At 64.1% G+C, this 102,802-nt stretch carries 87 protein-coding genes and 2 pseudogenes; 48 read left to right on the forward strand and 41 right to left on the reverse strand.

Going from position 1 to position 102,802, the window contains the following annotated elements; genetic code table 11:
- The first annotated feature begins 230 nt into the window (after positions 1–230).
- From P8H27_RS17130 to P8H27_RS17140, 3 genes are all read left to right on the forward strand, one after another.
- On the forward strand, positions 231–725 hold the full coding sequence (locus P8H27_RS17130) for a hypothetical protein (protein WP_289638857.1): 495 nt from the start codon (positions 231–233) through the stop codon (positions 723–725).
- A gap of 91 nt (positions 726–816) precedes the next feature.
- Positions 817–1,461: a hypothetical protein gene (locus P8H27_RS17135; protein WP_289638859.1), complete on the forward strand. Its 645-nt coding sequence runs from the start codon at positions 817–819 to the stop codon at positions 1,459–1,461.
- 394 nt (positions 1,462–1,855) lie between these two features.
- The gene (locus P8H27_RS17140; protein WP_289638861.1) at positions 1,856–2,629 is read left to right on the forward strand and encodes an HNH endonuclease signature motif containing protein; all 774 of its coding nucleotides are present in this window, start codon (positions 1,856–1,858) and stop codon (positions 2,627–2,629) included.
- Positions 2,630–3,182: 553 nt separating this feature from the next.
- Here the strand turns inward: P8H27_RS17140 and P8H27_RS17145 are convergent.
- A complete protein-coding gene (locus P8H27_RS17145) occupies positions 3,183–4,091 on the reverse strand; it encodes a LysR substrate-binding domain-containing protein (RefSeq protein ID WP_289638863.1) in 909 nt (302 codons plus the stop codon).
- A gap of 193 nt (positions 4,092–4,284) precedes the next feature.
- Here P8H27_RS17145 and P8H27_RS17150 point away from each other — a divergent pair, with 193 nt between their 5' ends.
- Together P8H27_RS17150 and P8H27_RS17155 are read left to right on the forward strand one after the other, a co-directional pair.
- The gene (locus tag P8H27_RS17150; protein WP_289638864.1) at positions 4,285–5,082 is read left to right on the forward strand and encodes an ABC transporter substrate-binding protein; all 798 of its coding nucleotides are present in this window, start codon (positions 4,285–4,287) and stop codon (positions 5,080–5,082) included.
- Positions 5,083–5,318: 236 nt separating this feature from the next.
- Positions 5,319–6,743, forward strand: coding sequence for an aspartate ammonia-lyase (locus tag P8H27_RS17155; protein ID WP_289638866.1), 1,425 nt, complete (start codon positions 5,319–5,321; stop codon positions 6,741–6,743).
- A gap of 297 nt (positions 6,744–7,040) precedes the next feature.
- On the opposite strand, the gene P8H27_RS17160 is transcribed toward P8H27_RS17155, so the two are convergent.
- The gene (locus tag P8H27_RS17160; RefSeq protein WP_289638867.1) at positions 7,041–8,513 is read right to left on the reverse strand and encodes a PLP-dependent aminotransferase family protein; all 1,473 of its coding nucleotides are present in this window, start codon (positions 8,511–8,513) and stop codon (positions 7,041–7,043) included.
- Between the two features lie 101 nt (positions 8,514–8,614).
- Here P8H27_RS17160 and P8H27_RS17165 point away from each other — a divergent pair, with 101 nt between their 5' ends.
- From P8H27_RS17165 to P8H27_RS17175, 3 genes are read left to right on the forward strand one after another with little or no spacing between them, the layout of a single operon-like run.
- Positions 8,615–9,247 carry an FMN-binding negative transcriptional regulator gene (locus P8H27_RS17165; RefSeq protein WP_289638868.1) on the forward strand — a complete coding sequence of 211 codons (633 nt, stop codon included), beginning with the start codon at positions 8,615–8,617 and terminating at the stop codon, positions 9,245–9,247.
- A gap of 19 nt (positions 9,248–9,266) precedes the next feature.
- Entirely contained in the window at positions 9,267–9,710 is a 444-nt protein-coding gene (locus P8H27_RS17170; RefSeq protein WP_289638869.1) for a GNAT family N-acetyltransferase, read from the forward strand.
- Positions 9,711–9,724: 14 nt separating this feature from the next.
- On the forward strand, positions 9,725–10,405 hold the full coding sequence (locus P8H27_RS17175) for a GNAT family N-acetyltransferase (RefSeq protein WP_289638870.1): 681 nt from the start codon (positions 9,725–9,727) through the stop codon (positions 10,403–10,405).
- Between the two features lie 6 nt (positions 10,406–10,411).
- On the opposite strand, the gene P8H27_RS17180 is transcribed toward P8H27_RS17175, so the two are convergent.
- Complete coding sequence (locus tag P8H27_RS17180; RefSeq protein WP_289638872.1) at positions 10,412–11,230, reverse strand: helix-turn-helix transcriptional regulator; 819 nt, start codon at positions 11,228–11,230, stop codon at positions 10,412–10,414.
- 151 nt (positions 11,231–11,381) lie between these two features.
- Here P8H27_RS17180 and P8H27_RS17185 point away from each other — a divergent pair, with 151 nt between their 5' ends.
- From P8H27_RS17185 to P8H27_RS17195, 3 genes are all read left to right on the forward strand, one after another.
- A complete protein-coding gene (locus P8H27_RS17185) occupies positions 11,382–12,827 on the forward strand; it encodes a sodium:alanine symporter family protein (RefSeq protein ID WP_289638874.1) in 1,446 nt (481 codons plus the stop codon).
- Positions 12,828–12,890: 63 nt separating this feature from the next.
- Positions 12,891–13,880, forward strand: a complete 990-nt coding sequence (locus P8H27_RS17190; RefSeq protein WP_289638875.1) for an asparaginase — start codon at positions 12,891–12,893, stop codon at positions 13,878–13,880.
- A 218-nt stretch (positions 13,881–14,098) separates the two neighbouring features.
- Positions 14,099–14,554 carry a GNAT family N-acetyltransferase gene (locus P8H27_RS17195; protein WP_289638876.1) on the forward strand — a complete coding sequence of 152 codons (456 nt, stop codon included), beginning with the start codon at positions 14,099–14,101 and terminating at the stop codon, positions 14,552–14,554.
- Positions 14,555–14,560: 6 nt separating this feature from the next.
- On the opposite strand, the gene glsB is transcribed toward P8H27_RS17195, so the two are convergent.
- From glsB to P8H27_RS17225, 6 genes are all read right to left on the reverse strand, one after another.
- Positions 14,561–15,469, reverse strand: a complete 909-nt coding sequence (glsB, locus tag P8H27_RS17200; protein ID WP_289638877.1) for a glutaminase B — start codon at positions 15,467–15,469, stop codon at positions 14,561–14,563.
- 200 nt (positions 15,470–15,669) lie between these two features.
- Positions 15,670–16,194 (reverse strand): transposase, encoded by a 525-nt coding sequence (locus tag P8H27_RS17205; RefSeq protein ID WP_289638878.1) that lies wholly within the window; start codon positions 16,192–16,194, stop codon positions 15,670–15,672.
- A 139-nt stretch (positions 16,195–16,333) separates the two neighbouring features.
- On the reverse strand, positions 16,334–16,636 hold the full coding sequence (locus P8H27_RS17210) for a P-II family nitrogen regulator (protein ID WP_289638880.1): 303 nt from the start codon (positions 16,634–16,636) through the stop codon (positions 16,334–16,336).
- A 1-nt stretch (position 16,637) separates the two neighbouring features.
- Positions 16,638–17,579 (reverse strand): sodium-dependent bicarbonate transport family permease, encoded by a 942-nt coding sequence (locus P8H27_RS17215; protein ID WP_289638881.1) that lies wholly within the window; start codon positions 17,577–17,579, stop codon positions 16,638–16,640.
- 126 nt (positions 17,580–17,705) lie between these two features.
- Entirely contained in the window at positions 17,706–19,526 is a 1,821-nt protein-coding gene (gene oadA / locus P8H27_RS17220) for a sodium-extruding oxaloacetate decarboxylase subunit alpha (protein WP_289638882.1), read from the reverse strand.
- Between the two features lie 11 nt (positions 19,527–19,537).
- A complete protein-coding gene (locus P8H27_RS17225) occupies positions 19,538–20,953 on the reverse strand; it encodes an acetyl-CoA carboxylase biotin carboxylase subunit (RefSeq protein ID WP_289638883.1) in 1,416 nt (471 codons plus the stop codon).
- A 225-nt stretch (positions 20,954–21,178) separates the two neighbouring features.
- On the opposite strand from P8H27_RS17225, the gene P8H27_RS17230 reads away from it, so the two are divergent.
- Positions 21,179–22,138, forward strand: a complete 960-nt coding sequence (locus tag P8H27_RS17230) for a LysR family transcriptional regulator (protein WP_289638884.1) — start codon at positions 21,179–21,181, stop codon at positions 22,136–22,138.
- On the opposite strand, the gene P8H27_RS17235 is transcribed toward P8H27_RS17230, so the two are convergent.
- Positions 22,083–22,304 carry a PA3496 family putative envelope integrity protein gene (locus P8H27_RS17235; RefSeq protein WP_289638885.1) on the reverse strand — a complete coding sequence of 74 codons (222 nt, stop codon included), beginning with the start codon at positions 22,302–22,304 and terminating at the stop codon, positions 22,083–22,085. The two genes, P8H27_RS17230 and P8H27_RS17235, sit on opposite strands and share 56 nt — an antisense overlap.
- Positions 22,305–22,430: 126 nt before the next feature.
- Entirely contained in the window at positions 22,431–23,297 is an 867-nt protein-coding gene (gene hexR, locus P8H27_RS17240) for a transcriptional regulator HexR (RefSeq protein WP_289638886.1), read from the reverse strand.
- A 113-nt stretch (positions 23,298–23,410) separates the two neighbouring features.
- On the opposite strand from hexR, the gene zwf reads away from it, so the two are divergent.
- Positions 23,411–24,898, forward strand: a complete 1,488-nt coding sequence (gene zwf / locus P8H27_RS17245; RefSeq protein WP_289638887.1) for a glucose-6-phosphate dehydrogenase — start codon at positions 23,411–23,413, stop codon at positions 24,896–24,898.
- Positions 24,899–24,952: 54 nt separating this feature from the next.
- Here zwf and P8H27_RS17250 read toward each other — a convergent pair whose 3' ends face one another.
- Positions 24,953–27,829 carry an EAL domain-containing protein gene (locus P8H27_RS17250; protein ID WP_289638888.1) on the reverse strand — a complete coding sequence of 959 codons (2,877 nt, stop codon included), beginning with the start codon at positions 27,827–27,829 and terminating at the stop codon, positions 24,953–24,955.
- Between the two features lie 231 nt (positions 27,830–28,060).
- On the opposite strand from P8H27_RS17250, the gene uvrD reads away from it, so the two are divergent.
- The 5 genes from uvrD to P8H27_RS17275 all read left to right on the forward strand — a co-directional run bounded on the left by uvrD (position 28,061) and on the right by P8H27_RS17275 (position 33,836).
- Positions 28,061–30,250: a DNA helicase II gene (gene uvrD / locus P8H27_RS17255; RefSeq protein ID WP_289638889.1), complete on the forward strand. Its 2,190-nt coding sequence runs from the start codon at positions 28,061–28,063 to the stop codon at positions 30,248–30,250.
- Positions 30,251–30,346: 96 nt separating this feature from the next.
- Entirely contained in the window at positions 30,347–31,441 is a 1,095-nt protein-coding gene (locus P8H27_RS17260; protein WP_289638890.1) for a TRAP transporter substrate-binding protein, read from the forward strand.
- 256 nt (positions 31,442–31,697) lie between these two features.
- Positions 31,698–32,276, forward strand: coding sequence for a TetR/AcrR family transcriptional regulator (locus tag P8H27_RS17265; protein WP_289638891.1), 579 nt, complete (start codon positions 31,698–31,700; stop codon positions 32,274–32,276).
- Positions 32,277–32,403: 127 nt separating this feature from the next.
- The gene (locus P8H27_RS17270; RefSeq protein WP_289638892.1) at positions 32,404–33,249 is read left to right on the forward strand and encodes a Tim44 domain-containing protein; all 846 of its coding nucleotides are present in this window, start codon (positions 32,404–32,406) and stop codon (positions 33,247–33,249) included.
- A 176-nt stretch (positions 33,250–33,425) separates the two neighbouring features.
- Entirely contained in the window at positions 33,426–33,836 is a 411-nt protein-coding gene (locus P8H27_RS17275) for an SMI1/KNR4 family protein (protein ID WP_289638893.1), read from the forward strand.
- Between the two features lie 32 nt (positions 33,837–33,868).
- Here P8H27_RS17275 and P8H27_RS17280 read toward each other — a convergent pair whose 3' ends face one another.
- Positions 33,869–34,534: a GntR family transcriptional regulator gene (locus P8H27_RS17280; protein WP_289638894.1), complete on the reverse strand. Its 666-nt coding sequence runs from the start codon at positions 34,532–34,534 to the stop codon at positions 33,869–33,871.
- Between the two features lie 262 nt (positions 34,535–34,796).
- The gene (locus P8H27_RS17285) at positions 34,797–35,576 is read right to left on the reverse strand and encodes an SDR family NAD(P)-dependent oxidoreductase (protein WP_289638896.1); all 780 of its coding nucleotides are present in this window, start codon (positions 35,574–35,576) and stop codon (positions 34,797–34,799) included.
- 122 nt (positions 35,577–35,698) lie between these two features.
- On the opposite strand from P8H27_RS17285, the gene P8H27_RS17290 reads away from it, so the two are divergent.
- The 5 genes from P8H27_RS17290 to P8H27_RS17310 all read left to right on the forward strand — a co-directional run bounded on the left by P8H27_RS17290 (position 35,699) and on the right by P8H27_RS17310 (position 40,410).
- A complete protein-coding gene (locus tag P8H27_RS17290) occupies positions 35,699–37,090 on the forward strand; it encodes an aspartate aminotransferase family protein (RefSeq protein ID WP_289638897.1) in 1,392 nt (463 codons plus the stop codon).
- Between the two features lie 58 nt (positions 37,091–37,148).
- Positions 37,149–38,516 (forward strand): glutamine synthetase family protein, encoded by a 1,368-nt coding sequence (locus tag P8H27_RS17295; RefSeq protein WP_289638898.1) that lies wholly within the window; start codon positions 37,149–37,151, stop codon positions 38,514–38,516.
- A 54-nt stretch (positions 38,517–38,570) separates the two neighbouring features.
- Entirely contained in the window at positions 38,571–39,329 is a 759-nt protein-coding gene (locus P8H27_RS17300; RefSeq protein ID WP_289638899.1) for an SDR family NAD(P)-dependent oxidoreductase, read from the forward strand.
- A gap of 112 nt (positions 39,330–39,441) precedes the next feature.
- Positions 39,442–39,924, forward strand: a complete 483-nt coding sequence (locus P8H27_RS17305; RefSeq protein ID WP_289638900.1) for an acyl-CoA thioesterase — start codon at positions 39,442–39,444, stop codon at positions 39,922–39,924.
- 81 nt (positions 39,925–40,005) lie between these two features.
- Positions 40,006–40,410, forward strand: a complete 405-nt coding sequence (locus P8H27_RS17310) for a DUF3301 domain-containing protein (RefSeq protein ID WP_289638901.1) — start codon at positions 40,006–40,008, stop codon at positions 40,408–40,410.
- On the opposite strand, the gene blaOXA is transcribed toward P8H27_RS17310, so the two are convergent.
- From blaOXA to P8H27_RS17325, 3 genes are all read right to left on the reverse strand, one after another.
- Complete coding sequence (gene blaOXA, locus P8H27_RS17315; protein ID WP_289638902.1) at positions 40,407–41,189, reverse strand: class D beta-lactamase; 783 nt, start codon at positions 41,187–41,189, stop codon at positions 40,407–40,409. The genes P8H27_RS17310 and blaOXA overlap by 4 nt on opposite strands.
- 56 nt (positions 41,190–41,245) lie before the next feature.
- Positions 41,246–42,124: an alpha/beta fold hydrolase gene (locus P8H27_RS17320; RefSeq protein ID WP_289638903.1), complete on the reverse strand. Its 879-nt coding sequence runs from the start codon at positions 42,122–42,124 to the stop codon at positions 41,246–41,248.
- A gap of 368 nt (positions 42,125–42,492) precedes the next feature.
- A complete protein-coding gene (locus P8H27_RS17325) occupies positions 42,493–43,272 on the reverse strand; it encodes an alpha/beta fold hydrolase (protein ID WP_289638953.1) in 780 nt (259 codons plus the stop codon).
- Between the two features lie 190 nt (positions 43,273–43,462).
- On the opposite strand from P8H27_RS17325, the gene P8H27_RS17330 reads away from it, so the two are divergent.
- Positions 43,463–44,083, forward strand: coding sequence for a TetR/AcrR family transcriptional regulator (locus P8H27_RS17330; protein ID WP_289638904.1), 621 nt, complete (start codon positions 43,463–43,465; stop codon positions 44,081–44,083).
- On the opposite strand, the gene P8H27_RS17335 is transcribed toward P8H27_RS17330, so the two are convergent.
- Both P8H27_RS17335 and P8H27_RS17340 read right to left on the reverse strand, forming a co-directional pair.
- A complete protein-coding gene (locus P8H27_RS17335) occupies positions 44,080–45,441 on the reverse strand; it encodes a DUF1329 domain-containing protein (protein ID WP_289638905.1) in 1,362 nt (453 codons plus the stop codon). The two genes, P8H27_RS17330 and P8H27_RS17335, sit on opposite strands and share 4 nt — an antisense overlap.
- A 12-nt stretch (positions 45,442–45,453) precedes the next feature.
- On the reverse strand, positions 45,454–47,208 hold the full coding sequence (locus P8H27_RS17340; RefSeq protein ID WP_289638906.1) for a DUF1302 domain-containing protein: 1,755 nt from the start codon (positions 47,206–47,208) through the stop codon (positions 45,454–45,456).
- Between the two features lie 529 nt (positions 47,209–47,737).
- Here P8H27_RS17340 and P8H27_RS17345 point away from each other — a divergent pair.
- Positions 47,738–48,598, forward strand: a complete 861-nt coding sequence (locus P8H27_RS17345; protein WP_289638907.1) for a plasmid partitioning protein — start codon at positions 47,738–47,740, stop codon at positions 48,596–48,598.
- An 18-nt stretch (positions 48,599–48,616) separates the two neighbouring features.
- On the opposite strand, the gene P8H27_RS17350 is transcribed toward P8H27_RS17345, so the two are convergent.
- Together P8H27_RS17350 and fhuF are read right to left on the reverse strand one after the other, a co-directional pair.
- Positions 48,617–49,585, reverse strand: a complete 969-nt coding sequence (locus P8H27_RS17350; protein ID WP_289638908.1) for a GTP-binding protein — start codon at positions 49,583–49,585, stop codon at positions 48,617–48,619.
- Positions 49,586–50,210: 625 nt separating this feature from the next.
- Positions 50,211–50,987 carry a siderophore-iron reductase FhuF gene (fhuF, locus tag P8H27_RS17355; RefSeq protein ID WP_289638909.1) on the reverse strand — a complete coding sequence of 259 codons (777 nt, stop codon included), beginning with the start codon at positions 50,985–50,987 and terminating at the stop codon, positions 50,211–50,213.
- A gap of 183 nt (positions 50,988–51,170) precedes the next feature.
- On the opposite strand from fhuF, the gene P8H27_RS17360 reads away from it, so the two are divergent.
- From P8H27_RS17360 to P8H27_RS17385, 6 genes are all read left to right on the forward strand, one after another.
- Positions 51,171–52,391, forward strand: a complete 1,221-nt coding sequence (locus P8H27_RS17360; protein ID WP_289638910.1) for an MFS transporter — start codon at positions 51,171–51,173, stop codon at positions 52,389–52,391.
- Positions 52,392–52,453: 62 nt separating this feature from the next.
- Complete coding sequence (locus tag P8H27_RS17365; RefSeq protein ID WP_289638911.1) at positions 52,454–54,415, forward strand: TonB-dependent receptor domain-containing protein; 1,962 nt, start codon at positions 52,454–52,456, stop codon at positions 54,413–54,415.
- A gap of 58 nt (positions 54,416–54,473) precedes the next feature.
- Positions 54,474–55,511 carry an iron ABC transporter permease gene (locus tag P8H27_RS17370; protein ID WP_289638913.1) on the forward strand — a complete coding sequence of 346 codons (1,038 nt, stop codon included), beginning with the start codon at positions 54,474–54,476 and terminating at the stop codon, positions 55,509–55,511.
- A 2-nt stretch (positions 55,512–55,513) separates the two neighbouring features.
- On the forward strand, positions 55,514–56,557 hold the full coding sequence (locus P8H27_RS17375) for an iron chelate uptake ABC transporter family permease subunit (RefSeq protein ID WP_289638914.1): 1,044 nt from the start codon (positions 55,514–55,516) through the stop codon (positions 56,555–56,557).
- Complete coding sequence (locus P8H27_RS17380; protein ID WP_289638915.1) at positions 56,557–57,390, forward strand: ABC transporter ATP-binding protein; 834 nt, start codon at positions 56,557–56,559, stop codon at positions 57,388–57,390. The genes P8H27_RS17375 and P8H27_RS17380 overlap by 1 nt, the downstream gene beginning before the upstream one ends.
- Positions 57,387–58,328: an iron-siderophore ABC transporter substrate-binding protein gene (locus P8H27_RS17385; protein ID WP_289638916.1), complete on the forward strand. Its 942-nt coding sequence runs from the start codon at positions 57,387–57,389 to the stop codon at positions 58,326–58,328. Before P8H27_RS17380 ends, P8H27_RS17385 begins: the two co-directional genes overlap by 4 nt.
- A 22-nt stretch (positions 58,329–58,350) precedes the next feature.
- Here P8H27_RS17385 and P8H27_RS17390 read toward each other — a convergent pair whose 3' ends face one another.
- The 7 genes from P8H27_RS17390 to P8H27_RS17420 are packed head-to-tail and all read right to left on the reverse strand — an operon-like array spanning position 58,351 to position 71,977.
- Positions 58,351–59,829 carry an amino acid adenylation domain-containing protein gene (locus tag P8H27_RS17390; protein WP_289638917.1) on the reverse strand — a complete coding sequence of 493 codons (1,479 nt, stop codon included), beginning with the start codon at positions 59,827–59,829 and terminating at the stop codon, positions 58,351–58,353.
- The gene (locus P8H27_RS17395) at positions 59,826–64,388 is read right to left on the reverse strand and encodes a non-ribosomal peptide synthetase (RefSeq protein ID WP_289638919.1); all 4,563 of its coding nucleotides are present in this window, start codon (positions 64,386–64,388) and stop codon (positions 59,826–59,828) included. The genes P8H27_RS17390 and P8H27_RS17395 overlap by 4 nt, the downstream gene beginning before the upstream one ends.
- Positions 64,389–64,398: 10 nt before the next feature.
- On the reverse strand, positions 64,399–65,163 hold the full coding sequence (dhbA, locus tag P8H27_RS17400; protein WP_374761369.1) for a 2,3-dihydro-2,3-dihydroxybenzoate dehydrogenase: 765 nt from the start codon (positions 65,161–65,163) through the stop codon (positions 64,399–64,401).
- 5 nt (positions 65,164–65,168) lie between these two features.
- Complete coding sequence (locus P8H27_RS17405; protein ID WP_289638921.1) at positions 65,169–68,285, reverse strand: amino acid adenylation domain-containing protein; 3,117 nt, start codon at positions 68,283–68,285, stop codon at positions 65,169–65,171.
- Entirely contained in the window at positions 68,282–69,154 is an 873-nt protein-coding gene (locus P8H27_RS17410) for an isochorismatase family protein (protein WP_289638922.1), read from the reverse strand. The genes P8H27_RS17405 and P8H27_RS17410 overlap by 4 nt, the downstream gene beginning before the upstream one ends.
- 13 nt (positions 69,155–69,167) lie before the next feature.
- Positions 69,168–70,808, reverse strand: coding sequence for a (2,3-dihydroxybenzoyl)adenylate synthase (locus P8H27_RS17415; RefSeq protein ID WP_289638923.1), 1,641 nt, complete (start codon positions 70,806–70,808; stop codon positions 69,168–69,170).
- The gene (locus P8H27_RS17420) at positions 70,805–71,977 is read right to left on the reverse strand and encodes an isochorismate synthase MenF (protein ID WP_289638924.1); all 1,173 of its coding nucleotides are present in this window, start codon (positions 71,975–71,977) and stop codon (positions 70,805–70,807) included. The genes P8H27_RS17415 and P8H27_RS17420 overlap by 4 nt, the downstream gene beginning before the upstream one ends.
- 293 nt (positions 71,978–72,270) lie before the next feature.
- Here P8H27_RS17420 and P8H27_RS17425 point away from each other — a divergent pair.
- Both P8H27_RS17425 and P8H27_RS17430 read left to right on the forward strand, forming a co-directional pair.
- Positions 72,271–72,570 (forward strand): annotated as a pseudogene (locus P8H27_RS17425) (IS21 family transposase); the annotation flags it as partial.
- Between the two features lie 144 nt (positions 72,571–72,714).
- Positions 72,715–73,068 (forward strand): NADH:ubiquinone oxidoreductase, encoded by a 354-nt coding sequence (locus P8H27_RS17430; RefSeq protein ID WP_289638925.1) that lies wholly within the window; start codon positions 72,715–72,717, stop codon positions 73,066–73,068.
- A gap of 53 nt (positions 73,069–73,121) precedes the next feature.
- On the opposite strand, the gene zigA is transcribed toward P8H27_RS17430, so the two are convergent.
- On the reverse strand, positions 73,122–74,333 hold the full coding sequence (gene zigA / locus P8H27_RS17435; protein ID WP_289638926.1) for a zinc metallochaperone GTPase ZigA: 1,212 nt from the start codon (positions 74,331–74,333) through the stop codon (positions 73,122–73,124).
- Positions 74,334–74,543: 210 nt separating this feature from the next.
- Between zigA and folE2 the strand changes: the two genes are divergently transcribed.
- The 8 genes from folE2 (at position 74,544) to P8H27_RS17475 (ending at position 81,649) form a co-directional block, all read left to right on the forward strand.
- Positions 74,544–75,440, forward strand: coding sequence for a GTP cyclohydrolase FolE2 (gene folE2, locus P8H27_RS17440; protein ID WP_289638927.1), 897 nt, complete (start codon positions 74,544–74,546; stop codon positions 75,438–75,440).
- A gap of 193 nt (positions 75,441–75,633) precedes the next feature.
- Positions 75,634–76,128 carry a GNAT family N-acetyltransferase gene (locus tag P8H27_RS17445; protein WP_289638928.1) on the forward strand — a complete coding sequence of 165 codons (495 nt, stop codon included), beginning with the start codon at positions 75,634–75,636 and terminating at the stop codon, positions 76,126–76,128.
- A 23-nt stretch (positions 76,129–76,151) separates the two neighbouring features.
- Positions 76,152–76,388, forward strand: coding sequence for a hypothetical protein (locus P8H27_RS17450; protein ID WP_289638929.1), 237 nt, complete (start codon positions 76,152–76,154; stop codon positions 76,386–76,388).
- 150 nt (positions 76,389–76,538) lie between these two features.
- Positions 76,539–76,943 carry a ribonucleotide reductase subunit alpha gene (locus P8H27_RS17455; protein ID WP_289638930.1) on the forward strand — a complete coding sequence of 135 codons (405 nt, stop codon included), beginning with the start codon at positions 76,539–76,541 and terminating at the stop codon, positions 76,941–76,943.
- Positions 76,944–77,082: 139 nt separating this feature from the next.
- The gene (locus tag P8H27_RS17460) at positions 77,083–77,808 is read left to right on the forward strand and encodes a hypothetical protein (RefSeq protein ID WP_289638931.1); all 726 of its coding nucleotides are present in this window, start codon (positions 77,083–77,085) and stop codon (positions 77,806–77,808) included.
- Positions 77,805–78,800 (forward strand): DUF6976 family protein, encoded by a 996-nt coding sequence (locus P8H27_RS17465; RefSeq protein ID WP_289638932.1) that lies wholly within the window; start codon positions 77,805–77,807, stop codon positions 78,798–78,800. The genes P8H27_RS17460 and P8H27_RS17465 overlap by 4 nt, the downstream gene beginning before the upstream one ends.
- Before the next feature lie 207 nt (positions 78,801–79,007).
- Positions 79,008–80,915, forward strand: coding sequence for a DUF294 nucleotidyltransferase-like domain-containing protein (locus tag P8H27_RS17470; protein WP_289638933.1), 1,908 nt, complete (start codon positions 79,008–79,010; stop codon positions 80,913–80,915).
- On the forward strand, positions 80,912–81,649 hold the full coding sequence (locus P8H27_RS17475) for a 3'-5' exonuclease (RefSeq protein ID WP_289638934.1): 738 nt from the start codon (positions 80,912–80,914) through the stop codon (positions 81,647–81,649). Before P8H27_RS17470 ends, P8H27_RS17475 begins: the two co-directional genes overlap by 4 nt.
- Positions 81,650–81,820: 171 nt before the next feature.
- On the opposite strand, the gene P8H27_RS17480 is transcribed toward P8H27_RS17475, so the two are convergent.
- Positions 81,821–83,488 (reverse strand): BCCT family transporter, encoded by a 1,668-nt coding sequence (locus P8H27_RS17480; protein ID WP_289638935.1) that lies wholly within the window; start codon positions 83,486–83,488, stop codon positions 81,821–81,823.
- Positions 83,489–83,755: 267 nt separating this feature from the next.
- Between P8H27_RS17480 and cls the strand changes: the two genes are divergently transcribed.
- The gene (gene cls, locus P8H27_RS17485) at positions 83,756–85,201 is read left to right on the forward strand and encodes a cardiolipin synthase (RefSeq protein ID WP_289638936.1); all 1,446 of its coding nucleotides are present in this window, start codon (positions 83,756–83,758) and stop codon (positions 85,199–85,201) included.
- Positions 85,202–85,389: 188 nt separating this feature from the next.
- On the opposite strand, the gene P8H27_RS17490 is transcribed toward cls, so the two are convergent.
- The 6 genes from P8H27_RS17490 to P8H27_RS17515 all read right to left on the reverse strand — a co-directional run bounded on the left by P8H27_RS17490 (position 85,390) and on the right by P8H27_RS17515 (position 93,337).
- Positions 85,390–85,812, reverse strand: a complete 423-nt coding sequence (locus tag P8H27_RS17490) for a DUF1850 domain-containing protein (RefSeq protein ID WP_289638937.1) — start codon at positions 85,810–85,812, stop codon at positions 85,390–85,392.
- Positions 85,809–87,836 carry a TRAP transporter permease gene (locus P8H27_RS17495; protein WP_289638938.1) on the reverse strand — a complete coding sequence of 676 codons (2,028 nt, stop codon included), beginning with the start codon at positions 87,834–87,836 and terminating at the stop codon, positions 85,809–85,811. Before P8H27_RS17495 ends, P8H27_RS17490 begins: the two co-directional genes overlap by 4 nt.
- A gap of 172 nt (positions 87,837–88,008) precedes the next feature.
- A complete protein-coding gene (locus P8H27_RS17500) occupies positions 88,009–88,962 on the reverse strand; it encodes a TAXI family TRAP transporter solute-binding subunit (protein WP_289638939.1) in 954 nt (317 codons plus the stop codon).
- A 384-nt stretch (positions 88,963–89,346) separates the two neighbouring features.
- Entirely contained in the window at positions 89,347–90,699 is a 1,353-nt protein-coding gene (locus tag P8H27_RS17505) for a sigma-54 dependent transcriptional regulator (protein WP_289638940.1), read from the reverse strand.
- Positions 90,700–90,795: 96 nt separating this feature from the next.
- Positions 90,796–92,550: an ATP-binding protein gene (locus tag P8H27_RS17510; protein WP_289638941.1), complete on the reverse strand. Its 1,755-nt coding sequence runs from the start codon at positions 92,548–92,550 to the stop codon at positions 90,796–90,798.
- Between the two features lie 301 nt (positions 92,551–92,851).
- Positions 92,852–93,337 (reverse strand): Lrp/AsnC family transcriptional regulator, encoded by a 486-nt coding sequence (locus P8H27_RS17515; RefSeq protein WP_289638942.1) that lies wholly within the window; start codon positions 93,335–93,337, stop codon positions 92,852–92,854.
- Positions 93,338–93,570: 233 nt separating this feature from the next.
- Here P8H27_RS17515 and P8H27_RS17520 point away from each other — a divergent pair, with 233 nt between their 5' ends.
- From P8H27_RS17520 to P8H27_RS17540, 5 genes are all read left to right on the forward strand, one after another.
- Complete coding sequence (locus P8H27_RS17520) at positions 93,571–93,873, forward strand: Dabb family protein (protein ID WP_289638955.1); 303 nt, start codon at positions 93,571–93,573, stop codon at positions 93,871–93,873.
- A gap of 32 nt (positions 93,874–93,905) precedes the next feature.
- Positions 93,906–94,328 carry a DUF2000 domain-containing protein gene (locus P8H27_RS17525; protein ID WP_289638943.1) on the forward strand — a complete coding sequence of 141 codons (423 nt, stop codon included), beginning with the start codon at positions 93,906–93,908 and terminating at the stop codon, positions 94,326–94,328.
- A 113-nt stretch (positions 94,329–94,441) separates the two neighbouring features.
- Positions 94,442–94,912, forward strand: a complete 471-nt coding sequence (locus P8H27_RS17530; RefSeq protein WP_289638944.1) for a hypothetical protein — start codon at positions 94,442–94,444, stop codon at positions 94,910–94,912.
- Positions 94,848–95,234, forward strand: coding sequence for a hypothetical protein (locus P8H27_RS17535; RefSeq protein WP_289638945.1), 387 nt, complete (start codon positions 94,848–94,850; stop codon positions 95,232–95,234). The genes P8H27_RS17530 and P8H27_RS17535 overlap by 65 nt, the downstream gene beginning before the upstream one ends.
- Before the next feature lie 74 nt (positions 95,235–95,308).
- Positions 95,309–95,938, forward strand: coding sequence for a LysE family translocator (locus P8H27_RS17540; protein WP_289638946.1), 630 nt, complete (start codon positions 95,309–95,311; stop codon positions 95,936–95,938).
- A gap of 91 nt (positions 95,939–96,029) precedes the next feature.
- Here P8H27_RS17540 and cfaB read toward each other — a convergent pair whose 3' ends face one another.
- The gene (cfaB, locus tag P8H27_RS17545) at positions 96,030–97,214 is read right to left on the reverse strand and encodes a C17 cyclopropane fatty acid synthase CfaB (protein WP_289638948.1); all 1,185 of its coding nucleotides are present in this window, start codon (positions 97,212–97,214) and stop codon (positions 96,030–96,032) included.
- A gap of 335 nt (positions 97,215–97,549) precedes the next feature.
- Between cfaB and P8H27_RS17550 the strand changes: the two genes are divergently transcribed.
- Entirely contained in the window at positions 97,550–97,921 is a 372-nt protein-coding gene (locus P8H27_RS17550; RefSeq protein ID WP_289638949.1) for a DUF2846 domain-containing protein, read from the forward strand.
- A gap of 200 nt (positions 97,922–98,121) precedes the next feature.
- Here P8H27_RS17550 and P8H27_RS17555 read toward each other — a convergent pair whose 3' ends face one another.
- The 4 genes and pseudogenes from P8H27_RS17555 to P8H27_RS17570 form a co-directional block, all read right to left on the reverse strand.
- Complete coding sequence (locus P8H27_RS17555) at positions 98,122–100,152, reverse strand: pyridoxamine 5'-phosphate oxidase family protein (protein ID WP_289638950.1); 2,031 nt, start codon at positions 100,150–100,152, stop codon at positions 98,122–98,124.
- A gap of 34 nt (positions 100,153–100,186) precedes the next feature.
- Complete coding sequence (locus tag P8H27_RS17560; RefSeq protein WP_289638951.1) at positions 100,187–100,813, reverse strand: glutathione S-transferase family protein; 627 nt, start codon at positions 100,811–100,813, stop codon at positions 100,187–100,189.
- A gap of 130 nt (positions 100,814–100,943) precedes the next feature.
- Positions 100,944–101,846: a LysR family transcriptional regulator gene (locus P8H27_RS17565; RefSeq protein WP_289638952.1), complete on the reverse strand. Its 903-nt coding sequence runs from the start codon at positions 101,844–101,846 to the stop codon at positions 100,944–100,946.
- A 216-nt stretch (positions 101,847–102,062) separates the two neighbouring features.
- Positions 102,063–102,802, reverse strand: a pseudogene (locus tag P8H27_RS17570) (AAA family ATPase); the annotation flags it as partial.

Raw genomic sequence — 102,802 nt, forward strand, 5'->3', positions numbered from 1 at the left:
CTGGTTTATTGCTTTGCTAACCTTGATAGCTGCTTATTTATTAGGAACAGCTAAGAGCGGCATACATTGAAAGACAATGCAGGCCTAACAAGTGGTTCAAACCGTTCGCTTCGCTCACTGGGACGGGCTAAAGCCCGCCCCTTAACCAAACGTTATGAGTCAAAGCATACTGCCGAGCCCACATATATCATCCCTATAATGATTTAATTGTTTTATTGGCGAGCGAAGAAATGAACAACTCAATATTGCTACTTTTGCTTCCTTTGCTAGGTACAATTACTGGCGCTGCGTTATCAGGCTTTATACTTCCCATGTACTTGAAACGAAAGCAATGGCGCTGGGAGAAAGAGATTTCTTCAACAGAGCTTTTAATAGAATCTATATCTAAAATTAAATTTCTTGCTCATCACGAGCTTAGCAGTACTTATACAGATTCCTTTTCAATGTCTGACTCAGGGAGCAATACAGAAAACAATGTTATCGAGCTTGTAAAATCTCTTCATGCTAATAGTTACAAAATTTCACCATATCTAAAAAAGAAATATCGTGAAGAGCTTCAATCATTTTTAGATAAAAGCCAATTGGAACTTAACTATGCCAAAGAGACTCATGGGCAATGGGATCCGGATGATCACTTGGCAATGGAAGAGCATGGAAATAAGCTAATTAACAGCATGCTAAAAGTTAGCTCTGAAACACTGTTAAATCTCGGATTTGGCTCATAACAACTGGTTCAAATCGCTCGCTGCGCTCACTGGGACGGGCTAAAGCCCGCCCCTTAACCAAACGTTATGTGTCACGCTGAAGGAGTACAAATTGTTTAACTGGGATCAACTGCGCGGCATAGGTGAAACCAAGGTCGTTCGACTAACTGTTTTCGCCCCATTTATTGGGTACTTAATCTTATTCAACGAACAACTTATACACCTACTAAATATATCTAACGAGCTTCTGTCCGCAGAATATTTTAGATACTTCTGGCAAGACACAAACAAGACAAGTGAAGAACTTGCAAGCAGCAGATTGTTTTTAATATATTTCGGATTGTTCTTCCTTGGTCTAGGCTCAATTTTATATGGCATTGCGTGCCCGCATCTTCTAAAAAGATACGGTTCAAGCTCTGAATACCTCCGAGATGAATTGACATATCAAACAAGGTTTCAAGTCCAGCGCACAATTGACGGGCTCAAAGAGCTGAAGTCGAAACCTATACATTTAAACACTCTAGTTTCTCAATTCGAGCAACACTTCGATAAAATCAAGAGCAATGAAAATGGTGAATTCAGCAGTGAGCTTCAAGACCTTTCTAAAGATCTGATGATTGAGCATTGGAAAACACAGAACGTCTCACATCCTCTAGCCCGCCACTCTACATTTATTGCTTATCTTCTCGGTTTTTTAATCATTGCAATACCATCCATAGAAACACTTTTAGCAGTATCCAAAGCATTCTGGAAATGACACATAACAACTGGTTCAAACCGTTCGCTTCGCTCACTGGGACGGGCTAAAGCCCGCCCCTTAACCAAACGTTATCCATGTAATAGGCAGAATCGTGGTAGGGAAACCGTAAATGGCAAGGAATCAGGCTGGCGAAAAATCCAAAAAGCAGCTATTACGCTGTATAGAGAATCGGCGGAGCTTAACGAAGTTAAAGCGCACGCCGATTCTCTATACAGCGCTGTGCCGTATTTTTTCATTTTTATCCGTCCTGAGTTTTCATTCCATTTACAGCTCTGCTACGCAGAGCGCTGGATATTAATGAATAACAAGTCGCTGAAGCACACGCTCGCAAAAAGCACGCGAGCGGTGCTTATCTTCATACGTTAGCCGTAATCAGAAGCATGGAGATCAAATGAAGTATTATTATGCTTATCATGGATCGAAGAACAAAGAAAATTTTGATTGGAAGTTTGGTTATGGACTGACGAGTAGAAGCAAGAGAGATAAGGTTGCTATAGGTTCTAAAGTAATTGTTATTCAAAAGCCTGATAACGCAATAGAGTTCCGTTTATGCGGTATTTTTAAGATTACAAAACACTATGATGATATGACAAATGTCTTTCCATATCGTTTTGAATTAGAAAATGTTTCAAACCTTTCAGAGTATATGATTTTAAATGATACTGAGCTAAGCGATGAGTTGCCCGCTATTATTGGTGGCAATAAGGGATGGAGTAATTTCCAGAAACATTTTTGTGCTCAAGGTATAACTTTTCAAAAACTCCTTGAACCAGAGGTCTCAGATATTTTGTTATCGCAGATAGGTTTTCAAGAAGATACCTTAGAAAGTGTTATTGAGAGTTTTAGAAAAAAAGTCATAATATCTTCCAAAATGTCCTCAAAAGAACGAAGAAAGCGTCTAAACCTTGCTAAAAAAAATCCAAAACAAAAAACTGTTACCACTATTGTTTATGAGCGAAACCCTGATGTTGTAGCTGAGGTACTTTATAGAGCAGAAGAAAATTGTGAAAAGTGTTTTAAACGTGCCCCATTTAACCGCAAATCAGATGGTAGTCCATACCTAGAAGTTCACCATAAAGTACCACTTGCTAGAGGCGGTGACGATACTGTTGAAAATGCAATTGCAATTTGTCCAAACTGCCATAGAGAAGCACACTACGGCTAACAAAGTATATGGACTCTCCCCACAAGCAGTGAGCAAAGCTTTTCTTTTATCCCTGTCGTCAGCGCGGTTGCATTCGTATATCCGGCCTGTTTTGGGCTTCACCGCCCTGGTCATTCTGTAGTTCGCGCAGCGGGGGCCAAGCGTTCAATCGATCACGAATATCATGATTGTTATCGGTCTTATTCCGCTGCAGGACTCGCCTGTTCCGACAAAGCAATAGGGGACAGACCACGGTTCCCCAAGTATTGGGCGAGCTGGATGAGCCACGGGCTGCGGCCTATCGCGAATTTTTTCGGTATCCGCTCGAACTTGACCTGGTAGATCAAATCCATTCAGCGACCAACTGGAACTATGCACTTGGTAGTTCACGATTTACGGCAGAGGTGGAGAGAGTGCTGGGGCGGAGGGCACCCGGGCGACCGAAACAAGCCCCTGAGGCCGACTGCAACCGTGGTTTTTCCCCTATCTGTTAGGAAGGTCAGCCAACCTGCGGCAGTGGTTGAACGGCCGATCTTGAAAGGCGCCCAGCCATCTCCACAGATGATGGGTATCGCTACGCTCCACCGACCTCGCCACTCTCCAGCTTGCGCCACAACAGCCTGACCGCCGCCTTGCGCACCAGGGCGCAGCGGTACAGGCGGATTTCCAGCGGCACCTGCCAGGCTTCCCCGCCGCACACTGCCAGCTCGCCGCGGGCCAGTTCGGCGGTGACCGACAGGCGCGGCACCCAGGCCACGCCCATGCCCTGCAGGGCCATGCTCTTCAGGCTGTCGGCCATCGCCGTTTCGTACACGGTGCTGGAACGCAGGGCGCGCTGGCGCAACAGCAGATTCACCGAGCGGCCGAGAAAAGCCCCCGCCGTGTAGGCCAGCAGCGGCACGCTCTGGCCGCTGTCGAGGTCGAACAGCGGCTGGCCCTGCTCGTCCACCGCGCAGACCGGCAGCATGGCGGTCTCGCCCAGGTGCAGCGAGGGAAAGATCTCCGGATCCATCTGCAACGCGGCGTCCGGGTCGTAATAGGCGAGGATCAGGTCGCAACTGCCTTCGCGCAGCGCATGCACCGCCTCGCCGACGTTGGTCGCCACCAGCCGGGTGGTCAGCGGCAGGCCTTCGCGGCGCAGGCGGGCGATCCACTCGGGGAAGAAGCCCAGGGTCAGCGAGTGGGCGGCGGCGATCTGCAACATCTCGCCCTGCTTGCCTTCGAGGTTGTGCAGATGGCGCACCACCTCGCCGAGCTGCTCGACCAGGCTGCGCGCGGTGACCAGGAACAGTTGCCCCGACTCGGTCAACTCCACCGGGGTGCGCGCGCGGTTGACCAGGGTCAGGCCGAGCATCTGCTCCAGCGCCTTGATCCGCCGACTGAAGGCCGGCTGGGTGACGAAGCGCTTCTCGGCGGCCTGGGAAAAGCTGCGGGTGGCGGCCAGGGCGACGAAGTCCTCCAGCCATTTGGTTTCCAGGTTCATCGACTGCGCAGGTTTCCTTGGAATGAGCCAATGCGACAACGCCACCCGTCGGGCCGGCCAGCACTTAGCGAACCATCCTGCCCTATGCACTGCCTACGCGCCATAGTGTCGCAGGGCAGCGCAATCGCTCGCGGCTACAAAACGCTACAATTCTCGACTTGAAGATAATAAGAGCAATACAAGGAGTTGGAGCATGGAGAAATTGCGCAGTGCCCTCTTGCTGGCGGGCCTGATATTGGGAATGACCGCTACCGCTCACGCCGAGCTGCCGGACAACTATCGCGTCATCTTGCAAACCGAAAATTTTCCGCCGTTCAGCATGTCCCCCGACAACAAGAAATTCGCCCGCAGCCACAATATCCAGGGCATCGGCGCCGATACCGTGCACGAGATGTTCAAGCGGGCCGGCATCGCCTACAGCATGACCCTGCGCTCCCCTTGGAGCCGCATCTATGGCGAGACCTTGAAGTCACCGGACCATGGCTTGTTCGCGATGGTGCGCACCGCGGAGAACCGCTCGCTGTTCAAGTGGGTAGGACCACTCGCCCACTACGACAACGTACTGCTCAGCGCGTCTGGCCGCGGGCTCAAGCTCGCCAGCCTCGAGCAGGCAGCGGCGTATAAGGTCGGCGCCTACCGCCATGGCGCGCTCAACGCCTACCTGAAAAGCCAGGGGCTGAACGCCGACGGCACCCCGAGCGAGCAGGACAATCTGCAGCGCCTGCTCAAGGGCGACATCGATCTATGGGCCACCGCCGAGCCCTCGTGGCGTTATTACGCCCAGCAATTGGGGGTTGGCGGTCTGGAGACCGCACTGATTTTTCACACCTCGGAAATCTTCCTGGCGCTGAACAACAACACCCCCGACGAAGTGGTCGAACGACTGCAGAGCGCCTTGAACGAGATCATCGGCGAAGGCTACAGCGGCTGCAGCAAGACCCCGGAGTTCTGCTACCTGATCCGCAACCGGAAGATTCCCACCGACGCCTGAACCACGGCAGGCCTTGGCGGTGCGGCATGGCGAGCCGCACGATCCGGGGCTGATCCACGGCTGGGAGCGCTCCCCGTGAGCGCCCCCGCCACGTCCACCAGCCCTGGGCGGTCACACCGGCATTATGCCGATTATGCATACCCCAGCGTTTAACAGCATTGGCCGGCATGCCGCTACAGCCCCTAGTCTAGAAGGCATCGCGGCTCTAGCCGCATTTCCCAGAGACCTTCGCCATCATGTCCGCTGTCGCATCATTCCGCGTCGAAAAAGATCTGCTCGGTACCCTCGAAGTGCCCTTTGATGCCTACTACGGCATCCAGACCCTGCGCGCCGTGCACAATTTCCGCCTGTCCGGCGTGCCCTTGGCGCACTACCCGAAACTGGTGACGGCACTGGCCATGGTCAAGCAGGCGGCAGCCGACGCCAACCGCGAACTGGGCCACCTCAGCGCGGCCAAGCACGCGGCGATCAGCGAAGCCTGCGCGCGCATCGTCCGCGGCGACTTCCATGAGCAGTTCGTGGTCGACATGATCCAGGGCGGCGCCGGCACCTCGACCAACATGAACGCCAACGAGGTGATCGCCAACATCGCCCTGGAGGCCATGGGCCACGCCAAGGGCGAGTACCAGTACCTGCACCCGAACAACGACGTGAACATGGCGCAGTCGACCAACGACGCCTACCCGACCGCCATCCGCCTCGGCCTGCTGCTCGGCCACGACACCCTGCTGGCCAGCCTCGACAGCCTGATCGGCGCCTTCGCCGGCAAGGGCGAGGAGTTCGCCCACGTGCTGAAGATGGGCCGCACCCAGTTGCAGGACGCCGTGCCCATGACCCTCGGCCAGGAGTTCCGCGCCTTCGCCACCACCCTCGGCGAAGACCTGGCGCGCCTGCGCAGCCTGGCCCCGGAGCTGCTCACCGAGGTCAACCTGGGCGGCACCGCAATCGGCACCGGGATCAACGCCGACCCGCGCTACCAGCAGCTGGCGGTCGACCGTCTGGCCGCGATCAGCGGCCAGCCGCTGGTGCCGGCCGCCGACCTGATCGAGGCGACTTCGGACATGGGCGCCTTCGTGCTGTTCTCCGGCATGCTCAAGCGCACCGCGGTCAAGCTGTCGAAGATCTGCAACGACCTGCGCCTGCTCTCCAGCGGCCCGCGCACCGGGATCAACGAGATCAACCTGCCGCCGCGCCAGCCGGGCAGCTCGATCATGCCGGGCAAGGTCAACCCGGTGATCCCCGAAGCGGTCAACCAGGTGGCGTTCGAGATCATCGGCAACGACCTGGCGCTGACCATCGCCGCCGAGGGCGGCCAGCTGCAGCTCAACGTCATGGAGCCGCTGATCGCCTACAAGATCTTCGATTCTATCCGCCTGCTGCAACGCGCCATGGACATGCTGCGCGAGCACTGCGTGGTCGGCATCAGCGCCAACGAGGCGCATTGCCGCGCGCTGATGGAGAACTCCATCGGCCTGATCACCGCGCTCAACCCCTACATCGGCTACGAGAACGCCACCCGCATCGCCAAGCTGGCCCTGGACAGCGGCCGCGGCGTGCTGGAACTGGTGCGCGAAGAGCAGTTGCTGGACGACGCCACCCTGGCCGACATCCTCCGCCCGGAGAACATGATCGCGCCGCGCCTGGTGCCGCTGCAGGCCTGAGCGCAAGGGTTGCAGCACTAGCGGGGGCACGCCCCTGCTACCTTCAGAGGATGGCTTCGGCCATCCTTTTCTGCCGCCGGAAAGCCTGCCAGTGGCTTGTTCGGCTAGTTGGTTCACTCAAACGTGCTGATCCAGTCCTCGTCTGTGGGAGGCCCGACCTCGGGGCGAAGCCTTTGCCTTGGCGTCCGGCCCATGACGGGCAGCCCTGCGGTCTGCATTCGCCGCGGGGCGCGCCTCCTACGAATCCCGGGATGGCTCAATTGGGTAGATGAACCAGTAAGCCGCACAGCTCACTAGCTAGCCCGGGATGGCCCAGGCCTGGCGCAACGCCTGCAGGGCCGCGCCGATCTGCGCCTCGGGCACCGCGGCGAAGCCCAGCACCAGCCCGGCGCGCCGATCCACGGGTTCGCTGCTGTTCGCCAGCCAGTAGCCGCTGAGGGCGTTGAGCTCCACCCCGACCTTGGCCGCCAAGGCGATCAGCTGGCGTTCGCGCGCCAAGCTGTCGACCCGCACGCACAGGTGCAGGCCGGCTTCCACTATCGGCAGCGGCGCGCAACCGGGTACCTGCTGCGGCCAACCGGCCAGCAGGGCGTCGCGGCGACTGCGCGCGGCGCCGCGCATGCGCCGGATATGCCGCTGGAAATGGCCGGCGGCGATGAATTCGGCCATCACCGCCTGGCTGCCGATCTCCGCGTGGCGCATGTCCAGGGCGCGGCGGCGGGCGAAGGCTTCGACCAGGGCCGGCGGCAGCACCAGGTAGCCCAGGCGCAGCGCCGGGAAGGCGATCTTGCCGAAGGTGCCGACGTAGAGCACCCGGCCCTGGCGGTCGAGGGCGGCCAGCGGCGTCAGCGGCGTGCCGCTGTAGCGGTACTCGCCGTCGTAGTCGTCCTCGACTATCCAGGCGTCGTGGCGCTCCGCCCAATCCAGCAGCTGCAGACGCCGCGCCAGCGACAGCGTGCCCCCGCTGGGATACTGGTGCGAGGGCGTGACATAGGCCAGGCGGCAGTCGCCGGCCGCCTCCAGGGCCGCCGTGTCCAGCCCCTCGCCGTCCACCGGGATGCCCGCCAGCTGCGCGCCGGCCACGGCGAAGGCATGGGCGGCGGCGCGGTAGCCGGGGTTCTCGATGGCCACCCGCTCGCCCGGCTCGACCAGCAGCTGCGCGCACAGGCTGATGGCCTGCTGGGCGCCGCAGGTGACCAGGATCTGCGCCGGATCGCAGTGCAGGCCGCGACTGTTGCGCAGGTAGGCGGCGATCAGCTCGCGCAGTTGCGCGTCGCCGGCCGGGTCGCCATAGCCCAGGCGCGCCGGCGACGGCTTGCGCCAGAAGCGCGCGCTGAGCCGTGCCCAGGTCTCGAAGGGGAACAGGTCGAAGGCCGGCACGCCGACCCGAAAGGCCCGTGGCGCGCCCTGCAGCGGTTCGGCCAGGTGGTGCTGCTGCAACCGCTGCAGGGCCACGCTCGCGGCTGGGCGCGCAGCGGGCAGTGGCGCCGCACGCGCACTGGCGGCCAGTTCGGCGACATAGGTGCCCGCACCGACGCGGCCCTCGACATAGCCTTCGGCATACAGCTGGTCGAAGGCGCGGATCACGGTATTGCGCGAGATGCCCAGCAGGCGCGCCAGGTCGCGGCTGGCCGGCAGGCGCGTGCCGCCGCCCAGACGCCCGTCGAGGATGCGCTCGCGTAACGCCCGATACAGCTGCCGGGCCAGACCCTGGGCCGGGTCGAGGCGAATGCCGGAGAGGTCGACGGGCAGTGGCACAGGCAGCGGCATGGATTGGCTCTATGAAAGTCGCGATAAGTGGATCTTACAACAGGCCAATATCCTGCCTAGCATGGCCGTACCCCATCAGGCCCCGTTTCGGAGAAGCCGCCATGTACATGCCCGCCGCCTTCCGCCAGGACGACCTCGCCGCGCTGCACCGGCAGATTGCCGCCTGCCGCCTGGCCACGGTGGTCAGCCAGGGCCCGAGCGGTCTGCTCGCCAGCCACCTGCCGCTGCTGCTGGTCGCCGACGAAGGCGAGTTCGGCACCCTCTACGGCCATTTCGCCCGAGCCAACCCGCAGTGGCAGGAACTGGCCAACGGCGGCGAAGTGCTGACGATCTTCAGCGGCCCGGAAGCCTACGTCAGCCCGGCCTGGTACCCGGCCAAGGCCGAGCACGGCAAGGTGGTGCCGACCTGGAACTACATCGCCGTACACGCCCGGGGCCGGGCCGAGGTGTTCGACGACACCGGGCGTCTGCTGGCGCTGGTCAGCCGTCTCAGCGCGCACCACGAAGCCGGCCGCGCCCAACCCTGGGCGGTCGGCGAGGCGCCGCAGGACTACATCGACAGCATGCTGCGCGCCATCGTCGGCTTCGCCCTGCCGATCCAGCGTCTCGACGGCAAGTGGAAGCTCGGCCAGAACCGCAGCGCCGCCGACCAGGCGGGTGTGCGCGCGGGCCTGAATACCAGCCTCGACCCCCGCGACCTTGAGCTGGCCGCGCGCATGAACAACGACCGCTAAGCCAACCCAAGGAACACCCATGACCATCGAGATCCGCCCCGTCGGCGCCGCCGACCAGGCTGCCTGGCTGCCGCTCTGGCAGGGCTACCAGCGCTTCTACAAAGCCGAGATCGCCAGCGCAACCAGCGCCCTGACCTGGCGGCGCTTCCTCGACCCGGGCGAACCCATGCACGCCGCTCTGGCCTGGCAAGGCAAGCGCGCCGTCGGCCTGGTGCACTTCATCTACCACCGCTCCTGCTGGACCGAGGGCGACTACTGTTACCTGCAGGATCTGTTCGTCGGCGAAGGCCTGCGCGGCGCCGGCATCGGCCGCCAGCTGATCGAACACGTCTACCAGGCCGCCCAGACTGCCGGCGCCTCGCGGGTGCACTGGCTGACCCACGAGAGCAACAGCGACGCCATGCAGCTGTACCAGCGCATCGCCGAGCGCTCGGGCTTCGTCCAATACCGCAAGCTGCTCTGAGCAGGAGTCCCGGCATGAGCCAAGACCCGCAACTCGACTGGCGGCCCGTTGCCGTCCCCGCCCATGCACCGCTGGACGGCCGTTACGTATGTCTCGAACCCCTGGAGCCGGCGCGCCACGGCGACGACCTGTGGCTGGCGTTACAAGGCCCGGACTGCGACCCGCGGCTGTGGGACTACCTGGCCTATGGGCCGTTTGCCGAGCGCGCGGCCTTCGATGTCTGGTTGGCGGCTAACGCGACCAGCAGCGACCCGCTGTTCTTCGCCGTGCTCGAACGCGCCAGCCGGCGCGCCGTCGGCCTGCTCAGCTTCCTGCGCATCACGCCCAAGGACGGCTGCATCGAGATCGGCCATATCGCCTTCGGCCGCGCCATGCAGCGCAGCCCGGCGTCCACCGAGGCGGTCTACCTGCTGGCCGAGCTGGCCATGGGCAGCCTCGGCTACCGCCGCCTGGAGTGGAAGTGCAATGCGCTGAACGCCCGCTCCATGCGCGCCGCCGAGCGCCTGGGCTTCGTCTACGAAGGCACTTTCCGCCAGCATATGCTGGTCAAGGGGCGCAACCGCGACAGCGCCTGGTTCTCCATCCTCGACCGCGAGTGGCCGCGCTGCCGGGCCGCCTTCGAACGCTGGCTGGCAGCCGCCAATTTCGATGAACAGGGCCGGCAGAAACAGCGCCTGCAAGAGCTGCGCCGCTAGCCGCGCCTACTCGATCTCGAACAGGCCGTCGCGGATGTCCGCGCCGCCCAGGCGCTGGCGGATATCCGCATCGATGCGCGGGTCGTCCGGGTCGTAGAGCATCACCTGGCGGTAGGCATTGACCCGGTTGATCTCGCTGCCGAGGAACTCCCAGACCGCCCGGGTGCAGGCCGGGGTGCGCCGGTCGCCGCTGGACACCCCGGTCTTCAGGCCGTTGAGGCGAGTGATGCGGCTCTTGAAACTGGGGATCAGGATGGTCTGGCTCATCTCGTTGCCGGTCAGCGACTCGTAGTCGATCAGGAACAGCCGATCCTGCAGGTAGAAGGCCGCCCCCAGGTAACGGCAACGCACCCAATCCTCGGCCTTGCCGCCGACGGCGCGCGACGGCTCCTGGCGCTCCTGGCGCTCGAACAGATAGCTGCCGCGTTCCTCGCGCAGCTGCACCAGCGACAGCAGGATCTTGCCGGGTACCGACATGCAGTTGGCGTATTCGAAGTAGTAACCGCAATAGCGCGTCAGGCTGCTGGAGTGTTCGCGCAGCGGCTGGAGAAACTCCAGCAGCGGGTCGCCGGCCGGTGGCTGGGCCTGACCGCTGCTGCGCGCGCCTATCAGTTCGGCGAACTGCTCGCCCGGCAGGCTCAGTTCGTAGGCCTCGACGCCGAAGAAATCGCAGATGCGCTTGAGGTTGTGCGCCGTCGGTCGGCTCTGCCCGCTGAGGTATTTGTTGAACTGGGCGCGATTGATCGCCAACTGCCGGCACACCTCGGCAATCGAGCGGTAGTGGCTGCACAGCAGCTTGAGGTTGGCCCCCAGATAGTCCGGCATGGAGCAATTCCTGTTGGCGCGAGCGATGCGATTCTAGCATCAACTCGCATCAGATCGCCGCCACCCGCGAAATTGCATGACGAGCGGCGCTGTTCAACCATTCGGCACCGCGCATTTTTCCTGACAGAACAACAAGAGAGGCAGTGTCATCATGCTCGATATTCTCAACGACCTGATCTGGAGCAAGCTCCTGATCGTCATGCTGATCGGCCTGGGCCTGTACTTCACCATCGCCTCGCGCTTCGTCCAGCTGCGCTACTTCGGCAGCATGTTCCGCATCTTCCGCGAAGCCTTCCAGCACCAGCCGGGCCAGCTCAGCTCGTTCCAGGCACTGATGCTCAGCGTCGCCGGCCGGGTCGGCGCCGGCAACATCGCCGGGGTCTCGGTGGCGATCATGCTCGGCGGCCCGGGCGCGATCTTCTGGATGTGGATGGTCGCCCTGGTCGGCATGGCCACCAGCTACTTCGAGTGCTCGCTGGCCCAGCTGTACAAACGCCGCGAGCCCGACGGCAGCTACCGTGGCGGCCCGGCCTTCTATATCCAACACGGCCTCGGCCAGCGCTGGCTGGGCATCGTCGTGTCCTTGCTGCTGCTGGTGACCTTCGGCTTCGGCTTCAACGCCGTACAGTCCTACACCGTGGCCAGCTCACTGCACGACACCTTCGGCCTGCCCACCTATCTCAGCGGCCTGGCCCTGGTGCTGGTGATCGGCCTGATCATCTTCGGCGGGATCAAGCGCATCGCCAAGTTCGCCGACGTGCTGGTGCCGCTGATGGCCTTCTCCTACATCGGCATGGCGCTGTTCGTCATCGGCAGCAATATCGATGCGGTGCCGGCGACCCTGGCGCTGATCTTCAACAGCGCCTTCGGCCTGGAACCGGCCTTCGCCGGCGGCATAGGCGCGGCGATCATCATGGGCGTCAAGCGCGGCCTGTTCTCCAACGAAGCCGGCCTGGGCAGCGCGCCCAACGTCGCCGCCGTGGCCGAGGTCAAGCACCCGGTGGCCCAGGGCATCGTGCAGTCGCTCAGCGTGTTCATCGACACCCTGATCCTGTGCAGCTGCACCGCGCTGATCATCCTGCTGTCGGGCGTCTATCAGCCGGGCACCGAGATGGCCGGCGTGGTGCTGACCCAGACCGCCATGGCCGCGGTGGTCGGCGAGTGGGGCCGGGTGTTCGTCAGCATCGCCCTGCTGCTGTTCGTCTTCACCACCCTGATCTACAACTACTACCTCGGCGAGAACGCCCTGGGCTTCTTCACCAGCAAGCGCTGGCCGGTACAGGTCTACCGCGTGCTGGTGGTCGGCCTGGTGCTGTGGGGCTCGGTGCAGGATCTGGGCACGGTGTTCGCCTTCGCCGACGTGACCATGGGTCTGCTGGCCATCGCCAACCTGATCGCCCTGGCCCTGCTGTTCAAGGTCGGCCTGCGCCTGATGCGCGACTACGACGGCCAGATCAAGGCCGGCGTCGAATCGCCGGTGTTCGATCCCAAGCAGTTCGCCGACCTGGATCTCGATCCGGCGGTATGGCCGGCCAATCCATCGAGCCAGCCAGAGGTCGATCTCGGCGCCATCGGCGACAGCGTGCATCAACGCTGAGCAATCGAGTAGGTTAGACACAGGGGGCTGAGCCCCCTGTTTTTTTATTTGAGGAGCGCGGCCATGACTGCAACAAAACTCCTGGTGCTCTATACCGGCGGCACCATCGGCATGCAGCAGAGCGCCGGCGGCCTGGCGCCGGCATCCGGTTTCGAGGCGCGGATGCGCGCCCAGCAGGCGCTGGAGACCGGCCGGGTGCTGCCGGCCTGGGTCTTCCGCGAACTGCTGCCGCCAATCGACAGCGCCAACATGAGCCAGGCCAACTGGCTGGCAATGGTCGACGCGATCCGCACCGGCGTCGAACAGGACGGCTGCGACGCCGTGCTGCTGCTGCACGGCACCGACACCCTGGCCTACAGCGCCGGCGCCCTGAGCTTCCTGCTGCTCGACCTGCCCGTGCCGGTGCTGCTGACCGGCTCGATGCTGCCGGCCGGGGTGGCGGGCAGCGATGCCTGGGATAACCTGTTCGGCGCCATGCAGGCACTGCAGCAAGGCGTCGCCGCCGGCGTGCACCTGTACTTCGACGGCAAGCTGCTGCACGGCGCCCGGGTCAGCAAGCTGGCCAGCGCCACCTTCGGCGCCTTCGCCGAGCTGCCGCGCCTGCGCCGCGGCGAACGCGCCGCGCAGATCCCGGCCGCCCTGGATTACCGCCAGCCGCGCCAGCCGGTCAGCCTGGCCGTGCTGCCCTTCTACCCCGGGATCCAGGCCGCCCAGGTCGAGGCCCTGCTGGCCAGCGGCGTGCGCGGCCTGCTGCTGGAATGCTACGGCAGCGGCACCGGCCCCGCGGACGACGCCGAGCTGCTCGCCGCGCTCGCGGCGGCCCATGAACGCGGCGTGGTGCTGGCGGCGATCAGCCAGTGCCTGCAGGGCCATGTGGAGTTCGGCGTGTATGCCGCCGGCAGCCAGCTGGCCAGCACCGGCCTGGTGTCGGCCGGCGGCATGACCCGCGAGGCGGCGCTGGGCAAGCTGTTCGCCCTGCTCGGCGCCGGCCTGGATCAGGCCGAAGCGGAGCACTGGTTCGCCCTGGATCTGTGCGGCGAGCGCGCCGACTGAGGCCCACGCTAATCCAGCGCCAGGCCGCTTGCGGCTTGGCGCTAACAGTCGCAGGATGACGACTGGCGAACTGTGCGGTTTGTGGGTTTCTCTAGCCCATTGAGCCATCCCGGGGGTCGTGGCAGAGCGCCGGATCTCCCACAGACGAGGACTGGCTCAGCACGTGGGAGTTAGCCCACTATCCGAACACGCCACTAGCACCTATAGGAGGCCCCGCCATGGCCGTTCGCATTCCCGCCGAGATCCGCCCGGTCAGCGCCGCCGAGCATGCCGCCTGGCTGCCGCTGTGGCAGGGCTATCAGCGCTTCTACATGACCGAGATCCCCGCCGCCGCCAGCGACACCGCCTGGCAACGCTTTCTCGATCCCGCCGAACCGCTGCACGCCGCCCTGGCCTGGCACGAAGGCAAGGCCGTCGGCCTGGCCCACTGGGTCTACCACCGTTCCTGCTGGAGCGTCGGCGACTACTGCTACCTGCAGGATCTGTTCATCGCCAAGAACGTGCGCAGCAGTGGGGTCGGCCGGCAGTTGATCGAATACGTCTACGCCCAGGCGCGCCAGGCCGGCTGCGCACGGGTGCACTGGCTGACCCACGAAACCAACAGCAAGGCGATGCTGCTGTACGAACGCGTGGCCGAGCGTTCGGGCTTCGTGCAGTTCCGCAAGCGGCTCTGAGTCGGCTCAGAACACCGACCAGCCGATCCGCTGACTGAGCAACTCCAGCGCCGCCATGCCGGCCAGGGAGTTGCCGGCGGCGTTGAGTTCCGGCGACCACACGCAGACGCTGAAGCGCCCCGGCACCACCGCGACTATGCCGCCGCCGACCCCGCTCTTGCCCGGCAAGCCGACCCGATAGGCGAAGTTGCCGGCCTCGTCGTACAGCCCGCTGGTGGCCATGATCGCGTTGACCTGCTTGGTCTGCCGCGCGCTGAGGATCTGCGCGCCGCTGTGCCGGCAGAAGCCGTCGTTGGCCAAAAAACCGAAGGCGCGGGCCAGGTCGACGCAGTTCATGCGCAGCGCGCAGCAGCTGAAGTAGCTGCGCAGCACCGTCTCGACCTCGTTATCGAAGTTGCCGAAGGACTGCATCAGGTAGGCCGCGGCGGCGTTGCGCGCGCGGTGCTGGTATTCCGAATCGGCGACCCGATTATCCACCGCCACCTGCGGGTTGCCGGCCAGGCGCCGGACGAAATCGCGCATCGACACCACCGGCGCGGCGAAGCGCGACTGGTTGATGTCGCAGATCACCAAGGCGCCGGCATTGATGAACGGGTTGCGCGGGCGGCCGCGCTCGAACTCCAGCTGCACCAGCGAGTTGAACGGCTGCCCGGACGGCTCGTGACCCAGGCGCTGCCAGATGTCTTCGCCCGAGTGGCCGATGGCCTGCACCAGGCTGAACACCTTGGCAATGCTCTGCACGGAAAACGCCGTCTGCGCATCGCCGGCGCAGAACAGCTCGCCCTCGTTGCCGTACACCGCAATGCCCAGCTGGTTGGCCGGCACATCGGCCAGCGCCGGGATGTAATCGGCTACCTTGCCCTGGCCGATCAAGGGCCGGACTTCATCGAGGATTTCATTCAACAGCGCTTGCATGCTCAGGCTCGCCGCAATGCCCGAGCACAACCCAGGCGATGGCTGGTAGACGCCTGCCACCTGGCGCTGATCACACAAGAAGCTGCTCCCGGATTGCGCTGGTGCTTATCTGGGCTACGTTCTATTGCCTCGCTTATGCGACCGCCGCCAATAACGACGTAGCCCGGATAAGCCTTGGCGCCATCCGGGACAGCGATCGCTCAATCACCACCGGCAATATCGCGCCCATCACCACCCGCCCAGTCGGCAGGCAGCACACCCTGACTGACAAACCGATGAAAGCGGGAATACGGCCAATCGATCACCCGCTGCACCAGCCCATGTTTAACCGGGTTGAAGTGGATGTAGTCGATATGGTTCGCCAGGTCTCGCTCGTCGCGAATCAGATGCTCCCAGAAACGTGACTGCCAGATACCCGCGCCGCCACGGGCGCCGAGCCCTATGGGCTCGCCGGCGACGCGTAGCGACTTGACGAACAGCGCCTTGAAATCGCGCAGCCGCGCCGAGTAATTGCTGTCGCCTTCCGGCAGTTGCATCAGCAGGTGCAGGTGATCCGGCATGATCACCGCCGCCGGCAGATCGAAAGGCTGGCGTTGTCTGACCCGACCCAGGGCCTCGCGCAACAGTGCGACATGCCGCACCAGCAGATCGCTGCGTCTGTCCCTGAGGGTCAGGGTGAAGAAATAGCTGCCGCCCGCCAGGCGGGCGCGCCGGTAGTTGACCATGCCAACCTCCTTGTCGGTGGTGCCTCCAGTCCCGGATTGCGCTGGTGCTTATCCGGGCTACGCGTCCGTTACGCGTGATCCGAGTTACACCAAAAACGTAGCCCGGATAAGCCTTGGCGCCATCCGGGAAATCAGCGCGTCAGAACTTCTCCGGGCGCAGCACTTCCACCTGCGCCAGGTAACAGACCATGGCGAAGTTGGCGTAGTACTTATCCTGCAGATGGGTGGCAATGCGTTCGGCTATCTCGCGGCTGCAGATGACCTCCAGGCGGATATTGCCCTCGGTATCCCAGTCGGCGCTGCGCACTCCGTGCGAGCCACGGCCGCGCGCGTCGGAAAGGGTCCAGCCGGGCGCGCCCAGCTGTTGCAGGTCAGCCACCAGCTTCTTCTCCAGCGCGGCTTCGCAGATCACGGTGAGCAGGGTGCGGGTAGGTGCGTTCATCTCAGAGCCCCCAGGCGATCAGTTGCTCGGCCAGCGCCAGGTACAGCGGAATGCCGATCAGGATATTGAACGGAAAGCTGATCCCCAACGAGGCGGTCAGCGACAGCGACGAATTGGCTTCGGGCAAGGCCAGGCGCATGGCGGCCGGCACGGCGATATAGGAGGCGCTGGCCGCCAGGGTCGCCAGCACCGCGGTACCGCCCAGCGACAGCCCCATCAGGCGCGCCAGCAAGGCGCCGATCAGGGCGCCGAGCAACGGCATCAGCAGGGCGAAGCCGAGCAGACGCAGGCCGAACTGCTTGAGCGCGCCGAGCTGACCGGAGGCGATCAGGCCCATCTCCAGCAGGAAGAACGCCAGCACCGGCTTGAACATGCTGGTGTACAGCGGCTCCAGCGGCTTGATCGCCTCCTTGCCGGCCACCGCGCCGATGATCAGGCCACCGAGCAGCAACATGATGCTCTTGCCGAGGAAAATTTCCCGGCCCAGCTCGCGCCAGTCGGTGTCGCGGGCCAGGCCTTTGGCCAGGAGGATGCCGACCAGGATCGCCGGAATCTCCAGGATCGCCACGAACAGCGGCATGTAGCTCTCGAACGCGATGCCGCGAGCCAGCATAAAGGCCACCACCACGGCAAAGGTACCGGCGCTCACCGAACCGTAATGCGCCGCGACGCTGGCGGCGTTGATCCGGTCGAAGCCCAGGCCGCGCAGCATGGCGAAGGCCAGCACCGGCAGCACCACGCCCAAGCCCAACACCAGCATGGCCTGGCCGAGCAACTGCAGGCTGGCCTGTTCCGCCAGCTCCACCCCGCCGTGCAAGCCGATGGCCAGCAGCAAGACGATCGACAGGGTTTCATAGAGCGCCGGCGGCAGCTTCAGCTCGCTTTTCAGCAAGCCGGCGCAGAGGCCGAAGAGAAAAAACAGCACCACCGGGTCAAGCCCCATTACCGCCTCCAACAGCTGTCATAGCCTGGCGCTCAGTTGAATCAGTTAAAAAAGAGGGCCTTGCGGCCCCCCAGAGGTAAACAGTTGCACACGGCTGCGCGCGCCTCGCTTGCGCCGCCGTTGCGGTTATTCGATCTCGATCAGCACCTCGCCCGGATTGACCCTATCGCCCTTGGCCACATGCACCGCTTTCACCGTGCCGGCAATCGGCGCCTGCACCTCGGTCTCCATCTTCATCGCTTCGCTGATCAGCACCGCCTGACCGGCTTTCACCGCATCGCCCTGCTTGACCAGCACCTCGACGATATTGCCCGGCATGCTGGTGCTGACGTCGCCGGGGGCGCTGGTGTGCTTGCGTTTGCCGCCGGCCGCGGCGACGAACTGATTGAGCGGCTCGAACACCACCTCTTCCGGCATGCCGTCGATCGACAGGTAGAAGTGGCGCTTGCCCTCGCCCTTGACGCCGACCCCGGTGATGTCGACCCGGTAGCTCTCGCCGTGCACGTCGACGATGAACTCGGTCGGCACCCCTTCGCCGCCGACGGCACCCACGCCACCGCCTTCGGGAATCGGCAGCAGGGTCTCCGGCTTGAGAGTGCCGGCCTCGCGCTCCTCGAGGAACTTGCGCCCGACATCGGGGAACATGGCGTAGGTCAGCACGTCTTCCTCGGACTTGGCCAGGGCGCCGACCTCCGCGCGCAGCTTGCTCATTTCCGGCTTGAGCAGGTCGGCCGGACGCACCTCGATCACCTCTTCGCTGCCGATCGCCTGCTTGCGCAACTGCTCGTTGATCTTGCCCGGCGCCAGACCATAGCGGCCCTGCAGATAGAGCTTCACTTCGTTGGTGATGGTCTTGTAGCGCTCGCCGGCCAGCACGTTGAACACCGCCTGGCTGCCGACGATCTGCGAGGTCGGGGTGACCAGCGGCGGGAAGCCGAGATCCTCGCGCACCCGCGGGATCTCGGCGAACACCTCATCGATGCGATCCAGCGCGCCCTGCTCCTTGAGCTGGTTGGCCAGGTTGGACATCATCCCGCCCGGCACCTGGTTGACCTGCACGCGGGTATCCACCGCGGTGAACTCGCTCTCGAACTGGTGGTACTTCTTGCGCACCTCATAGAAGTACAGGCCGATCTCCTGCAGCAGCGCCAGATCCAGGCCGGTGTCGTACGCGCTGCCCTTGAGCGCGGCGACCATCGACTCGGTGCCCGGGTGGCTGGTGCCCCAGGCCATGCTCGAGATGGCGGTGTCGATATGGTCGGCGCCGGCCTCGATGGCCTTGAGCTGGCACATCGAGCCCATGCCCGCGGTGTCATGGCTGTGGATGAACACCGGCAGCGCTTGCTCGGCCTTGAGCGCCTTGACCAGCTCGAAGGTCGCGTAGGGGGTGAGCAGGCCGGCCATGTCCTTGATCGCCACCGAGTCGCAGCCCATGGCTTCCATCTGCTTGGCTTGGGCGACATAGGCCTCGACCGTATGCACCGGGCTGGTGGTATAGGCCAGCGTGCCCTGGGCATGCTTGCCGGCAGCCTTCACCGCCTCGATGGCCACGCGCAGGTTACGCACGTCGTTCATCGCGTCGAAGATGCGGAACACGTCGATGCCGTTGCCCGCGGCCTTGGCCACGAAGGCCTCGACCACGTCATCGCTGTAATGGCGATAACCGAGCAGGTTCTGCCCACGCAGCAGCATCTGCAGACGGGTATTGGGCAGCGCCGCCTTGAGCTGGCGCAGGCGTTCCCAGGGGTCTTCCTTGAGGAAGCGCACGCAGGCGTCGAAGGTGGCACCGCCCCAGACTTCCAGCGACCAGTAGCCGACCTGGTCGAGCTTGGCGCAGATCGGCAGCATGTCTTCGGTGCGCATGCGCGTGGCCAACAGCGACTGGTGGGCGTCGCGCAGGACGATGTCGGTGACGGCGATCTTTTTCGCTTGACGGGTCTTAACCATTTCTCAAATCCTCACAGGCCGGCGTAGGCGGCGATAGCGGTGGCGACGGCGATGGCCAGGTGCGACGGGTTGCGCTTGATCGAGTACTGGGTCAATTCCGGATGGCTGTCGACGAAGCTGGTGTTGAACTGGCCGCTGCGGAATTCCGGGTTGCGCAGGATCTCCTGGTAATAGGCGGCGGTGGTCTTGACCCCCTGCACGCGCATGTCGTCCAGGGCGCGCAGGCCGCGATCCAGCGCCTCCTCCCAGGTCAAGGCCCAGACCACCAACTTCAGGCACATGGAGTCGTAGTAGGGCGGGATGGTGTAGCCGGTGTAGATCGCCGTGTCGGTGCGCACGCCGGGGCCGCCGGGGGCGTAGTAGCGGGTGATCTTGCCGAAGCTGGGCAGGAAGTTGTTCTTCGGATCCTCGGCGTTGATGCGAAATTGCAGGGCGAAGCCGCGATGGATGATGTCCTCCTGCTTAACCGAGAGCGGCAGGCCGCTGGCGATACGAATCTGTTCGCGAACGATGTCCAGGCCGGTGATTTCCTCGGTGATGGTGTGCTCGACCTGAACCCGGGTGTTCATCTCCATGAAGTACACCTCGCCCTCGGCGAGCAGAAACTCCACGGTGCCGGCGTTCTCGTAGCCCACCGCCTGCGCCGCGCGCACCGCCAGGTCGCCGATGTAGGCGCGCTGCTCGGGGGTTAGCTGCGGGCTGGGGGCGATCTCGATCAGTTTCTGGTTGCGCCGCTGGATCGAGCAGTCGCGCTCGAACAGGTGCACCACGTTGCCGAAGCTGTCGCCGAGGATCTGCGCCTCGATGTGCTTGGGATTGACGATGCATTTTTCCAGGAACACCTCGGCCGAGCCGAAGGCCTTGGTCGCCTCGGAAATCACCCGCGGAAACGCCAGCTCCAGCTCCTCGGCGCTGTTGCAGCGGCGAATGCCGCGGCCGCCGCCGCCGGAGGTGGCCTTGAGCATCACCGGGTAGCCGAGGCGCTCGCCTTCGACCAGGGCCGCGGCGATGTCGGCGACGTTGCCCTCGGTACCGGGAGTGACCGGCACCCCGGCCTTGATCATGCTGCGCCGCGCCTCGGTCTTGTCGCCCATGCGGCGGATCACGGAGGCCGAAGGGCCGATGAACTTGATCCCGCGCTCGGCGCAGATTTCCGCCAGCTCGGCGTTTTCCGAGAGGAAGCCGTAGCCGGGGTGCAGCGCATCGCAGCCGGTTTCCACCGCCAGGTTGACCAGCTTGCGCGGGTTCAGGTAACCGGCCAGCGGATCGGCACCGATGCAGTGGGCTTCGTCGGCGCGCTTGACGTGCAACGCCATGCTGTCGGCATCGGAATAGATGGCCACCGAGCGAATGCCCATCTCGGCACAGGCGCGCACGATGCGCACGGCAATCTCGCCGCGGTTGGCAATCAGGATTTTCTTGATCACAAGTTCTCGTCCTCAACCAGGCGCAAGTGAATCGGTAACCCGCGAACCGGACAAGCCGGTCGATACAGGGCCGCTGATCGGTCAGCGGCGCTGTATTAACCCTACGTCGACCAGCCAATTAACCAAAATTAATAATTATTTGAGTGGCTATAAGTAAAAACTTATATATTTAGTCGAACGAGACTCCAGCAGCCCATCCAGAGCGTCCGCAGGTAACGATAGACTATGCGTAAATCCCTGATGCGCATGACATTGCGCCAGCTCCAGGTATTCCGCTCGGTGTGCGAGCAGCGCTCCTACAGCCGCGCCGCCGAGGACATGGCGCTGACCCAGCCGGCGGTCAGCCTGCAGATTCGCCAGCTGGAAGAACTGGTCGGCCAGCCGCTGTTCGACTATGTCGGCAAGAAGCTCTACCTGACCGACGCCGCCGAAGCCCTACAACGGGCCAGTGCGGATATTTTCGGCCGCCTGGAAAGCCTAGATATGCAGCTGGGCGATCTGCAGGGCACCCTGCAGGGCCAGCTGAGCCTGGCCGTCGAATCCAGCGCGAAGTACTTCGCTCCGCACCTGTTCGCCGCTTTTCGCCAACAATACCCGGAAGTCAGCTTGCAACTGGTGGTGAGCAATCACGCCCAGGCACTCAAGCGCCTGAACGCCAATCGCGATGATTTGCTGATCATGTCGCAGGTGCCGACGGATCTGAATCTGGAGTTTCTGCCCTTCCTCAATAACCCGATCGTCGCGGTGGCGCCAGCGACGCACCCACTGTGCAGCCAGGGGCCACTGTTCCTGCAAGACCTCAGCGCCTGGCCACTGCTGGTGCGCGAACGCGGCTCGGGCACCCGCCAGGCGGGCGAGGAATATTGCCACCAGAAACGCGCGCACTTCGCCCTGACCCTGGAGGTCGGCTCGACCGAGAGCCAGCTCGAAGGGGTGCTCGCCGGCCTCGGCCTGGCCCTGTTGCCACGCCACGCCGTGCGCCGCGAGCTGGCGTGCGGCGTACTGCGCGAATTGCCGGTGGCGGAGCTGCCATTGCTGCGCAGCTGGTGCCTGGTGCACCCGCGCGGCAAATACCTGTCGCCGGTGGCCCAGGCATTTTTCGCCTTCGTGCGCGATCAGCGCAGCCAGATCAACGCCCTGGCTGAGCAGTTCGCCGAGTCGGCGCCTGAGCAACCAGGTAGTTAGCCGCGGCCAACTCCGGGTAATCGCTCAACTGCTGTTGCAACTGCCGGCGTTCGGCGTAGTTTTCGATGGCGCGCCGGTATTCCATGCGCCGCTGATCGAGCAGCTTGCGGCGGTTTTTCGCATCGTTGCTAACGTGCGACTGCGCTTCATCCGAGTAACGCGGCATCTCAGGTCTCCCAGGCTGAACAACGGGAGTTACAGGATCGACCTGGGATATGACGCTTTGCGGGCAAAATGATGAAGTTGCGATGACCCCGGCAAGCAGGGGCGCGGGGCTGAACGCGGCGCGCTGCTAGTCCTCGTGCAGCTTCACCGACTTGGGCGACAGGCGCAGGCTGCGCAAGCTGCGCTTGACGCTTTTCAGGTGGTTGACCAGGCTCGGCCCGCGGGCCATGGCCACGCCCATGGCCAGCACGTCGATCACCACCAGGTGGGCGATGCGCGAGGTCAGCGGGGTGTAGATCTCGGTGTCTTCCTGCACGTCGATGGCCAGATTGACCGTGGCCAGGTCGGCCAGCGGGGTCTGACTCGGGCACAGGGTAATCAGGGTCGCGCCGGTTTCGCGCACCAGATTGGCGGTGATCAGCAGATCCTTCGAGCGCCCCGACTGGGAGATGCAGATGGCCACATCGCTGGGCTTGAGGGTCACCGCCGACATCGCCTGCATGTGCGGGTCGGAGTAGGCCGCGGCCGTCAGCAGCAGGCGGAAGAACTTGTGCTGGGCATCCGCCGCCACCGCACCGGACGCGCCGAAGCCATAGAACTCCACGCGCTGGGCCTGAGCGCAGGCGGCGATGGCGCGCTGCAAGGCCTGCGGATCGAGGTGCTCGCGCACCTCGATCAGGGTGTGCAGGGTGGTGTCGAAGATCTTCAGGCTGAAGTCGGCGACCGAGTCGTCCTCATGGATGGCGAACTGGCCGAAGCTGGCGCCGGCGGCCAGGCTTTGCGCCAGTTTCAGCTTCAAGTCCTGGAAGCCGCTGCAACCGATGGCCCGGCAGAAGCGCACGATGGTCGGCTCGCTGATGCCGACGCTGTGGGCCAGGTCGGCCATGGAGCTGTGCATCACCGCGGCCGGGTCGAGCAGCACGTGGTCGGCCACCTTGAGTTCCGACTTGCGTAACAGATGACGCGACTGGGCAATGTGTTGCAACAAATTCACGGGCATGGGCTCGGGCTGAAAGGTGGCGAAGAGGTCGTGCTCCCCTCATCCGAGGGGCGACTCGGTTATGATCGGGACACGCCGGGGCTGTAGTGACTTTGTAGTTATACTACATGGCCGCCGCCCCCGCACGGCTAAACCGAGTCGGAGTTCCCGCTTTGAGCATTCCCTGCGACATGCTGGTGTTTGGCGGCAGCGGCGATCTGGCCCTGCATAAACTGCTGCCAGCGCTCTACCACCTGCACCGCGTCGGCCGCCTGCACGCCGACATGCGCATCCTCGCCCTGGCCCGCAGCAGCCACAGCCATGAGGCCTACCAGGCCCTCGCCGAACGCCGCTGTCGCGCCCAGGTGGCGCGCGCCGATTTCGACAACGACACCTGGCACAGCTTCGCCGCGCGCCTCAGCTATTTCGCCATGGACGCCAGCCAGAGTGCCGACTTCGGCCGCCTGGCCAAGCACCTGGGCAGCGCCGGCGAACGGGTGCGGGTGTACTACCTGGCCACCGCGCCCGACCTGTTCGAGGACATCGCCTCGCACCTGCAGATCGCCGGCCTGGCCGGGCCTCACGCGCGCATCGTGCTGGAGAAACCGATCGGCCACTCGTTGCCGTCGGCACAGGCGATCAACGCGGCAATCGGGGCGGTGTTCGACGAGTCGCGGGTGTTCCGCATCGATCACTACCTGGGCAAGGAAACCGTGCAGAACCTGATGGCGCTGCGCTTCGCCAACGCCCTGTTCGAGCCGGTGTGGCGCGCCGGGCATATCGACCACGTGCAGATCAGCGTGTGCGAGACCCTCGGCGTGGAAAATCGCGGCGCCTACTACGACAACGCCGGCGCCATGCGCGACATGATCCAGAACCACCTGCTGCAACTGCTGTGCCTGGTGGCCATGGAGGCGCCGGTGCGCTTCGACGCCGAGGCGGTGCGCAACGAGAAGGTCAAGGTGCTCGAGGCGCTGAAACCCATCTCCGGCCTCGACGTGCGCGACAAGACCGTGCGCGGCCAGTACGCCGCCGGCAAGATCGGCGGGCAGGAAGTCCCGGCCTACTACTTCGAGAAGAATGTCGACAACGACAGCGATACCGAGACCTTCGTCGCCGTCCAGCTGGAGATCGACAACTGGCGCTGGGCCGGCGTGCCCTTCTACCTGCGCACCGGCAAACGCCTGGCGAAGAAAACCTCGGAGATCCTGATTCAGTTCAAGCCGGTGCCGCACCAGCTATTTGGCGACGGCGAGGCCAATCGCCTGTTGATCCGCCTGCAGCCGGAAGAGTGCGTCAGCCTGCAATTGATGGGCAAGAGTCCGGGCAAGGGCATGCACCTGCAACCGGTGGAGCTCGACCTCAATCTGGCCCAGGCGTTTCGCCAGAAGCGCCGCTGGGACGCCTATGAGCGCCTGCTGCTGGACGTGATCGAGGGCGACTCGACGCTGTTCATGCGCCGCGACGAAGTGGAAGCGGCCTGGCGCTGGGTCGACCCGATCATCCAGGGCTGGCAGCAGCACCACCAGAGCCCGCGGCCCTACCCGGCCGGCAGCAGCGGGCCGGAGCAGGCCAACCTGCTGCTGGAACTGGCGGGACGCAAGTGGATGGCGTGAAGCGTCGCCGGCGACCTGGCCGCTCGCCGCCCATGGTCGAGCGCCCGGGTAAGCTCAGACGGTGCAGGCCCGCTCGCGCAGCAACTGGACGAATTGCTCCGCCGGCACCGGCTTGCTGATCAGGAAGCCCTGGATCTCATCGCAGCGCTGAGCCTTGAGGAAGTCCATCTGCGCCTGGGTTTCCACGCCCTCGGCGACCACCTTCAGCTCCAGGCTGTGGGCCATGACGATGATCGCACGGGTAATCGCCGCATCCTCGCCGCCGAGCGCCAAATCGCGGATAAAGGTCTGGTCGATCTTCACGTAGTCCACCGGGAAACGCTTGAGGTAGCTGAGCGAGGAGTAGCCGGTGCCGAAGTCGTCGATTGCCAGCTTGACCCCCAGGTCGCGCAGCTGCTGGAAGGTGGCGATGACGCTCTCGACGTTGTCGAGCAGCTGGCTCTCGGTCAATTCGAGTTCGAGGAACTGCGGCGCCAACTCGGTTTCGTCGAGCACCTGGCGCACCAGGCTGGTCAGCTTGCCCTGGCGCAACTGATGCACCGACAGGTTCACCGACACGCGGATCTGCGCCAGGCCCTGCAGCTGCCAGGCGCGGGCTTGCTGGCAGGCGCGGCGCAGGACGAATTCGCCGATCGGTGCGATCAGCCCGGTTTCCTCGGCCAGACCGATGAAATCCCCCGGCGGCACCAGCCCGCGCTCCGGATGGCGCCAGCGCACCAGCGCCTCGGCGGCATTCAGGCTGCCGTCGGCCAGGCACAGCTTGGGCTGGTAGAACACCTCCAGCTGGTGCTCGTCGATTGCCTTGCGCAGCTGGGTTTCCAGCTGCAGGCGCTCCAGGGTGCAGGCCTGCAGGTTGTCGGTGAAGAACTGGAAGCTATTGCCGCCCAGGTGCTTGGCGTGCTGCATGGCCATGTCGGCCTGGCTGACCAGGGTGGAGATTTCCCGCGCGTTGTCCGGCAGCAGGCTGATGCCCACCGAGGCGCTGACCACCAGCTCCTGACCGCCGACGATCATCGGCAGGCGCAGTTTGGCCAGCAGGCGGCTGGCCATGCGCGCCAGGGTCGAGAGGCTGCCGTAGGAATCGAGCAACACGGCGAATTCGTCGCCGGACAAGCGCGCGATGGTATCGGCCTCGGGCATGGCCTGGCTCAGACGCCGGCTCATCTGGCGCAGCAATTGGTCGGCCACTTCGTGGCCGAGGCTGTCGTTGAGCCACTTGAAGCGATCCAGGTCGACGTGCAGCAGGGCCAGGCTGCGCCCGCTCTGGCGCGAACGCTGGCTGGCCTCGTGCAGGCGGTTCTTGAACAGGCTGCGGTTGGCCAGGCCGGTCAGTTCGTCGTAGTGCGACAGGTAGCGCAGACGTTCCTCGGCCTCGCGCCGCGACGACAGGTCGGCGAAGAAACCGACGATATGGCTGACGCTGCCCCGCGCATCGCGCACCACCTGGAGTTGCAGCAGTTGCGGGTAGAGTTCGCCGTTCTTGCGCGTCTCGATCAACTCGCCCTGCCAGTGGTCGCCGCGCTCCAGTTCCAAGCGGATCAACTGGTACTGGTGGCGGGTGTCGCGACTGCTGATCAGGCTGGCGACGCTCTTGCCGAGCACGTCTTCCTGGCGATAGCCGGTGACTTGGCTGAATGCCTGGTTGACCGCCAGCAGACGGTAATCCGGATCGAGAATGACGATGCCTTCGCTGGCCGCCTCGAACACGGTGGCGGCGAGGCGCTGCTGCTCTTCCTGCTGCTTGCGCGTGGTGATGGTGCGCCGCGTGCCGAGCATGCGCAGCACCCGACCCTGGGCATCGCGCTCCACCGCGCGGCCGCGGTCTTCGACCCAGACCCAGTGGCCATCGGCGTGTTTGACCCGGTATTCGATCTGGTAGCCGTCGCTGCGCCCCTTCAGGTGCTCGACCAGCGCCCGGCGCAGCAACGGCAGGTCGTCCGGGTGCAGGCGCGGCTTGAGGTCGCGCAACATGACCTGCACCGCATCGGGCTCGAGGCCGAAGATCTCCTTGAGCTGCGAGTGGTGCACCTCATCGCTCTGCAGGTTCCAGTCCCACAGCCCCAACTCGCTGGCTTCCAGAGCCAGGGCCAGGCGCGCCTGACTCTTGCCCAGGGCGTGGGTGGCATCGTCCAGCTCCAGGGTGCGCTCGGCCACGCGCATTTCCAGCTCGTCATGGGCCGCGCGCAGTTCGCCCTCGGCCCAGCGGCGCTGCTCGACTTCGCGGGCCAACTCGCCGTTGAGCGCCTCGGCCTGCTGCCGGGCATGCTCCAGGTTGCCGATCAGCGCCTGATTGTGGAAGCGCTGCCACAGGCTGCGCCACAGCAGGCGGTTGACCTGCCAAGCCACCAGCAACAGCGTCACCAGCAGGATGCCGCCAAGGACTCCCCAACCACGCTGCAAGCTATGCTCGCTGAGCAGCAGATACGCCACCGACGGCAGCAGGCAAGGCAAGGCGAAAGTCAGGAAGGCCGACAGGCTGACGGCATAGGCCACACTGGCGGAAAGAATCGCCGCGCCGATCAGGCCGTAGACCAGGGCCTGCTGGTAGAACACCGCGGCCGGCACCAGGGCAATGGCGACGAAGGCCAGGGTCAGCCCGGAGGCAGCGGCGCCCAACAGGAAATTGCGCCGCCAATGCGTCTGCACCTGGCTGCTGGATTGCGCAGCATTGAAGGCGCGAACCTGGAGCAGGCGCAGCACGGCCAGCAGCACCAGCCAGACCAACCAGCCGGACAGCACGACACGGTTCTGCGGCGCCCAGAGCAGATAGGCGCAGGCCACGCCATTGAGCAGCATGAATAGGGTCGGCACCCACGAGCCCTGATACAGCAGGCGGGTACGTTCGATGGCGATATCCGTGGCGAATTGCTGACGGATATCACAGGTGCTTTCCAGCGTCGACTCGACAGTGGCGCTAGCGGTCTGAGGCATAGGCTATTTTCTTGTAATGGGTGCCTAGGTCGGCGCAGCATACCCGAGCTAGACGCATCGCCCAACAATGATCGGTGCAAATTTAGCGGGCCGATCAAGCGCTTTGCGTGGCTTGGGCGACCTGCGGTCAGCGCCCGGCAAGGTGACGTACCGGTCGTCCATTGGCAAGTCTGCCGCGATGTGCGGTGTGCCCGGTTTGCCCTCGCCGCCGCCGCCCCCTAGAATGCCGCGATGCAAAATGACCCCGAACTCCTGATCGCCTCCCTCAACGATGCCCAGCGCCAGGCCGTGACCGCGCGCCTGGGCCGGCAACTGGTGCTGGCCGGCGCCGGCTCCGGCAAGACCCGCGTGCTGGTGCACCGCATCGCCTGGCTGATCCAGCTGGAACACGCCTCGCCGCACAGCATCCTGTCGGTGACCTTCACCAACAAGGCCGCCGCCGAGATGCGCGCGCGCATCGAGCAGATGCTCGGGGTCAATCCGGCCGGCATGTGGGTCGGCACCTTCCACGGCCTGGCCCATCGCCTGCTGCGCGCCCACTGGCAGGAAGCCGGCCTGGCCGAGAACTTCCAGATCCTCGACTCCGACGACCAGCAGCGCCTGGTCAAACGGGTGATCCGCGAGCTGGGCCTGGACGAGCAGCGCTGGCCGCCCAAACAGGCGCAGTGGTTCATCAACGGGCAGAAAGACGAAGGCCTGCGGCCGAAGAACATCCAGCCCGGCGGCGACCTGTTCCTCGCCACCCAACTGAAGATCTACGAAGCCTACGAGGCGGCCTGCGCCCGCGCCGGGGTGATCGACTTCGCCGAACTGTTGCTGCGCGCCCTCGACCTGTGGCGCGACAAGCCGGGCCTGCTCGAGCACTACCAGCGGCGCTTCCGGCATATCCTGGTCGACGAGTTCCAGGACACCAACGCCGTGCAGTACGCCTGGCTGCGCCTGCTGGCCAAGGGCGGCGAGAGCCTGATGGTGGTCGGCGACGACGATCAGTCGATCTACGGCTGGCGCGGGGCCAAGATCGAGAATATCCAGCAGTTCGGCGACGACTTCAGTGACGCCGAGATCATCCGCCTGGAGCAGAACTACCGCTCCAGCGCCGGCATCCTCAAGGCCGCCAACGCGCTGATCGCCAACAACCAGGGACGCCTGGGCAAGGAGCTGTGGACCGACGGCGGCGACGGCGAGCCGATCGCCCTGTATTCGGCGTTCAACGAGCACGACGAAGCGCGTTATGTGGTCGAATCGATCGCGGACGCGCTGCGCAAGGACGGTCTCAAGCGCAGCGAGATCGCCATCCTCTACCGCTCCAACGCCCAGTCGCGGGTACTCGAAGAGGCGCTGCTGCGCGAGAAGATCCCCTACCGTATCTACGGCGGCCAGCGCTTCTTCGAGCGCGCCGAAATCAAGAACGCCATGGCCTATCTGCGCCTGCTCGACGGCCGCGGCAACGACGCGGCGCTGGAACGGGTGATCAACGTGCCGGCGCGCGGCATCGGCGAGAAGAGCGTCGAGGCGATCCGCGCCTACGCCCGCGAGCATGAGGTGTCGATGTGGCAGGCGATCCGCCTGATGCTCGCCAACAAGGCCCTGCCGGGCCGGGCCGCGGGCGCCCTGGCCGGGTTTGTCGAGCTGATCGAGAACCTGGCGGCCAAGGTGCTGAGCATGCCGCTGCACCTGATGACCCAGACCGTGATCGAGCAGAGCGGGCTGATCGCCTACCACCAGGCGGAAAAGGGCGAGAAGGCCCAGGCGCGCATCGAGAACCTGGAAGAACTGGTCAGCGCCGCGCGCTCCTTCGACAACGCCGAAGATGACGAGCTGTCGCCGCTGCAGGCCTTCCTCGGCCACGCCTCGCTGGAGGCCGGCGACACCCAGGCGGCGGAGAACGAGGACAGCATCCAGCTGATGACCCTGCACAGCGCCAAGGGTCTGGAATTTCCCCAGGTGTTCCTGGTCGGCGTGGAAGAGGGCCTGTTCCCGCACAAGATGAGCCTGGAAGAACCCGGCCGCCTCGAAGAGGAGCGGCGCCTGGCCTATGTCGGCATCACCCGGGCCATGCACAAGCTGGTGATCAGTTACGCTGAAGTCCGCCGCTTGTATGGCAACGAAACCCGTAACTCGATTTCGCGCTTCGTCCGCGAAATTCCTGCGGAGCTGATCCAGGAAGTGCGCCTGTCCAATAGCGTGACCCGGCCCTTCACCTCGAATACCCGCAGCATGGGCGACAGCAGCCTGTTCGCCGGCAGCGCCGTGCCGGACACCGCCTTCAGCCTCGGCCAACGGGTGCAGCACGCGCTGTTCGGCGAGGGCGTCATCCTCAACTTCGAGGGTGGCGGCGCGCAGGCACGGGTGCAGGTGAACTTCGCCAGCGAAGGCAGCAAATGGCTGATGCTCAGTTACGCCAAGCTGGAAGCACTGTAGAACCGTCCGTCGCCCGAGGTACAACGGAGGCGACGCGACGCCACGCTCGACTCGCGCCGAACCACACACCGCCCGACCCACCATAAGGACGCCACGATGAACCGCCGCAACCTCTTCAGCGCTGCCGTGGCGCTGCTCACCGCGCTCAGCCTGACCGCCTGCAAGGACGAAAAAGCCGGCAGCGAGCAAGCCGCTGCCGAGCCGAGCCAGAGTTTTGAATGGAAGATGGTCACCGCCTGGCCGAAGAACTACCCGGGCCTGGGCACCGCCGCCGAGCGCCTGGCCGAGCGGGTCAAGACCATGAGCGGCGGCCGTCTGAGCATCAAGGTGTATGCCGGCGGCGAGCTGGTGCCGCCGCTGGAGGTGTTCGACGCGGTCTCGCGCGGCACCGCCGAATTGGGTCACGGCGCCGCCTACTACTGGAAAGGCAAGGTGCCGGCCGCGCAGTTCTTCACCGCCGTGCCCTTCGGCCTGTCCACCAGCGAAATGAATGCCTGGCTGAGCAAGGGCGGCGGCCAGGCGCTGTGGGACGAGGCCTATGCCCCGCACGGGGTAAAACCGCTGGTGGTGGGCAATACCGGCATGCAGATGGGCGGCTGGTACAACAAGGAGATCAACTCGCTGGACGACCTCAAGGGCCTGAAGATCCGCATGCCGGGCCTGGGCGGCGAAGTGCTGAGCAAGCTCGGCGCGACCACCGTCAACCTGCCCGGCGGCGAGGTGTTCAGCGCCCTGCAGACCAACGCCATCGACGCCAGCGACTGGGTCGGCCCCTACAACGACCTGGCCTTCGGCCTGCATAAAGCCGCCAAGTTCTACTACTACCCGGGCTGGCAGGAGCCGCAGGCGGTGCTCGAACTGCTGATCAACCGGCAGGCCCTCGACAGCCTGCCGGCCGACCTGCAGGCGATCCTGACCGAGGCCGCCCGCGCCGCCAGCCAGGACATGCTCGACGATTACGTCTACCACAACGCCCTGGCCCTGGACGAACTCAAGCAACAGGGCACCCTGCTCAAGCGCTTCCCCGACGAAGTGCTCGACGCCCTGCAGCGCGAATCCGAGGTGGTGCTCGGCGAACTGGCCGCGCAGAGCGAGCTGAACGGGCGCATCTGGGCCTCGATGAAGGCCTTCCAGGCCCAGACCAGCCAGATGCACAAGCTGTCCGAGAAAGAGCTGTATAACTGGCGCTGAGCCTGGCGGCACTCAATACCCGCCGTAGCCCGCCCAGATGCATGGCGCAGGGCTGCCTGCCCATCGTTTCGCGGATACAGCCAAAGCTCGCCCCGAGGTCGGGCCTCCTACGGATCGCAGGCCGTTTGTCGCTGGCGGACTGTTCGCTCCGCTCCTGAGTCCGCCCTACGCCTGAGCAACGTCCGCGCACTTCCGTTGGTCGTCTCCACCCCGCCTCCCGCTCCCCTCGGCCCATACTGCTTGGCGAGGTGAGTCCATGAAAAAACCGACAATCACAGCAACCCAGATTCTCGATAGCGCCCTGCAGCTGGCCGACGTCTGCGGCTGGGAGCGTTTGCACCTGTTCGACCTGGCCGCCCGTCTGGACGTGGGTCTGGACGTCATCGCCAGCCACTACCGGGAAAAGGATCAACTGGTCGAAGCCTGGTTCGACCGCGCCGACCAGGCCATGCTGGCACGCGGCAACGCCGCCGACCTCGGCGCCCTGGAGCCGGCCAAGCGCCTGGAAGAACTGCTGATCGCCTGGCTCGATAGCCTGGCGGCACACCGTGCGGTGACCGGACAGATGTTGCTGTACAAACTCGAACCCGCCCATCTGCACCTGCAAGTGCTCGGCCTGCTGCGCATCAGCCGTACCGTGCAATGGTGGCGCGAGGGCGCCCGCCGGGAAACCCGACACCTGCGGCGCATCGCCGAGGAAAGCCTGCTCAGCGGCGTCTACCTGCGCAGCTTCGTCCACTGGCTGTGCCACCCCGAGGAAGACTCCGCCGAGTTTCGCGCCTTCCTGCGCCGACAACTGCGCTGCGGCCCGCTGCTGATGCTGTTGCAGCACTGAAACCCTGATGGCCGCGGCGCAACCGTTGGGCGAAAAGCAAAAGCTCGAAACATTCTATGGCTAGCCATCGGCGGCCGTGCCGGGCAAGATGCCGCGCAGCGTTCCAACCACCAAGAGACAGCTAAACATGCAGCGTTTCCTCAGCATTGCCCTGGCCATGTGCCTGAGCTTGGGCCTTACCATGAGTTTTGATGCCGAAGCCAAGCGTTTTGGCGGCGCTAAATCCTTCGGTTCCGCGCCGAGCCACCAGACCCGTCAGGCTCCAGCCCAGCAAACCGCCGGCGCGCCGACCGCCACTCGCCAGCCCGCCGCCGCCAGCGGCGCCTCGCGCTGGCTCGGCCCATTGGCCGGTCTGGCCGCCGGCGGCCTGCTCGCCTCGATGTTCATGGGTGACGGCTTCGAAGGCCTGCAGATCATGGACATGCTGATCTTCGGCCTGATCGCCTTCCTGCTGTTCCGCTTCCTCGCCTCCCGCCGCAAACACGCCGGCCCGCTCAGCGCCAATGGCGCGCCCATGCAGCGCGAGATGCCGGCCCAGGCGGCGCCTGCCTCGATCTTCGGTGGCGCCGGCGCCGCTGCGCTCAAGCCGGCGATCAATGCCCCGGCCTGGTTCAACGCGCAAAGTTTCATCAGCGCCGGCCGCGAGCACTTCCTCAGCCTGCAGCAGCACTGGGACGCCAACGAGATGGACAAGATCGCCGAGTTCGTCACCCCGCAGCTGCTCGAATTCCTTAAGCGCGAGCGCGCCGACCTGGGCGAGGGCTTCCAGTCCACCTACGTCGACAACCTCGAGGTGCAACTGGACGGCGTCGACGACCTCAGCGACAAGACCGTCGCCACCCTGACCTTCACCGGCGTGGCCAAGACCTCGCGTTTCGACCAGGGCGAAGCGTTCAGCGAAAGCTGGCGCCTGGAACGTGACGCCGGCGACAACCAGCCTTGGCTGGTGGCCGGTATCCGCCAGAACGGCTAGTCCACCTCAGGCTTCACGCGAAACCCGGGCCTGTCCCGGGTTTTGTGTTTGCCGGACGCCCCTCTTGTCCGCTCAGGCCGAGCGGAGTAAAAACCAACGCGGGTGAGTCGCTGCGCCGCATAGCGCAGAACTCGCCGTTGCTGCCCGTCATTCTGCCTTGCTGCTGGAGCCACCCCGTGGAAGAAGTCATCGAACAACTGCGTGAAATGAACGAACCGGTGCCGGTCGCGCTGGAGCTGCCGGAAGAAGAACTGCTGGTCGAGATCGAAGAGCAGATCCTGATCAACCTGCCGTTCGAGCTGCGCGAATTCCTGCTCAAGGTCAGCGACGTGGTCTACGGCCGCCTGGAGCCCGTCACCGCCACCGACCCGCAGTCGCACACCTACCTACCGGAAGTCGCCGCGGTGGCCTGGTCGCTGGGCGTACCGCGCGAACTGGTGCCGATCTGCGAGGATCGCGGCAACTACTACTGCGTCGAACAGGACGGCAGCGTGGTGCTCTGGGACGGCGACAGCGGCGAGCTGAGCGAAGAAGAAACCTGGGACTCGGTGTGGCACTGGGTGCGCGACGTCTGGCTGGAGAGCTGAGCCCGTCCAGGCCAGAATAGGCCGGGCCGGGCTCAATCCTGGCGACTGGCCTCGCCCTGCTCCAGCCCCAGCAGGTTGAGCAGGAACTGACCGAAGAAGCTCAGGTCTTGCTCGATCGCCGCACGCGCCGCCTTGCCGTCGCCGGCCTGCAGGGCTTTCAGGCAGTCGCCGTGAAAATCGTTGAGGCGCAAAGACAGGTCGGCCTCGGTGAACAGCCGATTGAAAAAGGGTCCGACTTGCAGCCACAGTGACTCGATCAACCGCAGCAACACTGGATTGTCACAGGCGTTATACAGCGTCAGGTGAAACTGGCTGTTGTCGGCCAGATACGCTTGCACGTCGCGCCCATGCAGGGCCACTTCCATACGCTCAATGCAGCCTTGCAAGGTCGCCAGCTCGGCCTTACTGATACGCGCAGCGGCCAACTCCACGGCCAGGCCTTCGAGGTTGCAGCGCACCGGCAACAACTGCTCGAAGCGCGCGCGGGTCATCGCCGGCACCCGCACCGAGCGCTGCGCCTCGCCTTCCAGCGCACCCTCGGCCACCAGCCGCTGCAAGGCGGCGCGCACTGGCATCGGGCTGGTGCCCCACTCGGCGGCCAGGTCACGGATCTTCAGCCGCTCACCCGGCTGGAAGCGCCCGCTCAACAGGCCGGCGCGAATGTTCTGATACAGCTGTTCTTGCAGGTTCTCGGCCATGGCTTAGCGGCTCCCGCGCGGCGGGGCCGGCAGTTGGGCGAAGGTCAACGAGCAATTGTGCATGAAGCTCTCCAAAAGATGCATACAGTTCTGAGCGAGCGAGCTAGAGCCAGGCAAGGCGCAACGACCAGCGGGAGTAACAGCCAAAGGCTGGCCCGAAGGACGAACGCCAGCGAGTCAAAGGGCGAGGACGCGGAGTTTACGAGTTGTAAATAAGCAGTCCGAGCCCTTTTTCACCGCAGCATGGCCGGCGCGCAGCCGCTCAGGGGGCTTTGTTTTCGATTAGGCAATTACCGCCGTCCACTACCAGAACTTCGCCGGTGATGTAGCTGGCCTCCGGTGAGGCCAAAAACGCCACCGCCGCCGCCACTTCTTCCGGCCGGCCGGCGCGGCCGATGGGCGTGTAGGTGCCGGCATGCTGCTCTTCTTCGGTGGAGGAGCCGGTGGCGATCCAGCCCGGCGCCACGCTGTTGACGGTGATGCCCTGCTTGCCGACTTCCAGCGCCAGGCTCATGTTCAGCCCCAACATGGCCGCCTTGGCCGCGCTGTAGGCCGATTCACCGGGATTGCTACCGCGGGTGCCGGTGGTCGAGCTGATATGCACAATGCGCCCATAACCACGGGCCTTCATCCCCGGCAACACGGCACGGGTGAGCAAGAAGGCGCTGGTCAGGTTGCGCGCCAGTGACAGGTTCCAAGTGGCCAGATCCATATCCGCCACCTCGGCGAAGGGTTCAGGGCTGCCCTGCATGGCCATGCCGGCGTTATTCACCAAAATGTCGAGATGGCCGAACTGGCCGTGGGCCCAGGCGGCCAAGTCCGCCACCTGCGCTTCGTCAGTCAAATCCGCGGCCAGGGCGCGGGCATCTATACCTTCAGCTTGCAACTCGGCGGCGCGTTGGTGAATGCGTGCGCTGCTGGCGGTGATCAGCACCCGCACGCCTTCACGGCCTAAACGCCGGGCGATGGCCAGGCCGATGCCGCTGTCGCTGCCGGCCCCGCTGACCAGTGCCACTTGCTCCTGCCACCTAGAAACGCTCATGTTTAAATACTCTGTGATCACAAATGCACCAGCATCTTAGCAAAATCGCCCATGAAATCTAGCAATTGACAGTTTTGTGATCACAAATAATACTGTGCATAAATTCGAACGAGGCGTTCAACATGACATCCAGTGGTATCAGCTCAGCCGCCGTAGCAACCTTCACCGCCCGCGAGCGGCAGCGCTTTGTGGCGCAGAATCCCAAGTCAGCGGCCCTGGCGGAGCGCGCCCGGCACTCGCTGTTCGGTGGCGTGCCGATGCACTGGATGGCCGACTGGTCGACGCCTTCGCCGCTGTTTGTCGAGCGGGCCAAGGGCGCGCGCTTCTATGATGTCGACGGCCACGAGTACATCGACTTCTGCCTGGGCGACACCGGCAGCATGTTCGGCCACTCGCCGGATCCGATCGCCAAGGCCATTGCCGAACAGGGCAACAACGGCCTGACCACCATGCTCCCCGGCGAAGACGCGGTGGTGGCTGGCGAACTGCTGGCCGCCCGCTTCGGCCTGCCCTACTGGCAGGTGACTGCCACCGCCACCGACTCCAACCGTTACGTGTTGCGCTGGGCCCGCGGCATCACCGAGCGCAAGGTGTTGCTGGTGTTCGACGGCTGCTACCACGGCACCGTGGATGACGTAATGGTGCGCTGCCACGCCGGCGCAACCCAGCCGCGTTCCGGGCTGATCGGCCAGGCCTACGACCTGGCCCAGCACAGCCGCTCAATCCCGTTCAACGACGTGGCGGCACTGGAAGCCGCGCTGGCTCAGGGCGATGTGGCGGCACTGCTGTGCGAACCGGCGATGACCAACATCGGTATGGTCATGCCCGAACCCGGCTTTATGCAGAAGTGCCGCGAGCTGACCAAACAGTACGGCAGCCTGCTGATCATCGACGAGACCCACACCATCTCCACCGGCATGGGGGGCTGCACCCAGCTGTGGAACCTTGAGCCGGACTTCTTCGTGGTCGGCAAGCCGATCGCCGGCGGTGTGTCCTGCGGCATCTTCGGCTGCAGCGCAGCCATGGCCGAGGCCATGCAAGCCGCGCGGCACCGCGCCAGTGCCGGCAACCACGGTCATGGCCACAGCGGCATGGGCACCACCTTGTCGGCCAACGCCCTGGCCATGCACTGCATGCGCGCCAACCTGGAACAGGTCATGACCCAGGCCGCCTACGACCATATGCTGCCGCTGGCCAAGCGCCTGGCCGATGGCTTTCGTAGTTTGATCACGAAATACGACCTGCAGTGGTCGGTGACCGAACTGGGCGCGCGCAGCGAGTTTCAGTTCTGCCCGCAGCCACCGAAGACCGGCGCTCAGGCCGAAGCGGCCTTCCATGACGAACTGCAAATGGCCCTGCACCTGTACCTGATCAACCGCGGCATTTTGATTACGCCGTTTCACAACATGACCCTGTGCTGCCCAAGCACCACGGCGGCCGATGTCGATCAACTGATCGCCACCTTGAATCAAGCCCTCGAAGAGCTGCTGGCCATCCCCGGCGCCCGGCAATAACGCTCGACCGCAGGGTGGGCTTCGGCCCACCCTACAACCCGTGAACAGGTACAAACCAATGCAATTTGCCGATATCCAAGAAGCCCGCGACTTCCTTGAGCAGCACCCGGAAGTACGCCTTATTGAACTGTTTTTAATCGACGCCAATGGTGTCCCGCGTGGCAAGTTGCTGCACCGCGCCGAGCTGCTGGCCATCTACGAAAGCGGCCGACCGCTGCCCAGCTCGATCCTGGCGCTGACCATCAACGGCGAAGACGTCGAAGCCACCGGGCTGGTCTGGGAAGTCGCGGATGCCGACTGCTGGACCTACCCGCTGCCCGGCAGCCTGACCCTGCAACCCTGGCGCGCCCAGCCGACCGGCCAGCTGCAGGTCAGCATGCACCCAACCCAAGGCCTGCCCGCCGCCCCGGCGGACCCACGGCACGCCCTGATCCGGGTGATCGACCGCCTGAAAGCCGACGGTTACTACCCGGTGATGGCGGTGGAGTTGGAGTTCTACCTGCTCGATCAGCAACGCGATGCCAATGGCCGCCCGCAACTGGCGCGGCAAGCCAACGGCTTGCGGCCGCAGGCGCCGCAGGTGTATGGCGTGGCCGAACTTGAGCAGGTCGAGGCGTTTCTCAATGATCTGTATGCCGCCTGCGAGGTGCAGGGTCTGCCGGTGCGCACGGCCATTTCCGAATACGCCCCCAGCCAGCTGGAGCTGACCCTGGAGCACCGTTTCGATGCATTGCAGGCGATTGATGAAGGCGTGCGCTACAAGCGCTTGGTCAAGGGCGTGGCCAATAAACACGGTTTACAGGCCTGCTTTATGGCCAAGCCCTTTAGCGATCAGGCCGGCAGCGGCTTGCATATGCACATCAGCCTGGCCGACGAAAACGGCAACAACCTGATGGCTTCGGAAGACCCGCAGGGCACGCCGCTGCTGCGTCACGCCATCGGCGGCATGATGGCCAGCCTGAACGACGCCCTGGCGATTTTCTGCCCCAACGCCAACTCCTACCGGCGCTTCCAGGCCAACAGCTATGCGCCGCTGGCCAAGAGTTGGGGGGTGAACAACCGCACCGTGTCGTTTCGCGTGCCTGGTGGTCCGGCCCGCAGTCGGCATGTCGAGCACCGCATCTGCGGCGCCGACGCCAACCCTTACCTGGCCGCTGCGGCGATCCTCGCCGGCATTCACACCGGCATCCAGCAGCAGATCGATCCGGGCCAGGCCATCGTCGGCAACGGCTACGAACAGGCGTGCGAAACTCTGCCTACCGACTGGCTGACCACCCTGCGCGCGCTGGAACACTCCGACTGGGCCAGGGACGCACTGGGCGAGGACTTCCTCAAGGTGTTTCTGGCGATCAAATGGGCCGAGTTCCGCCAGTTCATGGGCGAAGTAGGCGAGCAGGACTGGCGCTGGTACCTTAGCCACGCCTGAGCCAACCCTCCAGCCTTACCTACACTGATTGAACCAGCCACGAGGAGCACCGCTATGAGCACGCCCGTTATCCTGATCACCGGGGCCGCTGGCGGCCTTGGCCGCGCCATCGCCAAGCGCTTCTCGCAGAGCCGCTGGCGGGTCGCCGCCAGCGATGTCGACAAGGACAGTCTGCATGAGCTCAATACCCTGGTGCCGTTGGACTTCAGCGCCACCGCCGACCTGCGTAGCGCCGCCAACTGTCGCGAGCTGATCGCCGCGGCGCTGGCCGGCACCGGGCGCCTGGACGCCGTGGTGAATGCCGCCGGGGTCTGGCGCCGAGGCCCGGTGCAACACTTCAGCGAGGAAGACTTCGACCTGATCATGGGCGTCAACCTCAAGGCCGCGTTCTATATGAGCCAGGCCGCCATCCCGCACTTGAAGGAAAGCCGTGGCTGCATCGTCAACATCGCCGGCAACGCCGGACACCAGGCCCATCGGGGGGCGGCGGCCTACTGCGCGAGCAAGGCGGCACTGGTGACGCTGAGCAAGACCCTGGCCCTGGAACTGGCCGAACACGGCGTGCGGGTCAACGCGGTGTCGCCCGGCGACATCGCCACGCCGATGCTCGACTACCAGGCCGAGCGCTACGGCAAGGGCAACCCCAGCACCTACAAGCGCGAACTGCTGCGCGACTACCCGCAGGGCCGCGAGGCGCGCTTTCTGCGCCCGGAGGAGGTCGCCGAGCTGGTCTGGTACCTGTGCCAGCCACAGGCCGAGGCCATCACCGGCGCCGACCTGGCGATCGACTTCGGCCTGTCGGCGGGCAAGTAGGCTGGCGCGACGGCTCGGCTGACGGCGTGACCCGCCGTGCGCCGAGGTCGTTCTGATAGAGAAGGCGCATAATCCACCCGGCGCCATCCCTCCCTTACTGAAGAGTCCGCCCATGGAACCCGGAAACGCCCAACTGTCGATGACCGTATTGATGACCCCGGATATGGCCAACTTCTCCGGCAATGTGCACGGCGGCACCCTGCTCAAGTACCTCGACGAAGTCGCCTACGCCTGCTCCAGCCGCTATGCCGGCACCTACGTGGTGACCCTGTCGGTGGATCAGGTGATCTTCCGCGAGCCGGTTCACGTCGGCGAGCTAGTGACCTTCCTCGCCTCGGTCAACTACTGCGGGCGCACGTCCATGGAGATCGGCATCAAGGTGATCACCGAGAACATCCGCGAGCGCTCGGTACGCCATACCAACAGCTGCTTCTTCACCATGGTCGCGGTCGATGAGCGCGGCAAGCCGACCGCGGTACCGGCGCGCCAGCCGCAGAATTCCGAAGAACAGCGCCGCTTCACCCAAGGCCACCAGCGCCGGATGATTCGCCAGGAACTGGAACAGCGCTACCAGGAACTCAAGGGCGAAGGCTGATCGAGCAGGCAAGACAGGGCGTGGCCTGACTGGCAGAATGCCGGCGAGCCATGGCCGGCTGCGCCCATCTGGAGCCCCGCAATGCTAACCCTCGGTAATATTTTCGTTCTGATGCTGCTGGCCACGGCCGGCGCCTGGCTGTGGCACGCTCACGGTTTGCGCGAGCGTGCCCTGGCGCAGGTCAAACAGCACTGCGCGAAAGCCGACGTCGAACTGCTCGACGGCAACGTCGCGCTGCACAAGATCACGCTCCTGGCCGATGACCGCGGGCGCAAACGCCTGGCGCGGGTGTATGGCTTCGAGTTCACCGTCACCGGCGAACAACGACATGTCGGCAGCATCGTCATGTTCGGCCCGCAGGTCGGACGCATCGAACTGGCGCCCCATCCGTTCAGGACGCCACCGCCAGACACCCCGCAGGTGATCGAACTGGAGCGATGGCGCGCCACTCATCACACATCCGGCAGGCACCCGCCGGACTCTTAAAGCAGGCCCAACGCCCGCAAGCTGGCTTTGCCCAATTCGATACGTTTGCCGGCATCGCGCAGATCCGCCATGGGGATGTTCAGCGCGAAGCTGTACAACTTGCCATCCTGCTCCAGCCAGCCAACCCACCAGCCGATGCCCGGAGCCTGAGCGGTGGCCCAGCCGGTCTTGCCGTACAACGTCCAACCAGCGCCCCGCTCAAGCCTGCTGATTTCCCGCACCTGGGCCTGAATGGCCGGCGGCAAGGGCAGCTGATCCTGGGCCAAGCGTGCGAGAAACCGGGTCTGCTCCACGGCGCTGATGGTCAAGGGCCCCTTTAGCCAGAACGTCTCAACCTCAGTGCCGACCTCGCCATTGCCGTATCCCAGCGCTTCAACCTGCCTGCGCATGCGCTCCAGGCCAATGCGCCGCGCCAGCTCCTGGTAAACCGGCAGGTTGGACAGCTTGATCGCCTCGCGCAGGCCCATGTCCCGCTCCCAGGTCTTGAGAAACCGGGGTTTGCCGTCGTAAGGGAAGACCTCGTCGACACTGCTGACCGCGCCCGTGGCGAGGCCGATCAGGCTGTTGGCAATCTTGAAGGTGGAGGCCGGAATATAGCGGGTTTGCGCGCGTTGGCGGTTGTGCCCGAGCAGCTGCCCGCTGCCGATCTCGTTCAGCACAAAAGTGCCCTGCATGGCAGCCCGCTCGAACTCCGCGGACACCGCAGGACTGTCCTGCCAATCGAGAGCCCGGATCTGACTGCTCAACAACAGCAAGGCCAGGCAAAGCATTCGTTGCATAGCGCCTCCTTAACAAGGGAAAGCTGCCCGAAACTCTCACGGGCAGGCTCGGCATCTCAGCTGTACTGCAGGAGGAAGTTGCTGACCCGCTCGGCCGTATCCAGCGGCTGCTCCTGCATGAAGCAGTGCCCGCCGTCCACCACCTGGGCGTGAATGTGCGGATTGCTCGCGCACCAGCGCGCCACCGACTTGGCGACAAAGGGGTAGCTGTGCTGGCCGTAGAGCACCTGGCTCGGAGTCGTCACCTTGGCCAGCGACGGCCACAAGCGTTTGGGAAAGGAGCTGAAAATATCCGCCTCGCGGCTCGGCCGACACTTCAATTCGACACCTGCGCCGCCGTCTCTCAAGGCATGGGCGATATAGGCGTCGAAGGCGGCCTCGCTCCAGCCGCGGAACATCCCGCGGCCATGCAGCGCGGCATGCGCCGCCGCGCGCTCCGGCCACTCGCGGCGCCGCTTGCGCGCCTTGCTCGCGAGGGTATTGAGCGAACCCAGACCGACCACGTCGGAGAGCGCCATCACCCCGATCATCGCCGGGGTGAACAGCACCGGATCGAGCAATACCGCACGGCTGAACAACTGTGGCTGCTGGGCCAGCATCAGGCTGGTCAAGACCCCGCCAAAACTGTGGCCGACGGCAAACAACGGCACCTCGGCAAAGTGCTTGCGGCCCTCGGCGAACGCCTCCAACGCCAGCTCGGCGCTGCGGTTCCAGCCATGGAAACGGCCGCCATGATCGCTGTCGCCATGGCCCTGGACATCGCACAGCCAGAGGTCGAAATCCGCCGCCAGACAGGCCAGCAGCGGCTCGTAGACACGCCCGCAATAACCGTTGCCATGCAGAAAATGCAGCAGCGGCTTGCCCGAGGGCGGCGAATGCCAGCCGCGCAGGGTGAAACCGGCGGAACAGGCGTGGGACCAGGGTTGAAGATCCATGCAGGGGCTCGCTATCGACTGGGCGGCCAGTTTACTGCGCTGCTCGCCCGGAGCCGAGCGGCGAATAAAAAGGTTCTGTACCCGTTAGGTGTTGTACCGCCAGGCGCGAGCGGCCTGCGATCCGTAGGAGGCCCGACCTCGGGGCGAGCTTTTGCTATACCGCGAAACACCGCGAAACGATGGGCAGGCAGCCCTGCGGACTGCATTCGCCGCGGGGCGCGTGACCCACATGGATGTGGGAAATGCCGCTAGCCTGTCAGGAACAGGCACGGCCCTCCGACAAGAGATCGCGCCTGCAACACATGATTGGGGCATGGCCAAAAAAACGGGCATCCGCTGGTGCCCGAAAGTCCACGCTCAATGTCTGCTTAGCCTTGCTTGGCGCGGATAAAGCGCTCCAGCAAGCGGTTCAGCTGCTCGGGCTGATCCAGCGGCGTGGCATGCCCCGAGTCGGTCACCACCTGCAGCTCGGCATTGCGCAACTGGGCGACGTAGGCCTGCTTGTAGGCCAATGGCGTGTAATCGCGATCGCCGGCCACGATCAGCATCGGCGTATCGACGCCGTTGACCGCCGGCAGCGCCGACCAGCCGAGAATCGCGCGGATCGCATGCAGGTAGGACACCGGATCATTGGCACCGATGCGCATCGCGATGCGCCGGCGTAATTCGCCCTGCCCGGCGTGGGGAAACAGCTTGCGCGCCAGCAGCCGACCCATGGCCTTGAGGCCGAACAGGCGGATCAGCGCCAGACGCAGCCACACCTTGCCGCGCAAGGCCCAGGAGTCCAGCGGAAAACTTGGCGCACTGTTGATCGCCACCAGCCGGCCGACCAACTCCGGCTGCTGTGCCAGCAACTGGAAGCCGACCATGCCGCCCATGGAGATGCCCACCAACACGCAGCCCTGGATGCCCTGGGCGCGGATAAACTCGGCCACATCATTGGCCAGTTCCGCCACGCTGACCGGGGCGCGCAGGGGTTCGCTGGCTCCATGGCCGCGCAGGTCGAGGGCGAAGACTTCGGCAAAGCGCGACAGCGCATCGATCTGCGGCTGCCAATCCTGCACGGATGAGCCCAGCCCATGCAGCAACAACACCGGCCCCCCCTGACCCTGCCGAATATACGCACAACGGCCATTCATCAATTGCATATAGTGCACAAATAAACTCCATTTAATAATTAACTTTAACGCACTACTTAGCCTGCCCTCCTGACGCACGGCGCACTTCAGGAAACAACTATGCATGTCACGCCATGACCAACTTAGTTGGTAAGTCAGGGTTTGCCTTATGCGCCTGAAAAACCTAGAATCGGCCTGCTTCTTATAGAGAATTTCCCCCATGTACAGCATTTCCAGCCCGACTCAGGCGCGCAGTAAAAAAGCCTTGGAGCGCTTCCTCAACGTGGCGGCCGAACTGCTGGCAGACAATCGTTTCGAAGACACCGGCATTTCCCAGATCGCGGTGCTGGCGGAATCCTCGGTGGGCACCTTCTATCGCCTGCTGGGCGACAAGGACGTGCTGCTCTACGCCGTGCATGAACGCTTCGTCGAGCAGGGCCGCAGTGCCATCGACAGCCTGGTGCACGACCTCAGCCTCGGCGGCCTGCCGCTCAGCGGACAGATCGAAGCCTTTATTCAAGGCATGATCGGGCTGTTCGAGGGTCGCGAAGGTCTGCTCCGCGCCCTGATTCGGCGCAGCTCGGCCGACCTGCAATTTCGCCAGCGCTTCCACCAGCTCAATGCCTATATCGGCCAGACTTTCTGCGCCATCGTCCTGGCCCGCCAGAACGAACTGCACCACCCGCAGCCGCAACAGGCCGCCGACCTGTCGGCCCATATGCTGCTGGCCAGCATGAATTACCTGACCATGGTCGGCACCCTCGGCGAAACGCCTCGGGAAATTATCCCCGAGGAACTTTCCCGGCTGATCTGTAATTATCTGGAAGTTGCCAAACATTAACGACGGCTGTCCCGGCGTAATTGTGCCGGGGTAAAATCCGACGGTTGCAAGGCAATATCAAATTGATTGGCCGGTTCTTCATTGGACAACACGCCGATTACATATCGCCCGCCGATCAGGTCATATACCGCATCGCCTTTGGTCCAGACCAATGGCTGGTCGTACAGGTTGATGGTGTAGGACTCGCCGACCCGCCACAGGGTGTCGCGATTGTCGTAGTGATCGACCAGCAGGATCTGGTAGCTGTCTTCGTCGAAATACATGTCGCGCTGCTTGTACTGATGGCGCATGCCGGCCTTCAGCGTGGCCCGCACATGCCAGACCCGGTGCAATTCGTAACGCAGCAGATCCGGGTTGATATGCCCGCGCTTGACGATGTCGCTGTATTTGTTGCTCTTGGCCGCCAGGCGGTAGCTGTTGTAGGGCACATAGAGTTCCTGCTTGCCCAGCAACTGCCACTCGTACTTGTCCGGCGCGCCGGAGAACATGTCGAAATTGTCGGTGGTGCGCATGCCATCGGATGAGGTGCCGGGTGAGTCGTAGGCCACGTTCGGCGCACGTCTTACCCGGCGCTGTCCGGAAGCGTAGAGCCAGGCCAGGCGCGGCTCTTTGACCTGGTTGACGGTCTCGTGCACCAGCAGTTCGGTGCCGGCCAGTCGCGCCGGGGCCAGAACCGACTGGCGGAAGTAGAAGAGGATGTTGCCGTTGCTCTGGCTGTGGTTCCCGGCGGCCTCGTTGAACAGGAACAGATCCTCGATCTTGGTCATGAAGTAGTCGCCGCCGGCATGCGGCACGGCCTGGGCGTAGTAGCGCTTGACGCTGCCGCCGCGGTAGCGCACCAGGTGGTTCCACAGCACTTCGAGACCCGACTGCGGCAGCGGGAACGGCGTGGCCAACTTGAAGTCGGCGATGCCATTGCCATTCTCGATCAGCTTGGCCGAAGTCGCGTTGTACTTGGCCGCGGCATACACCTTGTCCGGGTAGGAGGCCGAACGCCGGGTCGGGTAGACGTTCAATTTCCAGCTGTCGCTAAAGCGCGTGAGCATGGCCAACTGGCCGGGGCTGAGCTGCTCACGGTACTGCGCGGCATTGGCCGCCGTGATGCTGAACAACGGCTGGTCGGCGGCATAGGGGTCGCGATAGCCAAGAACCGGGTCGTAGGCAGTGGCGTCACGCGGCAGGCCGCCCTCCCAGGCGGGAATGCTGCCGCTAGCATTGCCGGCCTTTTCCGCACCTATGGGGGTTAACTCCTGGCCGAGCCGCGCAGCCTTGAGCGCATCCACCTGGGCCTGAGCCAGGCCGGCCGTCAGCAGCAGGCAAGCGAACAGGCTGGCGCGCAAAATTCCTGAAGTCTTCATGGTCTTCCCTTCCTAGAAACTGTATTTGATGTTGAAGCCGAGGTAGTCGCGGTCGCTGCTCTTGTTGGCCAGGTCGCCGCCGCTGTAACCGACATACTTGACGCCGACGGTCAGGGCTTCCCGGTAGATCGCATCGACGCCAACGGCATAGCTCTTGCGCTCTTCCAGCAAGCCATTGGTCAACTGCGGGGCGACGCCATTGATGCCGTACTGGTAGCTGACGCTGGGCACCAGATTGATCAGGTTGAACACGTTGCTATAGGTCAGCGACAAGCTGCTCTGCGCGCCCCAGGCACTGGAGGTGGCACCGTAATAGTCGACATTCGACTCCAGGCCCTGCACCCGGCTGCCCACCACCTCGGTCATCAGGGTGGCGGCGTTGGCTCCGAGCAGGTTGTTGAAGCTGTAGATCCCCACCAGCGAGGCCTGCCACATGGCCTTCTCGCGGTAACCATCGAGGCGTGTACCGGCATCCAGGCCAACGGCCATACCACCCAGCGCGGTCGGCAAGTACTCGCCCAGCCCCAGGGCAATAGGCGCGTTGGGCCGGTAACTCAGCTCACCGGCCAGGGACAGGCCGTTGAGGAAGCTGTCGCCGCCGATGCTGGTGTTGAAGCTCAGGCCGTAGAGGTGGCGTTTTTCCAGATACTCGGCGTAGTAACGCGAGCTATTGGCCACCGGCAAAATGCTGGGGCCGACTATCGGCAAATCGAATAGACCCAACTGGCTGACGGTCAGGCCGATCATCGGCACGTTCATGTTGTAGCGCAGGTAGTAGAACCCCAGTTCGCTGTCGTTCAGCTCCGGCGCCATCCAGCGCAGGGCCACGCCGAACTGGGGCGCGCCATCGGCTTTGACATCCTTGCCGCGGGGGATATAAGTGGTCGGCAGGTAGGCCCTGAGACCATCGAACATCGGCAGGCCAGGCAACATATCGGCAAAGGCCTGGGCCTGCTCCGGACTGTCGAACGCCAGACCACCGGTCAGTTGCTCCTGCAATGGCGGCAGCATCAAGTAATCGCAGCCGCCTCCGAGCGCGTCCAGGGTGGAAAAGTAGGTGCCGCAGGGGTCGATCTTGGTTTCTTCCCAGGCACTGCCGGGCTGCCAGTAGCCCTCGATGGACAGGCCGTCGCTCAGCTCGAACGAGGCATAGCCCATCAGGGTCGGCAGGTAGGCTTCTTTCAGTTCGGAGCCCGGCGCGCGCAGGGCGTTGAGATCCACCGGGTTGGTCGCGCCAATGCCGTTCTGATAGAACAGGCCTTCGCCCCAGTTGATCACCTGGCGGCCGAGGCGGGCATTCAGGGTGCGCTCGGCCAGCGTCCAGCTGCCATAGACGAAGGCATCCAGCAGATCGATGCTGGAGCCGGCATCGTCCAGGCCCTTGCTGGGGATTTCACGGTGGCGGCGCTCATCGTCCTTCAACTCGAAGTCGTAGAAACCACGGGCGCGCAGGAAGATGCCGTAATCGTCCTGAAAGTTCAGATCCAGCTCGCTGACCACCTTGGCCACCTCGGAGAACAGCTCGCCCTTCTTGAAGTTGAGGTTACCGTCGTCGGAGTTGATCAGCGCGTTGTTATTGCCCTTGCCGCCATTGGCGCGGGCAATCAGCCGACGATCCTGGCTTTCCATACGGTAGTTCACCCCGTAGGACAGGGTGGTATCCAAAGACAGCGCCCAGTCCCCTGAGCGCCCCTGAAAGGCATGTGCCTGGCTAACCGCCAGCAATGCCAAGCAACCCGCCGTCCATGCTGATCTCTGTGCTGACACGACGATCTCCTGTTGTATTGTTTTTATCGGAACCGGAACATCGGTTCCGATAATGTAGTGACGCCCGCCTCGCTTGACAAGCCCGTCGAAGTTTTTTTCTTGCGCCTGTGGCCGGTGCTAGAGAGTTAGCAACTCTGTAGCGCCCGGTGCATGGGGTTTCACGCACTTGACGGAATCGGAATTCAGGTTTCTATTTAGGCCGCAGCCATAAAAAACCAGCCACCGCCAGGCGGACAAGCCCTTAGAAAAGGCTCTGTATCCGCTAGGTGTTGTATCACCAGGCGCGAACGGCCTGCGATCCGTAGGAGGCCCGACCTCGGGGCGAGCTTTTGCTATACCGCGAAACACCGCGAAACGATGGGCAGGCAGCCCTGCGGGCTGCATTCGCCGCGGGGCGCGTGACCCACATGGATGTGGGAAATGCCGTTAGCCTGTCAGGAACAGGCGCGGCCCTCCTACAAGAGGTCGCGCATGCAACACATGATTGGGACATGGCCTTAGAAAAACACGGCACCATTGGAGGTTCATCATGCTTATCACTGCCAAACCGGGAGTTCGCTGGCTGGGCTTGATCGCCCTGCTGGCGTACCTGTTTGCAACCCCAAGCTGGGCTGACTCGCCATGTAGCGAGCGCAAACAGACCTTGCTGCTGCCCGGCAAGATCAGCTGCAGCCATCAATCGACCTGGATCGCTTCGGGGCCGCTGACGGCGCGCAAGGTGATCTACCAAAGACCCGCCGGCACCCCGCCGCCCGGTGGCTGGCCGGTAGCGCTGCTCTACCAGGGTTCGTTCTTTGCCCTGGATGATTTCGTCTATTACAGCAACGCCTGGCTGGGCAAGCTGTACAACGAAGGCAAAACCATCAAGACCCTGCTCGACCATGGTTATGCGGTAATTGCCCCCAGCGCGCCGGCCGATCTGTTCTGGCAAACCAATATTCCCGGCCTGTCGGGAGAGCTGTACGAAACCAGCAGCGACTTCAGCTTTCTCAGCAACCTGTTCCAGGCTATCGACAACGGCCATTTCGGCCCGCTGAACGGCCAGCGCAAGTACGCCACCGGGATTTCCAGCGGTGGCTACAACAGCAGCCGCATGGCCGTGTCCTTCCCCGGCCAGTTCAAGGCGCTGGTGGTGCACTCCGGCGCCTATGCCAGTTGCAGTGGACCGCTCTGTGCGGTGCCGGATAGCCTCCCGGCCGACCATCCGCCGACCTACTTCATCCATGGCTTCGTCGACGCGGTAGTCCCGTGGTGGAGCATGGATCTGTACTACGACCGCCTGCTCCATCAGGGCATTCCAACCGGGCGTTATACCGAGCCGCTGGGCCAGCACGAATGGTTCGACGCCTCGCCGGGCAAGATCCTCGCCTGGTTCAACGCCTACCCCTGAAAACCGCGCGCAGGCTGACTAATCGGCCAGCAGGCAGTGCCGGATAGCCGCCTGCAGGGCGGCGACATCCTGCGCCTCGGCAAAGATCAGCTCCAGGCGCGAGTCGTTGCGCCATTCGCTGGCCTGCCAGTGCAGGGGCTGGCCGCTCAGGGCGTTGGCGGAAAGCCCGCCGGCGTTGGTCTGCAGCACCAGCTTGGCGCGCTGCCAGGGCAATCTACTGAGCCAGTGTTGCACCCGCATCAGCTCGAAGCGCTGGCTGGGGTGCCAGCGCCAGCCGATGCTCCAGCCCTCGGGTTGCGCCTGAACCTGGCAGATCGGCTCGGCCGGGGTGCGCCAGATCTGCGGCAGGGCGGCGGCGCTATCGGGCAGCCCATCCAGCTCGGCCCCGACCTCGGCGCGGGCGGCGAAACCGGGTAATTGCGCCAGGGGCAAGGCTGCCTGAGCCGTCCACAGCAACGGCCGCGCCGACAGTTGCGCCTGAAGCCGCGCCTTCGTCGCCTCATCCAGTTGTTCGGCTTTATTGAGCAGCAACAGGCCGGCGCTTTCCAGGGTCGCCTGCTGGCTCGCGGGTAATGGCGCGCCAGCGGCCAGGGCGGCGGCATCCAGCACCAGCACCGGCGCCTGCACGGCCAATACGCCGGCCCAGGGCGGCTCGCGCAATTGCCGCAACAGCTCTAACGGATGCCCCAGGCCGGACGGTTCGATCAACAAACGATCCGGTTTGGCCTTGCGCAGTAACCGGCTCAAGCCGACCTGAAAGGGCACGCCGTTGACGCAGCACAGGCAGCCGCCGGCCACCTCGGCCATGGCGATGCCGTCGGCGGCGCGGGTCAGCAGGGCCGCGTCCAGGCCGATCAGGCCGAACTCGTTGATCAGCACCGCCCAGCGCTCAGCGGCCGGACGCTGCGCCAACAAATGCCGGATCAGGCTGGTTTTGCCGGCGCCCAGGGAGCCGGCGATGACATGGGTGGGGATATTCTTGAGCATGGGCCTATGGTGCGGTTGTGCAGCCGCAAGGGGAAGTGCTGGTGTGCAACCGGCCGAGCCCATGAACCCGAGCCTGGCTGCGGCGCATGCACCAGCGCTTGCCTGGGCGCCCGAGACTACCTGCGCAACGGCATCGCTCCTGACCTGCCATGCGCATTGCCACCGACCAGTCAATGGCATGCCGACCAACCCTTTGTACTCGACTTGAGCAACACACGCCGTAGCGATGGCCGGTAGAGAACGGTCGATGCTGTTGAAAACTCCCTTTGCGATTTCAGCCCACAGAAGTGCGTGGCTTACGCTGAAACCTGAGTCGCTACGGACGCTGAACGGGTTCAGATTCCACGTGGCAACAGCCAAACCCGTCCTTTTCGCTGCTCAGAGGCGGTGAAAATATCGGGCGCCGTCGCAAGGCTGTATCCAGACGTTCGCGGCAAGGCGCGTTGCAGGCGTTTGGAGGCAGCCGCAGCAGGCGGGCGTTTTTTCACAAGCTCTCAGTTCACGTGAGGCGGGACGGCACCGACTTTTTCAACAGAATCGGCCAAAAGCAGACGTTCGGATGCGTTTGCGATATTCAGGAACGATTATCTATCAAGGACATAGCTTGCCGACAAGCATCAGCAAGCTATACCGCAGGCGGTCGCTTCAGGCGCGGACAATTGGGGCAGAGCTCAACCCCCGGCAGCACGAAGCGAATGCAGCACAGACGGCGCTGCCGCCAGGGTCGCACCTGCCCATCGGCGTGTTCGATATCGACGTAGCGGATCGGCGCGTACAGCGGATTGCGCGAACCATCCGGGCGCTGTGGGGCACTCAACAAGCGCTCGCCATCGAGCAATAGCTGCGGCTGCTGGCTGCGTTTGTTCAATTGCCCCAGCCAGGCCTCGAAGTAGTTACCGGCATTGCTCCAGAGCACTTTCGCCGACACCCCGGTATGGGCGCAGAGCGCCTGGATAAAGGGCTGCAGGTTGTCATCGAGCAGATGAGCGAAACGCTCGAAGGGATTTTGCACCGGCGGCAGTGGCTCGCACTGCCCTGGCAGCTTGAATGCCTGCGGCAAGCCCTCGGCATCGACGACTATCGATATTTGCTCGATCCGCAGCGACATGCGCAGATCCAGCAGCAGGGCCGCGCTGATCACCGGAGGAAACAGGCGCATGAAGTATTGATTGGCCCAGATCGAGGCCAAGCCACGCGGATCCGACGTTGCGAACTGGGGACGAAAACGCGCCATCAGCGCACTCAACCTATGCGGTTGAAGGAATTCGGCGCCACCGATGGCCTCACGCGGGTCGTCCGCCAGCACGAAGACATTGCGGTACCGCGCCAGATCGCCGCTGAACAGCGTAGCGAGCCCGCCCAGCACCTCGCCCGCAGCTGCCCCACCCTGAGTTAGGCCCATTGAGCCAGAGGCCACAGGCAGCCTCGTCGGTTCAGTCGCATCGGCATTCTTGGGAAAATCCTTGGCGCGCAATGCCTTCATCCTTCATAAATAAATTAATAATAACGCTAACGATTAGCGTTTGCGAAAGACTCCTTCATTACTTAATATGCAGACCGCGCCCAATCCAGAGCGGCAATGTACATGGATGATGTCGGACACTCGAAAGCAGCTGTGCAGCTGGCGATGCTGGTCAACCTGCTGTCCATCGGCAGCCTGATGATGGTGATGCCCCTGGGCCCGGATCTGGTTCGCCATCTCGGCATGCAGGCCAATCATGTCGGTTACATCAGCGGCGGTGCGACGCTCGCCGCGGCCTTGAGCATGGCATTGGCGGCGCCCTGGCTGGATCGTTTGAACCGCAAGCAGGCGCTGGTCAGCCTGCTGACCCTGCGTTTTGCCCTGCTTATCGCTTGCGCCCTGGCCGGCAGCGCAGAGCAACTGATCCTGCTGTTCGTGCTTTCCGGCCTGGTCGCCGGGCCCATGGGTGCGCTGCTAATGGCGAGCATGCTGGACGTCATCGCGCCGACCGAACGCGGGCGAAAACTCGCCTATATCGGCATGGGCTTTTCCCTGGCGGCGATTGTGGTGGTGCCACTGGCCCTGGAGTTGGCGCTGCGCTGGGGTTGGCAAGCGCCCTTTATCTTCTTCGGCGGCCTGGGCCTGGTGCTGGCGCTGCTATGCCACTTTCTGCTGCACATCCCGGTCAACCGCGCGCGCCCCACCGGCTCGCTGCTGCCGCTGCTGAAATCCCCCCTGTGCCTGGGTGCGCTGGCGATCACCGCGCTGCAGCTATTCGGCCACTTCCTGCTGGTGCCGCACCTCTCCAACTACTTCCAGTTCAACCTGCATTTCCCGCGCGAGCAGATCGGCTCGCTGTTCCTCTGCGGCGGCCTGGCCAGCCTCGCGGCCATGCGTCTGGGCGGTAGCTGGATCGACCGGGGCCAGGCGCCGACGGTGATCCTGCTCAGCAGCGGCGGCTTGGCACTGACCACGCTACTGGGCTTTGCCATCCCGAGCGGCCTGTCGATCTACCTGATCTTCGTGCTGTTCATGGCCGCCAGCGCGGTGCGCACCAACAGCAGCATGACCCTCGCCGCGGCGATCCCTCCGCCACACCAGCGCGCCGCCTTCATGGCGTTCCAGGGCACCGTCAGCAATGTCGCCGCCGGGCTCGGCAGCCTGTTCTCGGCGCTCTACCTGAGCAGCGGCGCAGACAACCAACTACAGGGCTTCAACCGGTTAAGCGGCTTCTATGTCGTCGCCGGAATACTCACGGGGGTGGGTATGTGCTTGCTCCTGCGTGGCATCCAACGCCGCGATGCCGCCAGCCACAGCGCAGGCATAACAACACAGGCGGGCTAAAACCGCCGATCACCAGTGATCAGCTGCACACGAGCCAACACCTACTCAAAATGGAACCTGTCATGTCTTTTGTCCGAAACATCAATCGCCGTCGCGCCATCTCTGTGGGGGTGTTGGGCGGCCTGTTGCCTCTAGCGGCACTGGCCGACAACGCACTCACCCTGGACAGCAGCATCGTCACCGCAACCCAAACCGCGCACAGCCAGTTGAGTGTCCCAGCCAGCGCCTCGGTCATCACCCGCGCCGAACTGGACAAGATGCCGGTCTACGACCTGGCCGATGCGGTGAAGCGCCTGCCCGGCGTACACATCAACACCTCCTCGGCCTTTGGCCGCAAGGAGATCAAGATTCGCGGCATGGATTCGGACTACACCCTGCTGCTGGTCAACGGCCGCCGCATCAACTCGCGCGATGCCCTGACCTCCAACTACGCCAACGACTTCGACCTGTCCTCGATCCCGATGGCGGCGGTCGAACGCATCGAGGTCATCCGCGGCCCGATGTCCTCGCTGTACGGTGCCGATGCCCTGGGCGGCGTGGTCAACGTGATCCTGCGCCAGCCGACCAACGCTACCGAAGCCGGCGTGGCCTACAGCTACGAGCACCCCACCGAAGGCGACCACGGCGACGCGCACCAGGCCAGCGGCTACCTCAGCGGTGCGCTGATCGAGAACAAGCTGCTGGGCAACCTGATCATCCAATCGACCGATCAGGCGGCCTGGCAAAGCGACCAGCTCAGCCTCAAGGGCACCGATGCCGCCGAGCAGCGTCAGGGCGACAGCGTACTGGGCTCGCTGAGCTGGTTGCTCGACGAGCAGCAGAGCATCGACCTCGATATCAGCCACCGCGAGGACGACCGCAAGGCCCGCTGGAACAACTTCGGCACGCTGGTCACCAACGTTCAGGACATGGAACGCAGCACCTTCGGCCTGGCCCACAACGGCAGCTGGGACAGCTTCGACTCCCGTGTGCGCTACTACTACGAAGAGGTCGAGCTGACCGACGACTCGCAGATCATGACCCGGCTGCGCGGCCGCGTCGGCGAAGTGGAGCAGGACAACCACACCCTCGACGGCCAGGTCTCGACCACCCTCGGCAGCCACCTGCTGACCGCCGGCAGCGAGTTGCGCCGCACCACGTTGAGCCACAACCAGAATCTCGGCAAGGAAACCGAAGTCGACCAGCAGGCCGTCTACCTGCAGGACGAGTTCTCCCTGGGCGCGCTCGACATCACCCTGGGCGGGCGCTGGGATGATCACGAAGTCTATGGCGGCGAGTTCAGCCCACGCCTCTACGGCATCTACAACCTGACCGACAACTGGGTGCTCAAGGGCGGCGCGGGCAAGGCCTTCAAGGCGCCGGACATCACCCAGTCCGACGACAGCTACAGCGTGCTGGCCTGCCGCGGCATGTGCCAGATAGTCGGCAACCCGGATCTGAAACCCGAGACCTCCGTCAGTTACGAGCTGGGCACCCTGTATCAGGATCAGCGCCTGCAGGCCGGCATCATGTTCTTCAACAACGACATCGAAGACATGATCGTCAGCGACAGCTGGCGCGCCGGTTATCGCCCCGCGGTGATGACCTACACCAACGTCAGCAAGGCGCGCATCCGGGGTTACGAGCTGCAAGGCCGCTATGCCTTCAGCGACGCCCTGGCCGCGCGCGCCAACTACACCTACTCCGACGCCGAAGACCGCGACACCGACAAGCCGCTGAACTACAGCCCGCAGCATGTCGGCAATATCGGTCTCGACTGGCAGGCCCTGCCGAAACTGGGCCTGAACCTGGACTACCAGTACACCGGCAGCCAGATGCTGGTGGTGCCGACCAAATCCGCCAGCTTCGAGTCGGGTGCCTACCACACCCTGAGTCTGGGCACCCAGTTCCAGGCGACCAGGGAGCTCGCGCTCAAGGCCGGGCTGAACAACCTGACCAACACCAAGCGTGACGACGTGGCCCAGTCCATCGACCACATCCTGATGGGCCGCACCTTCTTCGTTGGCTTCAGCTACGACCTGTAACCCCCGCACCCCGGCGACACCTGTCGCCGGGGTCAGCCGAATTCTGCCCAGTGGACTCATGAGCCAAACAACCCGCACGCTTCGCGCCCATCAACGCAACGCCCTGCTCGGCGGCAGCCTATTGCTGGGCGTGTTGCTGGTGCTGTCGCTGGCCACCGGTGCCGGCCAGTACGGCGCGGCGGAGGTGCTCGGCTATCTGCTCGGCGATCCCGCGCGCCTGGTCGACGACAAGCTGGCCATGGTGGTCGACAGCCTGCGCCTGCCGCGCACCCTCGCCGCCCTGCTGGTCGGCAGCAGCCTGGCACTGGCCGCCACCCTGTTGCAGAGCGCCACGCGCAACCCGCTGGCCGAACCCGGCCTGCTCGGGGTCAACGCCGGCGCGGTGTTCGGCCTGGTAATTGGCCTGATCTACTTCGGCGTCGAATCGACCCGGGGCTACCTGCTCTGGGCCGGTGCCGGCGCGCTGCTGGGCAACCTGTTGGTGCTCGGCATCGGCGTGATGCTCGGCCAGGCCAGCCCGCTCAAGCTGATCCTCGCCGGCATGGCGCTGGCCGCGGTGTTCGGCGGCATGGCCAACTTCCTCCTGCTCTCCACCCGCGTCGCGCTGGAGCAGTTCCGCTACTGGAACCTCGGTTCGCTGTCGGCCTCAGAACTCTCCGCCGTGCTCACGGTCGGCCCGCTGGCGCTGCTCGGCCTGGTGCTCGCCGCTTTGCTCTGCCGGCAACTGACGCTGATGCAGATGGGCGACAGCCAGGCCCGCGCCCTGGGTATTTCCACCACCTGGGTACGCATCGGCGTACTGCTCGCCGCCACCCTGCTGACCGCCTGCGCCATCGCCCTGGCCGGCCCTATCGGCTTCGTCGGTTTCCTCGCCGCCTACTGCGCGCGGCTGCTGGAACCGGTGGCGCTGCTGCGCCAGCTGCTGTTCTCCAGCCTGTTCGGCATGCTGTTCCTGCTCGCCGCCGACATCCTGGCGCGCTGGCTGGTGCAACCCTACGAGCTGCCGGTCGGCACTTTGCTGGCCGCATTGGGCGCGCCGGCCTTGATCGCCATCGTCCTGCGCGGCGGCTTCCGTTCCCTGCTGGCGGTGAAATAGACATGCCCTCCCATCACCCTTCCGGGCTCTGGCACCTGCGTCTGGGCTCACTGAGCCTGCTGCTGCACCGCCGCACCTGGCTGCTCAGCCTGCTGGTGCTGAGCCTTCTGCTGACATTGATGATCGTGGCCATCAGCCTCGGCTCCGGACGCATGGGTGTGGCCGAGGTACTGGCCACCCTGAGCGGCCAGGGCAGCACGCTCAACGACATCATGCTGTTCAAGATCCGCCTGCCACGGGTCGCCGCCGTGCTGGTCGCGGGGCTGGCCATGGGCATGGCCGGCTGTCTGATCCAGACCCTGGTGCGCAACCGCCTGGCCACCCCGGACATGGTCGGGGTCAACGAAGGCGCATCGCTGGCGGTGATCGGTTTCGCCCTCTACCTGACCCTGGGCGGCTGGCCCTGGTGGGCCTCGCCGCTGGGCGCGGCGCTGGCCGCGGTGGCGCTGTTCGTCTTGTGTCGCCGGCCCGGCGAGCAGGGCTATCTGTTTATCGTGATCGGCATCGCCCTGTCGGAGCTGCTCGGCGCGGTCGGTGATTTCATGATGGCCACTCAGCCGCTGGTGCACCTGGGCAGCATCTACCTGTGGACCATGGGCCACTTCGCCGGGGCCAACTACCAGACGGTCGCACCGATTGCCCTGATTCTGCTGGCGCTGTGCCCGCTGCTGGCCTGGCTCAACCGGCCGCTGGCGCTGCTGCGCTTCGGCGAGGCGACCGCGCAGAACCTCGGCATCAAGGTCGCGGCGCTGCAACTGGCGGTGCTCGGCGTGGCGATTCTGGTGGCGGCGCTGGGCACGGCCATCGGCGGCCCGGTGGTGTTTATCGCCATGGCCGCGCCGATCATGGCCTCCTGGCTGGGCCGCGATCACCTCGCGCCGATCTGGCTGGCCGCGCTGTGCGGCGCGGTGTTGCTGGTCGGCAGCGACACCCTGGCGCGTCTGCTGGCGCAACCCGAGGAAATCCCCACCGGGATCATGACCCGCCTGCTCGGCGGCGTGCTGTTGCTGATCCTGTTGCTCAAAGACCGCAAAGGTTCCGATTGATGACGCTGTTACCCCCGCCCTTACCTGCGCAGCTGCGCGCGCACAAGCTGAGCTTCGCCTACCAGGCCAAAACGGTATTGCAGGACGTCTCGTTCGAGCTGCCCAAAGGCAAGCTGATCGGTATCGTCGGGCCCAACGGCAGCGGCAAATCCACCCTGCTCAAGCTGCTGGCGCGGCAACTGCCGTTGCAGGGCGGCGAGGTCGAACTCAACGGCACGCCGTTGCAAGGCTACGGGATGAAAGCCCTGGCCCGCGAGCTGGCCTTTCTGCCGCAACGCCCGGTGATGGCCGAGGGCATTCGCGTCGAACAGCTGGTGCAATACGGCCGCCACCCGCACCAGGGCTGGTTCAACCAGTGGAGCGCGGAAGACGCCCAGCAGGTCGCCCGCGCCCGCGACGCCATGCAGCTGCAGGACATCTGGCAGCAGGTCGCCTCCTCGCTGTCCGGCGGCCAGGCCCAACGCGCCTGGCTGGGCATGATCCTGGCGCAGAACACCGACCTGGTGCTGCTCGACGAACCCACCAGCGCCCTGGATATCGGCCACCAGGCCGAGGTCATGGAGGCGGTGCTGAATATCGTCGGCGAGGGCCGCACCGTGCTGATCGTGATCCACGACCTGGGCGTGGCCGCGCGCTACTGCGATGAAATCATCGCCCTCGACAACGGCCGCATCGCCGCCATGGGCCCGGCCCGCGAGGTGATCAACAAGACCCTGGTCGACCGCCTCTATCACACCGACGTGGACATCCTCGCGGCACCCGGCGACGGCGCCCCGGTGGTGGTGCCGCGCCGGCGCAAGCCCGCCCACTCTGAACAAGGACTCACCCGATGACGACTCTCATGCGCTGGAGCCTGCCCCTGCTGCTCGCCAGCCAGCTGTTAAGCACGGCCGCCGTGGCCGATACCCGGCAGATCGAAGACGCCTTCGGCAACCCGGTCAGCGTACCCAGTGCACCGCAGCGGGTAATCACCCTCAGCGAGTTGGATCTGGATGCGGCGCTGGCCTTGGGCATCACCCCGGTGGGCACCATCAACGGTCGCGGTCAGGCCGCACCGCCGCGCTACCTCGACAGCAAAGTGCTGGCCGGGATCAAGGTGGTCGGCGATATCGACAACCCGAACCTGGAAACCCTGTTGGAGCTGGAACCGGATCTGATCCTCACCGGCCCGGTAAAACCCGAGCAATTGGCGATCCTCAACGAAATCGCCCCCACGGTGATCACCTTCGCCTGGGCCAGGCCCTGGCAGGAAAGCCTGCAACGCACCGCCAACGCACTCAACCAGAGCGCGGCCGCCGACGCCCTGTTGGAACGCTACAACGCCCGCGCCGCCGAAGCCCGCGCACGCTTGAAGAATCACCAGGGCGAAACCTTCAGCATCGTGCGCTGGAACCCCAAAGGCCCGTCCTACATGTTCAAAGACGCCTTCGCCAGCAGCGTAATCGGCGACCTCGGCCTGGTGCGCCCGAGCTACCAGCAGGAGCCCGGGCACACCCACTCCATGGCCCTGAGCCTGGAGTCGCTGCAACTGCTGGATGCCGACTGGCTGGTGATCGGCACCCTGAGCACCAGCGGCGAAGCCGTCGAAGCCCTGCAACAGGCCGAGCAGACCCCGGCGTTCAAGCAGTTGTCGGCGATCCAGGGCCAACGCTTCGGCGCCGTCGACGGCTCGCTGTGGACCTCACTCGGCGGCCCGCAGGCCGCCCTGCAAGTGATTGCCGATATCGAACAGCTGCTCGGTAAAACCGACGCGCAGCCGATCAAACGCTAGCCAAACGCCTGCCCGGTTCCAGTCACTCTGGAGCCGGCAGGCGCTTGCGATCCAGCTTGCCGCTGGCGGTCTTCGGCAGGCTGTCGAGCAAGACAATGCGCCCCGGAATCATGTAGTGCGGCAGCCGCTGTTGCAGCGCCCGGCGGATGCTCATGCGGCCCAGGCCGCCGCCCTCGCACAGTTCCACATACGCCACCAGGCAGGCTTCATCGCCGCTGCCGTGCAGCCGGGCTGCGGCGTCCTGCACGCCATCGATACGGCGCAGACTGACTTCGATCTCGCCTAGCTCGATACGAAAGCCGCGCAGTTTGATCTGCTCATCGCGCCGGCCCAGGTAGCGATAAGCATCTTCGCCGACCCGCTGCACGCGGTCGCCGGTGCGATACAGTTGGCGGCCTTGCCAGGCAATAAAGCTCTGCGCAGTCAGGTCGGCGCGCGCCCAATAGCCGCTGGCCAGCGACGGCCCTTCGATACACAGCTCGCCTTCGCCGCCCATCGCCAACGCCTCGCCGGCCTCGTCCAGCACCCAGTGGCGATAGCCGTCGAGGGACTGGCGTAGCAGCACGCCCTGCTCGCCCAACGGCAACTGCACCCGGGCCATCAGCGACCAGACGGTGGCCTCGGTGGGGCCGTAGCAATTCCACAGCTGGCCCACCAGCGGCGCCAGGCGTTCGGCCAAGGGCGCATCCAACGCCTCACCGCCGCACAGCGCGGTCAAGCCGGGCCGTCCTGGCCAGCCGGCCTTGAGCAGCATGCGCCAAAACGCCGGGGTGGCTTGCAGGCAGTTGATCTCGGGCAGCGCCGCCAACAGTGCGAGCAGCGCGTCCGGGTCTTTGTACGCCGGGCTGCCGACCACCTCCAGCGCACCGCCGGCCCACAGCGGGCCGAGCATTTCCAGCAGGGAGATATCGAAGGCCGGGGTGGTGATAAACAGCCAGCGGGTGGCGCTGCCCAGCTGCAGCCGACGGCTGGCGGCGCTGAGAAAATTGGCCAGGGCGCGGCGGCTGATCACCACGCCCTTGGGCCGCCCGGTGGAGCCCGAGGTGAACATCATGTAGGCCGGCAGCTGTTCGTCCAGCACTGGCCAGCTCAACTCGCCGCCCTCTCCCGCCTGCAAGTGCAGGCTCGGCACCGCGAAGCGGGCCTGGCCGTCAGCATCTTGCAGCACCAGCGTCAGTTCGGCGTCTTCGGCTATGCCTTGCAAGCGCTCGAGGGGGAACTGCGGATCCAGCGGCACGAAGCACAGGCCGTTATGCAGACAGGCCAGCGTCGCCGCCAGCAGGTCGGCCGAGCGTTGCAAATACAGGCCCACCCGCGCCCCCACCGGTACGCCCTGCACGGCCAGTTGCGCGGCAATCGCCGTCGTGCGCGCCGCCAGCCGTGCGTAGCTGTAGCGCTGGCCCGCCCAGCCCAACGCCGGCGCATGCGCCTGCTCGGCAAATACCTGGGCCAAGTGCGGGCTTAGCCGCGGCACGTCGAGATTCTGCTGCATGGCGCTCATGCCGGCACCGCCACGGCCAGTCGGGCCAGCTCGGTCAGCTGCTGACGCAGGCGTTGCAGCAACTGCTCGCTGAGGTCGCCGCGCAAGCAACCGATCTGGCGCAGGGTCAGACGGCCATCGAAGATCCCGCCGTGCAGGCTGATCAGCTCCGCCGAGCGGTTGTCCGCCGCACTCGGCCGGCCCGGGGCGATGGGCAACGGCTGCCAGTCGCCCTGGCCGCTGCGTGCGCTGCCCAGGTAGTTCAACGCCACCGGCGGCAGCGGCAAGGGGTTGGGTTCCGGCAGGCTGGCACGCAGCGGCATATAGCCGACGCCTTTATCCGGCACCTCACGCAAGCGCTCGTCACACTGGCCAAGCAATTGCGCCCAGTCGGCCTGATTATCCAGCACCAGCGGGTACATGCTGGTGAACCAGCCGAGGGTGCGGCTGACGTCCAGGCTCGGGTCAAGCGCCTCGCGGCCATGGCCTTCCAGCAGAATCCACTGGCGCTGGCCCAGGCCCATCTCGCTCAAGGTGCGGGTCAACGCGGCCAGCAGCAGGCTGCGCATCTCGCAGGCAAATACCTGGGTGGCATTCTGGCTGAGTTGCCGGGTGAGTTCCGGCTCCAGCTCAAGCAAATGCACCCGGGTCGGCTCGGCGCTGATCCAGTCAGGCGCAATGCGGTAGTCCATGCCAGCCATGCGCTCGCGCCAGAAGCGCAGCTGTTCGCCAGCTTGCAGCACATAGGCGAGCAAACCCTGGCCCCATTGCCGGTAGCTACTGGTCTTGGCCGGCAGCGCCTCGCCACGGTGTAGGCGCGCCAGATCGGCGGCAAGGATGCGCCAGGACACCGCATCGACCACCAAGTGATGACAGGCGATAAACAGCCCACGACCCTGCGCCAGGTTCTCCACCAGCCCCCAGCAGAGCGTGCGCCCCAGCATCGGTTCGAAGTGGCTTTGCAGCTCGGTCAGCGCCGCCTGCAGACCGGCTTCGCCCAGTTCGGCGTAATCGAGGATTGCCGGTGCCGCCAGCGGCAGATTCTCCAGGTAACGCTGGCCGTTCGGCGTCACCGCCAGACGCAGGGCATCGTGGTGCTGCAGCAACCGCTGCAGATATCCACGCAACTGCATCGGCTCAAGGTCTTCGGGCAGGCGCAGCAGCACGCCCTGGTTCCAGTGTTGCGGGGTCGCTAACGGCTGCTCGAAGAACCAGCGCTGAATCGGCTGCAAGGGCAACTCGCCGGTCAGTACGCCTTGCTCGGCCTGTACCGCGACCTCCTCGCGTTTACCGTTCAGTACCCGGCACAGGCGGCGCACGGTCTTGGCCTCGAACACCTCCTTGACCGAGCAGGGATAGCCGGCATCGCGCAGGCGCGTGGTCAGCTGGATACTCAGGATCGAATCGCCGCCGAGCTGGAAGAAGTCGCTCTGCACCCCCAGCGGCTGGCTCAGCACGTCCTGCCAGATAGCCAGCACCTCGGCCTCCAGTGCCGTGGCCGGCGGCCTGTGCTCGCCGCTGATGGCCAAGTCGATCTTCGGCAGCTGGCGCAGGTCGAGCTTGCCGTTTGGCGTCAGCGGCATCTGCTCGAGCAGCAGCAGGCTGCTGGGCACCATGTATTCCGGCAGACGCTGCGCCACCTCATGCAACAGCGCATCCACCAGCGGTTGCTCTGCACCCGGCTTGAGCACCGCGTAGGCGACCAGCGCCTGGCGCCGACCCTCACGCAGCACCAGCACCTTGACCTGATGCAACGCCGGGCAACTGAGGCTCAGCTGGGCTTCGATCTCCCCCGGTTCGATGCGGTAACCGCGCAGTTTGATCTGCCCGTCGAGGCGACCGAGGTATTCATAGTCGCCATTGGCCAACAGCCGTGCGCGGTCGCCGCTGTGGTACAGGCGTAGACTCACACCAGCCACTCTGTGTTCGCGGAACACCGTCGCCGTGCGCTCGGGCTGGTTCAGATAACCGCGCGCCAGCCCCAGACCCGCCAGGCACAGTTCGCCCGGCACGCCGACCGGGCAGAGGTTGCCCAACTCGTCGAGAATCAGCGCCTGCATGCCGTCGATGGGCGTACCTATGCTCGGGCTGCTGCCGGGTTGCAGGTGCTTGCACAACGCGGTCACCGTGGCCTCGGTCGGCCCGTACATATTGATCAAGCGCAGCCGCCCGGCCCAGCGTTCGAGCAAACCAGCCGGGCAGGCCTCACCGCCGAAGCCAATCGCCTGCACAGTCGGCAGCGCAGAGTCCGGCAAGGCGGCGAGCAAGGCGGTGGGGAAAATCATATGGCTGCTGGCACTGCGCTCAATCTGCGCCAGCAGGTCCTCGTCAGGCTCGCCCCAGACCAGGCTCGCGCCCTGGGTCAGTGGCAGCAGCGCACACATATTGCCGGCATCGAAGGACAGCGACATGCAGTTGAACATGCGCGCCTCGGGGCCCAGTTGCAGGCGCGCGGCATGGTCTTGCAGCAGGTTGACCAGGCTGCCCTGCTCGACCATCACGCCCTTGGGCAAACCGCTGGAACCGGAGGTGTAGATCACCTGGGCGAGCTGCTGCGGGTCGTGGCCGAGCGCCGGCGGGGTCGGCGGCATGCCGTCCAGCTGCGCCTGCAGGCTGGCATCCTGCAGATCGAGCCAGCGCACGCCGGCACTCAGCGCGAAAGGCGGCTCGTCCTGGCCGACGATCAGTTCGATACCGGCATCGTTAAGAATGTGCTGCAAGCGCTCACGCGGGTAGGCCGGATCCAGCGGCACGTAGGCGGCATTGATTTTCCAGATGGCCAGGATCGCCACCGCGAAAGCATTCTCCCGCCGCGCCAGTACGCCCAGCAGCGCCCCCGGGCCGCAACCTTGACTGAGCAGCCAATGCGCCAGGCGGTTGGCCCGCGCATCCAGCTCGGCATAACTCATCGCCTGCTCGTCAAAACCCAGCGCCGGACGCTGCGGATGCAGCCGCGCCCTGTCCTCGAACAAACCCAGCGCCGTGCGCCGGTTGGGATACTCGCGGGGCAACGCAGCCAGGCGCGCGGCGGTTTGCTGTAACAGCGGTTGGTCGAGCAGCGGCAGCGCCCAGATATCCATCTGCGGCTGTTCGACCACCGCTTCCAGCAGCAGCAACAGACGCTCGGCATAACGCTCGAGCGTGGCGTGCTCGAACAACGCCGTGGCGTACAGCCAGTCGACCCGCACCGAGTCCATCAGCTCGGTGACCTTGACCGAGATATCGGTCTTGGCCGGCAACACCGGCGAGGTTTCCTCGACCGCCTGGCAGCCGGGGATCAGATCGTTGAAGTCGACCCGCGCCTGATACACCAACATGATCTGGAAGATCGGGTTGATCGCCGTGTGGCGATCCATGCCGAGCGCCTCGCTGAGCGCTTCGAAGCGGTACAACTGGTGATCGAAGGCTTCCAGGTCGTCCTTGCGGCAGGCTTGCAGGTACTCGGTAAAAGGCTGTTGTTCGGGCAGCTGGGTGCGCAGCACCAGGGTGTTGACGAAGAAGCCCACCAGCCCTTCGATATCCGCACGCTCGCGGTACGCCAGCGGCGTGCCGATGACGATGTCGCGCTCGCCGCTGTGGCGCGCCAGCAGCAGGGCGAACAGCGCATGCAGGCCGATAAAGGGCGAGGTGTTGTGCTGCTGGCACAGCTGCTTGAAGCGCGCCCACAGGCCGTTGTCGATGGTCGAGAACACCAGCTCGCCGCCGCTGGCCTGATGGGCCGGGCGCGGTTTGTCCAATGGCAGGCTGTGCACATCGGCGATGCCGCGCAGGCGCTCGACCCAGAAGGGTTTGAACTGCGCGTGGTAGTCGCGAAACAGCGGCGAATTGAACCAGCTGGCGTAGTCGATGTAGTTCAGCGCCGGGGCTTGCCAGTTCAATGGCTGACGATTCTGGAAGGCCAGAAACGCGGTCTTGAGATCGGCAAACATATTCTTCACCGACCAACCGTCGGAGATGATGTGGTGCTGGGTAATCAGCAGCACATGCTCCCGTGCGCCGAGGCGCAGCAGGTGCACGCGGGTCAGTTCGCCAGTGGTGAGATCGAAGGGCCGGTTGATCTCCTCGCGCACCCGTTGCGCCACCCGCGCCTCGCGGGCCTGCGACTCGAGTGCGGATAAATCCTCAACCGCCAGCGGCCACGGCCGGTGCGGCAGAATCTGCTGTTCGCCACGGCCCTGGGCATTGCGCACAAAGCGCGTGCGCAGGCTGGCGTGGCGCTGCGCCAGCGCATCGAAGGCGAACTCCAGCGCCGCCACATCCAGCTCGCCGCTCAGGCGGAAGTACACCGGCATGTTGTACAGGTGCGAGCTTTCCTCGTACTGCTCGATAAACCACAGACCGCTCTGCGACGACGACAGCGGCCCGCTCTCGGCGTGCTGCGGCTGGATAGGTGCGGCAAAGGCGTTGGCGGCGGCCAGACAAGTAACGATGGCGTCGCGGTTCGCGCGGATCAGTTGGCCCAACTCTGGGGTGATCGCATCCTTGCTCGACTGGGAAACCAGCTGGCCCTGGGCATTCAGATTCAGCTGCACGCCCTGGCGGGCCAACTGGTTAAGCAGGCCGATGATATTAGTGTCCATTAACGTCCTCTTAGTCGGTCAGGCTGGCGCCGCCGTCGACCACGATGTCTTGCAGGGTGATGTGGCTGGCCAGGTTGGAGGCCAGGAACAGCACGACGCTGGCGACCTCTTCCGGGGTGGCGATCTTCTGCAGCGGGATGCCCAATTTGAACTGCTCGGGAAAGCCGGCGATGGTGCGCGCCGGCGCATCGGCGCTGTGCCACATGCCGCGCTGCATCGGCGTATCGGTGGAGCCCGGCGAGACCAGATTGCAGCGCACGCCATAGGTCGCCAACTCCAGGCCGGCGGTGCGGATCAGGCTGCTCAAGGCCGCCTTGGATGCGCTGTAAGCGGCCATCTGCATGCGCGGCACATGCGCCGCGTTACTGCTCACCGCCACCACCGTGCCGCGCCGCCAGGCCTTGAAGCGCGGCAGCAACTGGCGCAACAGGTAGAACGGCCCGGAGACATTCACCCGCAGGCAAGCGTCCCAGTCTTCCAGTGCCAGCGCCTCGATGGGCGCCAGACGCAACACGCCGGCCACGCTGGCCAATACATCGATCACCCCATGGGCACCGAGTAGTTCATGACAGGCCTGTTGCACCCCTTGGGCATCGCCGATATCCAGCACATAGCGGGTAAAGCTGTAATCCTGCTCGGGGAAGCTCAGGTCGAAGCCAATCACCTGCCCGCCCAACTGGGCAAAGCCCTCGGCCACGCTGCGACCAATGCCCTGACCGGCCCCGGTGACCCAGATGGTCTGGCCGCTGAAATCTATTTGTCTGTTCATCTGCATGCTCCTTACCAGACCTGTTCCACCTGCGCTTCGCGCTGCAGCACGCGGCTGTCGAGGAAGTGGCAGAAGTCCGCCAGACGGGGATGGTCGAAGACATCGGAGACCTTCACCGCCGTGCCGAACTCACTGGCCAGGCGGTTGACGATCTGGATGGTCTGCAGCGACTGCCCACCCAACTCGAAGAAGTTGTCGCCGGCCTGAATCGCGCCGACGCCGAGGATCTGCTGCCAGATGCTGCGCACCCGTTGCTGCGTCTCATCGTCCAGCGCCTGCTCACTCGTGCCTTGCAGGTACTGCGCCTGCAAGCGCTTGCGGTCGAGCTTGTTGCTGGCGGTACGCGGCAGCGCCGGGTAATGGCGGTAATCGGTCGGCACCATGGCCGCCGGCAGCAATTTGGTTAGTTCTTGGCGAATGCCGCGCAGGTCATCACGCGGGCCGCTGATAAAGGCCACCAACCGGCGCAAGCCGCCGCCCAATTCCAGGCCCTGCACGCAGGCTTCGTCGACACCATTCAAGGCCAACAGACGCGATTCGACCTCACCGGGCTGAATGCGGTAACCGCTGATTTTGAATTCGTTATCCAGCCGACCGAGGTAGACCAACTGGCCGTGCTCCACCCGCACTCGATCACCAGTGCGGTAGACCGCGGTCGGTTGCGTGCCGATCAGCAAGCGGGCAAAAGCTTGCGAGCTACTGGCCTGAGATCCGTTGGCCAGATAACCATTGGCCAATTGCGCGCCGCACAGCACCAGCTCGCCCTCTTCTGCCGGGCGCCCACCACGGCCCAGCACCAGCGCCGTGACGGCGGCCAACGGCCGACCAATCGGCAAACTCGCGCGGTCAGGCGCAACGCCTTGCAGGTCGCAGGTGCTCGCCACCACCGTGGTTTCGGTCGGGCCGTAGGTGTTGATCAGACGGACATGCGCCGGCGCCGCAGCCTGCCAGGCCAGCAGCTGTTCGGGATAGACCGCCTCGCCGCCGATGATCACGCTTTTCAGCCCACCCGGCACCCGCACCAGGCCGGCGCGCAGGGCCACCACCCACTCGTTCCAGAACGCGGTCGGCAGGTCGAGCACAGTGATTGCAAGCTGCTCCAGCCCATCGACAAAAGCGCTGATCGACTCCAGCAAGGCATCGGTACGCAGCACCAAAGTTGCGCCGGCGCTGAGGCTGACGAACACCTCTTCGATGCTGGCGTCGAAGTTGAACGGGGCGAACTGCAGCAGGCGATCCGTGCCGTCCACGCCATAGCGCCAACGTGCGGCCTGGATAAAGTGATCCAGCGCGCGGTGGCTGATTTCCACACCCTTGGGCGTACCGCTGGAGCCGGAGGTGAACATCAGGTAGGCCGCCGCCTCGCCTTGGCGCGGCGCGCAGAGACGCTTGGCGCTGTGCAGCACGCCGGCCAGCTCAATCGGGCCGCTGTAGCTGTCGGCCAGGCGATAGCGGAACGCCGCCTCGGTGACCACCAGCGCCAGCTGCGCCGTGGCGCAGATCAGGCGCTGGCGCTCGCCAGGCTGCTCAGGGTCGAGCGGCACATACACCGCGCCGGCCAGCAGTACGCCGAGTTGCGCGACAATCGCCTCGGGGCTGCGGCCGAGCATCACCCCAACCCGCTCGCCCGGTTGTACGCCACGCTCGCTCAAGGCGGCGGCAATGGTTTCGGCCTGCGCCTGCAACTCGCCGTAGCTCACTTTCCGCTCGCCCTGGCACAGCGCCAAGTGCTGCGGCTGGCGTTCGGCCTGGGCGCGAATGGCCAGCAGCACACTGCTCACCTCGGCCATGGCCGCCTGCTCACTGGCCGGCGCACTGAGTAAATGCTGCGCGCGGTACTGCCCACTCCAAGCGCTGAGCAGCTGATCGCGCGGCTGTTGCGGGGCTTGCAACCAGGCGGCCAGCAGGCTGAATAATTCCTCCTGTAACGCCTGTACTTGCGCGGCGCTGTAGCACGCCGGGTTGGCGTCGTAATCCAGCAACGGCACACCGCCTGCGCCCAGGTGCACTTCCAGGGTCAGATCTTCCACCGGGCCGGCGCTCAAGCTCAGGGGGCGCGCCGGGCAATCGCCAAACATCTGCGGGCGGTCGAACGGCATGATGTTGATCAGCGGGCCGAACAAGCGCTGCTCGCCGCCGACCCGACCGAGGTCGCGGCGCAGCGATTCGTAGCGGTAGTGCTGATGCTTGCGGCTGCTGCGGCGCAGCTTGCCGATGCTCTGCGCGGCCTCGATCAGATTGCTGTGATCGCTCAGATCGAGGCACAACGGCGCGATGTTCATTTGCATGCACGGCACGTTGAAGGAGGCCGAACCCATGCGGTTCATCACCATCAGACCGAGCACCTGAGCGGCGCTGCCGCTGACCTGACGCAGCTGCGCCGACAGCGCGGCCAGCAGCAGATCGGGCCAGCCGATTTTATTGGCCTCGGCCAATTGATTCAGCGCTTGCCATAAGCCCGACGGCAACACCGCGGAATGGCGGAGGAAGGTTGCCGAAATTGGCGCAACCCGCTCGCTAAAACTGACCGCCTCGGGCAGCGCGCCGAGCTGTTCGCGCCAGTAAGCTTGCGCCGTGGCCGTACGGCCCTGACTTTCGCGTTCGGCCTCTTCAACCAGCACGGCGGCGTAATCGCCAAACGCACAGGGCGCCGCCGGCTCACCGCGCAGCGCCGCGCCGTACAGATCGGCGACGCGCTGATACAGCAGGTTGCTGCCATAGCCATCGAGAGCGATGTGGTGAATGCAGCCGTAGAGAAAATCCACCTGCTCGCCCTGCAACAGGGTGAAGCGGCACGGCCGCTCGCGCTCCAGGTCGAACGCCTGGCGAATATCCGTCATGCCCCATTGCTGCACCCAAGCCTGGGCGTCCACCCCAGTTGGAATGTGCAACTGCGCCACGCTTAGCGGCAACTCGACAGGGTTGAACAACACCTGTTCGCCATCCACCACAAAGTGCCCGGACAACGCTTCGCACTCGCTCACCGCTTGGCACAGTGCGGCGATCAGCAGCGCGGGCTGGATCTTGCCGGCGAAGGCGATGCATTCGGCGGTGTTGAACATGGCGCGGTCTTCATTCAGCACATAGCCGTGCCACAGGCCCAGCTGGGCGACACCCAGCGCCCTCATGCGGCACCGCCCTGTTGTTCGATCAGGCTCCACCAGCCGTTCAGGGTCGGCGTCTTGGCCAGGTCGGTGAAACTCAGCTCCAGACCTTGCGCGCGCCACTCGCTGAGCAGCGCCATTACCTGAATCGAATCCAGGCCGTAGTCGAGCAGGTTCTCATCGGGGTCGAAGGGCTCGTCCAGTTCATCCAACAGGCTCAACAACCGCGCCTGCAAGGCGGCGCGGGTCAATGCCGGTGCGGCGACACGATCCAAACCGAGTACCTCAGCGCAGCGCACCACCTGGCCGCAGCGGGTCGCCACGTAATTCAGTGCCATCTGGTGGTCGGCCTGATTGAAGTCGGCCACGCCATCGGCCAACAGAAACGGCTGGACGTCGCGCATAAAGGCGTCGCAGGCCGTCATCAGACAGCCGATATGGGCGTAGATGCCGCCGATGATCAGCTGATCGCGGCCCAGCTCGGCCATCATGTGTTCCAGCGGCGAGCGCTGAAAGGCGCTGTAGCGCCACTTCACCAGCACCGTGTCGTCAGGTTCCGGGGCCAGGCCGGCGATGATCGCCTGGCGCTCAGGATGTTGGGTGATGCCCGGCCCCCACATATCGTTGAGCAGCGCCCGCTCGGCGTCGCTTTGCACGCCCGGCTGAGCGGTATACACCACCGGAATGCCCAGCGCTTTGCACTGCGCGCGTACCGCTGCGAGGCGCTCGACCAGGGCGCCGACAAAGGCGCTGTCGGCCTCCCAGAAGTCGGCGAAATACGCCTGCATGTCGTGAATCAACAGCACCGCACGGGCTGGATCAAGCGCCCACTTGACCTTGTTCGGCGTCCATTCGCTGGGGGTTTGGTAGGGCTGCAGAGCCGGGATAGCCATGAAAATAAAGTCCTTATGCGATAGGGGCTGATTCGGTAGGGGTAAGGTGCGCGGCGATACGTTGGCGCAAACGTTTTTTGTCGACCTTGCCGACAGCGGTCATGGGCAGTTGGTCGAGCTGTTCGAAACGGTCGGGCAGCTTGTAATCGGCCAGCCCCAGGCCGCGCAGAAACTTGCGCAGGGCGATGCTCTTGAGCGCCGGGTCACGGCTGACCACGAAGGCGCAGCTCTTCTCGCCCAAGGCCGTGTCGGGCATGGCCACCAGCGCCGCGTGGGTGATCGCCGGATGGGCCATCAGCAGGTTTTCGATCTCTTCGGCGGCGATCTTTTCGCCGCCGCGATTGATCTGATCCTTGATCCGCCCGACCACCTCCAGGTAGCCATCGGCGCGCAGCCGCACCAGATCGCCGGAGCGGTAAAAACCCTCGGCATCGAAGGCCTGGGCGTTGTGTGCCGGGCTCTGGAAGTAACCGCGAATGGTGTAGGGGCCACGGGTCAGCAGCGCGCCGACCTCGCCAAGCGCCACCGGCTGGTCGTCACGGCCGAGCACGCGCACCTCATCCGCCGGGCTCATCGGGCAACCCTGGGTGGCGAAGACATGCGCCTCGTCATCATCGAGACGGGTGTAATTGACCAAGCCTTCGGCCATGCCGAACACCTGTTGCAAACGGCAGCCAAGCTCACTGCCGATGCGCCGCGCCTGCGCTTCGGGCAAGCGCGCGCCACCGACCTGCAACAACCGCAGGCTGGCCAGTTCGCTCGCTTGCCCGGCAGCGGCCTGCAACCACAGCGACAGGGCCGGCGGCACCAAAGCGGCGACAGTTACCCGGTGGCGGGCGACCAACGGGAAGCAGGTTGCGGCCCCCGGATCGGCGGCCAGCACCACGCAGCCGCCGGCATGGAAAACCCCCAGCGCACCGGGCGAGCTCAGGGCGAAGTTGTGCGCCGCCGGCAACGCGCAGAGGTAACGCGTGTCGCGGTCGAAGCCACAGAGCTCAACACTGCGTCGCACGCTGTAGGCGTAGTCGTCATGGGTGCGCGGAATCAGCTTCGGCGTGCCGGTGCTGCCGCCGGAAAGCTGGAAGAACGCCACCTGATCGGCCGGCGTCGGCGCATAGGCACACTGTGCGGCTACCGGCTCAAACCAGGCACGCAACGAGCGCACAGGGTCGGAATCGCCATCGAACAGCAGGGTGTCGAGTTCGGCAATGGCGCCCTGTAATTCGCCGACAAAGTCCTCGTCGACGAACAGCGGATGCTGGCGACTGCCGATAAATAAGCGGGGCCGCACCTGCCCGGCATAGGCCAACAGCTCCAGACGGCTATGGCTAAACAAGGCGTTGACCGGAGCGATACCAACCTTGAGCAAGGCAAAGAACACGACATAGAACTCAGCCTTATTGGCCAACTGCACCAGGGCGCGATCTCCCGGCGCGAAGCCCAGATTGGCCAAGCGCCGGGCCAGGTATGTGGCTTGCACATCCAGCTGGGCATAGCTCAGCTGCCGCTCGCCGCAAATCAGCGCAATCGCTTCCGGGTGCGCCTGTACCTGGGCTTCAAGCAGTTGCGTCAGCGGCTCACCGCGCCAGTAGCCGGCCTGGCGATAACGCTCGGCAAACGCGACGGGCCAGGGCGTAAATGGCACCAAACTCATAGCGCCTCCCGTTCCAGGCCGAAGGCCGAGAGCATAGTGCCGAGCTTGTTACCGGTCTCCAACCACTCCGACTCCGGGCAAGATGCCGTGACCAGCCCCGCCCCGGCAAACAGGCTGACCCGGGTGTGCTCGACGATGCCGCAGCGGATCGCCACCGCCCATTCGCCGTTGCCATCGGCATCACTCCAACCGACGATGCCGCCAAATACGCCACGGTCGAACGGCTCCAGTTCGGCGATCAATTGCTTGGCCGCTGCGGTCGGAAAGCCACACAGCGCCGGCGTCGGGTGCAGGCGACAGGCCAGGCTCAACGCCGAGGCCGGAGTGGCCAGCTCGCCGGCGATCTGCGTCGACAGGTGCCAGAGCCGCGCGGTCTTCAGCAGCGAAGGCGCAGCGGCCACGTTCAGGCGGCGACACAACGGCCGCAGCTGGCGATCCAGCTCCTCGATCACCAGACGGTGCTCGTGCAGATCCTTGCTCGATTGCAGCAGCGCCTGCGCCACCAACGCATCGGCAGCCGGATCAGGCAGGCGCTTGGCCGAACCGGCCAGGGGGTTGGAGGTGAAGTGACGGCCCTGCTGACGCAGCAACAGCTCGGGACTGGCGCCGATCAGCACGCCGCCCGCCGGCAGATCCATGGAGAAGTGGTAGGCCTCGGGATTCTGCTGGCGCAGCCCCTGGAACACCGTGGCGGCGCAGGGCGCGCTGTCGAACTCCAGCTGCAACAGCCGCGACAGCACCACCTTGCTTACCTGGCCGCCACGCAGCACTTCAACTGCCCGACCCACGGCCTGCTGGAAACCGGCCCGATTCGGCTGTTCGGTGCAGTGGCGGGCTTTGCCGCAGGGGAATCCACAGACCCTGGTCGGCGGCGCGACCGGCAGCAGGCGCGAAGCATGGCGCGGCACGAACAAACTGGAGGGTTGCTGCTTGTCGAAGGGGATCACCCCGACCACCAGCGGCTGACTCAAGCCCGCCGCCTTGGCCTCGGCAAAGGCGGCCTCGACCGCCCGTTCGACCCCGTGGCCCTCCTCACCCGCCGGTGTCTCGATGGCCTTGAAACAACCGCTGGCCTCAACCCCGCCTTCGGGGGAATAGAACCGATAGGTGGGTGCATCGCTATCGTTCCAAGGGGAGCCCCCACGAGCGACACGCGTCAATGCATTCACTCCAACCTCCACATTCAACGCTAATGCGAACAATTAGCATTTACATAAAGGAGGCAAAACTAACCACTCGGCGAAGTTGAGTCAATTTATTTCTAAGGCTCTAGAGTGCGCTATGCGGTACCTCACTTGGATTCTTGGCGTGCTGTCGGCGTGCAGTTTGCGGATTCCACGCTGACTCCGGACGCTCATTCCATGGCCATCCGGACACTTCCCAGGCAGGCAGCCGCGCAGGCCTTATTCACCACCCTCGGCCTCTCTCTCGAAACAAAGAGGTCGTCGTGAAGCGTTTATCCATGCGTAACGTCCGAGAGATGCTGCGCCTCAGGTTCGACTGCGGCTTGTCCGCCCGCAAGGTCGCCCGCGGCCTGGACATCGACCACCGCAGTGCCGGTGATTATCTCTGTCGCTTTGCCGCCAGCGGCCTCACCTGGCCCACTGCGTTATCCGATGCAGAACTGCAGCGCTAGCTGTTTCCACCGCCCCCCGTGGTGCCCGGCGAGCAGCGGCCACTGTCCGACTGGGGGTGGGGGCATGCAGAGCCGCGTCGTCTCGGCGTGACCCTGGCGCTGCTCTGGCAGGAATACCGCCTGGCGGACGCACTCCCCCATCAACTGCAAGCAGCTGGTCAGCTGTGAATGCAAACCGGTGGTCAAGTGAATGCAATTGCGCAACCACTGCGCTGACGCAGAAAAAGCCGCGTGCTAGAGTCGCCGGCATACCCATTCGGAGCTTATTCGATGCGTCGTTTAGCATTGCTGGCACTCTGCGCCCTGTCCGGCCTGGCCTGGGGCGAGGCTTGCGTGATCCACAGCCAGGCCGAGCGCCTGGACGTCAAAGTCTGCCAGCAGAATCGCAGCATCCCGCCGAACCTGTTTCGCAGCGGTTTCTGCCAACCGCAACTGAAAGGGCAGAAGGTCGAAGTCGCCTTCGTCGAGCAATGCCCCATCGGCGCCTACGGCGTCTGCCGCAACGCCAGGGTCGGCGGCACGCCCTACCAGCAGGACATTCACTATTACGGCGTGGCCAGCGACGCCGCCTACCTCAAGCCGTTTTGCGAACGGCAGAACAAAGGCGTGTGGATGGCGCGCTAGCCAGCCGCTCAGGACGCAAGCAACAGGCCGCCGCACGCCTGTCGAGGACGTCCTTACTCGGTGACGAGCTCCTCGACCCAGGGGCCGAATGGATCGGCGAACCTCAACCAGGCGTCGACGCCCAGCGCCATTTCCGCATCATCCAGCAGGCAGGCGTCCAGCTCGGCGGTCAGCCGGGCGAAATCGATATTCTGGCCGATAAACACCAGCTCCTGACGACAGTCGCCGCTCTGCTTGTCCCAGTCCTGCATGATTGCCTGCAAGCCTTGATCGTCGCTCGGCCACTGGCTTTTCGGCACGAAGCGCCACCAGCGCCCGGCAGAGCCATGGCGCAGCAAGCCGCCAGCCTGGGACCAGCTGCCGGCTTCCTGGTACTTGCTGGCCAGCCAGAAGAAGCCCTTGGAACGCAGCAGGCGGCCATTCGTCCACTCGCGGTTGATGAAATGGAAGAAGCGCGCGGGATGCAGCGGCCGACGGGCGCGGTAGGCGCTGGCGGCGATGCCGTATTCCTCGGTTTCCGGCACATGTTCGCCGCGCAGCGTCTTGAGCCAACCGGGCGCTTGCGCGGCACGCGCAAAGTCGAAGCGCCCGGTGTTGAGGAGCTTGGCCAACGGCACCGCGCCCATGGCCATGGGCAGGATCTCGGCATGGGTATTGAGGCCGCGCAGGATGGCGATCAGTTCGTCACGCCGATGCGCGCTGATCAGGTCGGTCTTGCTCAGCAGCAGCACGTCGGCGAACTCCACCTGCTCGATCAGCAGGTCGCTGATCGAGCGTTGGTCGTCCTCGCCGAGGGTTTCGTCAGCGCTACTCAGGCTTTCGGCCGCGTGGAAATCACGCAGGAAATTGACCCCGTCGACCACCGTCACCAGGGTGTCGAGGCGTGCCAGATCGGCCAGGCTCTGGCCCTGTTCGTCGCGAAAGGTGAAGGTTTCCGCCACCGGCAGCGGCTCGGCGATGCCGGTGGACTCGATCAACAGGTAATCGTAGCGGCCATCGCGGGCCAGCCGTCCGACTTCTTCCAACAGGTCTTCGCGCAGGGTGCAGCAGATGCAGCCGTTGCTCATCTCGATGAGCTTCTCTTCGGCACGATTGAGGCTGACATCGCGCTGCACTTCGCTGCCATCGATATTGATCTCGCTCATATCGTTGACGATCACCGCGACCTTGAGGCCTTGGCGGTTTTTCAGAATGGCGTTGAGCAGGGTGCTCTTGCCGGCGCCGAGGAAACCGGACAACAGGGTGACGGGTAGGCGATTAGGCATGTTTGGGGGCTCCATCATTGGTCTGCGTGATCACGGCCATGCGGTTTTTTGTCATGCAGTTTCTGGCGCTCCTTGGCTGCGCTGCACAGGCTGGCGGCGAGCCTGTGCAGCAGGCGCTTGAGGGCGAAGTCATGGCTGAGGATTCACTGGCTTTATAATTTACTTGTTATAACATAACACTTAATTCAATTGCCCAGCGTCGGATTTCTGATGACCGCCCTGACCTTGCCGGATATTGCCGCCCAAACCAGCCGCCACGAGCACACCCTGGACTGGGTCGGCATGGGCGAAATCGCCCTGCCGCTGTTGTTGGCCGAACAACGCATCGATGCCCGCGCCGATGCCGGCGTCAGCCTCGATGACGCCGGCGCTCGCGGCATTCATATGTCGCGCCTGTACCTGGCGCTGCAGGTGCTGGAGGGCGAAACCCTCAGCCCCGGGTTGTTGCAGCAGGTTCTTGGCGAATTCCTGGCCAGCCATCAGGGGCTGGCGAAACGCGCCTATCTCCATCTGCGTGGCGCGGCGCTACTCAGCCGCCCGGCGCTGATCAGCCCGCTGGCCGGCTGGAAGGCCTACCCCTTCGAGGTGCGTGCCCGCCAGGATCCCTGGGGGTTCCACGTGGAACTGCAGGTAAAAATCACCTATGCCTCGACCTGCCCCTGCTCTGCCGCGCTGGCCCGCCAGCTGATCCAGCAGCGTTTCGTCGAGAACTTCGCCCACCAGCCACTCAACCATCAGCAGGTGCTGGCCTGGCTCGGCTCGACCCAGGGCATTCTCGCCACGCCGCACAGCCAGCGCAGCAGCGCGACCCTGCGGGTGCGCCTGGATTCGTCGACCCGCGAACTGCCGCTGGTCGAGCTGATCGATCGCGCCGAGCAGGCCCTGGGCACCGCCGTGCAGACCGCGGTCAAACGTGCCGACGAACAAGCCTTCGCCCTGGCCAACGGGCAGAACCTGATGTTCTGCGAAGACGCCGCCCGCCGCCTGCACAGTGCCCTGCTGCTGCAACCCGGGCTGAGCGGCTTCAAGCTGCGCGTGGTGCATGCGGAAAGCCTGCACGCCCATGATGCGGTGGCGCAAAGCCGCTGGAACTGGAGCCCGGCATGATCCGCCGCCAGCCTGTTCAACCCCCGCTCAAGAGCCTGGCAACCGTCGGCTGCGCGCTCAAGCGCACAGCTTGTAGCGACCAATCGGAGATGCCTCGTTCCGCGCTTATGGGCGCGCCGCCTAGCTGAGCGCGCTTGAGTTCTCGAGCGGTCGTCATTGAAAATGCGCCTTGCCCCCGTGCAGAGGCTCAAGAATGCCCAGCGCTTCCGCGATCCGCTTGCGTGACTACCGGCCGAGTGACCTGGACGCCGTAGTCGCGCTATTCAAGGCCGCAGTGCACCGCCTGAGTGCAGCTCAGTATGACGCGGCGCAACGCCAGGCCTGGGCGCCGGAGGAAGCCGACCGGCAGGCCTGGCAAGCGCGCCTGGCGGATTTGCAGGTCAGGGTTGCGGAGCACCGGGGGCGGCTCGCCGGCTTTATCGGTTTTACCGCCAACGGCCATATCGACCTGCTGTTCAGTTCGCCGCAGCATGCCCGCCAGGGTGTGGCGACGGCGCTGTACCTGGAGGCCGAGGGCAGACTAAAGGCAGCAGGTATCAGCTCGATCTTTACCGAGGCCAGCCTGACGGTGCGGCCATTCTTCGAACGGCAGGGATTTTCTGTGGAACAGGCACAGACCGTGGTGCGCGGTGCTGTTACTTTGCCGCGCTTAGCCATGCGCAAGCCGTTGCGCCGCCCTGAACACTGAGCCACAGCCACCCTGGAGTACCCATGACAAATCTGAGCATGCTCGCGATGGCGCTCGTACTGCTGGCAGTAGCGGCTTTGGCGTACTGGAACTGGCAGCAGAACCGCAAACTCAAACAGCTGGATCGGCGTGTCCGCCAGCAAAGCGAGTTGCTCGAGCAAATCGACAGCGTGCTGGAAAACCCGCAACTCAGCGAACAAGAGCAGTTGCTCAAGAGCGAAGCCTTGTTGGCGAAGCTGAGGGAAAGCAGCAAGCCCTGACAGGCCGCTGCGATTGCCGCGAACGACGGCGCGCGCCCTTCCCCATCCCTGACCGCTCCCGCCTATACCTTAAGAGATATGGCCAAGAGCCGGCCGCGCGTGGCAGTGTGGTTTACTGTATCGCTCATTTTTCCGTACGGATGGACTGTCATGGATATTGCCGAATTCGCCGACCTGCTCGCCGCCTCCAAGGCTCAGCCGGAACCGCAACGTTTGCTCTTGGTGTTCGTTTCTGCCGAGTTGCCGGAAGATGCCACCGAAGAGGAGCGCCAGCGGCATGCCGAGAACCAGGGCGGCTCGCTCAAGCCGGTGCTCTGCGTCGACAAGCTGCCGGACGAGCTGGTGGATTTTGCCGGGTTGCTGGCCGAGTCGAGCCGTACCGGCGTGGCCTGGGATCTGGTGTTCGCCGCCGGCCTGGCCGGGCGCGCCGGCGTGGTGCCGAGCAGCGACGAAGCCGAACAGCCGCTGAAGATGATGGTCGGGGCCATCGAGGCCGGCAGCATCGGCAACTTCATCGCCTTCGACCGCGAAGGGCATGCGGTGAGTTTTTACTAACCGCCTGTCGGCGCAACCGTACTACTGCGCAAGTCGCAACCATCAAGTAGCAACGACTTAGTGCCAAGGTTGCCTGGCTCCCCGCGCGCGCCCATGTGAACGTCCCTGAACTGTTTACGACAACAACAGGGAGGTTCGGGTGAAAGACGCAGAATTGTGCCGCTGGCTGCTGGATGTGAACGAACCCTGGGACGTCAGCCGGGTGCGGGTGGACACGCACAGCCGTGAGGTGCATGCCTACCTGAGCACCGGCAAGACCTGGTTCGGCCGCTACCTCCCCGACCAGCCCCGCTCCCGCTGGCGGCACACCAATATCGGCGTTTACAAGACCTATATCCATGCCAACCTGCCGGAGCAAGGTGACGGCCAGGCGCCACAGTCGTTCCTCGGCAAAAGCGCCAGCGACTTCACCCACGGCCTGGCCAGGCGGGTGATCCAGTGCCTGCAGGATGGCCTGCGCTATCGCCAGGTCTGCGCCTTGCTGGATATCGATATTCACCTGGCCTGGCAGATCAAGCACGCGATCGAATCCGGCCAGCTGGCCGCGGCAGGCCCGGATCTGCGCGCGGGGCTGCAACTGGATAATCCGGCGGGGCAGGCCGACAGCCGCATCCCCCCCTGCGACGACGGGGTCTGGCTGCGGTTGCTGGCGACGGATGGCCCGTTCGAGATCCGCTTGTTGAGTCTCAAATTGCTCCTGACCCGCGCCCGCCAGGACTTTGCCAAAGCCCATGACGCGGATCTGCGGATCCTCCGGATCAATGAGCTACGGCGCTTCTTTATCAAGCACGAAAAGCATCTGCAGCACGAGATCGCCCAGCTGGCCAGCGACCCACAGCACAACAAGCAAGGCGACCAGCCATGAACAACGCTACAACGACAAGCGCACTGCTGAACCTGCGCCAGGCCAGCGCCTTGATCGAGCGCGGCGAAACCCTGGCCATCGCCGGCCATCTCGAATGCCTGACAGCGCTGCCCAAAGGCAACTGGATCGGCGGCACCACCCCCTACTTCATGGCGGCCGAGGGGGGCACTTGTCGGCTCGACCAGGTGTTCGTGCAGCCGTTTGGCCAGCAAACCGGGGACATCGTCGGCTATGACCGGGACAGCCTGCCGCACATACTCGAAGACGCCCCGGAAAATGGTTTCAGCATCGTGATCTTGCCGGCCGGCAGTGCCGTGCTCGAGGACTATGCACGCGAGGCGCCCAATTATCCCGAGATGTACCTCAAGCCGATCGCCGGCTGGGTGGCGGGGGTGCACCTGGATCAGCTGGGCAGCGCCCAGGCCCAGGTGATCGACGGGCGCAGCGGCCAACGCTACGCGGATCGGGCCATCGTCCTGCACATCGCCCTGCCGTCCGACCAGGCGGCGCTGGTGCATACGGTGAACCTGTTCCAGCCTGGCCCTGGGCCGACGCTAAGCTTCGACGAGACCGGCTTTGCCGCCCGCGACTGCCTGATCGATGGGGTGCGCGGCAGCTTGCGGGAGCTGATCCGCGAGCGCGCCATCGACACCCGCCTGCCATTGGTCGCCGACTACTGCGGGGCCATGGTCAATGTCAGCATCCAGTCGCTGGATCGCGAGCCGGGCCTGGTGTCCTTCTACGCGCCGGTCTTCGCCGGGGTGCAGTACCGTTTCGCCGCGGCGGTCGAGGACTATAGCAGACGCTTTCTGCAGGCCATGCCCCGCGACGGCGGGCCTATCCTGTTCGGCTGCAACTGTATCCTCAACTACCTGTATGCGCAGTTGCAGGGGCATCACACGGCGCGCCTCATCGGCCCCATCACCTTCGGCGAAGTCGCCTACCAACTGCTCAACCAGACCGCGGTCTACCTGACCCTCGAACAGGACTGAACAGCGCGCCCTCTGTCCAACAGGCGGCCCAGGCCGGAACGCTCTGCGGCAAAAGAATCGGCAATTCCGATTCAAGACGCGTTATCGTTGGGCCAATGCCGGGCAGCCGCCCCAACGGTGCGACCCGCCGGCAGCCATGCTCAGCGCAAGCCTGAACCGGCACAGACACGGTCGTCGCGCGACCGCCCTCACCCTCAAGAGGCCCGCATGCAGATCGAGCTGATCGAAATACGCGACCACCTGCAGCGCTTTCCGCCCTTCGATGGGCTGCCCGAGGACACCCTCGACGAAATCGCCCGCCAAGTGGAGGTCGCCTACTTCAAGGCCGGCAGCGACATCCTCAGCTTCGGCGCGGAGATCCACGACCTGCACTATGTGCGCAGCGGCGCGGTGGAAATCTACCGGCGCACCGGCGCCCTCTACAATCGCCTGACCGAGGGCGACATCTTCGGCCAGTTCGGCCTGCTGCGCGGGCACAAGGTGCGTCTGCCGGCACGGGCCATCGAAGACAGCCTGATCTATTTCATACCCGGCAGCCTGTTCGAGCAACTCTGCGAGGCCCATGACTTCTTCGCCGACTACGTCGAGGCCGAGGGCCAGTCGCGCCTGAAGTCGGCGGTGGAGAGCCAGGGCAAGGCCAGCGAACTGATGAAGATCAAGGTGCGCCGGCTGATCTCCCGGCAAGCGGTCAGCGTGCCCCTGGACACCTCGGTGCAACAAGCCGCACGGGTGATGACCGAGCAGGGCGTGTCCTCCCTGGTGATCGTCGACCCGCACGCCAGCCGGCCCGATCCCACCCGCGTGGCGGTGGCCGAGCAACCAGGCCCGCTGATGGTCGGCATCGTTACCGACCGCGACCTGCGCACCCGGGTGGTGGCCGAGGGGCTGGCCGCGGGCACCCCGGTCAGCCAGGTGATGTCGCCCAACCCGATCACCCTGCAGGCCGATGCCTCGGTGTTCGAGGCCATGCTGTGCATGCTGCGCCACAACATCCACCACCTGCCAGTGGTGTACCGGCGCCGCCCGGTGGGGGTGATCAACCTGGCAGACATCATCAAGTACGAATCGCAAAGCAGCCTGTACCTGGTCAACAGCATCTTCAACAAACAGTCGGTGGCCGAGCTCAAGGCACTGCTGCCGGATCTGCGCGCCACCTTTCTGCGCATGGTCAACGACGAGGCCAGCGCGCATATGGTCGGCAGCGCCATCGCAGGCATCGGCCGCGGCTTCACCCAACGCCTGCTGGAGCTGGCCGAGCAGCAGTTCGGCCCGCCGCCGGTGCCCTACTGTTTCATGGCGCTGGGCTCCATGGCCCGCGACGAGCAACTGCTGGTCACCGACCAGGACAACGCCCTGGTTCTCGATAACCGTTTCGACCCGCGGGTGCACGACGAGTATTTCCTCAAACTGGCGACCTTCGTCAGCGACGGCCTGGCGGCCTGCGGCTACAGCTACTGCAAGGGCGGAATCATGGCCAGCAACCCCCAGTGGCGCCAACCGTTGCGGGTGTGGAAGGGCTACTTCAACCAGTGGATCGAGCGCCCCAATCCGCAGACCTTGCTCAACAGCTGCATCTTCTTCGACCTCGACAGCGTCTATGGCGAAACCGAGCTGGTCGAGAGCCTCAAGGATCTGCTCGCGGAAAAAGCCAGCCGCAACCCGCAGTTCCTCGCCGGCCTGGCGCGTAACGCCCTCAACCGCACCCCACCGCTGGGCTTCTTCCGCACCTTCGTGATGGAGAAAGATGGCGAGCAAAACAACATCATCAACCTCAAGGGTCGCGGCACCGCGCCGCTCACCGACCTGATCCGCGTGCATGCCCTGGCCTGCGGCTCCAAGGCGCAGAACTCCAATGAGCGGCTGGACGCCATCGCCGCCACCAAGCTGATGCCCCCGGAAGCCATCGCCAAGCTGCGCTACGCCCTGGAATTCCTCTCCATCGTGCGCATCCGCCATCAGGCCATGGATCTCGAGGCCGGCCGCGAGCCGGACAACTACATCGAGCCGGAAAAGGTCTCCGCCAGCGAACGCTACAACCTCAAGGAAGCCTTCCAGGTGCTCAGCAATGCGCAGAAATTCCTGCGCTTCCGCTACCCGACGGGCGGAGCCCAATGAAGCGCTTCGGTGCCCGCCCGAAAGCCGCCCGCACAGCGCCTGCAGATTGGCAAAAGATCTTCACCCAGCTCGCGCAAACGGCTCAGGATCCCCGTCTGGCCGCCTTCTACCGGGCCGGCGCGGTGGCCGCCGACACCCCGCTGGAACAGGTGCCGCTGATGGCGCTGGACGTGGAAACCACCGGCCTGGATTGCACCCGCCACTCGATCGTCAGCCTCGGCCTGGTGCCCTTCAACCTGATGCGCATCCGCTGCGGCCAGGCACTGTACTGGGTGGTCAAGCCGGTTTCCGAGCTGAGCAGCGAGTCGGTCACCTTCCACCACATCACCCACAGCGACATCCGCGACGCACCCAGACTGACGACTATTCTCGGCGAACTGCTGACGGCCATGGCCGGCAAGGTGCTGGTGGTGCATTACCGCACGCTCGAACGCGGCTTTCTCGACCAGGCGGTACGCCAGCACCTGGGCGAAGCGCTGCACTTCCCGGTGATCGACACCATGGAGCTGGAGGCCCGATTGCACCGCAGCCAGCGCCAGCCGGGCTGGCTCGACCGCCTGCGCGGCCGCCAGCCGACCTCCATCCGCCTGGCCGACAGCCGCCTGCGCTACGGCCTGCCGCTGTACCAGGCCCACCACGCCCTGACCGACGCCCTGGCCACCGCCGAGCTGTTGCAAGCGCAGGTGGCCAGCCACTACTCGGCGAATACACCGGTAGGCGAGTTATGGAGCTGAAGGGCGCGAGCCGCGCAGATTAGCCTCACCAGACCGCCGTCAAGCAGCCGTCTGGTAGGGCGTACTCGCGCAGCAGTACGCCGAAGACCGGGAACCAGTCGGCGGGCTGTCGCTCCGCGCCGAGGCCGCCCTACGCGCTGGCGCGTAGATCGGCGGCCCCCGAGTCGCAGCCTAGCGCGGCTCGCTCATCAAGCCTTTGACGATCGACACGCAGCCCACCAGCAGGACGATGGTGAACGGCAGGCCGGTGGACACCGCCATCGCTTGCAGGGCTACCAGCCCGCCGCCCAGCAACAGGGCGATGGCCACTACGCCTTCCATGATCGCCCAGAAGGCCCGCTGCGGGATCGGCGCGTTGACCTTGCCGCCGGCGGTGATGGTGTCGATCACCAGCGACCCCGAGTCCGACGAGGTGACGAAGAACACGATCACCAGAATGATGCCGATGAACGAGCTGATCGCGCTCAACGGCAACTGTTCCAGCATGACGAACAGCTTCAGTTCCAGCGCGGCATCCTGCACCCCGGTGAAACCGTCGCCGAGCAACTGGCCGATGCCGGTGCCGCCAAAGGCGGTCATCCACAGCACCGAGGCCAGGGATGGCACCAGCAGCACCGCCACCAGAAACTCGCGCACGGTGCGACCGCGGCTGACCCGGGCGATGAACATGCCCACGAACGGCGACCAGCTGATCCACCAGGCCCAGTAGAACGCGGTCCAGCCTTGGCTGAAGTTGGCGTCTTCACGGCCGATGGGGTTGGACAGCTCGGGCAGATAGGCCAGGTAGCTGCCCAGGTTGCGGAAGAAGCCGGTGGCGATCGCCAGCGTCGGGCCCACCAAAATGATGAAACCGAGCAACAGAATCGCCAGGATCATGTTCAACTGGGACAGGCGTTTGACCCCCTTGTCCAGACCGGCCAGTACCGACATCAAGGCAATCGCGGTAATGCCGACGATCAGCAGCACCTTGCTGGTATCGGTCGCGGTGATGCCGAACAGATGATCGAGGCCGGCGGCCGCCTGCTCGGCACCCAGGCCCAGCGAAGTGGCCAGGCCGAACAGGGTGGCGAACACCGCCAGGATGTCGATCACATGCCCCGGCCAGCCCCACACCCGCTCACCGAGCAGCGGGTAGAAGATCGAGCGGATGCTCAGCGGCAGACCCTTGTTGAACGAGAACAAGGCCAGCGCCAGCGCCACAATGGCGTAGATCGCCCACGGGTGCAGGCCCCAGTGGAAGATGGTGGACGCCATCGCCAGGCTCGCGGCTTCCTGTGCATTGCCGGCAGCGGCGCCCAACGGCGCCCAGTCGCTGCGCAGACCATCCTCACCGAGACTGACCCCGCCCATGGCCGAGGAAAAGTGCGACATCGGCTCGGCCACACCGTAGAACATCAGGCCGATGCCCATGCCGGCGGCAAACAGCATGGAAAACCAGCCGGCATAGGTATGGTCGGGCGTCGCCTCCTTGCCCCCCAGGCGCACCTTGCCCAGCGGCGAGACGATCAGGAACAGGCAGAGCAGCACGAAGATATTGGCCGAACCGAGAAAGAACCAGGCCAGGTTACTGGTCAGCCAACTGCGGATGGCACTGAACAGCGGTTCGACTTCGCTCTGCAGAGCCAGGGCCAGAACCACGAACAGCACCACGGTCAGAGCCGAGATACTGAACACCTTGCCGTGAATATCCAGGTTGAACAGGAACCGGCCCTTGATGTTGTCCTGGCCGACCACATAGTCGGTATCGATCAGATTGGCGGCCCCGCTCGGGGCCGGAATGCCACCCGGTATTTCCGCTTCTGGCTGTGGCGTCGTGTCATGCAAAGGGGGTTTTTCCATGTGGAGTTCTCCTTGAGGCATTTAACTCGCTGGCAAGCACAAGAAGGACGGATTCGCCCCACTTACAACTCATCGCGGCCGAAAAATTTTTTCGGTTAGCTAGTAAGGGTAACAGGCAAACCCCGGATTTGCCGGCCACGGGGCGTCATTCGCAGGCCAAATGCCGTCATTTACTGCTTGGCGACTTGCTGCACGCAGCCCTGTTGGTGCCACACTGCATGGGTAACCGGTTTAGCCACCGCCCGACGCCAGCGCCTAGGAACCCGCATGCCCCTGGACTTCGCGATCCCCAATCTATTCGCCTACCTGATCGCCGCGATCCACCTCCTCGGCGTATTCGCGGCCGTGCATGCGGTGCTGACGGTGCGCACCGCCCAGGGTGCGCTGGCCTGGGCGCTGTCACTGTTTTTCATGCCCTACCTGACCCTGCTGCCTTACCTGGTGTTCGGTCGCAGCCGCTTCGATGCCTATATCAAGGCGCGCCGTCGCGCCGACCAGCAGATGCACAAGGCCATGGCCGCGCTGAACTGGCGGCCCTGGGTCGACGAAGCCCTGAGCGCCAGCGCAGCGCCGGTCTACCAGCAACTGCGCGCCCTGCCCCGGCTGGGCCGGATGCCCTGCCTGGCGAACAATCAGGTGCAGCTGCTGATCGACGGCGAGGCGGCCTTCGCCGCGATCCTCGCGGCCCTGGCCGGCGCGCGCAAAGTGATCCTGCTGCAGTTCTTCATCGTCCGCGACGACCTGCTCGGCCGACGCCTGCAAGACCTGCTGCTGGAGCGCGCGGCCGCCGGCGTGCAGGTTTTCGTGCTCTATGACGGCATCGGCAGCCACGCCCTGCCGCGTTATTTCAGCGACAAAATGCGCGCCGGCGGCATCCAGGTTCGCGCCTTCACCACCAGCAGCGGGCTGCTCAACCGCTTCCAGCTGAACTTTCGCAACCACCGCAAGATCGTGGTGGTCGATGGCGAATGCGCCTTTCTCGGCGGGCTCAACGTCGGCGATGAATACCTCGGGCACAAGCCGCCACTGGCGCCCTGGCGCGACACCCATGTCGAGGTGCGCGGGCCGGTAGTCGCCTGTCTGCAGGAGTCCTTCGCCGAAGACTGGTTCTGGAGCAGCCACCAACTGCCGCCGTTGCTGCTGCCCGAGGCCTACCCGGGCGGCGGCATGCTCTGCCAGGTGATCAGCAGCGGCCCGGCCGACCCGCAGGAAACCTGCGCGCTGCTGTTCGTCGAGGCGATTCATAGCGCCCGCGAGCGGGTCTGGATCACCAGCCCCTACTTCATCCCCGACGAGGCACTGTTCAGCGCCATGCGCCTGGCGGTGCTGCGCGGCGTCGATGTGCGCATCCTGCTGCCGGCGCGGGCCGACCACCGGGTGGTCTACGCCGCCTCCAGCCTGTATGCCTTCGAGGCCTTGCGCGCTGGCGTGCGGGTGTTCCGCTATCAGCCAGGCTTCCTGCACCAGAAAGTCATGCTGATCGACAACAGCGTGACCGCCATCGGCAGTGCCAACCTGGACAATCGCTCGTTCCGCCTGAATTTCGAGATCAGCCTGCTGACCTTCGACTCCGACTTTGCCGCCGAGGCCGAACAGATGCTCGAGCAGGACTTCGCCCGCTCGCGCGAACTGCTCGCCGCCGACTACCAGAACGTGCATCGCCTGCAGCAACTGGCCATGCGCGTGGCGCGGCTGATTTCGCCGATTCTCTAACCCGCGGCTTTATGTGCCGAACCCGGTCTCAACCTGTCGGCCCGTTAACGCTGCCCTGCTGCGCAACAGCCGGATTCACTTTTGGTTGCCGGGCTTTCACCCTGACGAACAAAACCCCCACCGGCAAAGCCAAATGGGGGTTCTCCTCTACAACCGCCAAGGCTTGTGGCCTGGGAGCGAACGCGGCCTTAACCGGCGTCCTGACCGGCATCCGCAGATGCCGGGGAGCTTAGCTCACAGCTCCAGAGTTCCAACGCCGGCTGGCTTGCTTGTGGCGGGCCGGCCCAGTCGCTCAGCGCGCGACAACGTTGGTTGAAACACAGTTGGTAATCCCCTGCCTCGGGGGTTCGCCCCAAGCGCAGCGGTTGCAGGGGCGCTAGCCGGCGTTGGTAATGCCAGCTGCCCTCACGCAGTTCGGCATCGGCAGGGATTTCCATGCCGGCACCAGAACCCTTGACCCGCGCCTCGCCGAGCAACAAACCCTCGGCGGTGACGCGGTAATCCTCTTCCCAGCGTACTTTTTCAATCGTGTGTTGCCAGGCCAGGGTAAACGCCGGCACCGGCAGTTGCGCCCACACCGCCCCGGCCAGGCCCATGCACAAACCAATCACGCCAGCGTCGCCTGGGCACGCCGGGCGCGCCAGAAGTGCTGCGCGAGGAACAGTGCAATCAGGGCGAAGCCGATCTCATCGCTCATCGGCGTGGCCAGGATCAGGCTGGCACCGCCAGCGAAGCCCAGTGCCCGCTCCCACCAGGCCATCTTGCGGTGCAGGAAGCCGGTGAACACCGCCCCCCAGATGCCAATCGCCAGCGCCGCCTTAAGCAGGATGAACAGGGTGGCCAGCCAACTGCCGCCTTGCAGCATCAGCGCCGGTTCATACACCGCCATAAAGGGGACGACGAAACCGGCGATGGCGATACGTATGGCCCACAGACTGATCTTCAACCCGCTTTCCTTGGCGATCGGCGCGGCCGCGAAACAGGCCAGCGCCACCGGCGGGGTGAGGTCGGCCATGATGCCGAAGTAGAACACGAACATGTGCGAGACGATCAGCGGCACGCCCAGCTCCAGCAGCGCCGGCGCGGCGATCGAGCTGGTGATGATGTAGTTGGGAATGGTCGGAATGCCCATGCCCAGCACCAGGCAGGTGAGCATGGTGAGGATCAGCGAGAGGAACAGGTTGTCCTGGCCGATGGCGAGGATGTAGCCGGCGAAGGTCGAGGCCACCCCGGTCAGCGACACCACGCCGATGATCACCCCGACCAGGGTGCAGGCGATACCCACCGGCACCGCATGCCGTGCGCCCTCGACCAGCGCATGCAGGCAGACCACCAGGGTGTCGCGCCCGCCCTTGATCAACCAGCAGATCGCCACCAGCAACGCGACCACGCCGAACACCACGCCGATGCCCAGCTGGAAGAATCCGGCGCAGAGCACCCCGAGGGCAATCCAGAAGGCCATGCGCAGCACGCTGGAGGAGACCCGCAGGATGATCGCCGAACCGAGAATGACGATGGCGGTCAAGGCCAGGCCGACCATCCCGGAAAACAGCGGCGTGCGCCCGGAGAACAGCAGGTAGATGAGGATGAACAGCGGGATCAGCAGGTACCAGCGCTGTTTCACCGCGGCCCAGGGATTGGGGCACTGGTCTTTCGGCAGGCCGCTCAGGTTGGCGCGCTTGGCTTCCAGATGCACCATCCAGAACACCGAGCCGAAGTACAGCAGCGCGGGCATCAAGGCGGCCTTGGCCACCTCGATAAAGGGCACGTTGATGGTCTCGGCCATGATGAACGCCACCGCGCCCATGATCGGCGGCATGATCTGGCTGCCCATGCTCGAGGTGGCTTCGACGCCACCGGCGAAGGCCGGCTGGTAGCCGAAGCGCTTCATCAGCGGAATGGTGAACTGGCCGGTGGTGACCACGTTGGCCACGCCCGAGCCGGTGATGGTGCCCATCAGCGCCGAGGACACCACCGAGACCTTGGCCGGGCCGCCGAGCTTGTGGCCGAACAGGCCCATGGCGAAGTCGGTGAACAGCTTGATCATGCCGGCCTGCTCGAGGAAGGCGCCGAACAGGATGAACAGGAAGATATAGGTGGCCGACACATAGGTCGGGGTGCCGTAGAAGCCCTCGGTGCCGAACGCCAGTTGGTTGACGATCTGATCCAGGCCATAACCGCGGTGGGCCAGATCCCCGGGCAGGTATTGGCCGAGCAGGCCATAGGCGAGGAACAACCCGCAGATCAGCGGCAGGGCGATGCCCATCACCCGCCGCGCCGCCTCGAACACCAGCGCCATCAGCAGCAGGCCGACCACCATGTCGGCACTGGTCAGCTCGCCGGAGCGCTGGATCAGATCCGCCTCGAACACCCATTGGTAGATCGCCGTGCCCATACCGGCCAGCCCCAGCAGCCAGGCCAGCGGTTGCCAGGGCTTGTGCTGGCCGACCAGGGGAATGCTGAGAAATACCGTCAGCAGCAGGAAGCCGACGTGCACCGCCCGCAGGATCTGGCTGGACACCGGATGAAAGGCCGCGGTGGTGATCTGGAAGATCGAAAACAGCAGCGCCACATAAAACAGCGCTTTCGGCCAGTCGCCCGGGCCTGCCGCGAGGCCGTGGTTTTGTTCAGTCATGGAGCTGATGCCCTCATTACAACGTCGATAAGGCGCAAGAGTCGCCAACAAAACCTGCCGTACTCAGTACGCTGGTTTTATTCGCCACTCTGTATAGCGTGCAAATTAGTCGGTTGCTGCTACCCGGGGAGGCGCTCGCGGCTCCCCGGGCATGCAGGCTGCGCGTTGGGCATTACAGCGCGCCGACTTCCTTGTAGTAGCGCTCGGCACCCGGATGCAGCGGGATCGGCAGGTTCTTCGCCGCGCCGTCCAGCTTGATGTCCTTGGCCGCGGAATGGGCGTTGCCCAGACGCTCGAGGTTGTCGAACATCAGCTTGGTCATCTGGTAGGCCACTTCCTCGGACACCTCTGCATGGCTGACCAGGATGTTCTGGATCGCCACTGTCGCGATCTCGACATCCTGACCGTCGTAGGTGCCGGCTGGAATCACCGCTGGCTGATAGGCCGCATTGCCGATTTTGCCGGTCACCTCGGCCGGGATGGCGACGAAATTGATCGGCAAGGTGGCGGCCAAATCGCGGATCGCCGCCATGCCCAGTCCCGAGGATTGCAGGGTGGCATCCAGCTGACGGTTCTTGATCAGCTCGACCGACTCGGCGTAGGGCAGGAACTCGACCTTGCCCATGTCCTCGTAGCTGAGACCGGCCGCGGCGAAGATCGCCCGAGCGTTCAACTCGGTGCCGGACTTCGGTGCGCCGACCGAGATGCGCTTGCCCTTGAGGTCGGCCAGGCTGGCGATGCCGGACTCCTTGTTGGCGACGATCTGGATGTAGTTCGGGTAGGTGCCGGCGATGGCGCGCAGCTTTTTCAGCGGGGTTTTGAAGCCGGCATCTTCCACCCCGTTCCAGGCATCGGCGACCGAATCGCCCAGGGCCAGAGCCAGTTCGCCACGGCCGCTCTGCAGCAGGTTGAGGTTTTCCACCGAGGCCTTGGTCGCCTGCACCGAGGTCTTGGCGCCGTCGATACCGTTGCCGTAGAGCTGCGACAGGCCCACCCCGATCGGATAGTAGACCCCGCTGGTGCCGCCGGTGAGGATGTTGATGAAGGTCGGTGCGGCAATGACCGCGGTACTTGCAGTAAAGGCCGCTGCTGCGGCAAGCAGGCTGAGTCGTTTGGTCAGTCGCATGGATAAGTCTCCGTCGTTGTTGTTATTGCAGAGGTTTTTTCACTGTAGACGCTGTGCTCCAGCATGGCGGCTGGAGGCGATAGCTGAGGGTTACATAGCAGATGCCGTGCCAGTGGCCGAAAGGCCCGTTCTAGAGCGGTTCTCCACTGTTTGACGGCACCTAATAGGCGGAAGTCAGCCTATGCGCAAAATCCAATAAGCGGAAATTTGCCGATCAGCAGCCTGATTGAGGCTCCATGCCTAGCGACGGTGGCTGGAACAGGCGTTATTCGCCGCCCTGCTAGCCCGGATGCAATCCGGGGAGCGGTCTTATGGCCGCCATCGGTTTCCCCGGATTTCATCCGGGCTACCACCGCAGCCGCGCGACTCGAATAGGCGTTGCGCCTATTCCTCATCGCCGCTGCCGGCCGGGCGATAACTGCTGCGCAGCAGGCCGTGGCGCTGCATCTTCTCGTTGAGGGTGCGCCGCGGCAGCTGCAACAGCGCCATGACCTCGGTGATATTGCCCCGGCAGTGTTGCAAGGCACGGTGCAGGCATTGCGCCTCGAAGGTTTCCATCTGCTCGGCCAGCGACTGCGCCGGCAACCCGCCAGCGCTTTCAACCTCGCCGCTCAGGCCCAGGGCATGGCGCTCGGCGGCGTTGATCAATTCGCGCACATTGCCCGGCCAGTCGTGACCGAGCAAACGCGCCAGCTCGGCCGGTGCCAGCGCCGGCAGCTCGCGGCCGTGGCGCCTGGCCGCTTCGCTGGCAAAGTGTTCGAACAGCAGGGGAATGTCCTCGCGCCGCTCGCGCAGCGGCGGAATACGCAGGCTGGCGACGTTCAAGCGGTAGTACAGATCCTCGCGGAAACGTCCGCCGCGTACTTCGTCGAGCAGATCCGGCTTGACCGCGCTGATCACCCGCAGATCGACCTGGATGCTGCGGTTGGAGCCAAGCCGCTCGAGGGTCTTCTCCTGCAGCACCCGCAGCAGTTTGACCTGCTGCGCCAGCGGCAGGCTTTCCACCTCGTCGAGAAACAGGGTGCCGCCGTCGGCGTGCTCGATGCGGCCGATGCGCTTGCCCTGGGCACCGGTGAAGGCGCCGCTTTCGTGGCCGAACAGCTCGCTCTCGAACAACTGCTCCGGGATCGCCGCACAGTTGAGGGCGACAAAGGGCTTGCCGGCACGCGCGCTGAAATCGTGCAGGCAGCGGGCGACCCGCTCCTTGCCGCTGCCGGTGTCGCCGCGAATCAGGATATTCACCGAAGTACCGGCCAGCTCGAGAATCTGTCGGCGCAGGTTTTCCATCGCCCGCGAGACGCCGAGCAATTGCCCTTCGATATGATCCTTGAGGGCGAACTGCTGACGCAGCTGGCGGTTCTCGCAGACCAGCCGGCGCTTGTCCAGCGCACGGCGCACGCTGTCGAGCAGGCGCTCGGGGGTGAAGGGCTTCTCGATAAAGTCATAAGCGCCCTGGCGCAGCGCCTGCACCGCCATGGGCACATCGCCGTGGCCGGTGACCAGGATCACCGGCAGGTCGCGGTCGAGTTCCAGCAGCTTGTCCAGCAGTTGCAGGCCATCGGTGCCGGGCATGCGCACGTCGCTGATGACGATGCCGGCAAAGTCGCGGTCGACCAGCGCCAGCGCCTGGCCCGCACTGGCGCAGCTGTGCACCCGGAACCCCGACAGCTCCAGCCACTGCTGCACCGCCTCGCGGATCGCCGCTTCGTCATCGACCACTATCACCTGACCGCTCATGACGTCTCCTGTCTATCGCGTAGGCTGGGCTTCAGCCCACCACTGCCTGTTCTGGTTTTTTGGCTGGGCTGAAGCCCAGCCTACATCTAATCCATCCTACGAATTCGGCGCCGCCGGCAGCTTGAGGGTAAAGACTGCGCCCTCGGCGCCATTGCTCGCCTCCAGACTGCCACCCAACTCACGGGCGATGCCGTAGGACACCGCCAGCCCCAGGCCCAAGCCCTGGCCCACCGGCTTGGTGGTGAAGAACGGCTCGAACACGCGGCTCAGGCTTTCCTCGGCAATGCCGCCGCCACTGTCCGCAATACTCAGCAGGCACTGCTCGCCCTGACGCTGGATCGACACCCTGAGCCGCCGTTGCTCGGCGCCCGCCATGGCATCCAGGGCATTGTTCAGCAGATTGAGCAGCACCTGTTCGAGGCGAATCGCATCGCCCAGCACCATCGCATTGGCGTCTGTTGCGCAGTGCAACTCGACCTGCTCGCTGCGCAGGCGCGGCGCCAGCAGTTGCAGCGCCTGCTCCAGCACGTCGCCCAGGCGCAAGCGCTCGCCGAGGCCGGCCGGGCTCTTGCGGGCGAAGGTCTTCAGGTGCCCGGTGAGCCCGGCCATGCGTTGCAGCAAGCCATCGATACGGCGCAGGCCTTCGTGCACATCGGCCTGGCGACCGCTGTCGAGGAGCAGACGCAGGCTGCCCAGCTGCATCTGCATGGCGGTCAGCGGCTGGTTGATTTCATGGGCCATGGCCGCCGACATCTGCCCCAGAGCGGCCATCTTCGCCGCATGCACCAAGCCTTCCTGAGCCTCGCGCAGCTCGGCGGTGCGCAGCATCACCTCACGTTCCAGGCGCTCGCGGATGCCGGCCTGCAGATGCTGGTTCTTGCGCCGCTGGGCGAGAAACAGCAGCAGAAACGCCAGGGTCATCCACACCCCGGCAGCGGCCAGGCGGTAGCTGCGCACGCTGTCGACCAGCGCCTGCGGCTCGAGCAGCAGGTGCAGGGTCCAGCCTTCCTCGGGCAACGCCAGACGCTGCCAGAGGTAATCGCGGCGCCCGTCCGGGCCATCGACCCGGCGCCATTCGCTGTCCTCGCCGATGCGCTGGCGCAACTCGCTGGGTAGCGGCTGCAGCGCCTGCTCGGCGTACTTGCGCACCTCCACCAGCTCGGCGCGGGCCTGCTCGCTCAGCTTATCGAGGGCGCGGAAACGCCAGGTCGGACGGTTGCTGAGAATCACCACCGAGTAGCTGTCGACCACCAGCAACACTCCGGACTGCCCGGCCCACTCGCGCTGCAGCTCCTCCAGCTCCAGCTTGACCACCAGCACGCCGAGCACGCGGCCATCGGCATCGCGCACCACATGGGAGAGGAAATAGCCGGGAATCCCGGTGGTCACGCCCACCGCGAAATAGCGCCCGGAAGACTGGCGCAGGGCATCCTGAAAGTACGGGCGAAAGGCGTAGTTGTTGCCGACGAAGCTGCTCCAGTCGCGCCAGTTGCTCGCCACCAGGGTCTCGCCCCGGCTGTCGAGCAGGTAGAGCACGGTGGAACCGGCGGCGGCATTCAACTGCTCCAGGCGCTGGTTGAGTTTCTCGCGCAGCAGGCGATCGCGCGGGGCATGCAGCAGCGATTTGATGTCGCTGTCCAGCGCCAGCACCTCGGGCACCGAGCGAAAGCGCTCGACCAGGGTATGAATCGACTGGGCGTAGAGCTGCAGCTGGCCGCGCGCCTCGACGCTGCGCTCCTGCCAGGCGCGCTGTTCGGCATAACGGCCGGCCAGCCAGATGCTGGCGAGCAGGCCGAGGAGGATCAGCAATACGATCAGGACGACACGGTAACGCGGGAAGAAAGCGGGCATGCACGGCTCGGCTCGATCCAGTCCCGGCATGGTAAGGCAAAGCGCGGCCCATTGCAGGCGCGCGAGGGGTTGTGCCGCTGGCGCAGCCGGCTATAGTCGCAGCCTTACCCGTTAGGTGTTGTATCACCAGGCGCGAACGGCCTGCGATCCGTAGGAGGCCCGACCTCGGGGCGAGCTTTGGCTATACCCGCGAAACGATGAACAGGCAGCCCTGCGGGCTGCATTCGCCGCGGGGTCGCGCCTCCTGCAAGAGATCGCGCATGCAACACATAACTGGGACATAGCCTTTTGAAAGACGCCATCAGACGGCATGGGGTCGTTTAACCGGGAACGATACGAAAGGCTTGATTTCCTTGAGCACGAACATGCTCTGCATTTCCTTGATGCCAGGTAACTGCCGAACAACGGTCATAGCAAAATCCGCAAACGAGTCTAGATCGTGCGCCACCACCTGCAATAGGAAGTCGGCGTCGCCACCGATGCTGTAGCACGCGACCACATCCTCTAGCTGCATTACTTCCTGCTCGAATTTCTTTGCTTCGACCTCGCTGTGGCGGTCGATGTTAATCCGTATGAACACCATGACCCCCAAACCGATCTTGCGTCGATCCAGCACCGCTCTGTAACCCTGAATATAGCGATGCTCCTCCAGCTGCCGCACCCTACGCCAGCAGGGTGAGGCAGACATGCCTATATGGTCGGCCAAGGTCTGGTTGGTGATCCTGCCGTCCTGTTGCAGGGCTGTAAGGATTTTGATATCTGTCAGATTTAGCGCCTGATCGGTCATAAATTCCACCATTACATGAAAAATCGGTAGATTCTACCCATTTCTTGTTTGCTGGCAATTGAAATAGAATTTTTTTCCCCAACCAAAGAGCGTAGTATTTTTCCAAGTTCTGAAGTTCTGAAGTTCTGAACTTGGAATCGCCGCGCTTTATCTTCTATGTAAATCGATGCTGGACGCGTCGTTGGATAAATAAACCAAAATTGGCCACCCCCTTTAAGGGGCGTGGTCTCAGGGTGATAAATGCGGAGGCATCGACGCGTCAGCACCCACGTCATATTAACGAAATATTGGGTTGGGCTTGCGCCAGGAATATCAGCCTGCGGAAGCAGGCCATGGACTTTGTGGTCATGGGGTTATTTGAAAATCAGGCAGCGCTGTCTACGTTCCTAATCCATCCCAATCAGCAGCAGGGTGTACTGATGTGGCAGAAAATTGCCAGTTGGCAGGTGGTCGATATTGAAATCGGCAGTGAAACTACAAATTTTGCGGGGCTTCTCAATAGTTGGGTTGACTTCAGTATGGCGTCACTCGAATAACTGAAAATTTCTTGGTAGTCGTGGAGAGTTCAATGAATTTCGATGCTGCTGTTCACCGGTGCGTAATCGTAGTCGACAACGCCCTGGGGCTAGGGCATGCCGCCAATGCTGTCAGCGTCATTGGCGTCAGCCTGGGGCGCTCGGTAGAAGGTCTGGTCGGACCTGACATGCAAAGCCGCGACAATGTGAATTACCCCGGCGTCATCTACGCACCCTTGCCGATTCTGCTTTCCAGCAATGAAAACCTGCATGCACTGCAAGAGAAAACATTGGCAGATGATGACATCCATACCATGCCATTCAGTGCCCTGGCGCAATCCTGCAAAACTTATCAGGAGTATGAGGCACGTATCTCCGAGGCCGACAGTTCGGCCATCGAATTGGTTGCCCTTGGGTTGATTGGGCCTCAGAAAAAGATCAGCAAGTTGACCGGTAATCTTCCACTGTTCAAATGACAAGGAAGTTGTAGTGCGCGCCTTACTCATGCCTGACGGTAAGAGGCCTGAATAGTAAATACGCCCATTGGTTGAGCCCGCTATCCAATTGATCGCTCTGGAAATTCATGACTATGGACAGCAAACTCTTGAATTTTGGTGTTGGCGATTGGCGCGATGTGATGATTCATACTTTGGGGCCCAACGGAACCAGCAGTGAAGCGGCCGCCGGCTTCTTCAGTGAATGGTTCGGGCAACGATATCCAGGTTCACGCGTACAGCTCAATCTCAGCGACTCCTACGAGCATGCCCGCTCCAACATGGGCGAGCACACCCCGGGGGTATTGATCGTGGCCAATGCCTATCCGCAGATTCACGACTTCTATATGAGCCCGCGGTTAAGCCTGGTGGCGACCTTCGTGTTCGACGCGCCGTTGTACGGGTTGGCGAGCAAGGGGCCGTTGACGACCAGAAAGCTGACGCTGGCCAGCCACCCTGCGCCGCTTCTCCTGATTGAGGAACTATTGCCACGGTTGCGCAGTGCACGACAGCGACATCATCTGCACCGCCACGGCAGCTCGCTCGCCCATTCTGGCCCGTATTGATCTACCTGAGCGCTGCCATATCAACGCAATCGGTTCTTCGGCTCTCGGTTTCCAAGAGTTGCATGAAGACATATACCAGGACAGCGCCTTGTTCACTGACTGCAACCAGTCGGTTCTTGCCGCATCCGAATGCGTGATCAAGGCCGTTCACAAAGGCCTGTTGTCCGGCCAAGGGGCAGGGACAGAGATAGGCACTCTCTGCGCCGATGACACGCGGGCTCAGCAGCAGAGCGTGACGATCTTCAAGTCGGTCGGATTGGCGGTGCAGGATCTGGTCTTTTCCCGGGAAGCCATCAGGCAGTGGGTCGCGGCATCCCGTTAAACCCGTTGACGGTCTTGCGTACGGGGGCGTGAATCTTCGTACAAGACAATAATAAATTAGCTGAGGAGTGCGACATGCTCGATTTGACACAAGTACTTACCTATTCCGCAGCGCTGGGTATTGCCGCCGCCATTCCCGGCCCCGGTATGGCCGCGCTGGTAGCTCGGAGCGTCAACGGTGGCATCTTGTCGGGCTTTTGCCTGCTGTTTGGATTGATCCTTGGTGATCTGACCTACCTGTCGTTTGCAGTCTTTGGTCTAGCGATGATCGCCGAGCACTTCAGCGCGTTGTTTCAACTGGTGCGCTGGGGGGCCGCACTGTATCTCTGCTATCTGGCTTGGCAGTTCTGGTTCACCAACCATCAGGCGATAGAAGTGGGCAAGCCAGCGAAGAAGAAGGAGCTGATGTCGGCGGCAATATCCGGACTGACCATTACTCTAGGTAACCCGAAGACCATCGCCTTCTATCTGGCGCTGTTGCCGCTGGTGATTAACTTGGAAGCGGTCTCATTACAAACTTGGGCGCTGATGCTGGTACCGCTTACCATCTTGATGCTGCTGAGCGTCGGTGCGCTGTTCATTTTCGCCGCAGTGCGTATCCGGCACCTGCTGTCGAGTCAACGCGCTCAACAACAGTTGTTCCGCGGCGCGGCGACGGTCATGGTGGCAGCGGCGGCATCGATGTTGGTTCGCGGAAGTGCGTAGCTGTAATTGAAAGCCCAGAGCGTGTCCTTTGAGGCTCCTGTAGGCGCTTTCAAACTACCTCGGACTTTTCCTCGCTACGAACGGTCAAGTATCAGCGATACAGATCGGCACGGGTCCAGGGCAGATCGTGGCTGCCATCGGCGCGCGGTTTGACCGCGAGGATCTGGTGCAGGCTCATCCAGCCATGGGCGAAACCGTAGGCGCAACCGGCCAGGTACAGGCGCCAGATGCGCAGGGCCTGCTCGGGCACCAGCTGGCCGGCCTGATCCAGTTGCGCCTCCAGCCGCGCGCTCCAGTGCTCCAGGGTGCGTGCGTAGTGCAGCCGCAGACTCTCCACATCGACCACTTCCAGACCGGCATCGCTGAGCTGCGTAGTCATGGTCGCCAGGTGCGGCAGTTCGCCCTCGGGGAACACATAGCGACCGATGAAATCGCCGCCGCCACGCGCCACCGGACGGCCGTCGCTGTATTTGGCGGTGATGCCATGGTTCATCACCAGACCGCCGCTCTTCACCGCAGCGAACAATCGCTGGCAGTAGAGCGGCAGGTTGGCATGGCCGACGTGCTCGAACATGCCGACGCTGACCACCTTGTCGAAGCGGCCGTCCTGCGGCAGGTCGCGGTAGTCCAGCAGCTCCAGTCGCACCTGCCGAGCGAGCCCCTCGGCCTTGACCCGTTGCCGTGCCAGCTTCAGCTGCGCGCGACTGAGGGTAATGCCGACCACCTCGACACCGAACTCGCGCGCGGCGAAACGCGCCAGCCCGCCCCAACCGCAACCGACATCCAGCAACCGCTCGCCCGGCTGCAGGCGCAGCTTGCGGCACAGGTGGCGCAACTTGGCCTGCTGGGCCTGCTCGAGGTCTTCGCTGCCGGTCTCGAAGTAGGCGCAGGAATAGACCATCTCGCGATCCAGCCAGAGTGCATAGAAGTCGTTGGACAGGTCGTAGTGGTAGCTGATCGCCGCCGCATCGGTGGCCTTGTCATGAGCGCCGAACTGCAACGGAGAATTGCCGTCATCGTCGAGCAGCGCCTGACTGAGGGCATCGCCGAGTTCGATTACCGCGGCGATGGGCCCTTCCAGACCCAGGCGGCCCTCGACATAGGCAGCGCCCAGGGCATCCAGACTCGGATGGGCCAGTAGTGCCATCAAGCTCGGATCCTTGACCACCATGGTGACCCGCGGCTCCGGGCCGAGGTCGATCTGTTTGCCGTCCCACAGCCGTAACCGCAAGGGCAATTGAAGATCACGCAGAGCCTGCGGCAGGTACGCGAGCATAGGAACCTCCGGCTTTCAAAGTCAGTGAAAGACTAGTTCAAATGACTCGCTTGTCAGCGCTACCGGCTCCACAGAAGATGGCTATCCGCCATGTCGCGGCAACAGGCCGTCATGGCCGACGCCTAAACTGATCTATCTCAGACAGGCATCCCGCAATCGCTTAATGCCCGCAATCGCTAATACGCCATGCCCATGGCATAAAATGCCATTTGCCCCTTTTCCAACTTACAGGCTGGCCTTCAGGGCGGCCAGCGTAACCATCAGGCCCTGGATGGCATCAGCGCCGCGGTCGAATGCTCGGCTTCGCCGTTCTTACTGGTTGTGCGTCCGTACCTATGGACAGCCCTTCAGCCGACACCGCACTGAAGGCCTACCCCGCCCCACCCGCTGATAAGGCCGGGCTGTATATCTACCGCGACAGCTTCGCTGGCCAAGCGCTGAAGAAGACCGTCAAGGTCGATGGGGAAGTGATTGGCGAGACAGCCAACCGCACCTACTTCTACCGTCTGGTGAACCCGGGCAAGCGCGTCATCGCCACCGAATCCGAATTCAGTGACAACGCCATCGACCTGCTGGCCGTCGCTGGGAAAAACCACTATGTACGTCAGCCCATCAAAATGGGCGTATTCGTGGGTGGCGCCAAACTGGAAGTGATCCCGGAAGCAACCGCCCAGGCACACCTGCAGAAGTGCGAACTGGCGAAGTAATCGAAACTGTCCAGAAGGTAAAAGGGGATCGCGGTTTTTGCTTCTGCTTGGTCATTCAAGTGAAACCGTGGTCTGCCACCTATTATCCGGCTGAATTTGCAGCGCCCTTCAACGCCTGCCCATTTCCCTTCCGAGCCAACAACCGACAGAACCCGACGCAAACATCCCCTCAAAAATCACGATCTCTGCAGGACAAGCTGTTACAGGTCGAGCACCAGCAGCTGCGCACCCTGCGCCGGCACCGCACAACAAATCAGCACCTCGCCAGCGTCGGGCACCTGCGCAGGGGGCTGTGGATAATTCACCGCGCCGCTGATCAGGCGAGTCTTGCAGGTTCCGCACGAACCGCCGCGGCAACTGAATTCCGGGCGCAGGCCACGGCTTTCCGCCAGCTCCAGCAAGCTGCCGCCGTCCGGCTGCCAGCGCGCCTGTTTGGCCGAGCGCTGGAACACAACGGGCAGCGAAACGCTGGCGGCCGCTGGTTGCGCGAAGGCCACCGCGTCCGCATCCGGCTTGCGCCGCAGCGTCGACGGGCCAAAGGTTTCGGCATGAATCCTCGAGTCGCGGATCTCCAGATCCCGCAGGCTGTCGTACAGCCCCTGGGTAAAACTGCCCGGGCCACAGAGGACGAAATCCGCTTGATCGAGGTCGCCCACCTCGAGAATGGTCGTGAGCAGGTCGGCGTCGATGCGTCCGGTCAGGTCGTAATCTTCACCCTCCCGCGCTTCGGGTTCCGGCTGGCTGAGCAAACGCAGGACTCGCACCGCGTCACCGAGGCCGTCGAGCAGGCGCTCCAGCTCAGGACGAAACGGCTGATCGGCCAAGGTTCGCGAACTCTGCAACAACCAGGTGGGACGGATGCGCCGCGTGCGCAGGCCTTGATAGACCAGCTCACGCAGCATCGACAGCAGCGGCGTGATGCCGACGCCGGCGGCCAACAGCAGCAGCGGCCGCCGCTCAGTGGCGGCCACAGTGAAATGCCCCTGCGGCGCCCGGGCCTGCAGCACATCGCCGAGCCGAATCTGCTCATGCAGATGGGTCGACACCAGGCCATCACGCTTGACGCTGATGCGGAAAAAGTCATCGGACGGCGCGCTCGACAGGCTGTAGGTGCGGATATGCACGGCGCCTGCGAGGTTGAAGCGCACAGGCAGATGTTGCCCGGCCTGAAACAGCGGCAAGCCGGCGCCATCGGCGGGCTGCAGATAGAGCGAACGGATGTAGCGGCTTTCCTGTTCGATGCGCGTCACTCGCAGCGGCCGCCAGCGATCCCCCAGGGCCCGGGCTTGCAGGCGCGCATTGGCCTGCGCCCAGCTGCCGGTCAGCAAACTGCTGGGGGACAGGCCGTCAAAGCGCCAGCGCAAGGCCAGCGCCGCGGGCCGACGCACCACGCGCTCCACCTCGACCGTCCACAGCCGCTCGGCCCCTTGAAAGGCTTCGACCTGCGGGCCGTCGAGAATGACCTGGGTGCGACCGCTGAGCTGCAGCAGCTCGCCGGATTCGAAATCGATGAACAGCAAACCGGCTCGGGGGTTGATCAGCAGGTTGCCCAGGGTATTGAAGAACAGGTTGCCGGCGAAGTCCGGGATGGTCAGGCGGTTGCCCTCTACCCGGACGAAACCGGCCTGGCCACCGCGATGGGAAACGTCCACCGCGCGTTGCCCAGCGACGTCCACATAACTGGCGACGAAGAAGGTATCGGCGCCGGCGATCATGGCTTTGGCCGCGTCATCCAGCCCATCGAGGTGCTGCGCGATCCGGGCCGGCGGAGCCGCCAAGGGCACCGAGCGCAACTGGCGCAATTGAATGTATTGCGGGCAATTGCCGAAGGATTGCTCCACCTTGACCGCGAAGCCGCTCGCCGTTAGCGCAGCGACGCGACCGTTGACGCGGTTGCGCCGGCGGCTGTGCAGCTCGATACCGAGCAGACCGATCGCCGCCCCGTCGTGCAGCTGTGCCGGGTCGTCGCGGCCGGGCAGGCTGGCGACCTGCAACAGCGCAGGCGCGGGAGCCTGGGCAAAGCCCGGCGGCCCTTGAAGAATGCTGGCCCAGGGGTTGCCGTCGGCATCCACCGCGCCGTACAGCAGGAACGGCAGTTGCTGATAGAAGGCGCGGTGCTGATCCGGCATCTCGCCGCGAATCACCCGGCGACCCACTGCGTCCATGCGCTCGGCGACACCCACCTGCGCCTGCAACTGCCTCTCGCCGGCGTGCCACGGTGAAGGTTGCATAACGGCTTCTCCCCTGTGCGCCTCGCGCAATAAGTCAGGCTGTCTTTTGCAAACCGGCGACGGTGCGCGGCATGCCGACAAAGCCTGGCAAGGCTTCAACCCGCGCCAGCCAGGCGCGGATGTTGGCGTAGTCGTCCAGCGCCACATTGCCTTCCGGTGCATGGGCGATGTAGCTGTACGCGGCGATGTCGGCGATGCTCGGCGCGCTACCGGCCAGATAGGGCGTGGTGCCCAGTTCCTGGTCGATCAGCTTGAGCCAGCTGTGGGCATAGGCGATCGCCTCTTGTGCATTGTGAGGTGCCCCAAACACGGTGATCAGCCTGGCCCTGGCGGGGCCGAAGGCAATCGGCCCGGCGGCCACCGACAACCAGCGTTGCACCTTGGCCGCACCGAGCGGATCGCTTGGCAACCAGTGGCCGTTGCCGTATTTCTGCGCCAGGTAGACCAGGATCGCGTTGGAATCGGCCAGCACCACGCCTTGATCATCGATCACCGGAACCTGGCCAAAGGGGTTGAGCGCGAGAAAATCCGCCTGCTTGTGCGCGCCCTTGGCCAAATCGACCAGGATCAGCTCGGTCGGCAGTTGCAACAGCGACAGCATCAGCTCGACGCGGTGAGCATGGCCGGAACGGGGGAAGTTGTAGAGTTTGATCGCGTGCATGGTCGACTCCGCTGGGCGATGGCGCCGTTGAGGAACGACCGGCGCCGAGGGGAGCCATCTTCCGCCCGCCGGCAAAACAGCAGAATAACCAGCAAACGCAATCCATTATTGCAGCCAGCGCAATAACCCTTCAGCCGTGCAGGGCCGGGTGTTCGCGCAGCAGCTTCACCGCGAAGTCGACAAAACTGCGCACCCGCACCGGGGCCTTGCGCCCGCCCTGGTAGACCACATGGATGGGCCATGGCGGCAGTTCGAAGTCGGCCAGAACGATTTCCAGCTCACCGGCGGCGACCTTGCTCGCCACTTGATACGACAGCACCCGGGTCAGCCCCAGGCCCATGGCGGCGGCAGCGATAGCCGCCTGATTGGCGGTGACCACCAGACGCGGTTGCGGCCGCACGCTGATCGGCTCGCCCGCAGCGAGGAACGACCAGCTCCTGGGCTGGCCAATGGCCGAGGTGGCGACGATCGGCGCGGCGCTCAACTCCGCAGGATGCCGAGGCCGCCCGTGCTCGGTCAGAAAGCCAGGGGACGCGCAGATCACCCGGCGCACTTCGCCCACGCGAATGGCATGCTGATTGCTGTCGGGCAACTCACCGATGCGCACCGCCACATCGACGCCCTCCTCGAGCATGCTCACCACCCGGTCGACCAGCAGCGCGTTGATGCTGACATCGGGGAATTGGGTCAGATAAGCGACCATGACCGGGGTGACGAACAACTCGCCGAACAATACCGGCGCGGTGATCGTCAGTTGTCCGCGGGGTTGGGCATGGCTCCCGGCTGCCGAATCCTCGGCTTCCTGCACCTCGGCGAGAATCCTGCGGCAGTCTTCCAGATAACGCTGGCCTGCCTCGCTCAAATGCAGGCTGCGGGTGGTACGCGTCAGCAACTGGGTGCCAATGCGCCGCTCAAGCGCCGCCACGGCGCGGGTGACGCTGGCCGCCGACATGCCCAAACGCCGCGCCGCCGCCGAGAAGCCTTGCTCCTGGGCGACGGCGGCGAAGACCTGCATTTCCTGGAATCGATCCATGGGCTACGTCCTTCGTTCGGATAAAAAAAATCGCAACCTTAGGCTGCGATTTTTATTGTTGGATTTAGAAAATAAAAACTGTCGCACCACCCCCGCATGATTCGCGGGCTCCAGAGCGATGGAAGAAAAACGCAAAACTGTCGCAACCTTGGCCAAGCGAGCCCAATGGGCAAGTGTTAGCAAATAAAAACTGTCGCAGCCCGCTATGCCTGCGTTCTAGGGCTTCTTAGGCTTTGGCAGCGGGGTCGTCACCAAGTCCTCAAGAAAAGCTTTTTCAAGATCGTCCATCGAGGGCTTGGGCAAGGATGGTTTACGTGGCGCTTTGGGCCGGGAAGCTTTTGCCGCTGCCGGCTGAATCTCCTCCAGTGCCTCTCGCTCACCCGCCGAGAGTGATGAAACGAAAACCTTGTTAATGACTCGGGTCTCACGATCATTCCGTGCAAAAGCCACTATGTTTGACTTCAAGGAAGCGGGAAGCTCAAACGGGCATAGCAAATCCAACCGGCGACGGGAGCTCCGGCGCTGTAGGGCCTGGATGTGCAGGACCTCGACGTCCTCCTTGTTCGCTGCGTAGGCAACGCACTGGTAGGCTTTGGTGAGGTCGGCCAGCTCGAAGCGCTCCCGCCCGGCCCCACGCGCAGCGATATAGGCATGCTTCAAGAGTTGGACGACTAGTCGCTTAATACCAAAAGTAGAGCGATATATTTCTTGGGAGAAATCATCAACCGACCCTTTAATAGAACCGCCCGCTACTCTAATGCATTCAGCGATGTACCCCCTCCAACTCTCGCTATCAGGGTCATCCGGGAGCATGATCCACGGATCCGAAAGCAGACGTTGCTTGTCTTCGCTGTTACGCCCCAGCAGTCTGTGTAACAGGCTGTAGTTGGAAACGTAAATCATCGGCGGGCCAATCGCCGCCATCGTAAGCAGCATTTCTGTGACCCTAGAAGCAC

This window comes from Pseudomonas sp. sp1636 (assembly GCF_030376615.1).
Classification (GTDB): domain Bacteria; phylum Pseudomonadota; class Gammaproteobacteria; order Pseudomonadales; family Pseudomonadaceae; genus Aquipseudomonas.

What these genes read in the sequence shown, in the direction of transcription:
- P8H27_RS17170 (WP_289638869.1), top strand. Translation starts at nt 9,267, where the DNA reads ATGACCATCGAGATCCGCCCCGTCGGCGCCGCCGACCAGGCTGCCTGG.
- P8H27_RS17500 (WP_289638939.1), bottom strand. Translation starts at nt 88,962, where the DNA reads ATGCGACTGACCAAACGACTCAGCCTGCTTGCCGCAGCAGCGGCCTTT.
- zigA (WP_289638926.1), bottom strand. Translation starts at nt 74,333, where the DNA reads ATGCCTAATCGCCTACCCGTCACCCTGTTGTCCGGTTTCCTCGGCGCC.
- P8H27_RS17540 (WP_289638946.1), top strand. Translation starts at nt 95,309, where the DNA reads ATGCTCGATTTGACACAAGTACTTACCTATTCCGCAGCGCTGGGTATT.
- P8H27_RS17180 (WP_289638872.1), bottom strand. Translation starts at nt 11,230, where the DNA reads ATGCCGGACTATCTGGGGGCCAACCTCAAGCTGCTGTGCAGCCACTAC.
- P8H27_RS17330 (WP_289638904.1), top strand. Translation starts at nt 43,463, where the DNA reads ATGTACAGCATTTCCAGCCCGACTCAGGCGCGCAGTAAAAAAGCCTTG.
- P8H27_RS17475 (WP_289638934.1), top strand. Translation starts at nt 80,912, where the DNA reads ATGAAGCGCTTCGGTGCCCGCCCGAAAGCCGCCCGCACAGCGCCTGCA.
- P8H27_RS17365 (WP_289638911.1), top strand. Translation starts at nt 52,454, where the DNA reads ATGTCTTTTGTCCGAAACATCAATCGCCGTCGCGCCATCTCTGTGGGG.
- uvrD (WP_289638889.1), top strand. Translation starts at nt 28,061, where the DNA reads ATGCAAAATGACCCCGAACTCCTGATCGCCTCCCTCAACGATGCCCAG.
- P8H27_RS17560 (WP_289638951.1), bottom strand. Translation starts at nt 100,813, where the DNA reads ATGCACGCGATCAAACTCTACAACTTCCCCCGTTCCGGCCATGCTCAC.
- P8H27_RS17350 (WP_289638908.1), bottom strand. Translation starts at nt 49,585, where the DNA reads ATGCTCAAGAATATCCCCACCCATGTCATCGCCGGCTCCCTGGGCGCC.
- P8H27_RS17495 (WP_289638938.1), bottom strand. Translation starts at nt 87,836, where the DNA reads ATGACTGAACAAAACCACGGCCTCGCGGCAGGCCCGGGCGACTGGCCG.
- P8H27_RS17160 (WP_289638867.1), bottom strand. Translation starts at nt 8,513, where the DNA reads ATGCCGCTGCCTGTGCCACTGCCCGTCGACCTCTCCGGCATTCGCCTC.
- blaOXA (WP_289638902.1), bottom strand. Translation starts at nt 41,189, where the DNA reads ATGCAACGAATGCTTTGCCTGGCCTTGCTGTTGTTGAGCAGTCAGATC.
- P8H27_RS17375 (WP_289638914.1), top strand. Translation starts at nt 55,514, where the DNA reads ATGCCCTCCCATCACCCTTCCGGGCTCTGGCACCTGCGTCTGGGCTCA.
- folE2 (WP_289638927.1), top strand. Translation starts at nt 74,544, where the DNA reads ATGACCGCCCTGACCTTGCCGGATATTGCCGCCCAAACCAGCCGCCAC.
- P8H27_RS17210 (WP_289638880.1), bottom strand. Translation starts at nt 16,636, where the DNA reads ATGAACGCACCTACCCGCACCCTGCTCACCGTGATCTGCGAAGCCGCG.
- zwf (WP_289638887.1), top strand. Translation starts at nt 23,411, where the DNA reads ATGGCCGCCGCCCCCGCACGGCTAAACCGAGTCGGAGTTCCCGCTTTG.
- P8H27_RS17145 (WP_289638863.1), bottom strand. Translation starts at nt 4,091, where the DNA reads ATGAACCTGGAAACCAAATGGCTGGAGGACTTCGTCGCCCTGGCCGCC.
- cls (WP_289638936.1), top strand. Translation starts at nt 83,756, where the DNA reads ATGCCCCTGGACTTCGCGATCCCCAATCTATTCGCCTACCTGATCGCC.
- P8H27_RS17455 (WP_289638930.1), top strand. Translation starts at nt 76,539, where the DNA reads ATGGATATTGCCGAATTCGCCGACCTGCTCGCCGCCTCCAAGGCTCAG.
- P8H27_RS17260 (WP_289638890.1), top strand. Translation starts at nt 30,347, where the DNA reads ATGAACCGCCGCAACCTCTTCAGCGCTGCCGTGGCGCTGCTCACCGCG.
- P8H27_RS17155 (WP_289638866.1), top strand. Translation starts at nt 5,319, where the DNA reads ATGTCCGCTGTCGCATCATTCCGCGTCGAAAAAGATCTGCTCGGTACC.
- P8H27_RS17430 (WP_289638925.1), top strand. Translation starts at nt 72,715, where the DNA reads ATGCGTCGTTTAGCATTGCTGGCACTCTGCGCCCTGTCCGGCCTGGCC.
- P8H27_RS17290 (WP_289638897.1), top strand. Translation starts at nt 35,699, where the DNA reads ATGACATCCAGTGGTATCAGCTCAGCCGCCGTAGCAACCTTCACCGCC.
- P8H27_RS17185 (WP_289638874.1), top strand. Translation starts at nt 11,382, where the DNA reads ATGCTCGATATTCTCAACGACCTGATCTGGAGCAAGCTCCTGATCGTC.
- P8H27_RS17370 (WP_289638913.1), top strand. Translation starts at nt 54,474, where the DNA reads ATGAGCCAAACAACCCGCACGCTTCGCGCCCATCAACGCAACGCCCTG.
- P8H27_RS17205 (WP_289638878.1), bottom strand. Translation starts at nt 16,194, where the DNA reads ATGGTCAACTACCGGCGCGCCCGCCTGGCGGGCGGCAGCTATTTCTTC.
- P8H27_RS17530 (WP_289638944.1), top strand. Translation starts at nt 94,442, where the DNA reads ATGGACAGCAAACTCTTGAATTTTGGTGTTGGCGATTGGCGCGATGTG.
- P8H27_RS17270 (WP_289638892.1), top strand. Translation starts at nt 32,404, where the DNA reads ATGCAGCGTTTCCTCAGCATTGCCCTGGCCATGTGCCTGAGCTTGGGC.
- P8H27_RS17390 (WP_289638917.1), bottom strand. Translation starts at nt 59,829, where the DNA reads ATGAGCGCCATGCAGCAGAATCTCGACGTGCCGCGGCTAAGCCCGCAC.
- P8H27_RS17230 (WP_289638884.1), top strand. Translation starts at nt 21,179, where the DNA reads ATGCGTAAATCCCTGATGCGCATGACATTGCGCCAGCTCCAGGTATTC.
- P8H27_RS17305 (WP_289638900.1), top strand. Translation starts at nt 39,442, where the DNA reads ATGGAACCCGGAAACGCCCAACTGTCGATGACCGTATTGATGACCCCG.
- P8H27_RS17310 (WP_289638901.1), top strand. Translation starts at nt 40,006, where the DNA reads ATGCTAACCCTCGGTAATATTTTCGTTCTGATGCTGCTGGCCACGGCC.
- dhbA (WP_374761369.1), bottom strand. Translation starts at nt 65,163, where the DNA reads ATGCAGATGAACAGACAAATAGATTTCAGCGGCCAGACCATCTGGGTC.
- P8H27_RS17235 (WP_289638885.1), bottom strand. Translation starts at nt 22,304, where the DNA reads ATGCCGCGTTACTCGGATGAAGCGCAGTCGCACGTTAGCAACGATGCG.
- P8H27_RS17250 (WP_289638888.1), bottom strand. Translation starts at nt 27,829, where the DNA reads ATGCCTCAGACCGCTAGCGCCACTGTCGAGTCGACGCTGGAAAGCACC.
- P8H27_RS17265 (WP_289638891.1), top strand. Translation starts at nt 31,698, where the DNA reads ATGAAAAAACCGACAATCACAGCAACCCAGATTCTCGATAGCGCCCTG.
- P8H27_RS17555 (WP_289638950.1), bottom strand. Translation starts at nt 100,152, where the DNA reads ATGCAACCTTCACCGTGGCACGCCGGCGAGAGGCAGTTGCAGGCGCAG.
- P8H27_RS17395 (WP_289638919.1), bottom strand. Translation starts at nt 64,388, where the DNA reads ATGGACACTAATATCATCGGCCTGCTTAACCAGTTGGCCCGCCAGGGC.
- P8H27_RS17415 (WP_289638923.1), bottom strand. Translation starts at nt 70,808, where the DNA reads ATGAGTTTGGTGCCATTTACGCCCTGGCCCGTCGCGTTTGCCGAGCGT.
- P8H27_RS17195 (WP_289638876.1), top strand. Translation starts at nt 14,099, where the DNA reads ATGGCCGTTCGCATTCCCGCCGAGATCCGCCCGGTCAGCGCCGCCGAG.
- P8H27_RS17405 (WP_289638921.1), bottom strand. Translation starts at nt 68,285, where the DNA reads ATGAGGGCGCTGGGTGTCGCCCAGCTGGGCCTGTGGCACGGCTATGTG.
- P8H27_RS17295 (WP_289638898.1), top strand. Translation starts at nt 37,149, where the DNA reads ATGCAATTTGCCGATATCCAAGAAGCCCGCGACTTCCTTGAGCAGCAC.
- P8H27_RS17450 (WP_289638929.1), top strand. Translation starts at nt 76,152, where the DNA reads ATGACAAATCTGAGCATGCTCGCGATGGCGCTCGTACTGCTGGCAGTA.
- P8H27_RS17150 (WP_289638864.1), top strand. Translation starts at nt 4,285, where the DNA reads ATGGAGAAATTGCGCAGTGCCCTCTTGCTGGCGGGCCTGATATTGGGA.
- fhuF (WP_289638909.1), bottom strand. Translation starts at nt 50,987, where the DNA reads ATGGGCCTAACTCAGGGTGGGGCAGCTGCGGGCGAGGTGCTGGGCGGG.
- P8H27_RS17550 (WP_289638949.1), top strand. Translation starts at nt 97,550, where the DNA reads ATGGACAGCCCTTCAGCCGACACCGCACTGAAGGCCTACCCCGCCCCA.
- P8H27_RS17165 (WP_289638868.1), top strand. Translation starts at nt 8,615, where the DNA reads ATGTACATGCCCGCCGCCTTCCGCCAGGACGACCTCGCCGCGCTGCAC.
- P8H27_RS17175 (WP_289638870.1), top strand. Translation starts at nt 9,725, where the DNA reads ATGAGCCAAGACCCGCAACTCGACTGGCGGCCCGTTGCCGTCCCCGCC.
- P8H27_RS17130 (WP_289638857.1), top strand. Translation starts at nt 231, where the DNA reads ATGAACAACTCAATATTGCTACTTTTGCTTCCTTTGCTAGGTACAATT.
- P8H27_RS17565 (WP_289638952.1), bottom strand. Translation starts at nt 101,846, where the DNA reads ATGGATCGATTCCAGGAAATGCAGGTCTTCGCCGCCGTCGCCCAGGAG.
- P8H27_RS17385 (WP_289638916.1), top strand. Translation starts at nt 57,387, where the DNA reads ATGACGACTCTCATGCGCTGGAGCCTGCCCCTGCTGCTCGCCAGCCAG.
- P8H27_RS17380 (WP_289638915.1), top strand. Translation starts at nt 56,557, where the DNA reads ATGACGCTGTTACCCCCGCCCTTACCTGCGCAGCTGCGCGCGCACAAG.
- glsB (WP_289638877.1), bottom strand. Translation starts at nt 15,469, where the DNA reads ATGCAAGCGCTGTTGAATGAAATCCTCGATGAAGTCCGGCCCTTGATC.
- P8H27_RS17470 (WP_289638933.1), top strand. Translation starts at nt 79,008, where the DNA reads ATGCAGATCGAGCTGATCGAAATACGCGACCACCTGCAGCGCTTTCCG.
- P8H27_RS17320 (WP_289638903.1), bottom strand. Translation starts at nt 42,124, where the DNA reads ATGGATCTTCAACCCTGGTCCCACGCCTGTTCCGCCGGTTTCACCCTG.
- P8H27_RS17190 (WP_289638875.1), top strand. Translation starts at nt 12,891, where the DNA reads ATGACTGCAACAAAACTCCTGGTGCTCTATACCGGCGGCACCATCGGC.
- P8H27_RS17480 (WP_289638935.1), bottom strand. Translation starts at nt 83,488, where the DNA reads ATGGAAAAACCCCCTTTGCATGACACGACGCCACAGCCAGAAGCGGAA.
- oadA (WP_289638882.1), bottom strand. Translation starts at nt 19,526, where the DNA reads ATGGTTAAGACCCGTCAAGCGAAAAAGATCGCCGTCACCGACATCGTC.
- P8H27_RS17215 (WP_289638881.1), bottom strand. Translation starts at nt 17,579, where the DNA reads ATGGGGCTTGACCCGGTGGTGCTGTTTTTTCTCTTCGGCCTCTGCGCC.
- P8H27_RS17465 (WP_289638932.1), top strand. Translation starts at nt 77,805, where the DNA reads ATGAACAACGCTACAACGACAAGCGCACTGCTGAACCTGCGCCAGGCC.
- P8H27_RS17410 (WP_289638922.1), bottom strand. Translation starts at nt 69,154, where the DNA reads ATGGCTATCCCGGCTCTGCAGCCCTACCAAACCCCCAGCGAATGGACG.
- P8H27_RS17360 (WP_289638910.1), top strand. Translation starts at nt 51,171, where the DNA reads ATGGATGATGTCGGACACTCGAAAGCAGCTGTGCAGCTGGCGATGCTG.
- P8H27_RS17445 (WP_289638928.1), top strand. Translation starts at nt 75,634, where the DNA reads ATGCCCAGCGCTTCCGCGATCCGCTTGCGTGACTACCGGCCGAGTGAC.
- P8H27_RS17300 (WP_289638899.1), top strand. Translation starts at nt 38,571, where the DNA reads ATGAGCACGCCCGTTATCCTGATCACCGGGGCCGCTGGCGGCCTTGGC.
- cfaB (WP_289638948.1), bottom strand. Translation starts at nt 97,214, where the DNA reads ATGCTCGCGTACCTGCCGCAGGCTCTGCGTGATCTTCAATTGCCCTTG.
- P8H27_RS17515 (WP_289638942.1), bottom strand. Translation starts at nt 93,337, where the DNA reads ATGACCGATCAGGCGCTAAATCTGACAGATATCAAAATCCTTACAGCC.
- P8H27_RS17280 (WP_289638894.1), bottom strand. Translation starts at nt 34,534, where the DNA reads ATGGCCGAGAACCTGCAAGAACAGCTGTATCAGAACATTCGCGCCGGC.
- P8H27_RS17345 (WP_289638907.1), top strand. Translation starts at nt 47,738, where the DNA reads ATGCTTATCACTGCCAAACCGGGAGTTCGCTGGCTGGGCTTGATCGCC.
- P8H27_RS17325 (WP_289638953.1), bottom strand. Translation starts at nt 43,272, where the DNA reads ATGCAATTGATGAATGGCCGTTGTGCGTATATTCGGCAGGGTCAGGGG.
- P8H27_RS17285 (WP_289638896.1), bottom strand. Translation starts at nt 35,576, where the DNA reads ATGAGCGTTTCTAGGTGGCAGGAGCAAGTGGCACTGGTCAGCGGGGCC.
- P8H27_RS17505 (WP_289638940.1), bottom strand. Translation starts at nt 90,699, where the DNA reads ATGAGCGGTCAGGTGATAGTGGTCGATGACGAAGCGGCGATCCGCGAG.
- P8H27_RS17335 (WP_289638905.1), bottom strand. Translation starts at nt 45,441, where the DNA reads ATGAAGACTTCAGGAATTTTGCGCGCCAGCCTGTTCGCTTGCCTGCTG.
- P8H27_RS17525 (WP_289638943.1), top strand. Translation starts at nt 93,906, where the DNA reads ATGAATTTCGATGCTGCTGTTCACCGGTGCGTAATCGTAGTCGACAAC.
- P8H27_RS17140 (WP_289638861.1), top strand. Translation starts at nt 1,856, where the DNA reads ATGAAGTATTATTATGCTTATCATGGATCGAAGAACAAAGAAAATTTT.
- P8H27_RS17510 (WP_289638941.1), bottom strand. Translation starts at nt 92,550, where the DNA reads ATGCCCGCTTTCTTCCCGCGTTACCGTGTCGTCCTGATCGTATTGCTG.